The organism is Streptomyces sp. NPDC004542 (assembly GCF_040610035.1).
GTDB lineage: Bacteria > Actinomycetota > Actinomycetes > Streptomycetales > Streptomycetaceae > Streptomyces.
On sequence record NZ_JBEXLP010000027.1, the window covers coordinates 1 to 87,042 of the forward strand.

General features: G+C 72.2%; 81 protein-coding genes and 1 pseudogene. 35 read left to right on the plus strand and 47 right to left on the minus strand.

Annotated features, from left to right (window positions below):
* Positions 1-651: 651 nt before the first annotated feature.
* The 6 genes from proC to ABZX30_RS17205 form a co-directional block, all read right to left on the minus strand.
* Positions 652-1,464 (minus strand): pyrroline-5-carboxylate reductase, encoded by an 813-nt coding sequence (gene proC, locus ABZX30_RS17180; protein WP_355934234.1) that lies wholly within the window; start codon positions 1,462-1,464, stop codon positions 652-654.
* Positions 1,465-1,591: 127 nt separating this feature from the next.
* Complete coding sequence (locus ABZX30_RS17185) at positions 1,592-2,326, minus strand: ABC transporter permease (protein ID WP_355934235.1); 735 nt, start codon at positions 2,324-2,326, stop codon at positions 1,592-1,594.
* Positions 2,323-3,171 (minus strand): ABC transporter ATP-binding protein, encoded by an 849-nt coding sequence (locus ABZX30_RS17190; protein ID WP_355934236.1) that lies wholly within the window; start codon positions 3,169-3,171, stop codon positions 2,323-2,325. Before ABZX30_RS17190 ends, ABZX30_RS17185 begins: the two co-directional genes overlap by 4 nt.
* Positions 3,172-3,203: 32 nt before the next feature.
* On the minus strand, positions 3,204-3,989 hold the full coding sequence (locus tag ABZX30_RS17195) for a class I SAM-dependent methyltransferase (protein ID WP_355934238.1): 786 nt from the start codon (positions 3,987-3,989) through the stop codon (positions 3,204-3,206).
* A gap of 84 nt (positions 3,990-4,073) precedes the next feature.
* Positions 4,074-4,595 (minus strand): EamA/RhaT family transporter, encoded by a 522-nt coding sequence (locus ABZX30_RS17200; RefSeq protein ID WP_355934240.1) that lies wholly within the window; start codon positions 4,593-4,595, stop codon positions 4,074-4,076.
* 42 nt (positions 4,596-4,637) lie between these two features.
* Positions 4,638-4,967 carry an SH3 domain-containing protein gene (locus tag ABZX30_RS17205; RefSeq protein ID WP_355934241.1) on the minus strand — a complete coding sequence of 110 codons (330 nt, stop codon included), beginning with the start codon at positions 4,965-4,967 and terminating at the stop codon, positions 4,638-4,640.
* 181 nt (positions 4,968-5,148) lie between these two features.
* Between ABZX30_RS17205 and ABZX30_RS17210 the strand changes: the two genes are divergently transcribed.
* On the plus strand, positions 5,149-7,452 hold the full coding sequence (locus ABZX30_RS17210; RefSeq protein WP_355934243.1) for a PQQ-binding-like beta-propeller repeat protein: 2,304 nt from the start codon (positions 5,149-5,151) through the stop codon (positions 7,450-7,452).
* 103 nt (positions 7,453-7,555) lie between these two features.
* On the opposite strand, the gene ilvD is transcribed toward ABZX30_RS17210, so the two are convergent.
* The 4 genes from ilvD to ABZX30_RS17230 all read right to left on the minus strand — a co-directional run bounded on the left by ilvD (position 7,556) and on the right by ABZX30_RS17230 (position 12,211).
* Positions 7,556-9,409, minus strand: coding sequence for a dihydroxy-acid dehydratase (gene ilvD / locus ABZX30_RS17215; RefSeq protein ID WP_355934245.1), 1,854 nt, complete (start codon positions 9,407-9,409; stop codon positions 7,556-7,558).
* Between the two features lie 216 nt (positions 9,410-9,625).
* Positions 9,626-10,234 (minus strand): TetR family transcriptional regulator, encoded by a 609-nt coding sequence (locus ABZX30_RS17220; RefSeq protein ID WP_355934247.1) that lies wholly within the window; start codon positions 10,232-10,234, stop codon positions 9,626-9,628.
* Positions 10,231-11,052: a sugar phosphate isomerase/epimerase gene (locus ABZX30_RS17225; RefSeq protein WP_355934248.1), complete on the minus strand. Its 822-nt coding sequence runs from the start codon at positions 11,050-11,052 to the stop codon at positions 10,231-10,233. Before ABZX30_RS17225 ends, ABZX30_RS17220 begins: the two co-directional genes overlap by 4 nt.
* Positions 11,053-11,278: 226 nt before the next feature.
* Positions 11,279-12,211 (minus strand): Ppx/GppA phosphatase family protein, encoded by a 933-nt coding sequence (locus ABZX30_RS17230; protein ID WP_355934249.1) that lies wholly within the window; start codon positions 12,209-12,211, stop codon positions 11,279-11,281.
* A gap of 71 nt (positions 12,212-12,282) precedes the next feature.
* Here ABZX30_RS17230 and ABZX30_RS17235 point away from each other — a divergent pair, with 71 nt between their 5' ends.
* A complete protein-coding gene (locus ABZX30_RS17235) occupies positions 12,283-13,077 on the plus strand; it encodes a hypothetical protein (RefSeq protein WP_355934250.1) in 795 nt (264 codons plus the stop codon).
* Here the strand turns inward: ABZX30_RS17235 and ABZX30_RS17240 are convergent.
* Entirely contained in the window at positions 13,074-14,780 is a 1,707-nt protein-coding gene (locus ABZX30_RS17240) for a hypothetical protein (RefSeq protein WP_355934252.1), read from the minus strand. The two genes, ABZX30_RS17235 and ABZX30_RS17240, sit on opposite strands and share 4 nt — an antisense overlap.
* A 181-nt stretch (positions 14,781-14,961) precedes the next feature.
* Between ABZX30_RS17240 and radA the strand changes: the two genes are divergently transcribed.
* Both radA and disA read left to right on the plus strand, forming a co-directional pair.
* Positions 14,962-16,371 (plus strand): DNA repair protein RadA, encoded by a 1,410-nt coding sequence (gene radA, locus ABZX30_RS17245; RefSeq protein WP_355934254.1) that lies wholly within the window; start codon positions 14,962-14,964, stop codon positions 16,369-16,371.
* Between the two features lie 81 nt (positions 16,372-16,452).
* A complete protein-coding gene (disA, locus tag ABZX30_RS17250) occupies positions 16,453-17,577 on the plus strand; it encodes a DNA integrity scanning diadenylate cyclase DisA (RefSeq protein WP_355934255.1) in 1,125 nt (374 codons plus the stop codon).
* A gap of 151 nt (positions 17,578-17,728) precedes the next feature.
* Here the strand turns inward: disA and ABZX30_RS17255 are convergent, their stop codons facing one another.
* On the minus strand, positions 17,729-18,586 hold the full coding sequence (locus tag ABZX30_RS17255) for a hypothetical protein (protein ID WP_355934257.1): 858 nt from the start codon (positions 18,584-18,586) through the stop codon (positions 17,729-17,731).
* A gap of 245 nt (positions 18,587-18,831) precedes the next feature.
* Here ABZX30_RS17255 and ABZX30_RS17260 point away from each other — a divergent pair, with 245 nt between their 5' ends.
* The 5 genes from ABZX30_RS17260 to cseC all read left to right on the plus strand — a co-directional run bounded on the left by ABZX30_RS17260 (position 18,832) and on the right by cseC (position 23,285).
* Positions 18,832-19,707 (plus strand): A/G-specific adenine glycosylase, encoded by an 876-nt coding sequence (locus tag ABZX30_RS17260; protein WP_355934259.1) that lies wholly within the window; start codon positions 18,832-18,834, stop codon positions 19,705-19,707.
* A gap of 259 nt (positions 19,708-19,966) precedes the next feature.
* The gene (locus tag ABZX30_RS17265) at positions 19,967-20,506 is read left to right on the plus strand and encodes a SigE family RNA polymerase sigma factor (protein WP_263211134.1); all 540 of its coding nucleotides are present in this window, start codon (positions 19,967-19,969) and stop codon (positions 20,504-20,506) included.
* Complete coding sequence (locus ABZX30_RS17270) at positions 20,494-21,153, plus strand: hypothetical protein (RefSeq protein ID WP_355934261.1); 660 nt, start codon at positions 20,494-20,496, stop codon at positions 21,151-21,153. The genes ABZX30_RS17265 and ABZX30_RS17270 overlap by 13 nt, the downstream gene beginning before the upstream one ends.
* A gap of 73 nt (positions 21,154-21,226) precedes the next feature.
* Positions 21,227-21,928 carry a two-component system response regulator CseB gene (cseB, locus tag ABZX30_RS17275; RefSeq protein ID WP_355934263.1) on the plus strand — a complete coding sequence of 234 codons (702 nt, stop codon included), beginning with the start codon at positions 21,227-21,229 and terminating at the stop codon, positions 21,926-21,928.
* A 13-nt stretch (positions 21,929-21,941) separates the two neighbouring features.
* The gene (gene cseC / locus ABZX30_RS17280) at positions 21,942-23,285 is read left to right on the plus strand and encodes a two-component system sensor histidine kinase CseC (RefSeq protein ID WP_355934264.1); all 1,344 of its coding nucleotides are present in this window, start codon (positions 21,942-21,944) and stop codon (positions 23,283-23,285) included.
* Positions 23,286-23,367: 82 nt separating this feature from the next.
* Here cseC and ABZX30_RS17285 read toward each other — a convergent pair whose 3' ends face one another.
* Entirely contained in the window at positions 23,368-24,966 is a 1,599-nt protein-coding gene (locus ABZX30_RS17285; protein ID WP_355934265.1) for an MDR family MFS transporter, read from the minus strand.
* Between the two features lie 123 nt (positions 24,967-25,089).
* Here ABZX30_RS17285 and ABZX30_RS17290 point away from each other — a divergent pair, with 123 nt between their 5' ends.
* The gene (locus ABZX30_RS17290) at positions 25,090-25,692 is read left to right on the plus strand and encodes a TetR/AcrR family transcriptional regulator (protein ID WP_355934267.1); all 603 of its coding nucleotides are present in this window, start codon (positions 25,090-25,092) and stop codon (positions 25,690-25,692) included.
* On the opposite strand, the gene ABZX30_RS17295 is transcribed toward ABZX30_RS17290, so the two are convergent.
* Positions 25,689-26,303, minus strand: a complete 615-nt coding sequence (locus tag ABZX30_RS17295) for a M23 family metallopeptidase (RefSeq protein ID WP_355934269.1) — start codon at positions 26,301-26,303, stop codon at positions 25,689-25,691. The genes ABZX30_RS17290 and ABZX30_RS17295 overlap by 4 nt on opposite strands.
* Before the next feature lie 394 nt (positions 26,304-26,697).
* Between ABZX30_RS17295 and ABZX30_RS17300 the strand changes: the two genes are divergently transcribed.
* Positions 26,698-26,832 (plus strand): Scr1 family TA system antitoxin-like transcriptional regulator, encoded by a 135-nt coding sequence (locus tag ABZX30_RS17300; protein WP_355934351.1) that lies wholly within the window; start codon positions 26,698-26,700, stop codon positions 26,830-26,832.
* Positions 26,808-27,133, plus strand: a pseudogene (locus ABZX30_RS17305) (HAD family acid phosphatase); the annotation flags it as partial. The gene ABZX30_RS17300 and the pseudogene ABZX30_RS17305, both read left to right, overlap by 25 nt.
* Before the next feature lie 92 nt (positions 27,134-27,225).
* On the opposite strand, the gene ABZX30_RS17310 reads toward ABZX30_RS17305, so the two are convergent.
* A complete protein-coding gene (locus ABZX30_RS17310) occupies positions 27,226-29,751 on the minus strand; it encodes an ATP-dependent Clp protease ATP-binding subunit (protein WP_355934270.1) in 2,526 nt (841 codons plus the stop codon).
* Positions 29,752-30,210: 459 nt separating this feature from the next.
* Here ABZX30_RS17310 and ABZX30_RS17315 point away from each other — a divergent pair, with 459 nt between their 5' ends.
* Positions 30,211-30,813: an SCO3374 family protein gene (locus tag ABZX30_RS17315; RefSeq protein WP_355934272.1), complete on the plus strand. Its 603-nt coding sequence runs from the start codon at positions 30,211-30,213 to the stop codon at positions 30,811-30,813.
* On the opposite strand, the gene ABZX30_RS17320 is transcribed toward ABZX30_RS17315, so the two are convergent.
* From ABZX30_RS17320 to ABZX30_RS17365, 10 genes are all read right to left on the minus strand, one after another.
* Positions 30,792-31,127: an Lsr2 family protein gene (locus ABZX30_RS17320; RefSeq protein WP_355934274.1), complete on the minus strand. Its 336-nt coding sequence runs from the start codon at positions 31,125-31,127 to the stop codon at positions 30,792-30,794. The genes ABZX30_RS17315 and ABZX30_RS17320 overlap by 22 nt on opposite strands.
* A gap of 207 nt (positions 31,128-31,334) precedes the next feature.
* Complete coding sequence (locus tag ABZX30_RS17325; protein WP_355934275.1) at positions 31,335-31,868, minus strand: amino-acid N-acetyltransferase; 534 nt, start codon at positions 31,866-31,868, stop codon at positions 31,335-31,337.
* A 9-nt stretch (positions 31,869-31,877) separates the two neighbouring features.
* Positions 31,878-32,318: a BlaI/MecI/CopY family transcriptional regulator gene (locus ABZX30_RS17330; RefSeq protein ID WP_355934277.1), complete on the minus strand. Its 441-nt coding sequence runs from the start codon at positions 32,316-32,318 to the stop codon at positions 31,878-31,880.
* Positions 32,319-32,462: 144 nt separating this feature from the next.
* Complete coding sequence (locus ABZX30_RS17335) at positions 32,463-32,642, minus strand: hypothetical protein (RefSeq protein ID WP_355934279.1); 180 nt, start codon at positions 32,640-32,642, stop codon at positions 32,463-32,465.
* Between the two features lie 47 nt (positions 32,643-32,689).
* Positions 32,690-33,232 carry a hypothetical protein gene (locus ABZX30_RS17340; protein ID WP_355934352.1) on the minus strand — a complete coding sequence of 181 codons (543 nt, stop codon included), beginning with the start codon at positions 33,230-33,232 and terminating at the stop codon, positions 32,690-32,692.
* 312 nt (positions 33,233-33,544) lie between these two features.
* A complete protein-coding gene (locus tag ABZX30_RS17345) occupies positions 33,545-34,342 on the minus strand; it encodes a type III pantothenate kinase (protein WP_355934281.1) in 798 nt (265 codons plus the stop codon).
* A gap of 5 nt (positions 34,343-34,347) precedes the next feature.
* Positions 34,348-35,334 carry a carboxylating nicotinate-nucleotide diphosphorylase gene (gene nadC, locus ABZX30_RS17350; RefSeq protein ID WP_355934282.1) on the minus strand — a complete coding sequence of 329 codons (987 nt, stop codon included), beginning with the start codon at positions 35,332-35,334 and terminating at the stop codon, positions 34,348-34,350.
* Between the two features lie 5 nt (positions 35,335-35,339).
* The gene (locus ABZX30_RS17355) at positions 35,340-37,061 is read right to left on the minus strand and encodes an L-aspartate oxidase (protein WP_355934284.1); all 1,722 of its coding nucleotides are present in this window, start codon (positions 37,059-37,061) and stop codon (positions 35,340-35,342) included.
* Positions 37,058-38,059 (minus strand): pantoate--beta-alanine ligase, encoded by a 1,002-nt coding sequence (gene panC / locus ABZX30_RS17360; RefSeq protein ID WP_355934286.1) that lies wholly within the window; start codon positions 38,057-38,059, stop codon positions 37,058-37,060. The genes ABZX30_RS17355 and panC overlap by 4 nt, the downstream gene beginning before the upstream one ends.
* 19 nt (positions 38,060-38,078) lie before the next feature.
* Positions 38,079-39,035 (minus strand): DUF2520 domain-containing protein, encoded by a 957-nt coding sequence (locus ABZX30_RS17365; RefSeq protein ID WP_355934287.1) that lies wholly within the window; start codon positions 39,033-39,035, stop codon positions 38,079-38,081.
* 197 nt (positions 39,036-39,232) lie between these two features.
* Between ABZX30_RS17365 and ABZX30_RS17370 the strand changes: the two genes are divergently transcribed.
* Complete coding sequence (locus ABZX30_RS17370; protein WP_355934288.1) at positions 39,233-40,429, plus strand: beta-eliminating lyase-related protein; 1,197 nt, start codon at positions 39,233-39,235, stop codon at positions 40,427-40,429.
* 32 nt (positions 40,430-40,461) lie between these two features.
* Here ABZX30_RS17370 and ABZX30_RS17375 read toward each other — a convergent pair whose 3' ends face one another.
* The 3 genes from ABZX30_RS17375 to ABZX30_RS17385 form a co-directional block, all read right to left on the minus strand.
* The gene (locus ABZX30_RS17375) at positions 40,462-41,094 is read right to left on the minus strand and encodes an AAA family ATPase (protein ID WP_355934290.1); all 633 of its coding nucleotides are present in this window, start codon (positions 41,092-41,094) and stop codon (positions 40,462-40,464) included.
* Positions 41,095-41,125: 31 nt separating this feature from the next.
* Positions 41,126-41,797 carry a response regulator transcription factor gene (locus ABZX30_RS17380; RefSeq protein WP_355934291.1) on the minus strand — a complete coding sequence of 224 codons (672 nt, stop codon included), beginning with the start codon at positions 41,795-41,797 and terminating at the stop codon, positions 41,126-41,128.
* 92 nt (positions 41,798-41,889) lie between these two features.
* Positions 41,890-43,095, minus strand: a complete 1,206-nt coding sequence (locus ABZX30_RS17385) for a sensor histidine kinase (RefSeq protein WP_355934293.1) — start codon at positions 43,093-43,095, stop codon at positions 41,890-41,892.
* A 118-nt stretch (positions 43,096-43,213) separates the two neighbouring features.
* On the opposite strand from ABZX30_RS17385, the gene ABZX30_RS17390 reads away from it, so the two are divergent.
* Entirely contained in the window at positions 43,214-44,266 is a 1,053-nt protein-coding gene (locus ABZX30_RS17390; protein WP_355934295.1) for an SAM-dependent methyltransferase, read from the plus strand.
* Here the strand turns inward: ABZX30_RS17390 and ABZX30_RS17395 are convergent.
* Entirely contained in the window at positions 44,231-45,409 is a 1,179-nt protein-coding gene (locus ABZX30_RS17395) for an NADH-quinone oxidoreductase subunit D (protein ID WP_355934296.1), read from the minus strand. The two genes, ABZX30_RS17390 and ABZX30_RS17395, sit on opposite strands and share 36 nt — an antisense overlap.
* A gap of 31 nt (positions 45,410-45,440) precedes the next feature.
* On the opposite strand from ABZX30_RS17395, the gene ABZX30_RS17400 reads away from it, so the two are divergent.
* Positions 45,441-45,944, plus strand: a complete 504-nt coding sequence (locus ABZX30_RS17400) for a PH domain-containing protein (protein ID WP_355934297.1) — start codon at positions 45,441-45,443, stop codon at positions 45,942-45,944.
* Positions 45,941-47,269: a PH domain-containing protein gene (locus ABZX30_RS17405; protein WP_355934299.1), complete on the plus strand. Its 1,329-nt coding sequence runs from the start codon at positions 45,941-45,943 to the stop codon at positions 47,267-47,269. The genes ABZX30_RS17400 and ABZX30_RS17405 overlap by 4 nt, the downstream gene beginning before the upstream one ends.
* Positions 47,270-47,381: 112 nt before the next feature.
* Here the strand turns inward: ABZX30_RS17405 and ABZX30_RS17410 are convergent, their stop codons facing one another.
* Entirely contained in the window at positions 47,382-48,551 is a 1,170-nt protein-coding gene (locus ABZX30_RS17410) for a hypothetical protein (RefSeq protein ID WP_355934300.1), read from the minus strand.
* A gap of 110 nt (positions 48,552-48,661) precedes the next feature.
* Positions 48,662-49,789, minus strand: a complete 1,128-nt coding sequence (locus ABZX30_RS17415; RefSeq protein WP_355934301.1) for an alpha/beta hydrolase-fold protein — start codon at positions 49,787-49,789, stop codon at positions 48,662-48,664.
* 229 nt (positions 49,790-50,018) lie between these two features.
* Here ABZX30_RS17415 and ABZX30_RS17420 point away from each other — a divergent pair, with 229 nt between their 5' ends.
* The 6 genes from ABZX30_RS17420 to ABZX30_RS17445 all read left to right on the plus strand — a co-directional run bounded on the left by ABZX30_RS17420 (position 50,019) and on the right by ABZX30_RS17445 (position 55,077).
* On the plus strand, positions 50,019-51,830 hold the full coding sequence (locus tag ABZX30_RS17420) for a phosphatidylglycerol lysyltransferase domain-containing protein (protein ID WP_355934303.1): 1,812 nt from the start codon (positions 50,019-50,021) through the stop codon (positions 51,828-51,830).
* A gap of 73 nt (positions 51,831-51,903) precedes the next feature.
* Positions 51,904-52,764 carry a dihydropteroate synthase gene (folP, locus tag ABZX30_RS17425; RefSeq protein WP_355934304.1) on the plus strand — a complete coding sequence of 287 codons (861 nt, stop codon included), beginning with the start codon at positions 51,904-51,906 and terminating at the stop codon, positions 52,762-52,764.
* Positions 52,761-53,264, plus strand: coding sequence for a nuclear transport factor 2 family protein (locus ABZX30_RS17430; protein ID WP_355934306.1), 504 nt, complete (start codon positions 52,761-52,763; stop codon positions 53,262-53,264). The genes folP and ABZX30_RS17430 overlap by 4 nt, the downstream gene beginning before the upstream one ends.
* 273 nt (positions 53,265-53,537) lie before the next feature.
* Positions 53,538-53,897, plus strand: a complete 360-nt coding sequence (gene folB, locus ABZX30_RS17435; RefSeq protein WP_355934308.1) for a dihydroneopterin aldolase — start codon at positions 53,538-53,540, stop codon at positions 53,895-53,897.
* Complete coding sequence (gene folK, locus ABZX30_RS17440) at positions 53,894-54,505, plus strand: 2-amino-4-hydroxy-6-hydroxymethyldihydropteridine diphosphokinase (RefSeq protein WP_355934309.1); 612 nt, start codon at positions 53,894-53,896, stop codon at positions 54,503-54,505. The genes folB and folK overlap by 4 nt, the downstream gene beginning before the upstream one ends.
* Positions 54,506-54,588: 83 nt before the next feature.
* On the plus strand, positions 54,589-55,077 hold the full coding sequence (locus ABZX30_RS17445) for a DUF3180 domain-containing protein (protein ID WP_355934311.1): 489 nt from the start codon (positions 54,589-54,591) through the stop codon (positions 55,075-55,077).
* Positions 55,078-55,101: 24 nt separating this feature from the next.
* Here the strand turns inward: ABZX30_RS17445 and folE are convergent, their stop codons facing one another.
* The 6 genes from folE to dacB all read right to left on the minus strand — a co-directional run bounded on the left by folE (position 55,102) and on the right by dacB (position 62,951).
* The gene (gene folE, locus ABZX30_RS17450) at positions 55,102-55,707 is read right to left on the minus strand and encodes a GTP cyclohydrolase I FolE (protein ID WP_355934312.1); all 606 of its coding nucleotides are present in this window, start codon (positions 55,705-55,707) and stop codon (positions 55,102-55,104) included.
* 96 nt (positions 55,708-55,803) lie between these two features.
* Complete coding sequence (gene ftsH / locus ABZX30_RS17455) at positions 55,804-57,843, minus strand: ATP-dependent zinc metalloprotease FtsH (protein ID WP_355934313.1); 2,040 nt, start codon at positions 57,841-57,843, stop codon at positions 55,804-55,806.
* A gap of 195 nt (positions 57,844-58,038) precedes the next feature.
* A complete protein-coding gene (gene hpt / locus ABZX30_RS17460) occupies positions 58,039-58,599 on the minus strand; it encodes a hypoxanthine phosphoribosyltransferase (RefSeq protein WP_355934315.1) in 561 nt (186 codons plus the stop codon).
* Between the two features lie 75 nt (positions 58,600-58,674).
* On the minus strand, positions 58,675-59,775 hold the full coding sequence (gene tilS, locus ABZX30_RS17465; protein WP_355934317.1) for a tRNA lysidine(34) synthetase TilS: 1,101 nt from the start codon (positions 59,773-59,775) through the stop codon (positions 58,675-58,677).
* 192 nt (positions 59,776-59,967) lie between these two features.
* Positions 59,968-61,110, minus strand: coding sequence for a zinc-dependent metalloprotease (locus tag ABZX30_RS17470; RefSeq protein ID WP_355934319.1), 1,143 nt, complete (start codon positions 61,108-61,110; stop codon positions 59,968-59,970).
* Between the two features lie 254 nt (positions 61,111-61,364).
* Positions 61,365-62,951 carry a D-alanyl-D-alanine carboxypeptidase/D-alanyl-D-alanine-endopeptidase gene (gene dacB / locus ABZX30_RS17475; protein ID WP_355934354.1) on the minus strand — a complete coding sequence of 529 codons (1,587 nt, stop codon included), beginning with the start codon at positions 62,949-62,951 and terminating at the stop codon, positions 61,365-61,367.
* 124 nt (positions 62,952-63,075) lie between these two features.
* Between dacB and ABZX30_RS17480 the strand changes: the two genes are divergently transcribed.
* Entirely contained in the window at positions 63,076-63,567 is a 492-nt protein-coding gene (locus ABZX30_RS17480) for an inorganic diphosphatase (RefSeq protein ID WP_030734045.1), read from the plus strand.
* 118 nt (positions 63,568-63,685) lie between these two features.
* Positions 63,686-65,347, plus strand: coding sequence for a threonine/serine exporter family protein (locus tag ABZX30_RS17485; RefSeq protein ID WP_355934320.1), 1,662 nt, complete (start codon positions 63,686-63,688; stop codon positions 65,345-65,347).
* Positions 65,348-65,351: 4 nt separating this feature from the next.
* Here ABZX30_RS17485 and ABZX30_RS17490 read toward each other — a convergent pair whose 3' ends face one another.
* Together ABZX30_RS17490 and ABZX30_RS17495 are read right to left on the minus strand one after the other, a co-directional pair.
* Positions 65,352-66,302 (minus strand): VTT domain-containing protein, encoded by a 951-nt coding sequence (locus ABZX30_RS17490; protein ID WP_355934322.1) that lies wholly within the window; start codon positions 66,300-66,302, stop codon positions 65,352-65,354.
* 154 nt (positions 66,303-66,456) lie between these two features.
* Positions 66,457-67,218, minus strand: a complete 762-nt coding sequence (locus ABZX30_RS17495; RefSeq protein WP_355934323.1) for a MerR family transcriptional regulator — start codon at positions 67,216-67,218, stop codon at positions 66,457-66,459.
* A gap of 113 nt (positions 67,219-67,331) precedes the next feature.
* Here ABZX30_RS17495 and ABZX30_RS17500 point away from each other — a divergent pair, with 113 nt between their 5' ends.
* Positions 67,332-68,621 carry an ion channel protein gene (locus ABZX30_RS17500; RefSeq protein ID WP_355934325.1) on the plus strand — a complete coding sequence of 430 codons (1,290 nt, stop codon included), beginning with the start codon at positions 67,332-67,334 and terminating at the stop codon, positions 68,619-68,621.
* A gap of 30 nt (positions 68,622-68,651) precedes the next feature.
* Positions 68,652-70,067 (plus strand): glutamate decarboxylase, encoded by a 1,416-nt coding sequence (locus ABZX30_RS17505; protein WP_355934326.1) that lies wholly within the window; start codon positions 68,652-68,654, stop codon positions 70,065-70,067.
* 134 nt (positions 70,068-70,201) lie between these two features.
* Here the strand turns inward: ABZX30_RS17505 and ABZX30_RS17510 are convergent, their stop codons facing one another.
* The gene (locus ABZX30_RS17510) at positions 70,202-70,738 is read right to left on the minus strand and encodes a DinB family protein (RefSeq protein ID WP_355934328.1); all 537 of its coding nucleotides are present in this window, start codon (positions 70,736-70,738) and stop codon (positions 70,202-70,204) included.
* A 159-nt stretch (positions 70,739-70,897) separates the two neighbouring features.
* Complete coding sequence (locus tag ABZX30_RS17515) at positions 70,898-71,137, minus strand: hypothetical protein (RefSeq protein ID WP_355934330.1); 240 nt, start codon at positions 71,135-71,137, stop codon at positions 70,898-70,900.
* 170 nt (positions 71,138-71,307) lie between these two features.
* Here ABZX30_RS17515 and ABZX30_RS17520 point away from each other — a divergent pair, with 170 nt between their 5' ends.
* Both ABZX30_RS17520 and ABZX30_RS17525 read left to right on the plus strand, forming a co-directional pair.
* Positions 71,308-72,165, plus strand: a complete 858-nt coding sequence (locus ABZX30_RS17520) for a helix-turn-helix transcriptional regulator (protein WP_355934331.1) — start codon at positions 71,308-71,310, stop codon at positions 72,163-72,165.
* A 2-nt stretch (positions 72,166-72,167) separates the two neighbouring features.
* A complete protein-coding gene (locus ABZX30_RS17525; RefSeq protein WP_355934333.1) occupies positions 72,168-72,299 on the plus strand; it encodes a DUF397 domain-containing protein in 132 nt (43 codons plus the stop codon).
* A gap of 95 nt (positions 72,300-72,394) precedes the next feature.
* On the opposite strand, the gene ABZX30_RS17530 is transcribed toward ABZX30_RS17525, so the two are convergent.
* On the minus strand, positions 72,395-73,861 hold the full coding sequence (locus tag ABZX30_RS17530; RefSeq protein ID WP_355934335.1) for an aldehyde dehydrogenase family protein: 1,467 nt from the start codon (positions 73,859-73,861) through the stop codon (positions 72,395-72,397).
* 156 nt (positions 73,862-74,017) lie between these two features.
* Positions 74,018-74,842, minus strand: coding sequence for a helix-turn-helix transcriptional regulator (locus tag ABZX30_RS17535; protein WP_355934356.1), 825 nt, complete (start codon positions 74,840-74,842; stop codon positions 74,018-74,020).
* A 354-nt stretch (positions 74,843-75,196) separates the two neighbouring features.
* On the opposite strand from ABZX30_RS17535, the gene ABZX30_RS17540 reads away from it, so the two are divergent.
* Positions 75,197-75,673 carry an ATP-binding protein gene (locus ABZX30_RS17540; RefSeq protein WP_355934337.1) on the plus strand — a complete coding sequence of 159 codons (477 nt, stop codon included), beginning with the start codon at positions 75,197-75,199 and terminating at the stop codon, positions 75,671-75,673.
* Positions 75,674-75,775: 102 nt separating this feature from the next.
* Here the strand turns inward: ABZX30_RS17540 and ABZX30_RS17545 are convergent, their stop codons facing one another.
* Positions 75,776-75,994, minus strand: coding sequence for a DUF397 domain-containing protein (locus tag ABZX30_RS17545; RefSeq protein WP_355934357.1), 219 nt, complete (start codon positions 75,992-75,994; stop codon positions 75,776-75,778).
* A gap of 660 nt (positions 75,995-76,654) precedes the next feature.
* Here ABZX30_RS17545 and ABZX30_RS17550 point away from each other — a divergent pair.
* Together ABZX30_RS17550 and ABZX30_RS17555 are read left to right on the plus strand one after the other, a co-directional pair.
* Positions 76,655-77,131 (plus strand): hypothetical protein, encoded by a 477-nt coding sequence (locus tag ABZX30_RS17550; protein ID WP_355934339.1) that lies wholly within the window; start codon positions 76,655-76,657, stop codon positions 77,129-77,131.
* An 81-nt stretch (positions 77,132-77,212) separates the two neighbouring features.
* Positions 77,213-77,728: a DUF4232 domain-containing protein gene (locus ABZX30_RS17555; RefSeq protein ID WP_355934341.1), complete on the plus strand. Its 516-nt coding sequence runs from the start codon at positions 77,213-77,215 to the stop codon at positions 77,726-77,728.
* A gap of 26 nt (positions 77,729-77,754) precedes the next feature.
* Here the strand turns inward: ABZX30_RS17555 and ABZX30_RS17560 are convergent, their stop codons facing one another.
* Complete coding sequence (locus tag ABZX30_RS17560; protein WP_355934343.1) at positions 77,755-78,861, minus strand: DUF2786 domain-containing protein; 1,107 nt, start codon at positions 78,859-78,861, stop codon at positions 77,755-77,757.
* A gap of 139 nt (positions 78,862-79,000) precedes the next feature.
* On the opposite strand from ABZX30_RS17560, the gene ABZX30_RS17565 reads away from it, so the two are divergent.
* From ABZX30_RS17565 to ABZX30_RS17575, 3 genes are all read left to right on the plus strand, one after another.
* The gene (locus ABZX30_RS17565) at positions 79,001-79,627 is read left to right on the plus strand and encodes a LysE family translocator (protein WP_355934344.1); all 627 of its coding nucleotides are present in this window, start codon (positions 79,001-79,003) and stop codon (positions 79,625-79,627) included.
* Between the two features lie 61 nt (positions 79,628-79,688).
* Complete coding sequence (locus tag ABZX30_RS17570; protein ID WP_355934346.1) at positions 79,689-80,423, plus strand: Clp protease N-terminal domain-containing protein; 735 nt, start codon at positions 79,689-79,691, stop codon at positions 80,421-80,423.
* A gap of 35 nt (positions 80,424-80,458) precedes the next feature.
* The gene (locus ABZX30_RS17575) at positions 80,459-82,144 is read left to right on the plus strand and encodes a bifunctional 3'-5' exonuclease/DNA polymerase (RefSeq protein WP_355934348.1); all 1,686 of its coding nucleotides are present in this window, start codon (positions 80,459-80,461) and stop codon (positions 82,142-82,144) included.
* On the opposite strand, the gene ABZX30_RS17580 is transcribed toward ABZX30_RS17575, so the two are convergent.
* Together ABZX30_RS17580 and ABZX30_RS17585 are read right to left on the minus strand one after the other, a co-directional pair.
* Positions 82,145-85,354 carry a BTAD domain-containing putative transcriptional regulator gene (locus tag ABZX30_RS17580; protein WP_355934359.1) on the minus strand — a complete coding sequence of 1,070 codons (3,210 nt, stop codon included), beginning with the start codon at positions 85,352-85,354 and terminating at the stop codon, positions 82,145-82,147.
* 397 nt (positions 85,355-85,751) lie between these two features.
* Positions 85,752-86,645, minus strand: a complete 894-nt coding sequence (locus tag ABZX30_RS17585; protein WP_355934349.1) for a glycosyltransferase — start codon at positions 86,643-86,645, stop codon at positions 85,752-85,754.
* Between the last annotated feature and the right edge of the window lie 397 nt (positions 86,646-87,042).

The following is an 87,042-nucleotide window of genomic DNA, read 5'->3' on the forward strand; positions in this document are numbered from 1 at the left end:
TTTGGCACGCTGTTGAGTTCTCAAGGAACGGTCGCTTCCTTTGTACTCACCCGAGAGACTCTCTCGCGGCTTTCCTCCGGGCGCTTCCCTTCGGTCTTGCGTTTCCGACTCTATCAGATCTTTTCTCGACCCGATTTCCTCGGTGCTTTCCAGGTTTCCGCTCTCGCGTTTCCCTTTCCGGCGGTTCCGACTCTATCAGATCCTTTCGGCGTCCGATTCCCCGTCGGCGGGCTTGTCTTCCGGGCTCTTCGGCCGTTCCGACGAGTGAGACTTTAGCGGATTCCTCGCTCCCGAGCTAATCGGGGGCTGCGTCCTTTCGAACGCGGATTCCTCATTTCGCTCATACACGCGCCAAGCAACACGGCGACGTATCGCCGAGCAGTGGCTGGTACTTACGGAATGGCTGTCCGGGGACCGACCGGAGTCGGCTCTCACGTCGGACAACTCGAAGTACCTTACGGATCGGGTCGGGGTGTGTCAACTCGCTGCGGGAGGGCACGTCGCGGCATACGTGTGGCCATGACGTCGCGTACGTGCAACCAGCAGGGGTGGGCCGCCTGACGGCGGCCGCGCTCACGTACGCATGCAACGGCCGCCGCCCCGGCGGCCGTTCTCGCTTCTCCCTCCAGGGCTCCTGGCGAGGCGTACCTTTCAGTCCTTCTTGCCCGAGGCCAGCTGGCGGCTGCGGTCGCGGGCGGCTTCGAGGGCGGCGATGAGGGCGGCCCGTACGCCGTGGTTCTCCAGTTCGCGGATGGCGTTGATCGTCGTACCGGCGGGGGACGTGACGTTCTCCCGGAGCTTGACCGGGTGTTCGCCGCTGTCGCGGAGCATGGTCGCCGCGCCGATCGCGGACTGGACGATCAGGTCGTGCGCCTTGTCCCGGGGCAGGCCGAGCAGGATGCCGGCGTCGGTCATGGCTTCGACCAGGTAGAAGAAGTACGCGGGGCCGGAGCCGGAGAGGGCGGTACAGGCGTCCTGCTGGGACTCGGGGACGCGGAGGGTCTTGCCTACGGCGCCGAAGATCTCCTCGGTGTGGGTGAGGTGTTCGGCGGTGGCGTGGGTGCCGGCGGAGATGACGGACATGGCCTCGTCGACGAGGGCCGGGGTGTTCGTCATGACGCGGACGACCGGGGTACCGGGGGCGAGGCGTTCCTCGAAGAAGGCGGTGGGGATGCCGGCGGCGCCGCTGATGATCAGGCGGTCGGTGGGGACGTGGGGGACGAGTTCGTCCACGAGCGTGCCCATGTCCTGCGGCTTGACCGTGAGGATGAGGGTGTCGGCGGTCTTGGCGGCCTCGGCGTTGGTGACCGGGGTGACTCCGTAGCGGGTGCGGAGTTCTTCTGCGCGTTCCGGGCGGCGGGCGGTGACCAGGAGGTCTGCGGGGGACCAGCCGGCTCGGATCATTCCGCTGAGCAGGGCTTCGCCGATTTTGCCCGTGCCGAGGACTGCGACTTTCTGGGTCATGGGGTCATTTTCGCACCGGGGGTGCGGGGAGTGGGCCGGTGTCCGGTGGGCGGGATGCTGTTCCCGCCCCCGCCGCCCCTGCCCATTCCCGCCCCCAGGGGCTCCGCCCCTGCACCCCGCCGGGGGCTCACTCCGTTCGGCGGCGCAGGGTGATCGCGCCCAGGGCCAGTACCAGGAGCGCGCAGCCCGCGACGATCACGGTGTCTTGTACGAAGGCCGTCGTCATGTCGGTGTGGCGGAGGACCTCGTTCATGCCGTCCACCGCGTACGACATGGGCAGGGCGTCGGAGACGGCCTCCAGGGCGGGGTGCATGTCGGTGCGGGGGGTGAACAGGCCGCAGAGGAGGAGCTGGGGGAAGATCACCGCGGGCATGAACTGGACCGCCTGGAACTCGGAGGCCGCGAAGGCCGAGACGAAGAGGCCGAGGGCTGTGCCGAGCAGCGCGTCGAGGAGGGCCACGAGGAGCAGCAGCCAGGGGCTGCCCGTGACGTCGAGGCCCAGGAACCAGACCGCGAGGCCGGTCGCGAGTGCCGACTGGACGATCGCCAGGGCGCCGAAGGCGAGCGCGTACCCGGCGATGAGGTCGGCCTTGCCCAGGGGCATGGCGAGGAGGCGCTCGAGCGTGCCGGAGGTGCGTTCGCGCAGGGTGGCGATGGACGTGACCAGGAACATCGTGATCAGCGGGAAGATGCCGAGGAGCGAGGCGCCGATGGTGTCGAAGGTGCGCGGACTGCCGTCGAAGACGTAGCGCAGCAGGACCAGCATCAGACAGGGGACCAGGATCATCAGCGCGACGGTGCGCGGGTCGTGGCGCAGCTGGCGCAGGACCCGGGCCGCGGTGGCGCGCACTCTGCTTGTCATCGTGCCGTCTCCTTCGAGCGGCCTCCGGAGGCCGCCTCGTCCACCAGGTTCAGGAAGGCCGCCTCGACGGTTTCGGCGCCGGTGCGGGTGCGCAGGGCGTCGGGGGTGTCGTCGGCGAGGATCTCGCCCTCACGCATGAGGAGGAGGTGGTCGCAGCGCTCGGCCTCGTCCATGACGTGGGAGGAGATCAGGAGGGTGGCGCCGCGGGTCGCGGCGATGTCGTGGAAGAGGTGCCACAGGTCGCGGCGGAGGACCGGGTCGAGGCCGACGGTGGGTTCGTCGAGGACCAGCAGGTCGGGGGTGCCGAGGAGGGCAACGGCGAGGGAGACGCGGCTGCGCTGGCCGCCGGAGAGGTTTCCGGCCAGGGCGTCGGCGTGGGTGGTGAGGTCGACGTCGGCGATGGCTCGGGCGACGGTGTCGTGGCGGCGCTCGGCTGCCGTGCGGGTGCCCCCGCGCGAGCGCGTCCGGGCGTGCGGGCGGCCGGGGTCGAGGATCGCGGCGAAGTAGTCGAGGTTCTGGCGGACGGTCAGGTCGTCGTAGACGGACGGGGCCTGGGTGACGTAGCCGATGCGATGGCGCAGGGTGGGGTGGCCGGCGGGCCGGCCGAGGACCTGGAGGGTGCCGGTGACCTTGGCCTGGGTGCCGACGACGGCTCGCATGAGGGTCGACTTGCCGCATCCGGAGGGGCCGAGCAGGCCGGTGATCCTGCCGCGCGGGACGGTGAAGTCGAGGCCGCGCAGGACGGTGCGGGGGGCTCGGGCGACGGTGAGGGAGGAGGCCTGGACGGCCGGGGCCGACGCGGGGTCGGCGGGGGGTCCCGGAGGCCCGGGCACGTAATTCATCATGTGATGAATAATGCGCCCGGGCCTGGTGGCCGTCAAGCGACGGCCACCATCAGCTCCACGTCGTAGACCTCCTCCACCGTGCCGCCGGGGAAGGCGGCGAGCAGGTGGGTGCGCTCCTCGGCGAGGAAGGCGGCGGCCGTCGCCGGGTCCTGGACGAGGAAGGCCGAGTGGCTGCCGAGGTTGGCGAGGTGGGTGTCGACGGGGACGTGCCGGCTCCAGCGGACCGTGCGGCAGGTGAAGCCGAGGCGGCCGCTGGGGTCGGCGAGCGCGGAACGGTCGGCGTCGGCGTTCCGGTCCTCGGGGCGCTCGATGCCGAAATGGCACCCGATGCGGTTCGCCTGGGCCTCCTGCCACGGGACGTCGAGGGGGCTGGTGTTCCACCACAGCGCGAGGGCCCCGCCGGGCCGCAGCACGCGCAGCGCCTCCGGGACCGCGCGGGCCGGGTCGGTCCAGTGCCAGGACTGGGCGTAGGTGAGCAGGTCGGCACAGGCGTCGGCCAGCGGGAGAGCGTTGCCGTCGCCCCGGACCAGCGGGACGTCGGGGAGGGTGCGGCGGAACTGGGCCGCCATGCCGTCGCCGGGTTCCACCGCGATCACGTCGGCACCGCGGGCGCGCAGCAGCGCGGTGCCGATGCCGGTGCCGGCACCGACGTCGACGACCCGGGAGCCGTCGAGGGGGCGGCCGGTGAGTTCCTCGAGGGTGTCGAAGAGGGCGGGCGGATAGGAGGGGCGGTGCGCGGCGTACTGGGCGGCCGCGGCGTTGAAGGAGTGGGCCCGCCGGGAGAAGTGCGACGGCGACGGTGAGGGAATGATGGCCATACGGTCATGCTGGCCGCTGAACCCGGAGCATGCCCTGGATTAATGGATTGCCGGGGACGCCTTCCTTCCGCCTCGCCCCGCGCGCTACGCCTTGCGGCGCTTCTTGGCGGGATTCCCCGTGCGGTGTGAGCTGCGGCGGCCGTGCCGGGCGCGGGCCTCTTCGTATGTGGCGCGGTGCAGTTTCTCGCCGGGGGCCTCGATGAGCGAGCGGAAGAAGTAGGCGGCGAGGGAGCCGACGAAGCCGATGGCCAGCAGGCCCCGCAGGGAGGCCTGGCGGGCGGGGTCGAGGCGCCTGCCGAAACCGTCCCAGGTGTTGCGGAAGGCCAGCGCGCTGCAGATCGCGAACATCGCGACGACCAGGACGGTCACGAAGGACCCGCTGCCCGCGATCTCCAGCCCCTGGTAGGCGAAGCGCAGGACGACGCAGGAGGCGACGGCCGCGGCCAGGGAGCCGGCGGTGACGGCCGCGCGGCGGACCGCGTAGCCGTGGTCGTGGTTCACCCAGGTCGTGCCGAAGAACCGCAGGGGCTCGGGGCGGGGGCCGTCGCCGGGGGTGCCGCCCGGGGAGCCCGCCGTGGTGTCCGGGGTGCCGGTTCCGTCGCTCACGGGACGATTATGGCCGGACGGCGCGGCGGGCTCCGGGGCGGGTCAGGAGCAGCGCGAGGCCACGTAGCCGTCGCTGCCCGTGCGGACGTACGCGTCGGACACGTACTGGCCGTCTGCGATGTTGTCCCAGATCTTGCTGGTGCCGTACGGCCCGGTGATCGTCTGGCCCGGCGTCTGGCAGTAGATCGGCACCTTGGCGCCCTCGGCCAGCGTGCGGACGAGGCTGTAGTTGGTACCGGGGCCACTGCGGACATTGAGCTGGACGCCCGGGGCGACCGAGTAGTACTGCACGGCCGCGGCTGCCTCGACCGCGGTGGTGACGACCTCGATCCCGTCCCCGCCCTCGACTTCTCCGACGTCTGCAACAGACATGTGAACTCCCCCGTTCGATCCCCATGACTGCCATGGGGCCCCGTTGATTCCCCGAAATCAGGCCACGAAACACATGTGCGTGATTCGCACGCGAACGCCAGCAAGCCGCCTCTGTTCCGCAAGGGTCATCGACTAGGCTCCGTGCGTCGCGCGCGCCGACGAACAGCACGGGGGTGGTCCCATGGCGCCACAGCGGAACGCCGGAGCGGGCGCGGAAGCGGAACTTCCGGAGTACGCCGGTCACTACCACCTGGAGTCGCGCCTGGGCTCCGGTGGGATGGGCGTCGTGCACCTGGCCCGCAGCACCTCGGGCATGAAGGTCGCGGTGAAGGTCGTCCACGCGGAGTTCGCCAGGGACCCCGAGTTCCGTGGCCGGTTCCGGCAGGAGGTGGCCGCCGCCCGGCGGGTGAGCGGTGCGTTCACCGCGCCCGTCGTGGACGCCGATCCGGAGGCCGAACGGCCCTGGATGGCGACGCTGTTCATCCCGGGACAGACCCTCGCCGGCCATGTGAAGGAGCACGGGGCCATGTCCCCGGACCGGTTGCGCCGGCTGATGGCCGGACTGGCCGAGGCACTGCGCGACATCCACCGCGTGGGGGTCGTGCACCGCGATCTCAAGCCGAGCAACGTGCTGCTCGCCGAGGACGGGCCGAAGGTCATCGACTTCGGCATCTCCCGCCCCAAGGACAGCGAACTGCGCACCGAGACGGGGAAGTTGATCGGCACTCCGCCGTTCATGGCACCGGAGCAGTTCCGGCGCCCCCGGGAGGTGGGCCCGGCCGCCGACGTCTTCGCCCTGGGGTCGGTCATGGTGCACGCGGCCACCGGGCGCGGGCCGTTCGACTCCGACAGCCCCTATGTCGTCGCGTACCAGGTCGTGCACGACGAGCCCGACCTGACCGGCGTACCGGAGAACCTCGCGCCGCTGGTGCTGCGCTGCCTGGCCAAGGAGCCGGAGGAGCGGCCCACGCCCGACGCGCTGATGCGGGAACTGCGGTCGGTGGCGGCCTCGTACGACACGCAGACCTTCATACCGGCACAGCGTACGAGCGTGCCGACGTCCGCGGACGGGGAACGGACGGACCGGGAACGGGCGGACGGGGAACGGGCGGACGGAGAACCGGCGGACGGGGAGCCCGTAGCGGAACCTGAGGCCGGGGAACCTGAGGCCGCGGAGCCCGAGGCCGCGGAGCCCGAAGTCGACCAGCCCGAAGTCGCCGCGCCGGTCGCCGCGCCCGAAGTCGCGGCGTACGAGGTCACGGGACCCCGGCCCACGGAGTCCGGAGGGCGGCCTCGGCGGCGCCGGGTCCGGTGGGCGGCCCTGACTGCCGGGGTGCTCGCTCTCGTCGTCGGCGGTGCGGTGGCCTCGGTGCGGCTGGCCGACGGCTCAGGTCCCCAGCCGGCCGGGGGCGGCTCGCACACCGTGGCGGCCGGGGCGTCGGCCGACGGGTTCATGCCATGGGCGGAGAAGCCCGGATCCGGGGACGCCGGGATGCCCCAGTGCTCCGCCACCACCGCCGCGCTGGTCTGCGCGCAGTCGGGGCGGGTCTACGCCCTCTCCCCCTCCGACGGCAGTCTGCTCTGGCGGCGCTCCGCCGCCACGTCGCTGGGCAGCGGAGCGCCCGTGCTGTCGGGTGGGCTGGTGCAGGTCCTGACGGACCAGGGGCGGCGCGTGGCGGCGCTCGATCCCGTGTCCGGCACGGTGCGCCGGCAGCAGGACGTACCCGCGGGCGGCGGGATGCGGTTCGCGGGGGACATCCTGCTGCTCACCGCGGCCGACGGGACGGTCACCGGCGTGGACAGCGCCTCGGGCCGGACGAAGTGGCACCACCGGATTCCGGGGCAGACGATGCCCTTGTTCACCTGGTTCACCGGGGACCGGGTGGCGTACACCACGAGCACCTCGGCCGACGGGTCGCGCACCCGGGTCACCGCGGTGGACCCGGGCACGGGTGACGTGCGCTGGGAGGCCCTGCTCGACGGATCGCTGCGGCCCGTCGGAACCAGCGGCGGATCGGCCTACTTCCTCGCCGTCGACCGGGTCTACGGGGCCACGCAGGCGGTCGTCCGCTACAGCCCCGCGTCCCGGACGGCACGGCGGGTGGCCCTGTCCGTGTCCCTCGAGGACGCCCACGCCACCGTGCGCGGGGACGTGGTCTACCTCCTGGCCACCGGGGGCTCGCTGGAGGCCGTGGACACAGGCGCGCGGCGGCGGCTGTGGCGGCTGCAGACCTCCGTGATCCGGGGCTCGACGCCGGTCGCCGACGGCGGCCATGTGTACGTCAGCACTCCCGACGGGCGGCTGCTCGCCGTGGACGCCCGCACGGGCGCCCTCGTCGGGCAGACCCGGGCCCGGCTCGGCACGCGCGCGGACCGGGTGACGGCCACGCTGCCGGAGCCGGTGGTCATCAAGGGCCGCGTCTACGCCTCCGCGCCCGACGGCACCGTCTTCGCCGTCGACGGCCACGATCCGGCGGGCTGGTGAGCGGTTCACCCGCTCACCCGTTGACTCGCTGACCTGGTGACCTGGTGACAGGCCGAGGGGCTGCCCCCGGTGAAGGAGCGGCCCCTCGGCCCAGCCGGCCGGCTCAGCCCAGCTTGGACACGTCCCGCACGGCGCCCCTGTCGGCGCTGGTCGCCATCGCCGCGTACGCCCGCAGCGCGGCCGACACCTTGCGCTCGCGGTTCCGGGGGGCGTGGACGCCGTTCAGGGCGTGCTCGCGCCGGTAGAGTTCCGCCTCGTCGACGAGGAGTTCGATCGTGCGGTTCGGGATGTCGATGCGGATGCGGTCGCCGTCCTCGACGAGGGCGATGGTCCCGCCGGAGGCCGCCTCCGGGGAGGCGTGGCCGATGGACAGGCCCGAGGTGCCGCCGGAGAAGCGGCCGTCGGTGATCAGGGCGCAGGTCTTGCCCAGGCCCCGGCCCTTCAGGTACGAGGTCGGGTAGAGCATCTCCTGCATGCCGGGGCCGCCCTTGGGGCCCTCGTAGCGGATGACGACGACGTCGCCGTGCTTCACCTCCTGGGTGAGGATCCGCTGGACGGCCTCTTCCTGGGACTCGCAGACCACGGCCGGGCCCTCGAAGGTCCAGATCGACTCGTCGACGCCCGCCGTCTTCACCACGCAGCCGTCGGCCGCCAGGTTGCCCCAGAGGACCGCCAGGCCGCCGTCCTTGGAGTACGCGTGCTCGACCGAGCGGATGCAGCCTTCCGCCGCGTCCTCGTCCAGGGCCTCCCAGCGCTCGGACTGGGAGAAGGCCTCGGCGGAGCGGACGCAGCCGGGGGCCGCGTGCCAGAGTTCGACCGCCTCGGCGGACGGGGAGCCGCCGCGCACGTCCCAGGTCTTCAGCCAGTCCGCCAGGGACGGGCTGTGCACGGCGTGCACGTCCTCGTTGAGCAGGCCCGCGCGGTGCAGTTCGCCGAGCAGGGCGGGGATGCCGCCGGCGCGGTGCACGTCCTCCATGTAGTACGTGCGGTTCTTCGCGACGTTCGGGGCCACCTTCGCCAGGCAGGGGACCCGGCGGGAGACCGCGTCGATCTGCTCCAGGCCGAAGGGGACGCCCGCCTCCTCGGCCGCGGCCAGCAGGTGCAGGATCGTGTTGGTGGAGCCGCCCATCGCGATGTCCAGGGCCATGGCGTTCTCGAAGGCCTGGAAGGTGGCGATGCTGCGCGGCAGGACGGTGTCGTCGTCCTGCTCGTAGTAGCGGCGGGTGAGGTCCATGACCGTGCGGGCCGCGTCGACGTAGAGCTGCTTGCGGGCCGTGTGGGTGGCGAGGACCGAGCCGTTGCCGGGGAGGGAGAGGCCGATCGCCTCCGTCAGGCAGTTCATCGAGTTGGCGGTGAACATGCCGGAACAGGAGCCGCAGGTCGGACAGGCGTTCTCCTCGATGCGGAGGATGTCCTCGTCCGAGATCTTGTCGTTCACGGCGTCGGAGATCGCGTCGACCAGGTCGAGCGTGCGGACCGTGCCGTCGACCAGGGTCGCGCGGCCGGACTCCATCGGGCCGCCGGAGACGAAGACCGTCGGGATGTTCAGGCGCAGGGCGGCCATCAGCATGCCCGGGGTGATCTTGTCGCAGTTGGAGATGCAGACCAGGGCGTCGGCGCAGTGGGCCTCGACCATGTACTCCACACTGTCCGCGATCAGGTCGCGGGAGGGCAGGGAGTAGAGCATGCCGCCGTGGCCCATCGCGATGCCGTCGTCGACGGCGATGGTGTTGAACTCGCGCGGGATGCCGCCCGCCTCTTTGATCGCCTCGCTGACGATCCGGCCGACCGGCTGCAGGTGGGTGTGGCCGGGCACGAATTCGGTGAAGGAGTTGGCCACCGCGATGATCGGCTTCCGGCCGATGTCCGCACCGGGTACACCGGAGGCGCGCATAAGGGCGCGGGCGCCCGCCATGTTGCGGCCGTGGGTGACTGTGCGGGACCTCAGCTCGGGCATCGTCGCTCGCTCCTTCGAAGACCATCCGGCGGGGGCTTCCGCCAGAGAGTTCTGACTCCCTACGAGCGTACGCCGACACTCCAAGGGATGGACGCGGGTGTCCGGGATACGGGACACGTGTTCCACGGACGCGGTGCGGTCAGGACCATCCGGGCTGTCAGGAGTACCGGGACCGGACCGTCAGGGCTGTCGGGGCTGCCAGGGCTGCCTGGACTGTCAGGGATGGGTCAGGTGCCCCTGCACCACCGGCGCCACCCGCGCAACGATCTGCTCCAGGTCCACCGACGCCAGCGGCTCCACCTTGATCACGTAGCGCAGCATCGCGCACCCCACCACCTGCGCGGCCGCCAGCTCGGCGCGCAGTTCGGCGTCCGGGAGATCCAGTTGTACGGCGATCCGGCGCAGCAGCTGGGCGGAGACGAGGCGGCGGAAGACGGCTGCCGCGGTCTCGTTGTCGACGGCTGAGCGCACGATGGCGAGCAGGGGCGTACGGGTGGTGGGGTTCTCCCAGACGCCGAAGATGAAGCGGGTCAGCCGCTCCCCCACTCCCTCCAGCGGCCCGGCGGCCACCGCGTCGGGGGCGTTCAGGGCGGGCGCGAAGGCGACCGCGACGGCCGCCTCGAAGACCTGCTCCTTGGTGCCGAAGTAGTGGTGGACGAGCGCGGAGTCGACGCCTGCGGCCTTGGCGATGCCGCGCACGGACGTCTTCTCGTAGCCGCGCTCGGAGAATTCCTCGCGGGCCGCGGTGAGGATGCGGTCGCGGGTGCCGGCCGACTCGGTGCGCGGGGGCCGGCCGCGGCGGCGGGCACCGGTCGTCCCGGTCACCGCCGGGGCACCTTCACCGGGGAGGCCAGGTGCAGGCGGGTGAAGGCCAGGGCCTCGGCGAGGTCGGCCTCGCGTTCGGCACCGGACATCGCCCGCCGGGTGTTGACCTCTATGACGACGTGGCCGTCGAAGCCGGTCAGCGCGAGCCGCTCGAGCACCTCGGCGCAGGGCTGGGTGCCGCGGCCGGGGACCAGGTGCTCGTCCTTCGCCGACCCCCGGCCGTCGGCCAGGTGGACGTGGCCGAGGCGGTCGCCCATCCGGCCGAGCATGTCGAGGGCGTCCGTGCGGGCGGTCGCCGCGTGGCTGAGGTCGATCGTGAAGTGCCGGTAGTCGTCCTGGGTGACGTCCCAGTCGGGGGCGTAGGCGAGCATCTCGCGGTCGCGGTAGCGCCAGGGGTACATGTTCTCCACCGCGAACCGTACGTCCGTCTCGTTCGCCATGCGCCAGATCCCGGTGACGAAGTCCCGGGCGTACTGCCGCTGCCAGCGGAACGGCGGGTGCACGACGACGGTGCCGGCGCCGAGCTTCTCGGCGGCGGCCCGGGCGCGCTGGAGCTTGACCCAGGGGTCGGTGGACCACACCCGCTGGGTGATGAGCAGGCAGGGCGCGTGCACCGCCAGCACCGGTATCCCGTGGTAGTCGGAGAGGCGGCGGAGCGCCTCGATGTCCTGACTGACCGGGTCGGTCCACACCATGACCTCGACGCCGTCGTAGCCGAGGCGCGCGGCGATCTCGAAGGCCGTCGCCGTGGACTCCGGATACACCGAGGCCGTGGAGAGGGCGACCTTCGCATCTGGGATGCGGACGGGCTCTGCCATGAGGGACAGGTTACGGGCTGCGGTATGCGGAATGCGGGGTACCTATGGGCCGTTGTGGGGTTTGCCACGGGCGGGCGCCGGTCGTCCGTGGCTCGTCGCGGGTGCTCTGTGGTGCGGGTGCGGTGTGGCGGGGGTGCTCTGTGGCGGTCCCACGGGTACAGGGCACCGGTGCCACGGGTACAGGGCGCCGGTCCCACGGGTACAGGGCGCCGGTCCCACGGGTGCCCTACACCGGTCCCATGTGATCCAGTCGCCGCAGGATCACGCCCTCCCTGAGCGCCCACGGGCAGATCTCGACGTTCTCCACGGCGAAGAGGTCCATCGCGGCCTCGGCGACCAGGGCGCCGGCGAGGAGCTGGCCGGCGCGGCCGTCGGAGACGCCGGGGAGTTCGGCGCGCTGGTCCGCGGTCATGCCCGCCAGGCGGGGGACCCAGGCTTCCAGCGACTCGCGCTTGAGCTCGCGCTGGACGTAGAGGCCCTCGGCGGAGCGGGCGGCGCCGGCGATGCGGGCCAGCTGCTTGAAGGTCTTCGACGTGGCGACCACGTGGTCCGGGGCACCGAAGCGGGTGAACTCGCCGACGGTGCGGGCGATCTCGGTGCGCACATGGCGGCGCAGTGCCCTTATCGCCTCCGGGGCGGGCGGGTCGCCGGGCAGCCAGCCGGCGGTGAGCCGGCCCGCGCCCAGCGGGAGGGAGACGGCCGCGTCGGGTTCCTCGTCGATGCCGTAGGCGATCTCCAGGGAGCCGCCGCCGATGTCCAGGACGAGCAGCTTCCCGGCCGACCAGCCGAACCAGCGGCGGGCGGCGAGGAAGGTGAGGCGGGCCTCCTCGGCGCCGGTGAGGACCTGGAGCTCGACGCCGGTGGTGTCCTGGACCCGGGCCAGCACCTCGTCGGCGTTGCTCGCCTCACGGACCGCGGACGTGGCGAACGGCAGCAGGTCCTCGACGCCCTTGTCCTCGGCGGCCTGGAGGGCGTCCTGGACGACGCCGACCAGTCTGTCGACGCCTTCGGAGCCGATGGCGCCACTGCTGTCGAGGAGCTGGGCGAGCCGCAGCTCGGCCTTGTGCGAATGCGCGGGCAGGGGGCGCGCGCCGGGGTGTGCGTCCACCACCAGCAGGTGCACCGTGTTGGAACCCACGTCCAGGACACCGAGTCTCATGGACGGAACGCTACTGCCAGTACCCCGGTCCTCAGGCCCCGGAGCGGTCTCCGGCCACTTACCCTGGATGCGTGCCAAAGACGAAAAAGGCGAAGAGCGACAAATCCTCGACGCGGGCAAGTGACGAGAAGGGGCTCGACTTCGCGCGCGCGTGGGTGGAGTTCCCTGATCCGGCGGACGACGAGCAGGTCTTCCGCTGTGATCTGACATGGCTGACCTCTCGCTGGAACTGCGTCTTCGGCAGCGGCTGTCAGGGCATCCAGGCGGGCCGCGCGGACGACGGATGCTGCACGCTGGGTGCCCACTTCTCCGACGAGGACGACGAGAAGCGGGTCGCCGAGCATGTGGCGAGGCTCACGCCGGACATCTGGCAGCAGCGCGACGAGGGGCTGGCGCGCGGCTGGGTCTCCGAGGACGAGGACGGTTCCCGGCAGACCCGGCCCTTCCAGGGCTCCTGCATCTTCCAGAACCGGCCCGGCTTCGCGGGCGGCGCGGGCTGCTCGCTGCACATCCTGGCCCTGCGCGAGGGCCGCGAGCCGCTGGAGACCAAACCGGACGTGTGCTGGCAGCTGCCGGTCCGGCGGACGTACGACTGGATCGACCGGCCCGACGACACCCGGGTGCTGCAGGTGTCCATCGGCGAGTACGACCGCCGGGGCTGGGGTCCGGGCGGCCACGACCTGCACTGGTGGTGCACGTCGGCGACCTCGGCCCACGGCGCGGGCGAGCCGGTCTACGTCTCCTACCGGGCCGAGCTGACCGAGCTGATGGGCAAGGCCGGCTACGACCGGCTCGCCGAACTGTGCGAACAGCGCCTGGCCTCGCAGCTGCCGCTGGTCGCTCCGCATCCGGCGGACCCGGTCTAGGACCCGTCGGCCGGGCTGTCCGGCGGGGACGGGGTGGCGCCGTCGGTCGGTGGGGACGTCGGGGTTCCGGGATCGGTGGGCGGTGTGGACGACGTACTCGGTGTGGGGGTCGGGTCGCTGGATGGGCCGGTGGGTGAGGGGCCGGTGGGCGCCGAGGCCGTGGGGGCCGGGTCGGGGTGCGTGCCCGGGGGCGGGTCCGCCGGTCTGGAGGGGCCGGTGGGGGCGGTGCCGTACCCCTCGATCGAGACGGCGGAGCCTGCCGGGGCGATCGCCACCTGTGCGGTCCAGTGGCCGGCGGGCTCGCGCAACTGGTCGACGTACACCTTGATCGTGAACGATTCGCCGGGCCGGAGGGTTCCCGAGGGGCGGCTCAGGTAGAGCCAGTCGGCGGAGGTGGTCGCCGACCAGCGGACCGGGGAGGGCCCGGACGCGGTGAGCGTGACGAGCGTGGTGTCGCCGCTGGTGCCGGCCGTGACCGTCAGGTGTCCCGCCCCCTTGTGCCCGGCCCCGGGGACGCTGACCACCTCCACGGAGACGTCGGAGGAGCCGTCCTTGGCGAGGCTCCTGCCGGGGACGCCGGCGTTCCCGGCGTTCTCGTAGCCGTCGGCCGGGTCGCCGTCGAGGCCGGCGGGACCGTGCGCCTCGCGCGCGGTGGCGGCACGGCCGTCCTGACCCTCCCCGGTCGGGGTGCCCCGGTGCGCCGCCCACAGGGCCAGTACGGGGGCGGCGACGACGGTGGCGACGACGGTCGTGGTGACGGCACGCGCGCGGATGCGGTCCCGGCGGGCGGCACGGTCCTTGGGGTCCATGGGGAAGCCGCGCCGGTCGAGGCGGGGCGCGGCGGTGCCCCGCGCGCGCGGGCCGTGGGCCAGGGCGACGTGCAGCTCCGCGCGGGGCGCCTGCAGGACGGGCAGCTCGGCGGGGGTGACCGTGGCACCGGGCCAGTGTCCCGGGACCGCGCGCTCGGCGGTGCGGCGGCAGCGCGGGCAGTCGTCGACGTGCCGCACCAGCTCGCGCCGCAGGGCGCTGCTGAGCACCAGCTGGTCCTCGCCGGCGAGCCGGTCCACGCCGGGGCAGCCGCCGGCCTCGACGACGGCGAGCGCGGCGCGGGTGCGCTCCACCTCGCAGGCGGCGGAGGCCAGCAGTTCGCGGGTGGCGGTGAGGTCCATGCCGAGGACGGCGGCGACCTCCTGGGCGCCGAGATGGTGGCGCACGGCGAGTTCGAGCGCCTCACGCTGCTCCGGGCTGGTCCCGGCGGCCTCTGGCCAGGCGAGCAGGGCGAGTTCGCGGCGCCGCTGCTCCTGCGTCTCCGCCGGGACGGGCGGGCCGGTGACCTGCCGTTTCCCGGCCCGGGCGCGGCCCGCCGCGCGCGTGGCCTGACGTTTCTGCTTGGCCTCGGCCAGCTTGCGCAGGCACGCCCAGCGGGCCAGCGCGTACAGCCAGGCCCTGCGGTCGCCCACCTCCTGCGGCACCCGCCGCCCGCGCCGCTCGGCGAACGCGAGGACGTCGCCCAGCGCGGCGGTCGCGGCCTCGTGGTCGCACAGCACGGACAGGCAGTAGGTGAACAGGCCGTCCAGGTAGGGCTCGTAGCGCGCGGGCGGCTGCTGCGCCAACGTGCGCGCCGCAGCACGATCGCGCGCTTCCCGGTGCGCTCTGTGGGCGCCGGTGGTGCGGGTCGAGGTCTCCGGACTGGTGCTCATCACCCGTGCGACCGTAGGCGGCTGGGGATGGGCCATTCCGGCGGCTTGAGCACATTTAATCCGTACGGGTGAAACGATCCCTCATAAGGGGACAGGGCCCTCGATCGCGGGGCCGAGCCCCGGCGGCTCCGGACGGCCGGTCCGTGCCGTCGGCGTTGTCGGTGGGCTCGGCTACGGTTTCCGCATGGCTGCCCGTACGAAGACCACCAAGGACCGCCCGTCCTACCGCTGCACCGAATGCGGCTGGCAGACGGCCAAGTGGCTCGGCCGTTGTCCCGAGTGCCAGGCGTGGGGCACGGTCGAGGAGTACGGCGCGCCCGCGGTGCGTACGACGGCGCCGGGACGGGTCACCAGCTCCGCGGTGCCCATCGGGCAGGTGGACGGGCGCCAGGCGACCGCGCGCTCGACGGGGGTGCCCGAGCTGGACCGGGTGCTCGGAGGCGGGCTGGTGCCGGGCGCTGTGGTGCTGCTGGCGGGCGAGCCGGGGGTGGGCAAGTCGACGCTGCTGCTGGACGTCGCGGCGAAGGCGGCGAGTGACGAGCACCGCACCCTGTATGTGACGGGTGAGGAGTCGGCGAGCCAGGTGCGGCTGCGCGCCGATCGGATCAAGGCCATCGACGACCACCTCTACCTCGCGGCCGAGACCGATCTGTCGGCCGTGCTCGGGCACTTGGACGCGGTCAAGCCGTCCCTGCTGATCCTGGACTCCGTGCAGACGGTCGCCTCCCCGGAGATCGACGGTGCGCCCGGCGGCATGGCCCAGGTGCGGGAGGTGGCCGGCGCCCTCATCCGTGCCTCCAAGGAACGCGGCATGTCCACGCTGCTGGTGGGCCATGTCACCAAGGACGGGGCGATCGCGGGACCCCGGCTGCTGGAGCACCTCGTGGACGTGGTGCTGCACTTCGAGGGTGACCGGCACGCCCGGCTCCGCCTGGTGCGGGGCGTGAAGAACCGGTACGGGGCCACGGACGAGGTCGGCTGCTTCGAACTGCACGACGAGGGCATCACCGGACTCGCCGACCCGAGCGGGCTCTTCCTGACCCGTCGTGACGAACCGGTCCCCGGTACGTGCCTGACGGTGACCCTGGAGGGGCGCCGCCCGCTGGTGGCGGAGGTGCAGGCACTCACCGTCGACTCACAGATCCCCTCCCCGCGGCGGACGACGTCCGGCCTGGAGACCTCACGCGTGTCGATGATGCTCGCCGTGCTGGAGCAGCGAGGCCGGATCAGCGCGCTCGGCAAGCGGGACATCTACTCCGCGACGGTCGGCGGCGTGAAGCTGTCGGAGCCGGCCGCGGACCTCGCCGTCGCCCTCGCGCTGGCCTCGGCCGCCAGTGACACCCCGCTGCCGAAGAACCTCGTCGCCATCGGTGAGGTCGGCCTCGCGGGCGAGGTCAGACGGGTCACGGGCGTGCAGCGCAGGCTCGCCGAGGCGCACCGGCTGGGCTTCACGCACGCGCTCGTACCGGGCGATCCGGGCAAGGTCCCGTCCGGGATGAAGGTGCTGGAAGTGGCGGACATAGGGGACGCGCTGCGGGTCCTCCCCCGCTCCCGTCGCCGGGAGGCCCCACGGGAGGCGGAGGAGCGCCGGTAGACTTTGCCCTGGTCTCGCCCGTCCGTACGAACCGAGTGCGCGAAACGGGAGCGCCCAAGAACCTGCGACCGGAGGAGTGCAGTGGCAGCCAACGACCGGGCGGCAGCTCCCGGAAAGTCCGGTGGGAGTTCCGGTGCCGATCGCCTGATGCGCGCCTCGTTGAGCGCCGTGGCGCCCGGTACGGCCCTGCGCGACGGCCTCGAGCGCGTGCTGCGCGGCAACACCGGCGGACTCATCGTGCTCGGCTCCGACAAGACGGTCGAGGCCATGTGCACGGGCGGTTTCGTGCTGGATGTCGAGTTCACGGCGACGCGGCTGCGTGAGCTGTGCAAACTCGACGGCGGCATCGTGCTCTCCTCCGACCTGTCGAAGATCCTCAGGGCGGGCGTGCAGTTCGTGCCGGACGCGACGATCCCGACGGAGGAGACGGGCACCCGGCACCGCACGGCGGACCGGGTCAGCAAGCAGGTCGGCTTCCCGGTCGTCTCCGTCTCCCAGTCGATGCGGCTGATCGCCCTGTACGTGGACGGGCAGCGGCGCGTGCTGGAGGACTCCGCGGCGATCCTCTCCCGCGCGAACCAGGCCCTGGCCACGCTGGAGCGGTACAAGCTCCGCCTGGACGAGGTCGCGGGCACGCTGTCGGCACTGGAGATCGAGGACCTGGTGACGGTCCGGGACGTCTCCGCCGTCGCGCAGCGCCTGGAGATGGTGCGCCGCATCGCCACCGAAATCGCCGAATACGTGGTCGAACTGGGCACCGACGGGCGGCTCCTCGCCCTCCAGCTCGACGAGTTGATCGCGGGCGTGGAGCCGGAGCGCGAACTGGTCGTACGGGACTACGTCCCGGAGCCCACCGCCAAGCGCTCCCGCACGGTCGACGAGGCACTCCACGAACTGGACGCCCTCTCGCACGCGGAGCTGCTCGAGATGCCCACGGTCGCCCGCGCGCTCGGCTACACCGGCTCGCCCGAGACACTGGACTCCGCGGTGTCACCCCGCGGCTTCCGGCTGCTGGCCAAGGTGCCGCGGCTGCCCCGCGCGATCATCGACCGGCTCGTGGAGCACTTCGGCGGACTGCAGAAGCTGCTCGCCGCGAGCGTGGACGACCTCCAGACCGTGGACGGTGTGGGCGAGGCCCGGGCCCGCAGCGTGCGGGAGGGTCTGTCGCGACTGGCGGAGTCGTCGATCCTCGAGCGTTACGTCTGACACGCGGATCATGGATCATCACGTCTGAGCGCGCGGATCATCGAGCCCGTCCGCGACCGGGGGCGAGGCCGTTCAGGCCGGCAGCGGGTCCCGGCCGGGGGCCCGGCAGGGGGTCCGGGGGCGGAGCCCCTGGCGCCGAGGTGTGACTCGTCTAGTCGGCCGACAGCACGAACGACGTCTGCGCCGCGGCGAACCCGGGCGCCTTGGCCTCCACCAGATACGTTCCGGCCTTCGCCGACCCCGCCGGTGGCGTCGCGCACTCCGGGGCGCTCGGCTTGCGGTCCCACTTGACGGTGTAGGTGATGGCGCTGCCCGCCGGCACCCGGAAGACCAGACCGGCCGCGCCCTTGGGGCAGTCGGCGGACGACCAGTAGTCGTCGCTGTCGTCGGCCTGCGTGATGGTCAGCACGGCCTTCTTGGGGCCGAGGTCGATCTTGCAGTCGCTCCCGGCGGTGTTCTTCGCGGTGACTTCGAAGGCGGGGGTCTGACCGGGCGAGTAGGTGTTGTGGACGCTGCGCAGGTTCAACGTGACCGCTCCGGCAGTGCAGTTGGGCAGGGCCGAGGACGCCGGAAGCGCGTCCCCCGCGCCGACGCCGACACCGCCGGAACCAGAGCCGGAACCGGTACCGGAACCGGAGCCCGAAGAACCGTTCCCGCCCGAAGTGCCGGATCCCTCTGACCCGGTGCCGTCCACCGTGCCGTCCCCCGAGCCGGACGATCCACCGGAGCCGCCCGACCCGCCGCTCCCGGTGTCCCCGCTGCTCGGCTCGTCACGCCCGCCCGGGTGCTGGCTGATCGCCGGTCCCGAGTCGGACGGTCCCGGGGTGATCGAGGGCACGGGATTCTTGCCGTCGGACCCTCCGGCGTGGTTCTTGCCGCCGGAGCCGCCCGAGGTGACTATCCAGGTGACCAGCAGCGCCAACAGGGCAGCCACCGACACCAGTACGACCCTCCGTCGCCAGTAGATGGAGGAGGGAAGCGGCCCGACCGGATTGCGCAGAGATCCCACGTCGCAAACTGTACGAGAGATCGCGGCGCTTGCTCTCCTCACCCGCCGCCCGGAACACAACTTTTCCGGATCATCATTTCGGTAACTGCCCGCACAGGGGCTCCCGTTCCGAATCCGCCCGCACACCGGCCCTTACCCGCCGCCCGCTCCCCGCCGCCCGCTCCCCGCCGCCGTCAACCCGCGCGCCCCGCCCGGGGCAAGCCGCGGACCGGACGGAACCGAGCCGTGGCAGGATCGGAGGTGCCATGACTGAGAAGCTTCACGCCCCCGTGATCGCCTGGTTCGACGCCCACGCCCGCGACCTCCCCTGGCGCCGCCCGGAGGCGGGGCCGTGGGGGGTGATGGTCAGCGAGTTCATGCTCCAGCAGACCCCGGTCAGCCGTGTGCTGCCGGTGTACGAGGAGTGGCTGTCCCGCTGGCCCCGCCCGGCGGACCTCGCCAAGGAGGCCCCCGGTGAGGCGGTCCGCGCCTGGGGCCGGCTCGGCTACCCGCGCCGCGCCCTGCGGCTGCACGGTGCCGCGGTCGCCATAACAGAGCGGCACGGCGGGGACGTACCGACGGACCACGCGCAGCTGCTCGCGCTGCCCGGCATCGGCGAGTACACGGCGGCGGCGGTGGCCTCCTTCGCGTACGGGCAGCGGCACGCGGTGCTGGACACCAACGTCCGCCGGGTCCTCGCCCGCGCGGTCACGGGGGTGCAGTACCCGCCGAACGCCACGACGGCGGCCGAGCGCAAGCTCGCCCGCTCCCTGCTGCCCCAGGACGAGGGGACGGCCGCCCGCTGGGCCGCGGCCTCCATGGAGCTGGGCGCGCTGGTGTGCACGGCGAAGAACGAGGGCTGCCACCGCTGCCCGATCGCGGCGCAGTGTGCCTGGCGGCTCGCGGGCAAGCCGGAGCACGTCGGGCCGCCGCGCCGCGGCCAGACGTACGCCGGTACCGACCGGCAGGTCCGCGGCAAGCTGCTGGCCGTACTGCGCGAGGCGCACGTGCCGGTGCCGCAGGCGGTGCTGGACCGGGTGTGGCACGAGCCGGTGCAGCGGGCGCGCGCCCTGGACGGTCTCGTCGCGGACGGTCTCGTGGAGCCGCTGCCGGGTGGGCTGTACCGGCTGCCGCTGGGCTGACGCACAGTCACATCACAGGACCGGGGGCTCCGTAACGGATGCTCCTGGCCGTCACATCACCCTGTACCGCGGCTTTTTGACCCGCCTCTTCACCCCGGACTCATTTCCGTTACACAACCGACGGACAGCCGAGTGCTGGCCGCAGGCTGCTTCGGACAGCCCCGTGACAACAGCTCCGTAGCTTCTTCCCTGTGCCCGGCACGACCACGGGCACGACTGGCACGAGCCGGAGAAAAACGGGGAACGGAGGCGGTTGATCATGGCGCAGGGCGAGGTGCTCGAGTTCGAGGAGTACGTCCGTACCCGGCAGGACGCGCTGCTGCGCAGTGCCCGCCGGCTGGTGCCGGACCCGGTCGACGCCCAGGACCTGCTGCAGACCGCGCTGGTCCGGACGTACGGCCGCTGGGAGGGCATCGCGGACAAGCGGCTCGCGGACGCCTATCTGCGCCGGGTGATGATCAACACGCGGACCGAGTGGTGGCGGGCGCGGAAGCTGGAGGAGGTCCCCACCGAGCAGCTGCCGGACGCCTGTGTGGACGACGCCACCGAGCAGCACGCGGACCGGGCCCTGCTGATGGACATCATGAAGGTGCTCGCACCGAAGCAGCGCAGCGTCGTCGTGCTGCGACACTGGGAGCAGATGTCCACGGAGGAGACCGCCGCGGCCCTCGGCATGTCGGCCGGAACGGTCAAGAGCACGCTGCACCGGGCGCTCGCCCGGCTCCGCGAGGAGCTGGAGGCCCGCGATCTGGACGCACGTGCGCTGGAGCGTGAGGAGCGGGAGCGTTGCGCGGCCTGACCGGGGCCGGGCCCAGCTGGGCCCGACTGAGCTCGCAGGCGGCGATCACGGCGACGGCCGTGCTCGCCGCCCTCGGCCTTTTCGCCGCAGCCTGCGCCACCGGCGGCACCGGAACCCGGGACGAGGGCCCGGCGCACGCCGACTCGGTGGCCGGTGCCGGGGCCGCGCGGGCCCCGGCGCCCAGCCCCTCCGAGACCTTCCGGCGGGTGGACGCGGTCGCGCTGGTCAAGGACGACCCGCAGGTCTCCGAAACGGTCAAGCGGGACCTCAAACCGTGCTCCGGCGACGACTACCCGGTCGACGTGACCTACGGCAACCTGACCGGCGGCACCGTCGACGACGTCGTCGTCAACGTCCTGACCTGCGGTGACGCGGTGGGCCTGGGGGCGTATGTGTACCGCGCGCGCAGCGGCACGTACGAGAATGTGTTCAGGACCGAGGAGTCCCCGGTGTACGCGGAGATCGACCGGGGCGACCTGATGGTCACCAAGCAGGTGTACGAGAAGGGCGACCGGGTGGCGAACCCGTCCGGCGAGAACGTGGTCACGTACAGCTGGGCCGCGGGGCGCTTCGTGCAGGAGGACTTCCACCACACCGACTACGGCAACGCGGTCGGGGGCGACGCGACGCCGGTGCCGGGAACCTGAGTGAACCGCTCAGCCACGCGCTGCGTCACCTGTTCGAGAGCACGACCTTCATCTGAGGACTGAGAGCACCGGGATGGCAGACCAGACCCACGTCCTGTTCGTCGAGGACGACGATGTCATCCGCGAGGCCACCCAGCTCGCCCTGGAGCGGGACGGCTTCGCGGTGACCGCCAGGCCCGACGGGTTGTCGGGCCTGGCGGCGTTCCGGGCGGACCGTCCGGACATCGCGCTGCTGGACGTGATGGTCCCGGGCCTGGACGGGGTCAGTCTGTGCCGCCGCATCCGCGACGAGTCGACGGTGCCGGTGATCATGCTGTCGGCGCGCGCCGACTCCATCGACGTCGTGCTGGGCCTGGAGGCGGGCGCCGACGACTACGTGACCAAGCCGTTCGACGGTGCCGTGCTGGTCGCCCGCATCCGCGCGGTGCTGCGCCGGTTCGGACACGCCGGCGGGGACCGGGGGGACGACCACGGTTCCCCGGTCGACGGCGGGCCGCTGACCTTCGGTGAGCTGGAGATCGACACCGAGGGCATGGAGGTGCGCCGGGCGGGTCAGCCGGTGGCGCTCACCCCGACCGAGATGCGGCTGCTGCTCGAGTTCTCCTCGGCGCCGGGGACGGTGCTCTCGCGCGACAGGCTGCTGGAGCGCGTGTGGGACTACGGCTGGGGCGGGGACACGAGGGTCGTCGACGTCCATGTGCAGCGGCTGCGGACGAAGATCGGCCAGGACCGGATCGAGACGGTCCGCGGCTTCGGTTACAAGCTGAAGGCCTGAGCGGGGCAGGGGCATGCGGGGGATCATTCGGCACCGGGTCAGGGGGCGCGTGGAGCGTGCGAGTCTGCGCACGGGGCTCAGATGGAAGCTCAGCGCGGCGATCGCGCTGGTCGGCGCGCTGGTGGCGATCGCGCTCAGCCTGGTCGTGCACAACGCGGCCCGGGTGTCGATGCTGGACAACGCGCGCGACCTCGCCCTGGAGCGGCTCCAGATCCCCGAGCGGAACTACGTGCTGAACCGGCACATCAACTTCCCGGGTGCCGGGATCGACGATCCGAAGCTGCCGCCGGCGCTGCGGGAGAAGGTCGAGGACGGCCGCCGGGCCACCTTCGTGACGGACCGCGGGGGCAACGCGCCGGACATCTGGGCGGCCGTGCCGATGAAGGACGGTCACGTGCTGTCCCTGCACACCCGTTTCACCGACCGCAGCACCGACGTGATGAAGGACCTCGACCAGGCCCTGGTCATCGGGTCCATCGCGGTCGTACTGGGCGGCAGCGCGCTCGGTGTGCTCATCGGCGGCCAGCTCTCCGGCCGGCTGCGCAAGGCGGCGGCCGCGGCGAACCAGGTCGCCCAGGGCGAGCCGGACGTCCGGGTGCGGGACGCCATCGGCGGCGTCGTACGGGACGAGACCGACGACCTCGCCCGCGCGGTGGACGCGATGGCGGACGCGCTGCAGCAGCGGCTGGAGGCGGAGCGCCGGGTCACCGCCGACATCGCGCACGAGCTGCGCACCCCGGTGACGGGGCTGCTGACGGCGGCCGAGCTGCTGCCGCCCGGCCGGCCGACCGAGCTGGTGCTCGACCGCGCCAAGGCCATGCGCACCCTCGTCGAGGACGTCCTGGAGGTCGCCCGGCTCGACAGCGCCTCCGAACGGGCCGAGCTGCAGGACATCATGCTGGGCGAGTTCGTGACCCGGCGGGTGGCCGCCAAGGACCCGGACGTCGTCGTGCGTGTGGTCCACGAGTCGGAGGTGACGACCGACCCGCGGCGGCTGGAGCGGGTGCTGATCAACCTCCTGGCCAACGCCGCCCGGCACGGCAGGCCGCCCATCGAGGTCAGCGTCGAGGGCCGGGTCATCCGGGTCCGCGACCACGGCCGCGGTTTCCCCGAGGAACTGCTCGCCGAGGGGCCGAGCCGCTTCCGCACCGGCAGCAAGGACCGCGCCGGCCAGGGCCACGGCCTCGGCCTGACCATCGCCGCGGGCCAGGCCCGGGTGCTGGGCGCCCGCCTGACCTTCCGCAACATCCGGCCCACGGGCGCGCCCGAGCACGTGCCGGCGGAGGGGGCGGTGGCGGTGCTCTGGCTCCCCGAACACGCGCCGACGGCCACGGGCAGCTACCCGATGCTGCCGTAGCCCTCCGGCCGCCACGCCACCGGGCCCCGGATTGACCAACAGCATCCGGACACTCTCCGGGGCCCTTCGGCTCACGTTCCGGTCAGACGGCCTCGATGACCGGCGCCGGTGCCGCGTCGACGTCGTCCGCCGGGCCGCCCTCCGGCTTCTGCGGTGCGCCCTTGAGCGGGACCTCCTTGACGAAGAAGGCCGCCACCAGCACGATCACCGCGACGAACGTGCCCAGCACGAACGCCGAGTGCGTACCGGCGGAGACCGCGTGCTGGTACGCCTCCCGCGCCGCCGCCGGCAGCTTCGCCAGGCTGGCCGCGTCGAGCTGCGCGGACTGCTCGGTGATCTTGGAGCCGAGCGAGCCGGCCCGCTCCGCCATGACGTGCTGGACCCGGTTGTTGAACAGCGCGCCCATGATGGCGACGCCGAAGGAGGAGCCGAGGGTACGGAAGAGGGTGGTGGACGAGGAGGCCACGCCCATGTCCTTCATCTGCACGCTGTTCTGCGCGACCAGCATGGTGATCTGCATCAGGCAGCCCATGCCGAGGCCGAGGACGGCCATGAACACCCCGGAGGTGAGCCGGGAGGTCTCTGTGTCCATCGTCGACAGCAGGTACAGCCCGGTGATCATCAGGACGCCGCCGGCGATCGGGAAGACCTTGTAGCGCCCGCTGCTGGTGGTGACCCGCCCGGCGACCATCGAGGTCACCAGCATCGCGCCGAGCATCGGCAGGAGCAGCAGCCCGGAGTTGGTCGCGGACGCGCCCTGCACGGACTGCTGGTACAGCGGCAGGAAGAGCGTGGCGCCGAACATCACGAAGCCGGTGATGAAGCCGATGACCGACATCAGGGTGAAGTTGCGGCTGCGGAAGATGTGCAGCGGCACGACCGGCTCGGCGGCCCGGGTCTGCCAGAACACGAACCCGACCAGCGCGGCGACACCGATGCCGATCAGCTCCATGATCCGCGCGGAGGTCCACGCGTACTCCGTGCCGCCCCAGGTGGTGACCAGCACGATCGAGGTGATGCCGATGGTCAGCAGGGCGGCGCCCAGGTAGTCGATGCGGGCCTTGGAGCGCTTCTTGGGCAGGTGCAGCACGGCGGTGACCAGCGCGAGGGCCACGGCGCCCAGCGGCAGGTTGATGTAGAAGGCCCAGCGCCAGCCCCAGTTGTCGGTGATCGTGCCGCCGACCAGCGGGCCGCCGATCATCGCCAGCGCCATCACGCCGGCCATCATGCCCTGGTACTTGCCGCGCTCACGGGGCGGAATCAGATCACCGATGATCGCCATGACGCCGACCATCAGGCCACCGGCTCCGAGCCCCTGAACGGCCCGGAACCCGATGAGCTCACCCATGTTCTGGGCCATGCCGCTGAGCGCGGACCCGGCCAGGAAGATCACTATCGAGGTGAGGAAGGTGGCCTTGCGGCCGAACATGTCGCCGAGCTTGCCCCAGATCGGGGTCGCCGCGGCGGTCGCCAGGGTGTAGCCGGTCACCACCCAGGACAGGTGCTCCAGGCCGCCCAGCTCGCCCACGATCGTCGGCATCGCGGTGCCCACGATCATGTTGTCCAGCATCGCGAGCATCATCGCGATCATCAGCGCGAGCAGGACGACCCGCACGCTCCGGGGCTTCTTGCCCCCGGTGTCACTGCTTTCCACGCTCGGTGCGCTCTCTGTGTCCGCCATCTTTCCCGCTCCCCCAGGGCCCGCCACTTACTTGCCGACCGGCTAGTTGCTTACACTGGGAAGGTAGCGATGTCACTAGCCGGGCGTCAAGTAAGTTTCCGCGGGAGCGCGAGGAGTACGAGGATGGGCGTCACCATGGACGGCACCAAGCATCAGCGCCGCGGCAACACCCGCCAGCGCATCCAGGACGTGGCCCTCGAACTCTTCGCCGAGCAGGGCTACGAGAAGACGTCCCTGCGCGAGATCGCCGAGCACCTGGACGTCACCAAGGCGGCGCTCTACTACCACTTCAAGACCAAGGAAGAGATCATCGTCAGTCTCTTCGAGGATCTGACGCAGCCGATCCAGGAACTGATCGAGTGGGGCGCGCGGCAACCGCACACCCTGGAGACGAAGCAGGAGATCGTACGGCGCTACAGCCAGGCACTGGCCGGCGCCGAGCCGCTCTTCCGCTTCATGCAGGAGAACCAGGCGACGGTACGGGAACTGCGCATCGGCGACACCTTCAAGGACCGCATGCGCGGCCTGCGCGACATCATCATCGACCCGGACTCGGCCCTCGTCGACCAGGTGCGCTGCGTCAGCGCCCTGTTCACGCTGCACGCGGGCATGTTCATCATGCAGGACGTCGAAGGCGACCCCGAGAAGAGGCGCGAGGCCGTTCTCGAGGTCGCCGTGGACCTGGTCACGCAGGCGCACGAGGGCGCCCGGGGGGCGGGGAGTTAGACGACCACACCCATGGCCCGCAGGAAGGGGACCGGGTCGATCGCGGAGCCGTAGTTCGGGGTCTTGCGGATCTCGAAGTGCAGGTGCGGACCGGTGGAGTTGCCGGTGTTGCCGGACTTGGCTATGTGCTGGCCGGTACGGACGGCCTGGCCGATCCTGACGTCGATCCGCGACAGGTGGGCGTACTGCGAGTACTGGCCGTCGGCGTGCCTGATGACGATGGCGTTGCCGTAGGCGGGCCCGTCGCCGGCGCCGTTGCCGCCGGCCTTGACCACGGTGCCGCCGTGCGCGGCGACGACGTCCGTGCCGGACGGCACGGCGAAGTCCTGACCGCTGTGCTTGTGAGCCCAGTGACTGCCGGCCTGGTTGAAGCCCGCGGACAGCTCGTACCGCTTCACCGGGTCGACCCAGGCGGCGGCAGGCTTGGCCGGCTTGGCGGCCACAGGCTTGGCGGCGGCGGCCGTCGCGGCCTGCGGGGCGGTGTGCGGGGCGGCGGCGCTCGCGACTCCGGCCCCGAGTACGGCCGACGCGCCCACGCCTGCGGCCAGGGCGGCGGCACGGGTGCGCAGCAGGGAGGTACGGGCGAAGCGGAACGGGACGCGCTGGAACATCGAGACCTCAGGGGTTCGGGGACGGGGATGCCACCCGACGCGACTGACGTCCGGGGCGGCGCCATCCCTTGGTACAGCCCGACCCCATTCCCCCCAAAACGGGCAATCTACGGCCATAGGTAGTAAGCGCCACTGAATCGCCACCCGGCCTTGACAGGCGAAAAGCGGGCCGACAGGCCGCCTTCACTCCCCTGTCAAGTACCACTATCTCCACTAGTACCGGACATATCGCCTGTGCGGCATGTCACCGCCTCCCGAGGTCCACGCGCCCCCGAATGTGACTCGCGTTACGCGTCGGCCGCAGGCCAACAGGGCGGCACCCGACCGCTGTCGAGCCGGAACCACACACCATGCCACGCCGAGCGAGATCGACACGCTGGTGCGGTTCCGGCTCATGCGCCCGCGCGTCCTCACCCGGGGGCGCCCGCCCCGCCTCCACGCCATCGTCCGCGAGGCCGCCCTGCGCGTGGTGGTGGGCGGCCCTCACGTGATGCGTGGCCGACTTCCCCGGCCAACAAGCCCGTGCTGAACGTCGCCGAGTACGCCCAGGAGCACGGCGTCTCCCTCTTCTTCGTCACCGCCCGCCCGGCATCATCAAGGCCGCCACCGAGTACAACCTCGAGCACGACGGCTACGAAGTCTCCGGGCTCTACGTCCGCGGCCTGCTCGACCTCTTCAAGGACGTCGCCGCCTACAAGACGGCCCAGCGCGTCGACATCGAGAACGACGGCTACACGATCATCGCGAACATCGGCAACAGCCCCACCGACCTCTCAGGCGGCCACGCCGAGAAGACGTTCAAACTGCCGGACTACGACGGGCAGCTGTCCTTAAAGCCCGAACAGGCATCGCGAAAGGGGGCTGCCCCGGGACGGAAGGTCCCGGGGCAGCCCCCTTCGGGTCTTGCAGCCGAGCGGAGCGGTCACGCGTCCTTGCTCAGGTTCGGCCCGGCGCCGCCGGCCGCCTGCTCGATCGGCGGGACGTCCGGCAGGGACGACTTCTCCTCGCCGCGGAAGGTGAAGGTCTTGTTCTCGCCCTCGCCCTCGGTGTCCACGACCACGATGTGACCGGGGCGCAGCTCACCGAAGAGGATCTTCTCCGACAGCGAGTCCTCGATCTCGCGCTGGATCGTGCGGCGCAGCGGCCGGGCGCCCAGCACGGGGTCGTAGCCCTTCTTGGACAGCAGCTCCTTGGCGGACTGGGAGAGCTCGATGCCCATGTCCCGGTCCTTCAGGCGCTCGTCCACCTTGCCGATCATCAGGTCGACGATCCGCAGGATGTCCTCCTGCGTGAGCTGCGGGAAGACGACCACGTCGTCGACGCGGTTGAGGAACTCGGGACGGAAGTGCTGCTTGAGCTCGTCCGACACCTTGTTCTTCATGCGCTCGTAGTTGGTCTTCGTGTCACCCGAGGCCGCGAAGCCCAGGTTGAAGCCCTTGGAGATGTCCCGGGTGCCGAGGTTGGTCGTCATGATGATGACCGTGTTCTTGAAGTCCACGACCCGGCCCTGGGAGTCGGTCAGGCGACCGTCCTCCAGGATCTGCAGGAGGCTGTTGAAGATGTCCGGGTGAGCCTTTTCGACCTCGTCGAAGAGGACCACCGAGAACGGCTTGCGGCGGACCTTCTCGGTCAGCTGGCCGCCCTCTTCGTAGCCCACGTAGCCGGGGGGCGAGCCGAAGAGCCGCGAGACCGTGTGCTTCTCGCTGAACTCCGACATGTCGAGGGAGATCAGCGCGTCCTCGTCACCGAAGAGGAATTCGGCGAGCGCCTTGGACAGCTCGGTCTTACCGACACCGGAAGGGCCGGCGAAGATGAACGAGCCACCCGGACGCTTCGGGTCCTTCAGACCGGCGCGCGTGCGGCGGATCGCCTTCGACAGGGCCTTGACGGCGTCGTTCTGGCCGATGACCCGCTTGTGGAGCTCTTCCTCCATGCGGAGCAGGCGGGAGGACTCCTCCTCCGTGAGCTTGAAGACGGGGATGCCCGTCGCCGTGGCGAGGACCTCGGCGATCAGCTCGCCGTCGACCTCGGCGACGACGTCCATGTCGCCGGCCTTCCACTCCTTCTCCCGCTTGGCCTTGGCGGCCAGGAGCTGCTTCTCCTTGTCGCGCAGGGAGGCGGCCTTCTCGAAGTCCTGCGAGTCGATCGCGGACTCCTTGTCGCGGCGCACGCCGGCGATCTTCTCGTCGAACTCGCGCAGGTCCGGCGGCGCGGTCATCCGGCGGATGCGCATCCGGGAGCCGGCCTCGTCGATCAGGTCGATCGCCTTGTCCGGCAGGAAGCGGTCCGAGATGTACCGGTCGGCCAGGGTGGCGGCCTGGACCAGCGCCTCGTCGGTGATGGAGACGCGGTGGTGCGCCTCGTACCGGTCGCGCAGGCCCTTGAGGATCTCGATCGTGTGCGGCAGCGACGGCTCCGCGACCTGGATGGGCTGGAAGCGGCGCTCCAGGGCCGCGTCCTTCTCCAGGTGCTTGCGGTACTCGTCCAGCGTGGTCGCACCGATGGTCTGGAGCTCACCGCGGGCCAGCATCGGCTTCAGGATCGAAGCGGCGTCGATGGCGCCCTCGGCGGCACCCGCACCGACCAGCGTGTGCAGCTCGTCGATGAAGAGGATGATGTCGCCGCGGGTGCGGATCTCCTTGAGCACCTTCTTCAGGCGCTCCTCGAAGTCACCGCGGTAGCGGGAGCCGGCGACCAGGGCGCCGAGGTCCAGGGTGTAGAGGTGCTTGTCCTTGAGGGTCTCGGGCACCTCGCCCTTGACGATGGCCTGGGCGAGGCCCTCGACGACGGCGGTCTTGCCGACGCCGGGCTCACCGATCAGCACCGGGTTGTTCTTGGTGCGGCGGGACAGCACCTGCATGACCCGCTCGATCTCCTTCTCGCGCCCGATGACCGGGTCGAGCTTGGACTCACGAGCGGCCTGGGTGAGGTTCCGGCCGAACTGGTCGAGGACCAGGGACGTCGAGGGCGTGCCCTCGGCAGGCCCGCCGGCGGTGGCGGTCTCCTTGCCCTGGTAACCGGAGAGCAGCTGGATGACCTGCTGCCGCACCCGGTTGAGATCAGCGCCCAGCTTGACCAGGACCTGGGCGGCGACGCCCTCGCCCTCACGGATCAGGCCGAGCAGGATGTGCTCCGTGCCGATGTAGTTGTGGCCCAGCTGAAGGGCCTCGCGGAGCGACAGCTCCAGGACCTTCTTGGCACGGGGGGTGAAGGGGATGTGCCCGGACGGGGCCTGCTGGCCCTGGCCGATGATCTCCTCCACCTGCTGGCGGACCGCCTCGAGCGAAATCCCGAGGCTCTCAAGGGCCTTGGCGGCGACACCCTCACCCTCGTGGATCAGGCCCAGGAGGATGTGCTCGGTGCCGATGTAGTTGTGGTTGAGCATCCGGGCTTCTTCCTGAGCCAGGACGACAACCCGCCGCGCGCGGTCGGTGAACCTCTCGAACATCGTTAATCGCTCCTCAGAGCGGTCAGGCAGTGGGGGGAACTTCCCCTCCCTGTCCTTCCGCAGCTTAGTCCCGCAAGCGGGGACCGCTCATTCCAACTGCCGACACCGTCGATGGCCTCCTGACCCGTGACGCCGACATCTGCTCCAACCCGATGGTGCGAGACGATGTTCCCGCAGGCCAGACAGTTACCCCTGTCGTCAGTACGCCGATGGCGAACGTGAGACAAGCCCGTCCTGCGCGTCGCCCCCTCCCACTAGGGATGTCTTACCCGCACGCGCTGACAGTCCATGCCGCGCGCACCGGTTCGCTCCGCTATGGGCGAACAACCTCGTGCCCCTTCGCACCCCTCGAGCGCCCGCTGTCCGGACACCGTGCGCGACAGGTCGTGCACCAAGCGTAACTCGGAGCCTGTTTCGGCTGTTGCTCTTGTCATGGTTGGCACTGCCCCCGTGGTCCCCATGGTCCCCCTCCCTCGGCGACCGCTCGACTCGAACGCCGGAATCCGGCACTGGTACGAGAACGAGCTGGGGTGGGCCACGGTGCCGGGGTCGCCGGTACGGCTCGTCACCGGCCTGCGCTTCGACGTCCTGGACGTCCCGGCCGAGGCGGGCGCGGCCGCGCTCGGGCGCCTGGGGCCGGGCTCTCCGGTGGCCGTGCAAGGGGACCGGATGCGACTGCTGGTGGCCGCGGGCAGCGCCGAGGAGCTACCGGGGCTGCTGGACTGGCTGGAGTGGGGATCCCTGGCGCTGGACCTGGTGGCGCTCGGCGCGAAGGGGTGCGTGGAGGCGCCCCTGCCCCCCGAGCGGGCCTCCACCGGAGTCCGGCCGTTCCCCCCGGGCGGCTCCGGTGTTCCCGCCGTACCGGCCGTCCTCGAGGGGGCCGCCGTGTGGCTGCGGCCCCCAGAGCCGGGGTGCGAGGTCGAGGCTTCGCTGCCGACGCTGTCGGCTCTGGGGGGCGGCGCGGACGCCCCCGATCTCGTACGGCTGGTGGACACGGTGGCGACACACTGCCACCGGGTCCGACTGCGGCGCGCGTGCGCTCAGCCGTTGGCCTTCTCGTAGGCCTCGCGGATGGTCGCGGGGACCCGGCCGCGGTCATTGACCTCGTAGCCGTTCTCCTTCGCCCAGGCACGGATCTGCGCGGTGTCCTGGCTGCCGCCGGACGCCGAACGGGCCTTTCCACGCCCGCCCGCGGAACGGCCTCCGGTACGACGACCGCCCTTCACATAGGGCTCGAGAAGTCCGCGCAGCTTGTCCGCGTTGGCAGTCGTGAGATCGATCTCGTACGTCTTGCCGTCCAGGGCGAACGTGACGGTCTCGTCCGCCTCGCCGCCGTCGAGGTCGTCGACAAGAAGGACCTGAACCTTCTGTGCCACCGGATTTCCTTTCATCGATAACGTGAGGGCCGGGGGTGTGCGGCGCCCGCCGTTTCGCCGTCCCCCTGTTATATGCAGTACTGCAGTACACCGGAAAGCAAACCGCTTTTGCCGGAAAAACACAAACCCCCGGGAGAGACTCAGGGACCGCTCACGACCGGAAACATGCGCGTTTCGGACATAGGGAGCGCGGGCAATGCCCGATGATCACAGATGCAGAAGCATCCGGCTGTTGCCCAAGGTGTTCGGTTTCACTCGTTCGAGACCGAGGAACTCCGCGACGCCCTCGTCATAGGAACGCAACAGCTCCGCGTAGACATCGGTGTCGACGGGCGTCTCGCCGATCTCCACGAAGCCGTGCTTCCCGAAGAAGTCCACTTCGAAGGTCAGGCAGAAAACGCGGCGAACGCCGAGCCAGCGGGCGGTCTCGACCAACTTCTCCAGCAACCGGTGGCCGACACCGGCGCCCTTCAGGCCGGGCTTCACCGCGAGAGTGCGGACCTCCGCGAGGTCTTCCCACATCACGTGCAGCGCGCCGCAGCCGACCACCTCGGCGTTGTCGTCGCGTTCGGCGACCCAGAACTCCTGGATGTCCTCGTAAAGCGTCACGGTCGCTTTGTCGAGCAGGATGCGGTCACGGACGTACACGTCGAGGAGACGGCGCACGGCCGGCACATCGCTGGTCCTCGCCCGCCGGACGGTGATGGCTTTTGCGGTGACTTCGGGGCGCTCTGCTGACATGAGCGGACGCTATCGCCCGCCGTGCTCCGGTGCCGAGCCGGGGTTCTCGTCGCCGGTATGGCGGCCGGTATCGGCGCCGGTATCCGCCGGAGGGCTATCCGCCGGGCCCTGGACGATGCGCACGGCGTCACTGAGGGCCTGGCGCTGTTCCTCGCTCATCATCCCGAAGAACGCGACGAGAGCGGCGGCCTGGTTGTCGCTCTGCGACCAGGCCTCGTTCATCAGTGCGGCGGCGTAGGCGGCGCGGGTGGAGACGGCCTCATATCGATAGGCCCGGCCTTCCGCCTCGCGGCGCACCCAGCCCTTCTGATGGAGATTGTCCAAAACGGTCATGACCGTGGTGTACGCGATGGACCGTTCCCGCTGAAGGTCTTCCAGGACTTCCCGAACGGTCACCGGGCGGTTCCACTTCCACACCCGCGTCATGACCGCGTCTTCGAGTTCTCCCAATGGCCGGGGCACACCTCAGAACAATAGTGGGAGATCCCGGCAATGGCGTGCCGAACGTGCGCTTTCGGTGCGAACAGGGACGAAAAGGGCGTACACCGTGCCCCGTCGGGCGGTCCCGGCCTTCTCGGGCGCCCTCAGCCGTCCTCAGACGTCGGTGCCGACGGAGGCCTGGCGGGCACCCTCCGTACGGGCGAGCGCGGCGTCGACGGCCGCGTCCTCCTTGGCCTTGGCGGCGCCGCCCTGGGTCTTCACGATCACCCTGACCACACCGATGAAGAAGACGGCCATGACGACCGGGGGCACGAGCGCGGAGACGTAGTCCATGGCTCCAGAGTAGCCACGGGGGTCCACCCGGACCGGCAGGGGTGCGCTCAGACGGCGGCGAGCCGCTGGGACGGCTCCTCGGCCGGCGGGGCCGGCTTGCGGCGCGGGAAGACCTCACCCGGGGTCGGAATGGGCCGGGACGGCCGGGGCGCGACCGGCTCGGCGGGCTTCTCGGCCGGCTTCTCCCCCGGCTTCTCCGCGGGCTTGTCGCCCCCCGTGCGGCAGGCCGGTACGGTCCCGGCGGCCCGGGCGCGACCCCCCTGGCACCGCTCGAGCAGGGCCGCCGCGGCCGGGTTCCCGCGCAGGGCCCCCAGCGCGGCCAGATCGTCGGCCGTGGGCCGGTGCCCCGCGCGCAGCGCCTCCTGAAGGAGCGCCAGATAACCGGCGGCCGTCCCGGGCAGCGCGGCCCGGTACCTGGCCAGGTCGGCCAGCACGAAGGCGCGCAGCCTGGCCCCCTCACGCATCGCCTCGTCGAGCGACTCGGCAAGCCGGAAACACTCCTGCACGTCCTCGGCCGAGGCCGGGCCGGGATGAAGGGCGAGGGCGAGAGCGCGGCGGAGCACACGCAGCTCCTCCACACCGAACGCCATGCCGCCGCGGGTTCCGTATGGCGTGGGCATGCGCCGACGATACGCGCTAATCAGACAAATTCGACACAACCCTGCCCCACGGCGCGCCTCTCACCCGGTCGGAGCCGCCGATCCGTACCCACCAGGACCGCAGATCCCGCCGGGGGGCGCGGCCCCGGGATTCGGGCGTGCAGCCCCCGGCGGGTCCATGGATGCAGCCTCACCGTGGTTTCAGGGCGCAGCCCTGGCGGGGCCGAAGGGGCGCAGCCCCTGGGGAGGGGAAGGGGCCGGGGCGGCGGGGGTGAGGAAACGCTCGGCCCCGCGCGCCCGTCCTCACATGCGGGACACGTTCCGCTCGTACACCAACCGCAGCCCCACCAGCGTCAGCCACGGCTCATGCTCGTCGATCACCGAGGACTCCCCCAGCACCATGGGCGCCAGCCCACCCGTCGCGATCACGGTCACGTCGTCCGGATCGGCGGCCAGCTCCCGCGCCATCCGGCTGACGACCCCGTCGACCTGCCCCGCGAACCCGAACACGATCCCGGCCTGCATCGCCTCGACCGTGTTCTTGCCGATGACGCTGCGCGGCCGGGCCACCTCGATCTTGCGGAGCTGTGCTCCCTTGACGCCCAGCGCCTCGACCGAGATCTCGATGCCCGGCGCGATGACCCCGCCCACGTACTCCCCGCGCGCGGACACCGCGTCGAACGTCGTCGCCGTACCGAAGTCCACGACGATCGCCGGCCCCCCGTACAGCTCGACGGCGGCCACCGCGTTGATGATCCGGTCCGCCCCGACCTCCTTGGGGTTGTCGGTGAGGATCGGCACCCCCGTCTTCACACCGGGCTCGACCAGTACCGCCGGCACGTCCCCGTAGTACCGACGCGTCACCTCACGCAGCTCGTGGAGCACCGACGGCACGGTCGCGCAGATCGCGATCCCGTCGATGCCGTCCCCGAGCTCGTCGCCGAGCAGCGGGTGCATGCCCATCAGACCCTGCAGCAGCACCGCCAGCTCGTCGGCCGTCCGGCGCGCGTCCGTGGAGATGCGCCAGTGCTCGACGATGTCCTCGCCGTCGAACAGGCCGAGGACCGTGTGCGTGTTGCCGACGTCGATCGTGAGGAGCATGGCCGTTACTCCGCCTCGCGCAGGTCCAGGCCGATGTCCAGGATCGGCGAGGAGTGGGTCAGGGCCCCCACGGCGAGGAAGTCGACGCCGGTCTCGGCGTACGCGCGGGCGGTGTCCAGGGTCAGCCGGCCCGACGCCTCCAGCAGCGCCCGCCCCTCGACGAGCGCCACGGCCTCCTCGCACTCCAGCGGCGTGAAGTTGTCCAGCAGGATCAGGTCGGCGCCCGCGTCCAGGACCTCGCGCAGCTGGTGCAGGGTGTCGACCTCGACCTCGATCGGCACCTCGGGGAAGGCCTCCCGCACGGCCTTGAAGGCCTGCGCGACGCCGCCCGCGGCGACGACGTGGTTGTCCTTCACCAGCGCCGCGTCGGACAGTGACATGCGGTGGTTGACGCCCCCGCCGCAGCGCACCGCGAACTTCTCCAGCGCCCTGAGCCCCGGCGTGGTCTTGCGGGTGTCCCGCACCTTGGCCCCGGTGCCCTCCAGTACGTCCGCCCACGCGCGCGTGGCGGTCGCGATGCCCGACAGGCGGCACAGGAGGTTCAGCGCGCTGCGCTCGGCGGTCAGCAGGTCACGGGTGCGGGTGGTGACCGACAGCAGCTTCTGCCCGGCCGCCACCCGGTCGCCGTCCTCGACGTGCCGCTCGACCTCGAACTCGTCCGTGCAGACCACGGAGACCACGGCCTCGGCGACCCGCAGGCCCGCCACCACGCCCGCCTCGCGCGCGGTGAAGTCGGCGGTGGCCACCGCGTCCTCGGGGATGGTCGCGACCGTGGTCACGTCCACGCCGTGAGCCAGGTCCTCCTGGATGGCCACGTTGGCGATGTCCTCGACCTCCACCGGGTCGAGTCCGGCGTCGGCGAGGAGCTGCGCGAGCGCGGGGTCGAGCCCGCACTCGAGGTAGTCGTCGTATCCCTCGTCGCCGCCCGCGCCGCAGGCGCAGCCGTCGCCGCAGCCGCCGGACGGGGCGAGGGGAAGGTCGGGGGTGCTCACGTGACTCACTGCTCCTGGGGACGCTGGTGCTGCCGGGTAGGGGGGAAGTCTGCGGTGTCGGTGGTGTGCACGGCCAGGGAACGGTCGGGATTCAGCCGTACGACGATGTGGCGGCGCCAGGTGGCGTCGTCGCGCTCGGCCCGGTCCTCGCGCCAGTGGCAGCCGCGGGTCTCCTCGCGCAGCCGCGCGGCGGTGACCAGGGCGCGGGCCACGCACAGGAGGTTGGTGGCCTCCCAGGTGTCGACGCCGGGCTCGGCGGTCTTGCCGTTCTCGTCGAGGGCGTCACGGGCCTCGGAGTGCAGCCGCTGGAGCTGGTCGGCGGCCCGGGCGAGGGACTGCGCCGAGCGCAGGACGCCCGCGCCCTCGGTCATGATCCGCTGGATGGCGAAGCGGGCCTCGGCGGCGAGCAGGGGGTGCGCCGGCCGCTCCGGGTCCGGTACGGGCGCGGGCACGCGCGCGTGGAGGCCGTCGCCGGCGTGGCTCGCGGCGACGTCGGCGGCGATGCGCTCGGCGTAGACCAGGCCCTCCAGGAGGGAGTTGGAGGCGAGCCGGTTGGCGCCGTGCACGCCGGTGCAGGCCACCTCGCCGCACGCGTACAGGCCCGGGACGGTGGTCCGGCCGCGGGAGTCGGTGCGCACGCCTCCGGAGGCGTAGTGGGCGGCCGGGGCGATCGGGATGGGCTCGGTGACCGGGTCGATGCCGTTCGCGCGGCAGGCGGCCAGGATCGTCGGGAAGCGGTGCTCCCACATGCCGGCCCCGAAGTGCCGGGCGTCGAGGTACATGTGCTCGGCGCCCTGCTCCAGCATCCGCCGCAGGATGCCCTTGGCGACGATGTCCCGGGGCGCCAGTTCGGCCAGCTCGTGCTGCCCGACCATGAAGCGCACGCCGTCGCCGTCGACCAGGTGGGCGCCCTCGCCGCGTACCGCCTCGGAGACGAGCGGCTGCTGCCCCTCCGCCTCCGGGCCGAGGAACAGCACGGTCGGGTGGAACTGGACGAACTCCAGGTCGGAGACCTCCGCACCGGCGCGCAGCGCCAGCGCCACGCCGTCGCCGGTGGACACCGACGGGTTGGTGGTCGCGGAGAACACCTGGCCCATGCCGCCGGTCGCGAGGACCACCGCGGGGGCGTGCACGGCGCCCACGCCGTCGTGCTGGCCCTCGCCCATCACGTGCAGCGTGACGCCGGCCGTACGGCCCTCGGCGTCGGTCAGCAGGTCCAGCACGAGCGCGTTCTCGATCGTGCGCACCCCGCGCGCGTGCACGGCCTCCACCAGCGCCCGGGAGACCTCCGCGCCGGTGGCGTCGCCGCCCGCGTGCGCGATCCGGCGCCGGTGGTGGCCGCCCTCGCGGGTGAGGTGGATGTCGCCCCCGTCGTCGGTGTCGAAGTGCGCGCCGGTGGAGATCAGCCGCCGTACGGCGTCGGGGCCCTCGGTGACGAGGATCCGTACGGCCTCCTCGTCGCACAGGCCCGCGCCCGCCACCAGGGTGTCGTCGAGGTGCTGTTCGGGGGTGTCGCCCTCGCCCAGGGCCGCGGCGATGCCGCCCTGGGCCCAGCGGGTGGAGCCGTCGTCGAGGCGGGCCTTGGTGACGACGACCGTCGTCAGGCCCGCGGCCTCGCAGCGCAGGGCCGCGGTGAGGCCGGCCACTCCGGAGCCGACGACGACCACGTCCGCGGCGATGGACCACCCGGGGGCGGGCGCGTGCAGTCTTATGCCTGTGCTGGTCACGAGGCGGCTCCGAGGGTTCCGAAGGTGAGGGTGAGGTTGTCGATCAGCCGGGTCGTGCCGACCCGGGCGGCGACGGCGAGGACGGCCTCGCCGGTGAAGTCGTCGCCGATCTCGGTGAAGTCGGAGGGGTCGACGAGCGCGAGGTAGTCCAGCTCGAGCGGCGGGTCGAGCCGGGAGGCCTCGTCGAGGACCTGGCGGGCCGCCGCGCGGACGGCCGCCGGGCCGCCCGGGGCCGCTTTGGCGACGGCGTGCGCGTCGGCCGCCGCGCGGGACTCCCCTATGGCGCTGAGCGCCTCGGCACGCGCGTGCGTGGCGGGCACCTCACGGGCCCGCGCGAGCAGCGCCTCCTGGGCGACGTGCCGGTCGCGGCCCGCGAACAGGGCCAGGGACAGGGCGAGGGCCGTGCGCCGCTCCCGGGGCGAGAGGTAGCGGTTGCGGCTGGACAGGGCCAGGCCGTCGTCCTCCCGCACGGTCGGTACGCCGACGATCTCCACGCCGAAGTTCAGGTCCCGCACCATGCGCCGGATCAGGGCCAGCTGCTGGGCGTCCTTCTGTCCGTACAGGGCGACGTCGGGGCGGGTGAGGTGCAGCAGCTTGGCGACGACCGTGAGCATGCCGTCGAAGTGCCCGGGGCGGGAGCCGCCCTCCAGGCGCTCGCCCATCGGGCCCGCGGAGACGCGCACCTGGGGTTCGCCGCCCGGGTAGACCTCGTCCACGGTGGGCGCGAACACGGCGTCCGCGCCGGACCGGCCGGCGAGCTCGAGGTCGGCGTCGAGGGTCCGCGGGTAGCGGTCGAGGTCCTCGCCGGCGCCGAACTGGAGCGGGTTGACGAAGACGGTGACGACGACCTCGCCGTCCGGTCCGGCGATCTCCCGCGCGGTGCGGATCAGCGTGGCGTGGCCCTCGTGCAGGGCGCCCATGGTCATCACGACGGCACGGCGGCCCCGGCGCACGCGCGCGTGCAGTTCGTCGGCGGTGCGCAGCAGGGCGGTGGTCATCGCAGGTCTCCGTTCCCGGTCATCGGCCGTCTCCCTCGGTGCCGTCGGTTCCGCCGGACGCCGCGGGCCCGGCGGCCCCGTCGGCGAGCACCCCGAGGAGATCCTGCGCCAGTTCCGGCTTCAGCAGTCCGTGGGTGAGCGCGCGGTCGGCGGTCGCGCGGGCCATCGCCAGATAGCCGGCGACGGTCTGCGGGGCGTGCGCGCGCAGTTCGGCGACGTGCGCGGCGACGGTGCCCGCGTCCCCGCGCGCGACGGGCCCGGTCAGTGCCGCGTCGCCGGAGCGCAGGGCGTTGTCCAGGGCGGCGCCGAGCAGCGGGCCGAGCATCCGGTCGGGGGCCTCGACGCCGGCCGTGCGCAACAGCTCCATGGACTGGGCGACCAGCGTGACCAGGTGGTTGGCGCCCAGCGCGAGGGCGGTGTGGTAGAGCGCGCGGTTCTCCTCGGCGATCCACTCGGGCTCGCCGCCCATCTCGATCACGAGGGCCTCGGCGGCCAGCCGCAGTTCCTCGGGCGCGGTGACGCCGAAGGAGCAGCCGGCGAGCCGCTGGACGTCGACGGCGGTGCCGGTGAAGGTCATCGCGGGGTGCAGGGCCAGCGGCAGCGCGCCCGCGCGCAGGGCGGGGTCGAGCACCTTGGCGCCGTACCGCCCCGAAGTGTGCACGAGCAGCTGCCCCGGGCGGACGGCACCGGTCCCGGCGAGGCCGGACACGAGGCCCGGCAGGGTGTCGTCCGGCACGGTCAGCAGGACCAGGTCGGCGCGCTGGAGGACCTCGGCGGGCGGCACGACCGGCACGTCCGGCAGGAGCAGCTCGGCCCGCCGCCGGGAGGCGTCGGAGACGGCGGAGACGGCGACCGGGCGGTGCCCGGCGAGCTGGAGCGACGCGGCTAGCGCGGGACCCACCCGGCCGGCGCCGACGACACCGACGGTGAGCCGCGCGGGGCGGTCCTTGGAGTCTTGCTGGTGGACTGTGGTCACGCGACGACGGCCTTCCCGTTCCAGTCCGCTCTGGGTACCGGACGATTTCTCGTCATGTTAACGCGATCGGGTCGGGGGTCGGCCGGTCGTCCACAGGCTGTGGGCTACGGCACGGTCGTGCCGCACGGTCCTCCGTCCGGTCCGCGGGACAGGAAATCCGGTGTCCGGGGAGGGCGGGGCACGGCATGATCCGGGGCATGAGCGATACGGCGGAGCAGGACGCGCGGCGCAGCGGGGAGCAGGCCGGACAGGAGTCGGCGCAGGAGCGGTTGCGGGAGCGGCGCACCGCCGCGTTCCGGCGGTCGCGGCGGGTGCTGTCGCGCGGCGGCTACCGGACGTCGGTCAGGGAGCGGCTGGCACGGCTGCTGGAGGCGGCGCCCGAGGTGTACGACCTGGACGAGCCGGCGGACATGTACGGCAACGGGGTCGTGGCCGCCCTGGAGGAGCGGGTCGCCACGCTGCTGGGCACCGAGGCCGCCGCGTTCTTCCCGACCGGCACGATGGCCCAGCAGGTGGCCCTGCGCTGCTGGGCGGGGCGCACCGGCAACCCCGCCGTCGCCCTGCACGCGCTGGCCCACCCCGAGGTGCACGAGCGGCACGCGTTCAGCGCGGTGAGCGGGCTGCGCCCGGTCCGGGTGACCGACGAGCCCCGGCTGCCCACCGCCGCGGAGGTACGCGACTGCGAGGAGCCCTTCGGCGCGCTGATGCTGGAGCTGCCGCTCAGGGAGGCCGGTTTCGTGCTGCCCACCTGGGAGGAGCTCACCGAGGTCGTGGCGGCGGCCCGGGAGCGTGACGCGGTGGTGCACTTCGACGGCGCGCGCCTGTGGGAGACCACCGTCCACTTCGGCCGCTCCCTGGAGGAGATCGCCCAGCTCGCCGACAGCGTCTACGTGTCGTTCTACAAGTCCCTCGACGGCTTCTCGGGCGCCGCGCTGGCCGGCCCGAGGACCCTGGTGGAGGAGGCGAAGACCTGGCGCCACCGGTACGGCGGCACGGTGTTCCAGCAGTTCCCCACCGCGCTGTCGGCGCTGGTCGGGCTGGAGCGGGAGCTGCCCCGGCTGCCGGAGTACGTGCGCCACGCGCGCGTGGTGGCGGCCGCGCTGCGCGAGGGGTTCGCCGACGCCGGGCTGCCCTGGACGCGGGTGCACCCCGAGGAGCCGCACACGCACGAGTTCCAGGTGTGGCTGCCGTACGAGCCCGACGTGCCGGCGGAGGCCGCGGTGCGGCAGGCCGAGGAGACGCGGACACTGCTGTTCGCCGGCGGCTGGCTGCGCGGCGGGCCGGGGCTGGCCTGGACGGAGGTCTCCGTCCGCGCCGCCGGTCTGGACTGGACGGCCGCCGACGTGAAGGCGGCGGTCGCGGACTTCGTGGCCCGGCTGCCGGAGGCGAGGTAGCCGCAGGACACGGGGTGCGTGGGGCGGCGCTCTCAGTCGAACCGGATGTGCCGCAGCCCCACGCCCGCCTGCCGCATCCGGGTCCGCAGCACGCCTTCGTGGTTCGGGCGCAGGGTGAGGCCGGCCAGGACGGCGATGCGGTCCGCCGTCCTCGGGACGCTGGTCCGGTCCGTCCACAGGTGCTCGGCGAACTCCGGTTCCCGCAGCCGCTCCAGGCAGTGGTCGAGCCGGCTCACCGCCCAGGTCTCCCGGCCCGGCCCGGCGTTCCTCCCGGCGGCGAACCGCAGGAGATGGCCGAAGCCGCGTTCCCGCAGCCGCTTCAGCACGGTCTCGCGTTCGGCGAGCAGGGTGAAGTGCCGTACGTCATGGCCGAGGTCGCGCAGGCGGCCGACGGTCTCGGCGAAGTGGCCGGAGTCGGTGACGGTCATGGGGGCGATGACCACGCCCTCGTGCCGGGTGAGGGCGAGGTCGAGCACCTCGACGACGCCCTGCCGCCAGGACGCCAGGTCCTGGAAGTCTCCGCGGAGGTCGGGCGGCAGCATGCGGTGGAGGCCGAATCCGGCGTGCTCGGGGTCGCAGATGACGCTGCCGGGCAGGCGCCGCCGTATCTCGTGCGCGGTCTGTGTCTTTCCGCCCCCGAAGGGGCCGTTGACCCACAGGAGCATGCGCCGACCCTACCGACGCGCCCGGCCGCCGTCAGCCGTGTCCCTGGGCCCGTACGAGTCCCGTCTCGTAGGCCAGGACCACCACCTGCACCCGGTCCCTGAGTCCCAGTTTGGTCAGGATGCGGCCCACGTGGGTCTTCACGGTCGCCTCGGACAGCACCAGCCGGGCGGCGATCTCGCCGTTCGACAGGCCCTGGGCGACCAGCACCATGACCTCGCGCTCGCGGTCGGTGAGCCGTTCCAGCTCCCTGTGCTGCGGCTCCTTGCCGGCCGAGGGCAGCATGGGGGCGAAGCGGTCCAGCAGCCGGCGGGTGGTGGACGGCGCCACGACGGCGTCGCCGCTGTGCACGGAGCGGATGGCGGCCAGCAGGTCGGCGGGCGGCACGTCCTTGAGCATGAAGCCGGAGGCGCCCGCCTTGAGCCCGGAGAACGCGTACGCGTCGAGGTCGAAGGTGGTCAGGATCAGCACCTTCGGCGGGTCGGGTTCCAGGCAGACGCGGCGGGTGGTCTCCACGCCGTCCAGCTTCGGCATGCGCACGTCCATCAGGATCACGTCGACCGCGGTGGTGCGCAGCACCTGGAGGGCCTCGACGCCGTCGCCCGCCTCCGCGACGACATCCATGTCCGGCTGGGCGGCGAGCACCATCCGGAACCCGGTGCGCAGCAGCACCTGGTCGTCGACGAGCATCACGCGGATCGTCATCGGGGGGCCTCTTCCGTTCGTCAGCAGGGGGCGTGGGCAGATGTGCGTCGTGCGCGGGCGTGACAGGTGTCAACGAAGGGCGTGCGTCGGCGTCAGTGCGCCGGTTTGAGGGGCAGCAGGGCGCTGATACGGAAGCCTCCACCGGGGCGCGGGCCCGCGTCCAGGGTGCCGCCGACCATGCCGACCCGCTCCCGCATGCCGATCAGGCCGTGACCCCGGCCGTCGGCGCCGCCCTCCTCGTACAGCTCGTGCGGGGCGCCCTTGCCGTCGTCCTCGACGAGCAGGCCGAGCCCGTCGTCGAAGTAGACCAGCCGCACGCTGGCGCCCGCGCCCGGTCCGCCGTGCTTACGGGTGTTGGTCAGCGCCTCCTGCACGATCCGGTACGCGGTGAGTTCGACGCCGCTGGGCAGCGGGCGCGGGGTGCCCTCCACCTTGAAGTCGACCGGCAGGCCGGAGCTGCGGCACTGCTCGACCAGGTCGTCGATCTGCTCGACGTCGGGCTGCGGGACGTACTCGCCGCTCTCCTGGTGCTCGCCGGTGCGCAGCACCCCCAGCAGGCGGCGCATCTCGGCGAGGGCCTGACGGCCGGTGGAGGAGATCGTCTCCAGGGCCTTCTTCGCCTGGTCGGGCGCGGAGTCGAGGACGTAGGCGGCGCCGTCGGCCTGCACCACCATCACCGACACGTTGTGCGCGACCACGTCGTGCAGCTCGCGCGCGATCCGGGCGCGTTCGGCGGCGACCGCGACCTTGGACTGCGCCTCGCGCTCCTTCTCCAGGCGCGCGGCGCGCTCCTCCAACTGCGCGAAGTAGGCGCGGCGGGTGCGCATGGAGTCGCCGAGCACCCAGGCGAGGGCGAACGGCACCGTCTGGAACACCACGACCGCGATGCGGCCCAGGCCGCCGTCCTGCTCGGCCGGCCAGCGCATCTGCGCCAGGGGCGCCGCGCACAGGCTGATGCCCAGCGCGAACCGCGAGGCCCAGCGGGCGCCCATCGTGGCGACCGTGTACGTGATCACCAGCATGGCGAAGTCGGCGACGGTCGTCTCGACGTCCAGGATCAGCTGGGCGAGGCCGCAGGCGGCGGCCAGCAGCAGCATCGGCTCCGGAAAGCGGCGGCGCAGCGCGACGACCACGCACAGGACGGCGGAGACGGCCAGCCCGGCGGTGCGGGATCCGTGGTGGTCCGGCGCCCTGTTGACGCTGGTCACGCTCACGCAGGCGAGCCCGAACAGGACGACGGCCCAGAAGGTGTCGACCCACATGGGATGCCTGCGGAGGAAGTCGTAGAGGCGCTGCACGTAACCCAGAGTAGGGAAGCGTGAAGTGTGCGGGGGTCAACCGAAGGGCCGATCCGTCGCCGACCGGCGTACTCCGCAAGGTGGAGGACGTGATCACCTGTGCGCCTAGTCTGTCCCGGTGAGGGATGAGAACTCCGGGCAGTGGCGGGGCTGGCGGGCGGCCACCGAGACGGCCCTGTACGGGCCCGGCGGCTTCTACCGGCGGCCCGAGGGACCGGCCGGGCACTTCCGGACCTCCGTCCACGCCTCGCCGCTCTTCGCACGGGCCGTGGCACGGCTGCTGTGCCGGGTGGACGAGGCGCTGGGACGGCCGGGGACGCTGGACTTCGTCGACCTGGGGGCCGGGCGGGGCGAGCTGGTGACCGGTGTGCTGGCCGCGCTGCCGGACCGGGTGGCCGCCCGCGCGCGCGGGTACGCCGTCGAGCTGGCCGGCCGCCCGGCGGGGCTCGACGACCGGATCGCCTGGCTGAGCGAGCCGCCGGAGGGGGTGTGCGGGCTGCTGTTCGCCAACGAGTGGCTGGACAACGTGCCCGTGGAGGTCGTGGAGGTGGACCCGGCGGGTGTGCCCCGGCGGGTGCTCGTCCGGGAGGACGGGCGCGAGCGGCTCGGGGAACCGGTGTCGGGGGCGGCGGCCGAGTGGCTGGCGCGGTGGTGGCCGCTGCCGCCCGAGGAGGGGCTGCGGGCCGAGATCGGGCTGCCCAGGGACATCGCGTGGGCGTCGGCCGTCGCACGCGTCGAGCGGGGGCTGGCGGTCGCCGTGGACTACGCGCACACCGCGGACAGCCGTCCCCCCTTCGGGACACTCACCGGTTTCCGGGAGGGGCGCGAGACGGCGCCCGTGCCGGACGGGTCGTGCGACATCACCGCGCATGTGGCCCTGGACGCGTGCGCGGCGCACCCCACGGCGGGCGCACTCCCCGGCGCACGCCTGCTCGCCCAGCGCGCTGCCCTGCGCGCCTTGGGCCTCACGGGCGCACGCCCCCCGCTCGCGCTGGCGTCCACCGACCCGGCCGGGTACGTACGCGCCCTGGCGAGCGCCGGCGAGGCCGCCGAGCTGACGGCGCCCGGCGGCCTCGGGGACTTCGGGTGGCTGCTCCAGCCGGTCGGGGTCACGGACCCCTTCGCCGGTCCGGACCTATTTGTCGATGTCCCCGACCACGAAGAACAGTGAGCCCAGGATCGCCACCATGTCAGCCACCAGCGTCCCCGGCAGCAGTTCGGTCAGCACCTGGATGTTGTTGTACGAGGCCGAGCGCAGCTTCAGCCGGTACGGGGTCTTCTCGCCCTTGCTGACCAGGTAGTAGCCGTTGATGCCGAGCGGGTTCTCGGTCCACGCGTACGTGTGGCCCTCGGGCGCCTTCAGCACCTTCGGCAGCCGCTGGTTGATCGGACCGGGCGGCAGCTCCACGAGCCGGTCCAGGCAGGCGTCGGCCAGGTCCAGCGCGTTGTGGGTCTGCGCCAGGAGGCACTCGAAGCGGGCCAGGCAGTCGCCCTCTTGCCGGGTGACGACCTGAAGGACGTCCTGCAGTTCCCCGTACGCCAGGTACGGCTCGTCGCGGCGCAGGTCGAAGTCGACGCCCGAGGCGCGCGCGATGGGCCCGCTCACGCCGTAGGCGTGCACGGCCTCGGGTGTGAGCGCCCCCACGTCCCGGGTGCGCCCTCGGAAGATCTCGTTGCCGAGCACCAGGTCGTCGAAGACGTCCATGCGCGAGCGGACGGCGGCGACGGCGCCACGCGCGCGTGCGGCCCAGCCGGCCGGCAGGTCCTCCTTCAGGCCGCCGACGCGGTTGAACATGTAGTGCATGCGTCCGCCGGAGACCTCCTCCATGACGTTCTGGAGCACCTCGCGCTCCCGGAACGCGTAGAAGACCGGGGTGATGCCGCCCAGCTCCAGCGGGTAGGAGCCGAGGAACATCAGGTGGTTCAGCACCCGGTTCAGCTCGGCGAGCAGGGTGCGCGTCCACACCGCGCGCTCGGGGACCTCCATGCCGAGCATCCGCTCGACAGCGAGCACCACGCCCAGCTCGTTGGAGAAGGCCGACAGCCAGTCGTGCCGGTTGGCGAGCATGATGATCTGGCGGTAGTCGCGCGCCTCGAACAGCTTCTCCGCGCCGCGGTGCATGTAGCCGATCACCGGTTCCGCGCGCACGATGCGCTCGCCGTCCAGTACCAGCTTCAGCCGCAGCACGCCGTGCGTGGACGGGTGCTGGGGCCCGATGTTCAGCACCATGTCGGTGCTCTCCGCGGCGCCGCCGATCCCGACCGTGGTCTCCGTCGCGGGGGTCGCGGGGGTCGCGGGAGTGATGGACGTCATGGGCACAGTCTCCCCTACGTAGGCTGACCGTATGGAGACGGGGAGCGCAGAAAGCGGCGCGGCGACGGCGGCCGAGCCGGTGTGGCGGGGGCTGCCGCCGGGGCTGCTGCGGATGCGGCGGCTGTTGCTGGTGCTGTGGCTGGGCGCGGCGGCGCTCGCCGTGGGCCTGCTGCTCGGGCTGCTCGCCGGGCCGGGGTGGGCCGCGTTCGCGCTGCTGCCGCTGGCCCTGACGGCGTGGGGCTGGGTGCTGCTCGGCCGCAACTGGCGGTCCTGGCGCTACGCCGAGCGCGCCGACGACCTGCTGATCAGCCGCGGGGTGCTGTGGCGCGAGGAGACCGTCGTGCCGTACGGGCGGATGCAGCTGGTCGAGGTGACCTCCGGACCGGTGGAACGCCACTTCGGCCTGGCGAGCGTGCAGCTGCACACGGCGGCCGCCGCGACCGACGCGGCCATCCCCGGGCTCGCCCCGGCCGAGGCGGAGCGGCTGCGCGACCGGCTCAGCGAGCTGGGCGAGGCCCGTTCGGCGGGCCTGTGACGGCGCCGGAAGCCTCCGACGGCATACGGCGGGCGGCGCCCGTGGCCGAGCGGAGGCTGCACCCGGTGACGCCGTTCCGGCGGGCGTGGGCGCCGGTCGCCGTGCTCGCCGGGTGGGCCGCGCACGACCCGGACCAGGCGCAGGAGCAGCTGACGAGGCTGACCACGACCATGCTCCTGGCCGGGCTCGCCGTGCTGGTCCCGGCGGCCTCCCTGTACGGCTTCCTGTCCTGGTGGTTCACGCACTTCGCGGTGACCGACGCCGAGTTGCGCATCCGTACGGGGCTGGTCTTCCGGCGTACCGCGCACATCCGGCTGGAGCGGATCCAGGCCGTCGACGTCACCCGGCCGCTGCTCGCGCGCGTGGCGGGTGTCGCCAAGCTGCGGATCGATGTCGTAGGGGCCGACAAGAAGGACGAACTCGCCTTCCTCGGTGAGGACGAGGCCCGGGCGTTGCGCGCCGAACTGCTCGCGCGCGCGGCCGGTTTCGCACCGGAGACGGCACGCGAGGTGGGCGAGGCGCCGGCGCGGGAGCTGATGCGCGTACCCCCGCACAAGCTTGCGATCTCGCTGCTGCTGACGGGTGCCACGTGGGGGGCCCTGGCGGCCGCCCTCGTCGTACCGCCCGTGCTGTGGCTCGCCACCCACAGCGTGTGGACGGTGCTCGTCACCGGGCTGCCGTTCCTCGGCGCGGCGGGCGCGCACACCGTCGGGCGGTTCGTCGGGGAGTACGACTGGACGGTGGCCGAGTCCCCGGACGGGCTGCGGATCGACCACGGGCTGCTCGACCGCACGCACGAGACGGTGCCGCCGGGGCGGGTGCAGACCGTGCGGATCGTCGAGCCGCTGCTGTGGCGCAAGCGCGACTGGGTGCGGGTGGAGCTGGACGTGGCCGGGTCCTCCGGCTCGGTGCTGGTGCCGGTCGCTCCGCGCGCGGTCGCCGAGTCCGTCGTCGCGCGGATACTGCCCCGGGTGACGGTCCCGTCCGCTCCGGTACGGCCGCCGCGCCGGGCCGGGTGGTGCCTGCCGGTGTGGTGGCGGGGCCACGGCGTCGCGGTCACCGACACGGTCTTCGCCGCCCGGCAAGGGCTGCTGCGCCGCCGTCTCTCCCTGGTCCCGCACGCCAAGGTGCAGAGCGTAAGGCTCACCCAGGGCCCCTGGGCGCGGCTGTGGCGCCTCGCCGACGTCCATGTGGACACCGGGGCCGGCAAGACCGTCACAGCCCGCCTGCGCGACGCGCACGAGGCCGCGGCGCTGCTCCACGCCCAGGCGGAACGCTCCCGCACGGGCCGGAGGGACGCGGGCCCCGACCGCTGGATGAGCTGATCCCCGGGCCGGTGCCCGCCCACCACCCGTGCGGGTCAGCTGGAAGGCACGAGGAGGGGAACGGGTACGGGCGGCGGGGGCGAACCCCACCGCCCGCCGCCGTCGGCAAGGCTCAGGAGGCCGCGCTCCGCAGCCCCTGCAGGTCGATGTGTTCCGTCTCGTCATGGGCCGTCAGGTCGATGACCTGGCCGACCCCGCGGGACTCCGCGCCGGCCGGCTTGAAATGGGCCTCCGACTCGGCCTTGTGGAGGGCGAGGGCCTCCTGGCCGACCACGTCGGCGAGGTCCTCGTTCTGCACGGCGTCCAGCTCACCGGACGGCGAGTCCTTCTGCGTGCCGAAGAAGTCGAACCCGCCCTCGACCGCCGGGCGCCGCACGGGCGCGGCCGGTACGACGGCCACCGCGGTCGGCACCGCGAAGTGCCCCGTGGACTGGCTGGTGGACTGGCTCGCCGACCGGCCGGGCTCGGCCGGGGCCGTCGTGGTGGTGGCGGCCGCGTGCTCGTGCCCGTCGACCGCCTCGGGCTGCCCCTGCGCCTCGTCCTCCGGGCCGGCCTCCGGGGCGAGCGCCTTCTCCGTCACGTCCTCGCGGGCGCCTTCTCCTTTGGCGACGGCCTCGGCCTCCGGCATCTCGTCACCGGTGCGGAACCGGCCCAGCGCCACCCCGGCCCGCAGGAACAGCCGGGAACCCTCGGGGGAGAACAGCCCGGAAGGAACCCGCGTGTCCGCGGAGAGCTCCGCCGACGCGTCGGCCCCGGCCTCGGTCCCGATCCCGGTTTCGGCCCCGTCCTCCTCCGCAGCCCGCGCGGCCGGAAGCGCACGCGACAGCGACGGCGAAGACGAGGAGGGCGAAGACGGCTCCGCGGCCTCGATCTCGAGCAGCCGCCGCCCCTCCAGCGCGCTGGCCCGCTCGGTCTCCGCCGTGGCGTACCGCCGCAGCAGCGCGGCGTGCTCGTTGCGCAGGCGCGTCAGTTCCGCCCGCTTGGCCCGCAGCCGCTGCTCCAGCTTCCCGCGCACCTCGCGGGACTCCTCGAGGTCGGTCTCCAGTTCGGCGACCCGTTCCTCGAACCGCCACTCGTCGCTCGCCCGCGCGCGCGAGAGGTCGGCGACCTGCTTGCCCGCCTGGATGTCCCAACGGCGCATGACGATCGCGCCGGCGACCGCCGTCGCCGCGGCGACCGCGGCCAGGGAGCGGAGCACCGTCTGCTCCGAGAACACCCAGGGGCCCAGCGCGCAGACGACGGAGACGCCTGCGATCGCCGACGGGGGCAACAGCCTGTGCAAAGGTGGGGAATGGCGATGACGTCCACGTGGCATGGCCAGAAACTTACCGCGCGTAGGCGATTCTTGGCGCCCCGCCCCGTAAAAACACAGCCATGACGAAGTTTTCACATTCAGCGGTCCGTGAGCCGCCCGCTCATCCACTGCAGTGCCGCCGGGATCTCCCGCCGCCAGGTGTTGAAGTTGTGGCCGCCGCTCTCCAGGATGATCGAGGAGATCCGGGTCAGCTTCGTGGCTTGTACCTGATCGATGAATTTCAGCGTGTCCTTGTAGTCGGATTCGCCGATCTTGCTGCTGCTGACGAGCAGTGAGGTGTCGGGCGCGGCCTGGTTCTTGAGGCACCACCACAGGTCGGAACGATTCCGCAGCGCGCGGTCGCCATGGAAGAGATCACCGGTCGTGGGGTCGGTCGGCGCCTTGTAGTAGGGGGACAGGCCCGCCCCGGCCGCATACACGCCCGGGTGGTGCATGGCGAGCTTCAGCGCGCAGTAACCGCCCGTCGAGTCCCCGATGATTCCCCAGCTCCCGGGCTTTTTACCCACCCTGTAGTGGGCCAGTACGGCATCGGGCAGATCCTTGGCGAAGAACGTCTCCGTCCGCGGCCCGCCCGGAACGTCCACGCACTCCGTGTCGCGCGGTGGCGCCACCGTCGGCCGCAGCATGATCAGGATCATCGGCTGCATCCGCCCGTTCTTGGCCAGCTCCTGCGCCGTACGCGGGTAATGCAGTTTGTCCACCAGCGCCTGTGCGGTGCCCGGATATCCGGTGAGGACGACGGAGACGGGGAACGTACGTGTGCGGTACTGCGGCTGGAAGTACTCCGGCGGCAGATACACGTAGGCCGGTGTGGGGATGTGGGTCGTACGGCCGACGACGTCCACCTTCTGGATCTGCCCGGCCGTCTGCGGCCGTCTCCCGCTCACCCCTTGCACCAGCGCCGCGGTGCGCACCTGCAGCGGTCCGCCGCTGCCGCCGCCCGCCGTGTGGTCCACGACGATGCCCTGGGCGGTCTCCCGGCCGAAGAGGTCCGCCCAACTGGCGTAGAAGCCGAAGACCTGGTTGACGGCGATGCCCAGGGAGGCGAAGACCGCCACCTGGGTGGCGAGGAGCAGGCCGACCCGCCCGCTGACGGACCGCCAGTCGCCCCGCGCGAGCCGCGGCCACTGCCACACCGTGCCGACGAACAGCAGCACGGCCAGCGCGACCGCCGTCACCAGCACTTTGTTGCTCGTGAGTCCCATGGGCTGTTCCTGCCTGCGCTTTCCGCCCACGGCTCGCCCACGCGATCGTCGCCATGGCTTGCCCCGGGCTTTCCTTGGGCTTTGGACCGGCTTTCCGGCGAGGAAGGAACCTCCTTCCCCGAGACACCGTCCTAGAGGGCGCAATGTCGCCGGATGCCCGAACCGGTCACCGGACTCAAGGTCTCTCGCAGAACTACGGGATGCGATGTCTGTCAGGATAGATGGGGAAATGTCGGGCGGGGTTCCGAGCCGATCGAGCCGGGCGCGGCGGATGGTCCGCGGTCCGCGCCCCGCGGCCGTCCCCGCGCTGGTCGGCCGGGCCTGCGCGGTCGTAGGGCTCCTGGACATCGCCGCGGGCGTGTTCCCGCGCTTCCGTCACAGCCGTATGCACGCCATGGTGGAGATACTGCCGGGATCCTTCGGCCCCTTCGCCGCGGCGCTCTCGCTCAGCGCGGGCGTGCTGCTGCTGCTCCTCGCACACGGGCTCAAGCGGCGCAAGCGCCGGGCGTGGCGGGCCGCGGTGGCGCTGCTGCCGGCCGGCGCGGCGGCGCAGTTCGTGTACCGGCACTCCGTCGTCGGAGCGCTGATCTCGCTGGCGCTGCTCGTACCGCTGCTGCGCCACCGCGCCGAGTTCGCGGCCCTGCCCGATCCACGCAGCCGGTGGCGCGCGCTCGCCAACTTCGTCCTCATGGGCGCCGGCTCCCTCGTTCTCGGACTCGTCATCGTCAGCGTCCACCCGGACCGCATGGTCGGCGACCCGAGCCTGGCCGATCGGCTGACCCACGTCCTGTACGGCCTGTTCGGCTTCGAAGGCCCGGTGGACTACCAGGGCAACACCTCCTGGACGGTCGCCTTCTCGCTGGGCGCCCTCGGCTGGATCACCGCCGCCACCACCATCTACCTGGCCTTCCGTCCCGAACACCCGGCCGCCCGCCTCACCGAGGAGGACGAGAGCCGGCTGCGGGCGCTGCTGGACGGGCACGGCGCCCGCGACTCCCTCGGCCACTTCGCGCTGCGCCGCGACAAGGCCGTCGTCTTCTCCCCCAGCGGCAAGGCGGCGGTGACCTACCGGGTCGTGTCCGGCGTGATGCTCGCCAGCGGTGACCCCATCGGCGACGTCGAGGCCTGGCCCGGCGCCATCGAGCGGTTCATGGACGAGGCCAAGGCCCACTCCTGGACCCCCGCGGTCATGGGCTGCTCGGAGACCGGCGGCGAGGTGTGGACGCGCGAGACCGGTCTGGACGCCCTCGAACTGGGTGACGAGGCAGTGGTGGACGTCGCGGATTTCTCGCTCGCCGGACGCGCGATGCGCAACGTGCGACAGATGGTCAAGCGCATCGAGCGGGCCGGCTACGAAACGCGGGTACGGCGTGTCCGTGACCTCGGCGAGGCCGAACTCGACCGGATCCGGCGCGCGGCGGAGGACTGGCGGGGCACCGACACCGAGCGCGGCTTCTCCATGGCGCTCGGCCGCGTCGGCGACCCCGCCGACGGCGACTGCCTGATCGCCACCGCGCACAAGGCTGACGACCAGCCCGGCGAGTACGGCGACCTGAAGGCGATCCTGCACTTCGTGCCCTGGGGCACCGACGGCGCCTCCCTGGACCTGATGCGGCGTGACCGCTCGGCCGACCCGGGCATGAACGAACTGCTGATCGTCGCCGCGCTCCAGGCGGCTCCCAGGTTCGGCATCACGCGGGTGTCGCTGAACTTCGCGATGTTCCGTTCGGCCCTCGCGCGCGGGGAGAAGATCGGCGCGGGTCCGGTGCTGCGCGCCTGGCGCGGACTGCTGGTGTTCCTCTCGCGCTGGTTCCAGATCGAGTCCCTGTACAAGTTCAACGCCAAGTTCCAGCCACGCTGGGAGCCGCGTTTCGTGGTCTACCGGGCCTCCGGCGACCTGCCCCGCATCGGCTTCGCCGCCATGCAGGCGGAGGGCTTCGTCAATCTGGCGCTGCCGCTGCCGCGCTTCCTGCGCCGCCGCACCGCCGCCGCCCGCCCGTGCTCCCACGGCCTCGCCGAACGCGACGTGCGGGCGGCATGACCCCGCCCGGCCCGGGCCGCCTCCGACCGGGCCGCACACGTGGCCGTCCCGGTCCTGGGCCTAGGCTGAACGTATGAGCAACCAGAGCGGGCGCGGCACAGTGGCGGGCCTTCCGGCGTGGGACCGCTGCGCGGTCATGGGCGTCGTGAACGTGACCCCCGACTCCTTCTCCGACGGCGGCCGCTTCTTCGACACCACGGCCGCCGTCAAGCACGGGCTCGAGCTGGTCGCCGAGGGAGCCGACCTGGTGGACGTCGGCGGCGAGTCCACCCGGCCCGGCGCCACCCGCGTCGACGAGGACGAGGAGCTGCGGCGCGTCGTCCCCGTCGTCCGCGGCCTCGCCTCCGAGGGCGTCGTCGTCTCCGTCGACACCCTGCGCGCCTCGGTCGCCGCGCAGGCCCTCGCCGCGGGCGCCGCACTCGTCAACGACGTCAGCGGCGGTCTCGCCGACCCCGCCATGATCCCGGTGGTGGCGGAGGCGGGCGCCCCCTTCGTCGTCATGCACTGGCGGGGCTTCCTGCACGGCGGCAACGTCAAGGGCGTGTACGAGGACGTCGTGACCGAGGTCGTCGACGAGCTGTACGCGCGCGTGGAGGCCGTCCTGGCGGGCGGCATCGCCCCCGACCGGATCGTCGTCGACCCCGGACTCGGCTTCTCCAAGGAGGCCGACCACGACCTCGCCCTCCTCGCCCACCTCGGCCGGCTGCGCGCCCTGGGCCGCCCCCTGCTGGTCGCCGCCTCCCGCAAACGTTTCCTCGGCCGGGTCCTGGCCGGCCCCGAGGGCTCCCCGCCGCCCGCCCGGGAGCGCGACGCCGCCACCGCCGCCGTCTCCGCCCTCGCCGCCGAGGCCGGCGCCTGGGCGGTCCGGGTCCACGAGGTACGCGCCACGGCCGACGCGGTCCGGGTGGCGCGGGCGGTGGAGGGGGCTCGGTGAGCGCACCGCACACCGACGTCGAGCAGGTCGAGCTGGCCAACACGGCCTTCTACGAGGCCATGGAACGCGGCGACTTCGAAGAGCTGTCGGCGCTCTGGCTCACCCCGTCCGACCTGGGCGTCGACGAGACGTACCACGACCCGGCGGACGCCGGGGTGATCTCCTGCGTGCATCCCGGCTGGCCGGTGCTCACCGGCCGCGGCGAGGTCCTCAGGTCGTACGCGCTGATCATGGCGAACACCGAGTACATCCAGTTCTTCCTCACCGACGTGCACGTCTCCGTCACCGGTGACACCGCCCTCGTGACCTGCACGGAGAACATCCTCAGCGGCGGCCCCGCGCCGGAGGGCGGCGAGGAGCTCGGCCCCCTCGTCGGCCAGCTCGTCGTCGCCACCAACGTCTTCCGCCGCACGACCGCCGGCTGGAAGCTCTGGTCCCACCACGCCTCCCCCGTGCTGGCCGAAACCGACGAGGACGAGGACGACGACACACCCGCCTGAGTGGGCAGGCGGCCCGCAGGGACCAAAAGGTGGTGGGAATCACGAACTCGCGGGTAGGTGCGGCTACCAGCCCGTAGCCGCCGGGTCCGCTGGACAAACGCGCGATGAACCCTCCCGGTCCCCTCGCCGGCCCACGCCCCCGCGGCCCGGGTCTGTCCGCGCCCGCGGGTAGATTCGTCCGAGGCCGGTGTGCCGCCCGCACACGGTACGGAACAGCTGGGATCCGGGGTATCCCCGGACAGGTACAGTCCGACGACTGCAGGAGTGATTCGCGTGGATCGTGTCGCGTTGCGCGGCCTCAAGGCCCGCGGGCACCACGGTGTGTTCCCCGAGGAGCGCGAGAAGGGCCAGACCTTCGTCGTGGACCTCGTACTGGGACTGGACACCCGGCCGGCCGCCGCCGACGACGACCTGTCGAAGACCGTGCACTACGGCATCGTGGCCGAGGAGGTCGTGGCCGTGGTCGAGGGCGAACCGGTGAACCTCATAGAGACGCTCGCCGAGCGCATCGCCCAGGCCTGCCTGAGGCACGAAGGGCTCCAGGAGGTCGAGGTCCGCGTCCACAAGCCGGACGCCCCCATCACCGTCCCCTTCGACGACGTGACCGTCACCATCACCCGGAGCCGAGTATGACCGCATCCTTCACGCAGGGTCCCACCGACCCGACCGTACAGCCGGTGCCCGCCTCCGTCGTGGCACAGGTCGACGCCGCCGACACCACCCTGCAGAACCCGAAGCGCGCCGTGCTCTCCCTCGGCTCGAACCTCGGCAACCGCCTGGAGATCCTTCAGGGCGCCGTCGACGCGCTCGAGGACACCCCCGGCGTCCGCGTCAAGGCGGTCTCCCCCGTGTACGAGACGGAGCCGTGGGGCGTGGAGCCCGACAGCCAGCCGTCGTACTTCAACGCGGTCGTGGTCCTGAAGACCACCCTCCCCCCGTCCTCGCTGCTGGAGCGCGCGCACGCCGTCGAGGAGGCCTTCAACCGGGTACGGGAGGAGCACTGGGGGCCGCGCACCCTCGACGTCGACATCGTCGCGTACGCCGACGTCACCTCCGACGACCCGCACCTCACCCTGCCCCACCCGCGCGCCCACGAGCGCGCCTTCGTCCTGGCGCCCTGGCACGACGTGGACCCCGGCGCCCGGCTGCCCGGCCGCGGCGCGGTCGCCGACCTCCTCGGCACGGTCACCCGGGACGGCGTCGCGGCCCGGGGGGACGTGGAACTCCGACTGCCCGAGTAGTCGTTAGGGTCAGGGACGACCGGCACACGGGCACCGCGGCGTGGGCCGCCACGACCACGGTCCGGGGGAGCTGAAGGGACATCGTGAGAGAGCTGCGCATCAGGGTGCTGGCCGGCGTGTTCGTCGTGGCCGGCGTCCTGTCCTGGGCGGGGGCCCGCCTGTGGAACTCGATCGGGACGCTGCCCAGCGTTCCGCTGGCCGCCCCGATCGTCCTCGCACTGATCGCCGTGGTCCTGCTGTCCACGGCGTTCTCCCTGCGCGCCCGCCTCAAGGCCCAGCGCGAACGCCGCCCGGAGGCCAAGGGCGTCGACCCCCTGATGGCCGCCCGGGCGGTCGTCTTCGGCCAGGCCAGTGCCCTGGTCGCCGCCCTGGTCGCCGGCATGTACGGCGGCACGGGCGTCTTCCTCCTGGAACTCCTCGACTTCCCCGCCCGCCGCGACCAGGCCGTCTACGCGGCCTTCTCGGTCCTGGCCGGCATCGCCGTCATAGCGGCCGCCCTGTACCTGGAGCGCGTCTGCAAGCTCCCCGAGGACGACGACGAGAACCATCCGGGGGCGGAACCGGTGGCCTGACCGGACGGACCAGGCCGACAGGGCCTAACGCGCCATGATCAGGCTCATCGCCTCGTTGCGCGTCGCCGGGTCGCGGAGCTGCCCGCGCACCGCTGAGGTGATGGTCTTCGCCCCGGGCTTGCGGACACCGCGCATCGACATGCACATGTGCTCGCACTCGACGACGACGATCACGCCCCGGGGCTCCAGGATCGCCATGAGGGAGTCGGCGATCTGCGTGGTGAGTCGTTCCTGCACCTGCGGGCGGCGGGCGTAGACGTCCACGAGCCGGGCCAGCTTGGAAAGGCCCGTGATCTTGCCGTCGGCGGACGGGATGTACCCCACGTGGGCGACCCCGACGAACGGCACGAGGTGATGTTCACAGCTGCTCAGGACCTCGATGTCCTTCACGAGCACCATCTCGTCGTGTCCGAGGTCGAACGTCGTGGTCAGCACGTCCTCGGGCTTCTGCCACAGCCCCGCGAAGATCTCCCGGTAGGCCCGCGCCACCCGCGCCGGGGTCTCCCTGAGTCCCTCGCGGTCCGGGTCCTCGCCGACCGCGATCAGCAGTTCGCGGACGGCGTTCTCGGCGCGCTTCTCGTCGAACTCGCCGATCGTGCCGTCGCTGTCCAGCGTCACGGGGTCGGTCATGGTGAAGCCTCGTTCCTTCGTCACTCGGCGGCAGGTGAAACGCCGCACCCCCCAGGCTAGAACCTGGGGGGCGTGGCAATCATTCCGGTCCGGGGGTCAGCTCTCGGGACGGTCCTCCGCGGCCGGCTCGGCCGCCGGGGCGGGCTCCGCCGCCGTGGACTTCGCCGTGCTGATCGCCGGGGTCGCGCCGTTCGCACCGTTGGTCAGCGCGAGCTCCTTGGGGGAGAGCACCGGCGGGCGGGTGGACGGCGTACGGCGGGAGGAGCCGGTCCACGCGGGCCGCGGCGGGCGCTTGTGGATCGGGGCGAAGATCTCGGCGATCTCCTCCTTGCCCAGGGTCTCCTTCTCCAGCAGCTGGAGCACCAGGTTGTCGAGGACGTCGCGGTTCTCGACCAGGATCTCCCAGGCCTCGTTGTGCGCGTTCTCGATGAGCTTCTTGACTTCCTCGTCCACCAGCGCGGCGACCTCTTCCGAGTAGTCGCGCTGGTGAGCCATCTCACGGCCGAGGAACGGCTCGGTGTTGTCGCCACCGAACTTGATGGCACCCAGGCGCTCGGTCATGCCGTACTGGGTGACCATCGCGCGGGCGGTGGCGGTGGCCTTCTCGATGTCGTTCGCCGCGCCCGTGGTCGGGTCGTGGAAGACGAGCTCCTCGGCCGCGCGGCCGCCCAGCATGTACGCCAGCTGGTCCAGCATCTCGTTGCGCGTGGTCGAGTACTTGTCCTCGTCCGGGAGCACCATCGTGTAGCCGAGGGCACGGCCTCTCGACAGGATGGTGATCTTGTGCACCGGGTCGGAGTTGGGGGAGGCCGCCGCGACCAGGGCGTGACCGCCCTCGTGGTACGCGGTGATCTTCTTCTCCTTGTCCGACATGATCCGGGTCCGCTTCTGCGGGCCCGCGACCACGCGGTCGATCGCCTCGTCCAGCATCTTGTTGTCGATGAGCTTCTGGTCGCTGCGGGCCGTGAGCAGGGCCGCCTCGTTCAGCACGTTCGACAGGTCGGCGCCGGTGAAGCCCGGCGTGCGGCGGGCGACCGCGGCCAGGTCGACGTCCGGGGCGACCGGCTTGCCCTTCTGGTGGACCTTGAGGATCTCCAGACGGCCCTGCATGTCCGGACGGTCGACCGCGATCTGGCGGTCGAAGCGGCCGGGGCGCAGGAGGGCGGGGTCGAGGATGTCGGGGCGGTTCGTGGCGGCGATGAGGATCACACCGCCCTTGACGTCGAAGCCGTCCATCTCGACGAGCAGCTGGTTCAGCGTCTGCTCGCGCTCGTCGTGACCGCCGCCCAGGCCGGCGCCGCGGTGGCGGCCGACCGCGTCGATCTCGTCGACGAAGACGATCGCCGGGGCGTTCGCCTTGGCCTGCTCGAACAGGTCACGCACCCGGGAGGCACCGACACCGACGAACATCTCGACGAAGTCGGAACCGGAGATCGAGTAGAAGGGCACGCCCGCCTCGCCGGCGACGGCGCGCGCGAGCAGGGTCTTGCCGGTGCCGGGCGGGCCGTACAGCAGCACGCCCTTGGGGATCTTGGCGCCGACGGCCTGGAACTTGGCCGGTTCCTGAAGGAACTCCTTGATCTCCTGGAGCTCCTCGACGGCCTCGTCCGCGCCCGCGACGTCCGTGAACGTCGTCTTCGGGGTGTCCTTGGTGATGAGCTTCGCCTTGGACTTGCCGAAGTTCATGACCCGGGAGCCGCCGCCCTGCATCTGGTTCATCAGGAACAGGAAGACGACCACGATGAGGACGAAGGGGAGCAGGGAGAGCAGGACACCGAGGAAGGGGTTCTGCTTGGACGGCGCCACCGTGTAGCCGTCCGGGATCTGCTTGTCCTGGTACTTGTTCTGCAGCGTGCTGGCGATGGCCACGCCCTGGTCGCCGATGTAGCTCGCCTGGATCTTCGAGCTGCCGTCGACCTTCACACCGTCCTTGAGCGTGACCTTGACGGTCTGCTCGTCGCCGGTGGTGAGCTTGGCCGACTCGACCTTGTTCTCATTGATCGCCGCCACGACCTGGCCGGTGTCCACCGTCTTGTAGCCGCCGGACGAGCCGACGACCTGCATCAACACGACCACGGCAAGGACGGCCAGCACGATCCACATGACCGGCCCACGGAAGTATCGCTTCACGTCCATCCATACGGAGCGGTGTCGCCCCGTCCCTCCTGCCATAGTGAGTTTGATAAGACAGTTCTTCTGACGGTACCCCAGCTTGGTTGCCCGAAGCCGTCTGAAGGTGCTCGGACGGCTCGTTGTCCGTCTCTGCATGCTCCAACGGTAAGAAACCCGCTGGGGTTCCCGATCGTCTTACGTGCTTGGGCCCCGTGAGGCTCAGCCGCCGTAGACGTGGGGGGCGAGCGTACCGACGAACGGGAGGTTCCGGTACTTCTCGGCGTAGTCGAGGCCGTAGCCCACGACGAACTCGTTGGGGATGTCGAAGCCGACCCACTCCACGTCGATGGCGACCTTGGCCGCGTCCGGCTTGCGCAGCAGCGTGCACACCTTGAGCGACTCGGGCTCGCGCGAACCGAGGTTGGACAGCAGCCAGGACAGCGTCAGGCCGGAGTCGATGATGTCCTCGACGATCAGGACGTGCTTGCCCTTGATGTCGGTGTCGAGATCCTTGAGGATCCGCACGACTCCGGAGGACTGGGTGCCCGCGCCGTACGACGACACGGCCATCCAGTCCATCGTGACGGGGGTGGACAGCGCCCGGGCGAGGTCCGCCATGACCATGACGGCGCCCTTCAGCACGCCGACGATCAGCAGGTCCCTGCCCTCGTACTCAGCGTCGATCTTCGCGGCCAGCTCGGCCAGCTTCGCGTCGATCTCTTCCTTGGTGATGAGCACCTGCTTGAGGTCGGCACCCATGTCGTTCGCGTCCACCCGCATCACTTTCGGTCGTCCCGCACTTACGGCCTCCGGCTGTCCGGGACCGCCGGACGGTTGCTCCGGGAGGTACGGGATTCAGCCCTGCCGAACCACCAGTCTGCCACCCTGCCGCCGGACGACGACTTTGCCCGGGAGATTGATGGCCCCCTGGCCTCTCCAGCCGGTGATCAGCCGGTCGACTTCCTCGATGTGGCGGGCGAACAGCGATCCGGCCGGGGCGCCGGCCTCGATGGCGGCGCGGCGCAGGATGCGGCGGCGCACGGCGGGCGGGAGGGCGTACAGCTTGGCGCACTCCAGCAGACCTGCGGCGTCGCGGACCGTGGGCTCGGCCCGGCGGGCCCAGGCGTCGAGGGCGTCGGCGTCGTCGCGGGAGAGCTGGGCGGTGCGGGCGAGGGCCTCGACGACGCCCTTGCCGAGCGCCTTCTCCAGGGCGGGCAGACCTTCGTGGCGGAGCCGGGAGCGGGTGTACGCGGGATCCGCGTTGTGAGGATCGTCCCAAACGGGCAGCGACTGGACCATGCAGGCCTTGCGGGCGGTCTGCCGGTCGAGCTGGAGGAAGGGCCGCCGGTAACGGCCGCCGGCCCCCGAGACCGCGGCCATCCCGGACAGGGAGCGGATGCCGGAGCCGCGGGCGAGGCCGAGCAGGACGGTTTCGGCCTGGTCGTCGCGGGTGTGCCCGAGCAGGATCGCGGTGGCGCCGTGGCGTTCGGCGGCGGCGTCGAGGGCGGCGTAACGGGCGTCCCGGGCGGCGGCCTCGGGCCCGCCCTCGCGGCCGACGGTGACGGCGGTGGACTCCACCGGGTCGAGGCCGAGCTCGCGCAGTCTGAGGACGACCTCCTGGGCACGCAGGTCGGATCCGGGCTGGAGGCCGTGGTCCACGGTGACGCCGCCGGCGCGGACGCCGAGCTTGCGGGCCTCGAAGGCGAGGGCGGAGGCGAGGGCCATGGAGTCGGCGCCGCCGGAGCAGGCGACGAGCACGAGCGGGGAGGGGGGACGCTCGGCTGCCCCGCCCGGTGCCGGGCCCGAGGCCTGGTGGCCGTCGGGGGCGACCGGGACGACCGGGACGGCGGGGACGACGGGGACGACGGGGACGTCACTGAGGGCGTCGTTGAGGATGTCGTGGAGGACGCGGCGGACCGCCAGGCGTATCGCCGCGACCGCAGGATGGGGACCCATGTCCGGTTCCCTTCATGAAGTTTTCGGGGGGTGAGCCCGAGTCCGGTCACTCAGAGTGTGTAGATGGTGACAGAAGCGGGCCGTTCCCCGAGCATTGCACGCCTACCCTTCGCTCACGGTCCCTCGGACGGGTGATTGGAGGGGCGTTCTCCTGCCGTCGGCCGGATTCTTTTCACGACGTCCGCGCGCTGTTCACGACTCGGCCTTGCGGTGCACCCGCGTGACCCAGTCCGCCGGTTTGGCGATCTCCGACTTGGTGGGCAGGGTGTTGGGGGAGGTCCACACCCGGTTGAAGCCGTCCATGCCGACCTGGTCGACGACGGCCCGCACGAAGCGTTCGCCGTCCCGGTACTGCTTCAGTTTGGCGTCCAGGCCCAACAGCTTGCGCAGTGCCACGTCGAGGCGGGAGGCGCCCTTGGCGCGGCGCTGCTGGAACTTCTCGCGGATCTCCGCGACGCTCGGTACGACCTGCGGGCCGACCCCGTCCATCACGAAGTCGGCGTGGCCTTCCAGCAGCGACATCACGGCGGTGAGGCGGCCGAGGATCTCGCGCTGGGCCGGGGTCTGCACCAGTTCCACGAGGGACCGTCCGCCGTCGTCCTCCTCCCCCTCGGGGCGTCCGCCGGCGAGCGACTGCGCGGCCTCCCGGACGCGCTCCAGGACGGTCATCGGGTCGACGTCCGTCTCCGCCAGGAAAGACTGGATCTCGCCCTCGAGGTGGTCGCGCAGCCAGGGCACGGCGGTGAACTGGGTGCGGTGCGTCTCCTCGTGCAGGCAGACCCACAGGCGGAAGTCGCGGGGGTCCACGTCGAGTTCGCGCTCCACGTGGACGATGTTCGGCGCGACCAGCAGCAGCCGGCCGCCGCCGTTCGGTGAACCGGAGGGGCCGCCGGCCGGCAGTTCCCGGCCGGCCGGGGCGAAGGTCTCGTACTGGCCGAGGACGCGGGAGGACAGGAAGGACAGCAGCATGCCGAGTTCCACGCCGGTCACCTTGCCGCCGACCGCGCCGAGGACCGCGCCGCCGGGGCTGCCGCCGCGCCGCTCCTGCATCTTCTCCAGCAGCGGCTTGAGGATCTCCCGGAACCCGGCGACGTTCGCCCGGACCCAGCCGGGCCGGTCGACGACCAGGACGGGGGTGTCGTGGGCGTCCTCGGCGTCCATACGGGTGAAGCCCCGGACGTGTCCCTCCGAGGCCTTGGCGTGGCGGCGCAGCTCGGCGACGACGGCCCGGGCCTCGTCGCGGCTGACCTCTGGTCCCGGCCTCACGAGCCGGGTCGCGGTCGCCACCGCGAGGTTCCAGTCGACCATCCCTGAAGAGGCACCGATGCTCGTCATGTGTCAACCGTACGTGAGCGCTGCCGCTTGGGGCAGGGCGTACGGCTCGGCGGGGCCGCGGGAAGCCGTGCCCGGACGGCATCTCAGCGGACCGGCGCCGCCACGGCGTGCGCCGCCACGGCGTGCGCCGCCACGGCGTGCGCCGGCCACGCCCTGAGCGCCGCGCCCGCCGTGGTGGCCCGGTTACGGCCGGCCCGGCCCGCGACGCCCGGGTGCCCCGCGGACGCGGGACGCCCTCTGCCCACCGGCGGGAGTCAGTCGCAGCCGCAGCCCGCCAGTGCGGTGGCCGTGCGGTCCAGGGCTGCCTGGGCCTGGGCCGGGTCCGTGGTGTCGGAGGCCAGGAAGGCGAAGGCCAGGAGCCGGCCGTCGCGGTCGACGACCGTGCCGGCGAGGGTGTTGACGCCGGTCAGCGTGCCGGTCTTGGCGCGGACGACGCCGGCCGCGCCGTCGCTGTAGCGGTCGGCCAGGGTGCCGGTGAAGCCGGCGATCGGGAGGCCGGTGAGGACGGGGCGCAGTTCGGGGTGGGAGGGGGAGCCGGCCTTGACGAGCAGGGCGGTCAGCAGGTCCGCCGTCGTCCGGTCGTCGCGATTCAGGCCGCTGCCGTCGTGGAAGTCCGCGCCGGCGACCGGCAGGCCCAGCTTGCCCAGCCGGGCGGCGATCGCCGCGGCCCCGCCGTCGAAGCTCGGGCGCCTGCCGGTCGCGAGGGCCGTCTGGCGGGCCAGGGCCTCGGCGATGTCGTTGTCGCTGTTGGTCAGCATGCGTTCGACCAGGTCGGACAGCGGCGGCGAGGAGACGGTGGCCAGGGTGGCCGCGCGGCTGGTGGCCTTGGAGGGGCCGGGGGACGTCGTCCTGATGCCGTCGTCCGCCAGGAACCCGGCGAACGCGTCCGCCGCGGCCGCCGCCGGGTCGGTCACCCGGGTCACCGGCCCGGCGGTGGAGTCGTCGGTGCGGCCCTCGTCGGCCATCAGGGCGCTGACGGGGGCGAGGTTGTCGTTGACCCCGATGGGGTGCAGCGCGGGGCCCGCGTAAAGGGTGGTGTCGTAGGAGAGGGTGACCTGGTGGACGCCCCGCTTCTTCAGCGCGGCGGCGGTGTCGCGGGCCAGCGCGCGCAGGCTCGCCCAGCCCCCGGATTCCTTGTGGGCGGTGAGGGTCGGGTCGCCGCCGCCGACCAGGACGAGTTCCCCGGTGTCCGGTTCGAGCGCGGCGCGGGTGGTGAGGCGGTGGTCGGCGCCCAGGGCGGACAGCGCGGCGACGGCCGTGGCGATCTTGGTGGTGGAGGCGGGGGTCAGGGCCTTGTCCGCGCCGGCGTCGTACAGGCGTCTGCCGGTGGCCACGTCGACGACCGCCGCCGCGTGGGCCCGGCCGAGCGCCGAGGAGTCCAGCAGGGGGTCCAGGAGGTCCGCGACGGCCTTCGCGGCGGGCGCCGACCGCACGGTCGTCGCGGTGCCGCCGAGACCGGCCAGGACGGACGCGGCGCTCGGGGCGGGCCGGGGGCCTCCGGCCCGTGTGCCGGAGCCGCCGTCGTGATCTGTGCCACCTGCCCGCTCCTGGGCGGCGGCCCGCTCCCGCTCGGCCGTACGCTGACCGTTGGCGTCCCAGGGACCCGCGGCGGTCACCACACCGGCGGCCAGTGCCAGTCCGGCGGTGGCGGCGCCCGCGGTGTACTGCCAGGTTCTCCGGGCCGCCGGCCGGGAGAGCGCCGGGAACCGCGTGAGGGACGTGGGCGGCGTGATCCGTGCCAGTCGTGGTCCCACGGCCCGCGTCACCCGCGCGACCTGCGGTTTCGCGGCCGTCACGGCTCGTGCCAGTCGCGGTCGCACGGCACCCGCGATCCGCACCACGTGCGGTCTCGCGGCACGCCAAGGCCTCAGCTCGGGCACGACCACCAGCCCCTTTCGCGATCACACACCTGCGTGAGGGACACTTAACCACCAGAACTATGTGCTGATCATGGAGGAGCGACCGGTGGAGTTCGACGTCACGATCGAGATCCCGAAGGGTTCACGGAACAAGTACGAGGTGGACCACGAGACCGGTCGGATCCGCCTGGACCGTCGTCTCTTCACCTCGACCGCCTACCCGACCGACTACGGCTTCGTCGAGAACACCCTCGGCGAGGACGGCGACCCGCTGGACGCGCTGGTCATCCTGGACGAGCCGACCTTCCCGGGCTGCCTGATCCGGTGCCGTGCGATCGGCATGTTCCGGATGACGGACGAGGCGGGCGGCGACGACAAGCTGCTGTGCGTTCCGGCCACCGACCCGCGGGTGGAGCACCTGCGCGACATCCACCACGTGTCGGAGTTCGACCGCCTGGAGATCCAGCACTTCTTCGAGGTGTACAAGGACCTGGAGCCCGGCAAGTCGGTCGAGGGCGCCAACTGGGTGGGCCGCACGGACGCCGAGACCGAGATCGAGCGGTCGTACAAGCGCTTCAAGGAGCAGGGCGGTCACTGACCGACCTGCGGGTTTGATACGCGCGGGCCGCGGCACCCTGCTGGGGTGGCGCGGCCCGTTCGTATGCTCGTACGCATACTGAGGCGTACGGAAGGTGTCGTTCAGGGAGCGTTGGGGAGTGACGGAGGCGGAGGACCACAAACCCCGGTCGGACGAGGCGAGGAGCTCGTACGACCCGGAGATCACATCCGAGTTCGCCGTTCCGGCGGGGCTCGCCGTACCCAGAGCGGGCGGCGAGTCCGAGACGACGTCCGAGTTCGCGGTGCCCCGGGGGCTGGGCGCGCCGCAGCCGCCGAGTCCCGAGCCGGAGGGTTCGGCGTTCAGCACGCCCCGCACCTACAGCGCCGCCCAGGCCCCGCCCGCCTTCACCCCGCCGACCGGGATACCGACGGTCAGCCTGGTGAAGGACGCGCCCTGGCAGGACCGGATGCGCGCCATGCTGCGGATGCCGGTCGCGGAGCGGCCCGCGCCGGAGCCGGTGCAGAAGCCGGAGGAGGAGGGTCCGGCCGTTCCGCGCGTGCTGGACCTGACCCTGCGTATCGGCGAACTGCTGCTCGCGGGCGGTGAGAACGCCGAGGACGTGGAGGCCGCGATGTTCGCGGTGTGCCGCTCCTACGGGCTGGACCGGTGCGAGCCGAACGTCACCTTCACCCTGCTGTCCATCTCGCACCAGCCCTCCCTGGTGGACGACCCGGTGACGGCCTCCCGGACGGTGCGGCGCCGGGGCACCGACTACACGCGTCTGTCGGCCGTCTTCCGGCTGGTGGACGACCTGTCGGACCCGGAGACCCACATCTCGCTGGAGGAGGCCTACCGGCGCCTCGCCGAGATCCGCCGGAACCGGCACCCGTACCCGGGCTGGGCGCTGACCGCGGCCGCGGGGCTGCTGGCGGGCGCGGCCTCCCTGCTGGTCGGCGGTGGACCGCTCGTGTTCGTGGCGGCCGCGGTGGGCGCGATGCTCGGCGACCGGCTGGCGTGGCTGTGCGCCGGTCGCGGGCTGCCGGAGTTCTACCAGTTCACGGTGGCCGCGATGCCGCCCGCGGCGATCGGGGTGGCGCTCACGGTGACCCACGTCGACGTGGTGGCCTCCGCGGTCATCACCGGTGGGCTGTTCGCGCTGCTGCCGGGGCGGGCGCTGGTGGCGGGCGTGCAGGACGGGCTGACCGGCTTCTACATCACCGCCTCCGCACGCCTGCTGGAGGTCATGTACTTCTTCGTCGGCATCGTCACCGGCGTGCTGGTGGTGCTCTACTTCGGCGTGAAGGTGGGTGCCGAACTCGATCCGGACGCGGCGGTGAACATGGCCGGGCGTCCGGTGCTGCAGATCACCGCGTCGATGCTGCTGTCGCTGACCTTCGCCGTACTGCTCCAGCAGGAACGGTCCACCGTGCTGGCGGTCACCCTCAACGGCGGTGTCGCGTGGTCGGTGTACGGGGCGATGCACTACGCGGGCGATATCTCGCCGGTGGCCTCCACGGCCGTGGCGGCGGGCCTGGTGGGCCTGTTCGGGCAGTTGCTCTCCCGCTACCGGTTCGCCTCCGCCCTGCCGTACACGACCGCGGCGATCGGTCCGCTGCTGCCGGGGTCGGCCACCTACTTCGGGCTGCTGTCGATGGCGCAGAACCACGTGGACAAGGGCCTGGTGTCGCTGGCCAAGGCGGCGTCGCTCGCCATGGCCATCGCGATCGGGGTGAACCTCGGGGCGGAGATCTCGCGGCTGTTCCTGCGGTTCGGCTCCGCGGAGGGGCGCCGCGCGGCCAAACGGACCAGGGGATTCTGAGGGGCTACTGGCGGTAGTTGCCCTGGTTGTGGTCCTGCGGGTACTGCTGCTGACCGTATTGCCGCGGGTCGTACTGCTGCTGGTCGTACTGCTGCTGGTCGTACTGCTGGGGGTACTGCTGGTCGTACTGCTGGGGGTACGGCTGCTGGTCGTCCTGCTCGGAGTACTGGTCGTGGTTCCCGTGGGAGCCGTAGGCCTGCTGCCGGCCGTACGGCTGCTGCTGCCCGTAGGACTGCTCCTCGTACGCCGGCTCTATGCGGCGCAGCCGGGTTGTCGCGTCGTCCATGGCGGGGGGCTGCTGGGGCGGCTGGTGCTGTTCGGCGGGCGGGGCGTTCTTGGCCTTGGAGCGGGCGCGCAGGAACTCGATGGCGATCGGGACCACCGAGACGAGGACGATCAGGATGAGGATCGCCTCGATGTTCTTGTTCACGAACTCGATCTTGCCCAGCCAGGAGCCGAGCAGGGTCACGCCCGCGCCCCACAGGACACCGCCGATGACGTTGAAGGTCAGGAACGAGCGGTACCGCATGCCGCTGACACCGGCGACGATCGGCGTGAACGTGCGGACGATGGGCACGAAGCGGGCCAGGACCAGCGACTTGGGGCCGTACTTCTCGAAGAACTCGTGCGCCTTGGTGACGTTCTCCTGCTTGAACAGGCGCGAGTCGGGGCGGTTGAAGAGGGACGGGCCGACCTTCTTGCCGAACATGTAGCCCGCCTGGTCGCCGAGGACCGCGGCGAGGCAGATCAGGGCGATCGCACCCCACAGCGGGAAGTCCAGCTGGTCCGACGTGATCAGCAGACCGCAGGTGAACAGCAGCGAGTCACCCGGCAGGAAGAACCCGATGAGCAGGCCCGACTCGGCGAAGACGACGAGCAGCAGACCCCAGATGCTGTACGTGTCGAGCAGATAGTTGGGGTCCAGCCAGCTCGGGCCGAGGGCAAGTGTCATCACGGGTCCGGGCTCCTGAAGGGGTGAAGTCGATCACGGCGTCCTGGTGCGGCCGCACAAAGCTATCAACGAGATGTGGCCGCCCCAGGTTCCACCGGTGTCTCCAGGATGCCCTGTGCGACGACTGGCACAAAGCTGTGAGGGCCCGAAGGGGGCGCTACGCGGTGTGGCGGGCGGCGTTCGCCAGGATGGCCTCCTTGAGGTGTTCGGCGAGGCCCGGTCGCATGGAGTCGTAGTACGCCTTGAAGCGCTCGTCGGCGACGTACATCTGCGCGAGGCACCGGTGCATCTCGTAGGAGCACTCGAAGTACCAGGTGTCGATGTGCCGGCGGTGTTCCTCCGCCAGGTCCATGGCGCCGTCCCCGGCCGGCGGCCCGCCGGCCGTCATCAGGGCGGCGTAACGCTCCTCCCATCCGTCGACCTCGGCCTTGATGCGCCGCCAGTCGTCCTTGGTGTAGCGGGCGGCGCGGCGCTGCGACTCGGCGTACTCCCCGGTGCCGCCCCAGCGTCGTTCGGCCTCGTCGGCGTACTGCTCGGGGTCCTTGCCACCGAAGACCTCGAACCTCTCCTCGGGTGTGAGGTTGATGCCCACCCTGCGTGCCTCCATGGCGTGTTCCACGGCCTCGGCCATCCTGCGCAGCTTCTCGATCCGGGCGGTCAGCAGTTCGTGCCGGCGGCGCAGGTGCGCGCGCTGGTCCGCTTCGGGATCGTCGAGCAGGACCGCGACCTCGTCGAGCGGGAAGCCGAGCTCCCGGTAGAACAGGATCCGCTGCAGCCGGTCGAGGTCGGCGTCGCTGTAGCGCCGGTGGCCCGTGTGGCTGCGCTCGCTCGGGGTGAGCAGGCCGATGTCGTCGTAGTGGTGCAGGGTGCGCACCGTTACTCCGGCGAAGCCGGCGACCTGTCCCACGGAGTGGCTCACTTCGTACGCTCCCTTCTCGGTACGGTCCCAGGCTGGTCCCTCACGCCACGTGAGGTGCAAGCCCCCGGACCTTTCGGGGTGTTTAGACCGCTTCGCCCCTTTATGGTGAGCTCGTGGCTCAGGACACCGCGCCGCAGGCGCCCCCGACCGCCCCGGCGACGCCCGCCCGTGCCCTGCTGCCGCTGATCCTGCCCGCGGTCCTGGTCGGCGCCGGTGCCAGCCTGCTGTACCTGCTGGTGAGCGGAGTCGCCGAGCGGTTGCAGGGCGTCCTCTGGGAGACGCTGCCCGACGCGCTGGGCATCGGCCGGTACTCCGTGCCGTGGATGCTGGTCATGCTCACCGCGACGGGGGTCGCCGTGGGGCTCGTGGTGTGGAAGGCGCCCGGTCACGCGGGCCCCGATCCGGCCACCCTGGGGCTCGACGCCCCGGTGCTGCCCCCCGTGGTGCTGCCCGGCCTGCTGGTGGCGACCATGCTGATGCTGGCGGGCGGCCCGAGCCTCGGTCCCGAGAACCCGATCATCGCGGTGAACGTGGCGCTCGCCTTCTGGCTCGGCCGCAGGCTGGTCCCGCGGGTGCCGGGACCGGTGTGGCCGGCGCTGGCGGAGGCGGCGACCATCGGCGCCCTGTTCGGCACGCCGGTGGCGGCGGCGCTGGTCTTCTCCGAGGCGCTGGCGGGCCGGCCGCTCAGGGGTGCCCTGTGGGACAACCTCTTCGCGCCGCTGGCCGCGGGGGCCGTGGGCGCCCTGACCACCGGTCTGGTGGCCCACCCCAGCTTCGACCTCGGGCTGCCTCCGGTGGGCAACCACCCCGGCTGGGGCGACCTGGCGGCCGCGCTGGTGATCGCCTCGCTGGCCGCGCTGTCCGGCATGTGCGCGGTGTACGCCTTCCCGTACGTCCACAACGCCTTCCGGCGGCTGCGGCACCCGATGCTCGCCCTTCCCTCCGGCGGAATCGTCCTGGGGCTCCTGGGGGCGCTGGGCGGCCATCTGACGCTCTTCAAGGGGCTGGCGCAGGTGGCGGAGCTCGCCAGGAGCCCCGAAGGGTGGTCGGCGGGACAGTACGCGAGGATGACGGTGGTGAAACTGGCCGCGCTGCTCGTCTCCGCCTCCTGCGGGTTCCGCGGCGGGCGGGTCTTCCCGTCCGTCTTCGTCGGCTGCGCCTTCGGGCTCACCGCGCACGCGCTGGTGCCCGGGGTGCAGCCGGCGGTGGGCGTGGCGGCGGGTGTGCTGGGCATGCTCCTCGCCGTCACCCGTCAGGGCTGGGTGAGCCTGTTCACGGCCGCGGTCCTCGTGGAGTCCCCGCCGGCCCTCGCCCTGCTGTGCGTCGCCTCACTGCCGGCCTGGCTGCTGGTGACCGGACGGCCCCAGATGCAGCTGCGCGACGACGGAACCCCGATCCGCTGATCCCCCCTCAGGAAGGCAGGAAGGCACTCCATGGCACTGCACAAAGGCAACGGGAAGCCCGGCGAACAACACCCCATGTCCGTCAACCCGTTCTTCGGGGAGGCGAACCCGGCCGTCGAGATGACCGAGGCCCCGCCCAAGCACCGGCTCCCGGACGGTCCGCTGCCGCCGACCACGGCGGCGCAGCTCGTGCACGACGAGCTGATGCTGGACGGCAACGCCCGCCTGAACCTGGCCACCTTCGTCACCACCTGGATGGAGCCGCAGGCCGGGGACCTGATGGCGGAGTGCCGGGACAAGAACATGATCGACAAGGACGAGTACCCGCGCACCGCCGAGCTGGAGCGGCGCTGTGTGGCGATGCTCGCCGACCTGTGGCACGCGCCGGATCCGGCGGCGGCCGTGGGGTGTTCGACGACCGGCTCCAGCGAGGCGTGCATGCTCGCCGGGATGGCCCTCAAGCGGCGCTGGATGCGGCGCAACGCCGACCGCTACCCGTCGGCGGACGCCCGCCCGAACCTCGTCATGGGGGTCAACGTCCAGGTGTGCTGGGAGAAGTTCTGCAACTTCTGGGAGGTGGAGGCCCGCCTGGTGCCCATGGAGGGCGACCGGTACCACCTCGACCCGCAGGCGGCCGCCGGGCTGTGCGACGAGAACACCATCGGGGTCGTCGGCATCCTCGGCTCCACCTTCGACGGGTCCTACGAGCCGATCGCCGACCTGTGCGCGGCCCTGGACGCCCTCCAGGCGCGGACCGGGCTGGACGTCCCGGTCCACGTGGACGGCGCGTCCGGGGCGATGGTGGCGCCGTTCCTGGACGAGGACCTGGTGTGGGACTTCCGTCTGCCGCGGGTGGCCTCGATCAACACCTCGGGGCACAAGTACGGGCTGGTCTACCCGGGGGTCGGCTGGGCGCTGTGGCGTGACAAGGAGGCCCTCCCGGAGGAGCTGGTGTTCCGCGTCAACTACCTCGGCGGGGACATGCCGACGTTCGCCCTGAACTTCTCCCGGCCGGGCGCCCAGGTCGTGGCCCAGTACTACACCTTCCTGCGGCTGGGCCGGGAGGGCTTCCGGGCGGTGCAGCAGGCCACGCGGGACGTCGCGCGCGGGCTGGCCGACCGGATCGCGGCGCTCGGCGACTTCCGGCTGCTGACCCGGGGCGACCAGCTGCCCGTCTTCGCCTTCACCACCGCCGAGGACGTCACGGCGTACGACGTGTTCGACGTCTCCCGGCGCCTGAGGGAGAGCGGCTGGCTGGTGCCGGCCTACACCTTCCCGCCGAACCGGGAGGACCTGGCCGTGCTGCGGGTGGTGTGCCGCAACGGCTTCTCCGCCGACCTCGCCGGGATGTTCGTCGAGGACCTGGGCCGCCTGCTGCCGGAACTCCGCAGGCAGCCGCATCCGCTGACGCGGGACAGGGAGGCGGCCACCGGGTTCCACCACTAGGGTCCCCCTGGGGTCTGGTGACCCAGGCGGGCGAACTCGCCCGTCGCCGGCGGGAAGAACACGGTCGGCAGGCCCGACGGCCGGGCGGGGCCGCCCTCCGGTGGCCCCGCCGCCGGAGTCGCCGGGCAGGTGCCTCACTTCCCGGCCAGAGCCACCAGCTCGAACGCCGTCTTCCCGTCCAGGGACTCCCGGACGATGTCGGCGTGACCCGCGTGCCGGGCGGTCTCGCGGATCAGGTGGAGGGCGAGCCAGCGCATGGAGACGCGGCCCTTTGGCGGGAACCAGGGCTGGTCCGGGAGCGCGAAGGTGTCGTCGAGGCTGGGCACGGAGCGCAGGAACTTCTCCGTCTCGGCCGCGACCTCCTCCCCGTACGCCAGCTGGGAGGCAACCGTCTCGTCACCGACCAGCTGGAACGTCTCGTGCCAGTTCGACTGGTCCCGCTGGATGGCCGGCGGTTCACCCTTGGCGCGGGCGACCCAGTACTGCTCGACCTCGGCGGCATGCTTGACCAGCCCGGCCAGCGACAGCTCGCTCGCGCTGGGCCGGCTCGCGGCCTGCTCCTCGGTCAGCCCCAGCACCGCCCGCCGGATGCCGCCGCGCTGTTCGGCGAGGAAGGAGAGCAGCGCTCCCCGCTCGTCGCCCCGCACCTCTGCGCTCACGTGAGTGACCATGACCGGCCGCCTTTCGTCGGATCGGGTCCTGCTGACTGACACCGACGACGTTACGGACCCAGTAGGTCGGATACCGTCCTACTGGGCCGCGGGACCGCGGACCGGGGCGGGGCGGAGGAACGGGCCCGCGCGCTCTCGGGGCCGCCCCTCCGCCCCTCGTCAGGCCCAGCGCGCCAGGGCGGGGCGACAGGCCGGGGGCTCGCCCTCCCCGAGCGCGTAGCACAGCTCGGCGTGCAGCTGTTCCGCCTCGGCCGGGCTGAGGCGGAACACGGCGTCGGCCCGGTGCTTGCCGTCGTACAGCAGCCAGAGCGGCAGCCGTACGCCCTCCTCGGTCGCCGTCACCCGCTTGCCGGGGATGCGGTCGATGCGCCATCCATGGGCGACGTTCGCAGCGCTCACGCGAACCTCCCTTTCGTCACACGGAGTTTCCGAATCGCTCTCCAGCGTGACGGATGCGCACTACTCTCGACAGTGGAGGGGCGTAGGCCCGCACGTCAGGACCACAGGGGGCGCGAGCCATGCCACCACGCAAGCCCACCACGAGCCGCGGCAACGGCTCGGCACGACAGGTGCTCGCCAAGGAGCTCGCGCGACTGCGCGAGGCGTCCGGCAAGTCGCTGGGTGACCTCGCGACCGAGACGACGTACGACCGGACCTATCTGCACAAGCTGGAGACGGGAGTGAAGCTGGGATCGCCGGAGGTGATGGCCGCGCTGGACAAGGTGTACGGAACGGGTGAACACCTCGGCGAGCTGTGGGAGTTGGCGAGGAGTGACGCGGTCAAGGACAAGTACAGGCACTTCATGGACCGCGAGAAGGAAGCGACCATGCGGTACGAGTACGCCTGCTCCACGATCCCGGGACTGCTGCAGACAGAGCCGTACATGCGGGAACAGCTGCGGACCGCACGGCCCAGAGACGAGAACGAGCTGGATGAGCAGGTAGCCGCCCGCCTGGGTCGCCAGAACCTGTTGGACGGCGACGACGCCGTGGAGTTCCGCGCGGTCCTGGACGAGTCTGCTGTGCGACGTCCGCTCAGTGATCCGGACGAATGGAAGCAGCAGTTGGACCGCCTTCTGGAGCTGGCCGAGCTCTCGAACGTCACGCTCCAGGTGTTGCCCTTCTCAGCGGGTCTACAGCACATCCTCGGGGGGTCGCTCACGCTCCTCTGGCTGCCCGGCGGCAGGAACATCGCGTACACCGAGAGCGCATACTCAGGCGACCTCGTCGAGGATCCGACCGATGTGGAACAGCTGCGACTGTCCTACGATCTCCTGCGAGACTCGGCGCTCTCGCCACGGGACTCCGTGGCGCTGATCCGGACCATCCTGGAGGCTGGCGCACCATGCGAATCCCTCGACTCGACCTCAGCACCGCCGCCTGGCGGAAGTCGAGCTACAGCAATGCCGACGGCGGCAACTGCGTAGAGGTGGCCGAGATCCACCCCGCTCCCCTCCCCCTCGTCCCCGTCCGCGACAGCAAGCGCCCGCACGCCCCCGCCCTGATCGTGACCGCCTCCGCCTGGACGGCCTTCGTCGGGCATCTCAAGCTCGGCGACTGAGGACAGCGCCCCGCCCAGCGCCGAGGGCAGGGGCGGGCTGCCGCGGGAGCCGGCACGGCGCGTGAGCCGACCGGCTCCCGGTACGGCGGGGATGCCTAGAAGGGGAACCCGCTCCGCCCGTGCTGAACCGAGATCCACTTGATCGTGGTGAACAGGTCCAGGGTCGTCTCGCCGTTCAGGCGGCCGATGCCCGAGTGTTTCTCGCCGCCGAACGGGACGAGCGGCTCGTCGTGCACGGTCCCGTCGTTCACGTGGAACATGCCGGTGTCGATCCGCTTGGCGAAGGCCACACCGCGCTCGATGTCAGCGGTGTGCACCGCGCCGCTCAGACCGTAGGGCGTGTCGTTGACCAGGCGCACGGCCTCCTCCTCGCCGTCGAACGGCACGAGGAAGACGACCGGGCCGAACACCTCCTGGCGCAACAGCGCGGAGTCGGCGGGTACGTCGGTGAGCACGCTGGGCTCCACCAGGTTGCCGCGGGTGCCGCCGTGCAGCAGGGCCGTGGCGCCCTCCCCGAGCGCCTGCTCGACGACGCCCGTGAGGGCTTTCGCCTGAGCGGAGTTGATCACCGGGCCGATGACGGTCTCCGGGTCGCGGGGATCACCGACCTTCAGGCCCCGCACCTTGGCGACGAACTTCGCGGTGAACTCCTCGGCGACCGAGCGGTCCACCAGCACCCGGTTGGCGGCCATGCAGACCTGGCCCTGGTGGACGTACCGGCTGAAGACCGCCGCGTCCACGGCGTAGTCGATGTCGGCGTCGTCCAGGACCACGAGCGCGCTGTTGCCGCCCAGTTCGAGCACCGAGCGCTTGAAGTGGGCGGCGCAGACGGTGGCGACGTGCCGGCCGATCTTGTCGGAGCCGGTGAAGGAGATGACCTTCGGGACCGGGTGCTCGATGAAGGCGTCGCCGATCTCGGCTATGTCGGTGACGACGACGTTGAGCAGGCCTTGGGGCAGCCCGGCCTCCTCGAAGATCTTCGCTACCAGGGTGCCGCCGGCGATCGGCGTGTTCTGGTGCGGCTTGAGGACCACGCCGTTGCCGAGCGCGAGGGCCGGAGCCACCGACTTGATCGACAGCAGGAAGGGGAAGTTGAACGGGCTGATCACGCCCACGACGCCCACCGGCACCCGGTAGACGCGGTTCTCCTTGCCGTCGCCCGGCGAGGGCAGGATCTTCCCCTCCGGGCGCAGCGCCAGGTGGACCGACTCGCGCAGGAACTCCTTGGCGAGGTGCAACTCGAAACCGGCCTTCAGGCGCGTGCCGCCCAGCTCCGCGACGATCAGGTCGGCTATCTCCCGCTCGTGCTCCTCCACCAGCCGCAGCGCACGCTCGAAGACGGCACGGCGGGTGTAGGGGTTGGTGGCCGCCCACCGCTTCTGCGCCGTGGCCGCCGCCCGGTAGGCCTGGTCGACCTCGTCGACCGTCGCCACGGTGATCGAGGCGAGCTTCTCGTCGTCGTACGGGTTGAAGTCGATGACGTCCCAGGAGCCGGTGCCCGGTCGCCACTCACCGTCGATGTACTGCTGAGCCAGTTCGCCGAAGCTGAGGCAGAACGACACGTGATCCCCCGATCCCTTGCTGCCGAAGCAGTCGGGACAGACACCCGATCAACTTCACGGTCCGATGAGACTGATCACACATCATCCTACTTGTAACAGCCGGGAGTTGGGGTGCCGGATGAGGTCACGGCGTCGGCCGCCGGACGGTGCGGCGGGTCAGGACAGCTGCAGCAACCCCCGCAGCAGGTCCCGGCTCTCGTCCGGTCCGGGGCTGTCCTGCTGCAGTTCCTTGAGGGCCTGCTCGTACTGGGTGACGTCCTCGCGTTTGTCCAGGTACAGGGCGCTGGTCAGCTGTTCCAGGTAGACCACGTCCGAGAGGTCGGACTCGGGGAAGCTGAGGATGGTGAAGGCCCCGCTCTCGCCCGAGTGGCCGCCGAAGCCGAACGGCATGACCTGAAGGCGGATGTTGGGCCGCTCGGAGATCTCGATCAGGTGCTGGAGCTGCCCGCGCATCACCTCGCGCTCGCCGTACGGGCGGCGCAGGGCGGCCTCGTCGAGCACGATGTGGAAGTCGGGGGCGTTCTCGGCGACGAGGTGCTTCTGCCGCTCCAGGCGCAGCGCCACGCGCCGCTCGACGTCGGCGGTGCTCGCGCCCTTCATGCCGCGCCGCACCACCGCGCGGGCGTACTCCTCGGTCTGCAGCAGGCCGTGCACGAACTGGACCTCGTAGGCCCGGATCAGGGACGCCGCGCCTTCCAGGCCCACATAGGTGGGGAACCAGCTCGGCAGCACGTCGGAGTAGCTGTGCCACCACCCGGCCGCGTTGGCCTCCTTGACGAGGGAGAGCAGGGATGTGCGCTCGGCCTCGTCCGTGATGCCGTACAGCGTGAGCAGGTCTTCCACGTCCCTCGTCTTGAAGCTCACCCGGCCCAGCTCCATCCGGCTGATCTTCGACTCGGAGGCGCGGATCGAGTAGCCCGCCGCCTCCCGCGTGATCCCCCGCGCTTCACGCAGTCGCCTGAGTTGTGATCCGAGCAGCATGCGCCGCACCACCGATCCCGGCTCTCCCGCGCTCACGTTCGCCAGCCTCCCCAACGGTCCTCAGGGGCCGCAGTCTGCCACTAAATCACTTCGAGCAGTACTCGTCCGGTTACGGAAACGGAAAGATGCCATTGATTTGACACGGGAAGGTGCAAGGGAGAGGTGTGGGGTGTGGGGGAAGTTGGCGGAAAAAATGGCCAACAAGTGGTACGGGATCGCTCAATTCGGCCTCGTGCACGTGCATCTGCCCTTGCATCTGCTCTGCGCATCCGAAAGCATGGTGTCGCGCCACCGCTGCATCGCAACGACCGCGAATTCCCGGGAGTGCCTCGCATGGGGACGAATGGATCGACCATGCTCGAGCCGTTACGGCAGGGCCTTCCGCCACTGGATCCCGCGGCCGTGTCCAGCGCCGCCTCCTGCGCCCTGCCCGCCCGCTACGAGGCGGTGCGCGAGGCCCGGCTGTTCACCCGCCGGACACTCGAGCAGTGGGACGTCGACGACCGCTTCGACGACATATGCCTGGTCGTCTCCGAACTGGTCACCAACGCGCTGCGGCACGCCCTGCCGGGTGACGCCGCCCGGTGCCAGGACCAGGCGTCCGCGGTGCGGCTGCACCTGATGCGGTGGACCGGGCGGCTGGTGTGCGCGGTGCGCGACCCCAGCCACGGCACCCCGGTCGCGCGCGGGTCGGACGACTTCTCGGCGGAGTCGGGCCGCGGCCTGTTCCTCGTCGACTCCTTCAGCGACAGCTGGGGCTGGCACCCGCTGGCCGGCACCCTCAGCGGAAAGGTCGTCTGGGCGCTGTTCCGGCTGCGGCCGCCCGAGTGACCGGACGCGGTACGGACGCGGTGTCTGTGGACGCCGCTTTTCTTCGCACGTCCGAGCAAGCGCTTTCTGCGGGTCGGGCGGCCGGCCGGCCGGTGCGGCGGATCAGCCGGCTATCAGGTGGTCGAACTCGCCGTCCTTGACGCCCAGCAGCATCGCCTCGATCTCCGCGCGCGTGTAGACGAGCGCGGGACCGTCCGGGAACCGCGAGTTGCGCACCGCGACGTCTCCCCCCGGCAGCCGGGCGAACTCCACGCAGGACCCCTGCGAATTGCTGTGCCTGCTCTTCTGCCAGGCCACTCCGTCCAGCTGCGCGGCAGCCATGCCGTTGTACACGTCGTACCCCCCGTACACGCCGTCAACGTCGCGGTCCACAGGTCGCTCCCCGGTGGTGCACTTGGCTGTTGTGGCCATAGATGCGGTGGTCAACTGATCCGGATCATAACCCTGTTCACGTGCAAATGCATGAGCAGATGCACGTGCACGCGGGGTGTTCCTCCGGTTACAGCTTTGACGAGTGCTTTACCGACCTTCACCGAAGCTGTCGCAGCGTCTGCCCCAGAACCCGCAGGACATGCGAACGCCGGCCCCGTTGATGATCTTCCCTGCCCTCGGCTGCGCTCGTCCGGAGCGAATCCTCGGTGCACTAGGAAGAGACGCGTACCGCGCCCTTCCTGTTCCAGCGTCCGCGTATTGGTTTAGTCCGCGGACCGGCCGGACCGGCACGCGCCCGGCACCCGCCCGGCACCCGCCCGGCGGACGGACGGCATCCGGTCGCGGCCGTGGGCGAATCCCGCACGCCGGCGATGCACAGCGCATCCATGCCCGGCACCCCGGAAACCCCCTGGACCGTGCTGGTAGCTTGCTGCGGTCCCGCCGGCCGACCGTCGGCCGTCTCCGGCTACAGCTTGGGAGCGCGCAGTGACTTCGCCGAGTACTACGAGGGTGGCGCCGACGGCGCCCACCAGGGTTCGGGCAGCGGCCGTGGCGGCGGGGCTGGCGGGCGTACTGGCGCTGACCGCGTGCGGTGGCGGGGGCGGCTCCGAGGACGGCTCCCCGACGCGCGCGAGCGCGGCGGCGTCCGCCGCGGCCTCCTCGTCCGCGAGCACCGGAGTCGGCACGAGCGGGGTCACCGGCGCCTCCGACAGCCTGCAGGGCAGCTGGCTCGCCACGACCGACGGCAAGGCCGTCGCCCTGGTCGTCACCGGCGAGAAGGCCGGGCTGTTCGCGACCGGCGGCACCGTGTGCAGCGGTACCGCCGGCAAGGAGGCCGGGATGGAGATGATCCACCTGAGCTGCGCCGACGGCAGCAAGGACCGGGCGACCGGGATGGTCGACTCGGTCGGCGGGAAGTCGCTGAGGATCACCTGGTCGGGCAAGGCCGGCAAGGAGACGTACACCAAGGCCGCGGGCGGCAGGCTGCCGTCGGGGCTGGCGACGGCGAGCTTCCCCGCGTCCTGACCGGTGGGGCGCGCGGCGGGACCCCGGGCGCAGGCGCCATGATGCTGGGGCACCGTCACGCTCTCGACAGGGACCCCATTCATGCGCGCCATTCCGCTCACCGTCACCGCCCTCGCCGCCGCCCTCGTCCTGACCGCCTGCGACGACGGCGGCAGCAGCGGCGACAAGGGCAAGAACAGCTCCGCCTGCGAGATCGGCGGGGTCGCCGTGCAGATCGGGTCCGCGAGTGTGGCGCCGGCCGCCGGGGACACGGGCGAGGTGCCCGTCAGCATCACCAACCAGAGCGCACCGTGCACCCTGGACCACTTCCCGGGCGTCACGCTGGAGGGGGACGGGGCCTCGGTGGCCCTCTCCGCCCAGCAGGGCGCCAAGGCGCAGGAGCTGAAGCTCGCCAAGGGCGACTCCGCGTCCTTCACCATCAGCTATGTGCGGGGCGCGGCGGGCGGCGCCAACAGCCTCGCGGCCAGGACCGTGAAGATCACCCTGCCCGGTGGTTCCGCCGGCCAGAGCTTCCCCTGGAAGTACGGTCCCGTGGCCGGCCGGACCAAGGCCGGCGACCAGGCCTCGGTGAGCGCCTTCCAGCAGGCGGGCGACTGACGGCGCGGCCCGGCCGGTCGCGATGCTCAGTCCAGGCGCGGGCGGGCCCTGACCTGGGCCCGGTCCGCCGCCCGCGCGCCCTCCGTCCAGCCCGCCGCGTCGCTCACCCCGCGCAGCCGGGTGGTGGTGGTCTGCGGGAACAGGTGCTCCAGGCGGTCGGTGACGGCCACCTCGCGGGTGGCCAGGACCGGGAGCAGGTCCTGGGTGACCTGGGCCCCGGCGGCGGCCGTGAGGCGCTCGCCGACGCGGTGGGCGTAGGCCGCGAGGAACGACTGCCGGAAGGTCTTCGTCCGTTTCCGGCCGCCGGCTCGCTGGGCCGCCTCGGCCTTCGTCATCGCGTGGGTGGCCTGCACGAGCAGTGAGGTGTGGAGCAGCTCGACCGCCTCCAGGTCGGGCTCGAAGCCGACGACCGTGGAGAAGCCGAGCGGTTCGTTCCACACCGCCCGGCAGTGGTTGGCGGTGGCGACCGCGTCGAGCAGGACCGCCTTGGCCTGTTCGTACGGCGGTTCGACGCCGATCCGGCAGGCGCCGGGCGTGTCCGGCGAGGGCGCCCCGGCCGCGAGCAGCGCCTCGTCGATGGTGTGCCGGGCCATCAGCTCCTGCGCCTTGGCACTCAGCGCCTCCGCCTCCTCCGGATATCCGGTCGCCTCGGCCTTGGCGAGCAGCGCACGGATCCGGGTGAGCATGCGGGAGGCGGGCCGGTGCCCCTCCTGGCGGGACTCTTCCAGGGGTTCCAGGGCGGGCAGCCGCAGCAGCAGGCGGTACAGCTCCAGGACGGCGGTGGCGTGCGAGAAGCGGTCGGCCGCGCGCGCGGGTCCGTCCGGGAGCGCCTCGAGCTGCGCGGCCCAGCGCCGGCCGCGCGGCCGGTCCCCCGGTGCCTGCGTCCGTATGAGCTCCGCCGCCAGTGCCCCGTGCGCGTCGTCGAGCTCGCGCCGCACCAGCCGGACGACATCGGCGGGCTGCCAGCCGCGCCGCCAGGCCGCCGCGACCAGCTCCACGCCGCGCCGGGCCAGTTCGGCGTCCGCCCCCGGGTCGGCCGCGAGGAGTGACGCGCCCGTGTCCAGGCCGGGGTCGGAGTCGTCGTACAGGGCGGCCCGGAAGGCCCGCTCGACGGTGCTGGTCTCGCTGCTCACCCGTTGATCGTGCCATGGGCCGCGGACAGCGCGCGACGGCCGTCCACAGCCTGTGGACAACGACGGGGGCGGTACGGCCGGCATCTCACTCCCCGAAATTCGGTCGCCCCGCCGCGAAGCCGCCCCGAGCATGGCCGGCATGGTCGACACCTCTCTCTACGCGGCCTTCCTCGTCGCCGCCTTCGCGCTCTGTGTCACTCCCGGTCCCGACATGATGTTCATCGTGGCGATGGGCGGCCGGGGCGGACCCTCGGTGGGGGTGACGGCGGCCGTCGGGGTGGCCTGCGCGATGTTCGTGCACGCGGTCGCCGCGGCGCTCGGGCTGTCGGCGCTGTTCCTGACGCTGCCGGTGCTGTACCACGTGCTGCGCTGGGCGGGCGCCGCCTATCTGCTGTACCTCGCGGTCAAGGCGTTCCGCGGCGGCTCCGCACCGGCCGAGGCGCACGGGGCCGCGGGTGCGGGACGGCGGCGGGCCTTCTGGCGAGGAGCCGTCACCAATCTCCTGAACCCCAAGGTGATCCTCTTCAACGTGTCCTTCCTGCCGCAGTTCGTGGACCCCGGGCTCGGTCATGTGCGGGAGCAGTTCCTCCTGCTCGGCGTCACGATCACGGTGATGGGCCTGGTGGTGGACGGCTCGGTCGGGCTGCTGTCGGGGAAGCTCGCCACGCTGCTGCGGCGCAGCCGGCGGGTGGCGCGGGGACTGGACCTGTTCGGCGGGACGGTGTTCGCGGGGCTGGCGGTGCGGCTGGTGGTGGCGCCCAAGTGACGGGTCCACCCACTGTCAACTTCGAGTTGACACCTCCAGGCCGTCAACCTAAGGTTGACACATGTCGAAAACGAACCCGACCACGTCGTCCGTACGTCTCGACGACCTCATCGCAGCGATCAAGAAGGTGCACACCGAACCCCTCGAGCAGCTCCAGGACGCGGTGATCGCGGCCGACCACCTCGGCGAGGTGGCCGATCACCTGATCGGCCACTTCGTGGACCAGGCCCGGCGCTCCGGCGCGTCCTGGACCGACATCGGCCAGAGCATGGGCGTCACCCGGCAGGCCGCGCAGAAGCGGTTCGTGCCGAAGGAGTCCACCGGCCTGGACCCGAACCAGGGCTTCGGGCGGTACACCCCGCGCGCCCGCAACGTGGTGATGACCGCGCACAACGAGGCCAAGGCCGCTCCCCACTCCGAGGTCGCGCCGGCCCATCTGGTCCTCGGCCTGCTCGCCGAGCCCGACGGCCTGGCCGCCCGGGCGATCGCCGCCCGGGGCGTCTCCGCCGACGCCGTGCGGGCGGCCGCGACCGCCGCGCTCCCGCCCGCGGCCGGCCAGGCCCCGGAGCTCGTCCCGTACGGCTCCGACGCCAAGAAGGTCCTGGAACTCACCTTCCGCGAGGCCCTGCGCCTCGGCCACAACTACATCGGCACCGAGCACATCCTGCTGGCCCTGCTGGAGTTCGAGCACGGCAGCGGGATCCTGTCCGGCCTCGGCATCGGGAAGGAGCCGGTGGAGAGCGAGCTCGTCAAGGCCCTGGAGCAGTATCTGCAGGCCCCGCCCCAGCCGAGCTGAGGCCGTTGTCAGACCCCCCTGCCACACTCGCAGTCATGACCGACCGCTGGGCACTCGCCCCGGCCGAGGACGGCGGCGTGGAGCTCGCCCCCCTCGGCCCGGACGGGCTGCCCTGCGGGCCGGTGCGGCGGGAGCCGGATCTCGCCGGGGCGGTGCGGAGCCGCCCGGAGGTGACGCGCTGGGTGTGGCGGTCGACCGCCGAGGTCTATCCGCGTCTGCTCGCCACGGGGGTGCGAGTGGACCGGTGCTACGACGTCGAGGACGCCGAGACACTCCTGCTGGGCCACGAGGGGCGGTACGGCGAGCCGCGTTCGGCCGCCGCCGCGCTGGCCCGCCTCCGGGGCGGCCCCGTACCGCCCGATCCGCCGCAGCGCGCCGCCGAACCGGGTGCGCAGTCCCCGCTGTTCGAACCGCGGGGCACCCGCCTGCCGCTGGCGGACCTCCTCGCGGTCTACGCCGAGCAGCAGCGGCGGCACGACCGGGCCGCGCACCCCGACCGGATGCGGCTGCTGACCGCGGCCGAGTCGGCGGGGACGCTGGTGGCCGCCGAGATGAACCGCGCGGGCCTGCCGTGGAGCGCCGGCGTCCACCGCGGGCTGCTGCGCGACCTGCTCGGCGAGCGGTACGCGGGCGGGGGCGAGCCCCGCCGCCTGACCGAGCTGGCGGACGAGGTCTCCGCGGCGTTCGGCCGCCGGGTGCGGCCCGACCTGCCCGCCGACGTCGTCAAGGCCTTCGCCCAGGCCGGCATCAAGGTGAAGTCCACCCGCCGCTGGGAGATCGCCTCCCTCGACCACCCGGCCGTGCGGCCGCTGCTGGAGTACAAGAAGCTGTACCGCATCTGGGTCGCGCACGGCTGGACCTGGCTCCAGGACTGGGTGCGCGACGGGCGGTTCCGGCCGGAGTTCCTCGCGGGCGGGACGGTCACCGGACGCTGGGTCACCCACGGCGGGGGCGCGCTGCAGATCCCCAAGGTGATCCGGCGCGCGGTGGTCGCCGACCCCGGCTGGCGGCTGGTGGTCGCCGACGCCGACCAGATGGAGCCGCGGGTACTGGCGGCGATCTCCCGGGATCCGGGCCTGATGGAAGTGGCCGGCCGGGCGGGCGACCTGTACCAGGCCGTCTCCGACCGGGCCTTCTCCGGCGACCGCGGGCAGGCCAAGCTCGCCGTGCTCGGCGCGGTCTACGGGCAGACCTCCGGGGACGGCCTGAAGAACCTCGCCGCGCTCAGACGCCGCTTCCCCACGGCGGTGGCGTACGTCGACGACGCGGCGCGGGCCGGTGAGGAGGGACGGCTGGTGCGCACCTGGCTGGGCCGGACCTGCCCGCCCGCGGCCGTGGCCGACGAGGACGCGGCACAGGAGGCGGGCGTCCCGGCCGGGGACGAGGAAGCCGACGGGCAGCAGTGGGTCCCCGGTCACGCCTCCACCGACGCCCGCGCCCGTGGCCGCTTCGCCCGCAACTTCGTCGTGCAGGGCAGCGCGGCCGACTGGGCCCTGCTGCTGCTCGCCGCCCTGCGCCGGAGCTGCGCGGACCTGGCGGCCGAGCTGGTCTTCTTCCAGCACGACGAGGTGATCGTGCACTGTCCCGAGGAGGAGGCTGAAGCGGTGGTGGCGGCGATCCGGGAGGCGGCGGACCTGGCGGGGCGGCTGACGTTCGGCGTGACACCGGTCAGGTTTCCGTTCACGACCGCGGTGGTGGAGTGCTATGCCGACGCGAAGTGATCACCTGTTCCCCACGAGCAGCTCCCGCAGCTGGGCCACGACAGCCTGCTCGTCCGTGCCGTCCAGCGCGGCGAGCGCCTCGCGCCAGGCCTCGTACGCCTCCCGCATACGCCCCTTCTCGTGCAGCAGGAACCCGTGCTGGTGGCGTGCCAGACCGCCCATGTAGCGGTCGGCGCGGGCGTCCGCGCGGCTCAGCAGCTCGGCACACTCGTGCCCGGCGCGGTCCACGCGGCCCAGCTGCCTGAGCGCGCGGACCAGGCCGAGCCGGGTCTGGGACTCGCCGTGCCAGTCGCCGTGGCCGCCGAGGATGCGCAGGCTCTCCTCGAAGTGCGTGGCGGCGGCGGCCGGTTCACCCAGGTCGAGGTGGGCGTAGCCGATGTTGCAGTGCGCGGAGTGCTGCACGATGACGGCGCCGAGCGCGTCTCCGATCGCCAGTGAGCGCCGGTGCTGCTCGACGGCGGCGCGCGGGTCGGTGTGCTCGTAGAGATTGCCGAGGTGGCTGTAGGTGATGGCCTCACCGTAGGGGTCGTCGAGCTGCCGCGAGTACTCCAGGCTCTGCCGCAGCGCCTCGCCGGACTCCGCGTACCGGCCGAGGCCCTCCAGCAGCAGGCCCCGGTTGTTGAGGCAGCGCCGGATCCAGGAGACCGTGCCCAGGCGCCGCCAGATCGTCAGCGCCTGGTCGGTGAGGGCGAGGGCGTCGTTCTGCCGGCCGGTCAGGAAGTGCAGGCCCGCGAGGTCGCCCAGCGCGTACGCCTCGGCCGCCTCGTCGCCGAGCCGCCGGGCCGTGGCCAGGGCGGCCTGTCCGAGCACCTCCATCTCGGCCACCCGGCCGCCGCGCTGCAGGTAGGGGAAGAACAGCCGCACGAGGACGGCGAGATGGGCCGCCTGCCGGTCGTCGAGGGTATCGGCGTACCGCTCGACCAGGGTGACGACGCTCTCCAGTTCCTCGTTGCCCCAGGCGAAGGCCTCCTCGGCGGAGCGGAAGGGCGGCACCGCCGCCACCTCCGCCGCGTGCGCGGGCGGCTGGGCGGCCGTCGGGCGGCGGCGGTCGTCCCGGTCGAGGCCCTGCTCCACGATCGCGGTGAGGAGGTGCTCGGCGACGGCGGCGTACCAGCGCAGGGCGGTGGTGGCGGCGGCGGTGTCCTCGTCGGCGGCGGTGAGTTCCCGGGCGAAGTCGCGGACCAGGTCGTGCGGGGCGTAACGGCCGTACGCGGTCTCCTCCAGGAGGGCGACGTCGACCAGGCGGTCCAGGGCGGCCCCGGCCCGGCGCTCGTCGGTGCCGGTGAGGCGGGCGATCAGGGCCGCGCCGTACGCGGGCAGGTCGAGGGCGCCGATGCGGCGCAGGGCACGGGCCGCGTCCCGGTCGGTCTCGCGCGCGGAGGCGGCGAGCGCGTCGTGCGCGACGGCCAGCGAGCGGCGGACGCTCAGGTCGTCGTACTCCAGGTGGTGCAGGCGGCCTTCGGTGGCGGCCAGTTGACCGGCGAGGACGTCCGGGGTGAGGGCCCGGCGGGCGGCGAGCCGGGCGGCGACCACGCGCAGGGCGAGCGGCAGGCGGCCGGTCAGCTCGACGAGGGGGTGCCCGGCGTCCAGCCCGTCGCGGCCGGAGACCGTGCGCAGCAGCGCCGCGCTGTCCTCGCCGGTCAGCGGCCCGAGCGGGAAGCGGTCGGCGCCGTCGAGGGCGGTCAGCGGGGAGCGGCTGGTGACGATCACCGCGCATCCGGCGCCGGCCGGCAGCAGCGGTCGTACCTGGGCGGCGTTCGCGGCGTCGTCCAGCACCATCAGGGTGCGGGTCGGCGCGAGCAGGGACCGCAGCAGCGCAGCGGCCGCGTCCGGGTGCTCGGGGATGCTCCGGGGGTCGGTGCCGAGGTCGCGCAGGAGGGCACCGAGGGCCTGGGCGGGGGGCAGCGGGGACATCCCGGGGGTGGCGCCGTGCAGGTTGACGTACAACTGCCCGTCAGGAAAACGTTCCCGCAGCTGGTGTGCCACCTGCAGGGCCAGGGCGCTCTTGCCGACGCCGGCCATACCGCTGATGACGGCGACGACCGGGGTCCGCGCCTCGCCGTCGTCCCCCTCGGGCCGGGTGAGGGCGGTGCGCAGCTCCTGGAGTACGGAGCCGCGGCCCGTGAAGTGGGCTGGCGGCGGGGGGAGTTGGGCGGGCCGGGGTGCCAGGACGGGTGAAGCGTCGTCGCGCGTGGACATGGAGACGTGCGACGGGTCCGGGGTGTGCCGCCGGGACGTCGGGTCCCCGTGCCGGGAGGGGCGCGACGAGGCCGGCGCGGTCGGGGCGTCGCCGGCGTCGGTGAGCGGATGCCCCTCCCCCTCCTCCCCCGCTCCGCTCCCGGCAACGGCGGCCGGGCCGGCGGCCCCCCGCAGCACCTCGACATGGGCCGTGCGGATCGCCGGGCCCGGCTCGATGCCGAGTTCCTCGACCAGGCGGGTGCGCAGGTCGCGGTGGACGGCGAGGGCCTCGGCCTGCCGGCCGGTGCGGTGCAGGGCGAGCATGAGCTGGCGGTGGAAGGCCTCGCGCAGCGGATGCTCGGCCACCAGCGCGGCCAGCTCCGGCACCAGGGCCGCCGGCCGGGGGCCGCCGAGGGCCAGTCCGGCGTCGTAGCGCCACTCCAGCAGGAGCAGCCGCGCCTCCTCCAGACGCTGGACGAAGGCGTATCCGCCGAGTTCGGCGGGCAGGCCGCTCAGCGGCGCGCCCCGCCACAGCGCGAGGGCCGCCGTGCAGGCACGCAGCACGCCCGCCCAGTCCCGGCGGCCGTGCGCGGCGCGTGCCTCGGTCACGCGCGCGTCGAAGACGTGCACGTCCAACTCGCCCTCGGCCACACGCAGCTGGTACCCGGGCGGTACGGCACGCAGCCGCTCGGGATCGTCGAGGAGCCGGCGCAGCCGGGTGACGTGGTTGTGCAGCGAGGCCTGCGCGGAGGCGGGCGGCACGCCGCCCCACAGCGCGTCCTTGAGCGAGTCGACCGACACGACCCGGCCGGCCTCCAGCAGCAGCGCGGCGAGCAGGACGCGCACCTTGGGGCTGCCGATCGCCCGGACCGAGGGGGCCGAGCCGCCGCGGTCACCGGTGTCGGGGGCGCGGGCCTCGTGGAGGAGCGGGGCGTCGGCGTCCTCCTCGGCGTCGTAGGCGATTCCGTACGCCGCACGGTCGTACAGGACGGGTGGTCCCAGCAGTCCGAACCGCAGCTCGCACCGCCGCATCACCCCGTTCACTGCCCTCCCGCGCGGTCACGCCGACCGTGCTCTGCGGCGGGCGTGTGCCCGCTGTCCCTGACGGAATTCCGCCCTGCCTCCGACGGTTTCCCGCCAGCTGTCCTCTGTCGGTTACCGCCGGAATCCGTTACGGTTCCGGCCTACGACCGCCGGCGCCCGGCGACTTCACGCCATCTGACCAGTGGTCCCGGGAAGAACCGTTGGCCACATGTTAGCGATCCGTTGGCGCATCCTGATGTGATCGTCGCATCGGATCTGGCCCGACGGCGCGCGCGCACGACGCGCAGCTCGGGGGAGTGTCGCCGCAGGCCGGATCCGGGGACGCAAGAGGGCCCCGGTCGGCGGAGGTGAACGACCGGGGTCCTTGTCCCGCTCACCCGGTGCGTCAGACGACCGGCGGGCGCCCCAGGCGGGTCAGTCGCCACACCGTCCGCCAGCGCATGGGCCGTCGCTCCCCGGCGGGTTCGCGCAGCCCTTCCACGAATCCGCCGCACCAGGCCCTGAGGCCGGCGGCCGACCGGGTGCGCAGGAGGGTGAGGAGCGTCCACACGCCCAGGTGCACCGGGATCAGCGGCAGGGGCAGCCGGCGCCGGACCAGCCAGACGCGGTTGCGGGCGGTCACCCGGTGGTAGATGGCGTGCCGGGCGGGCGAGGTCTTGGGATGCCGCAGCAGCAGTTGCGGCGCGTAGAGGATCTTCCAGCCCGCGTCCGCCGCCCGCCACGCCAGATCGGTCTCCTCGTGCGCGAAGAAGAACTCGGCGGGCCAGTCGCCGGTCTCGGCCAGCATCCGCATGCTCAGGGCGTGCCCGCCGCCGAGGAACCCGGTCACGTATCCGCCCCGCATCGGATCCGACGCACCGACCCGGGGCACGTGCCGCGGCTGGGTCTCGCCGTTCTCGTCGGCGATGCGGAAGCCGACGATGCCCAGGCGCGGGTCGGCGGCGTACAGGTCCCGCACCCGGCGCAGCACGTCCGCGTCGACCAGCAGCCCGTCGTCGTCGAGGTCGACCACGACGTCCACGTCACCGAACTCCCGCAGCCGGGCCAGGGCGACGTTCCGCCCGCCGGGGCAGCCGAGGTTCTCGTCCAGGTCGACGGCGGTGACCTCGCCGGGCAGGGACAGCCGCCGGGCGAACTCGGGCAGCCGGCAGCCGTTGCCGACGATGACGATCCGGGCGGGGGCGAGGTCCTGCTTGGCCACGGACTCCAGCAGGGCGTCGACTTCGGCGGGCCGGTTGCCCATCGTCACCACGGCGACGGCGATCCTCGGCTCCACCACGTCCCTCACTCCATCCGGCCGACACGGCCCCACGCGGCGCGCGGGGTCCACCGTTCACCAGGATGTTGCCTCACGGCATCCGGGTTTCCCGGCCGCGGTGTGCTTTGCGGCGGCTTTGCTCCGTCTTTGCGCCGGGTGCGCGCCCACCGCACGCCCGTATACGGCCCCGGGCGCGCACCCGCTCATCCGGCCGGTGCGGCGTCCCCCGGTGTGCGGCTTCCCCCGGTGTGCGGCGTCCCCCGGTGTGCGGCTTCCCGCGGCGGGTCCGGGGGCGGGTGTCAGGCCCCGCCCCCGGAGCTCGTCGGCCGGCCGGGTGGCCCCGGCCGGCTCGTCAGACCGTCAGGTGCGCGCCGAGCCGCAGGTCGGCGATGCTGCGGCCGGTCTCGACGGTGTAGTC

What these genes read in the sequence shown, in the direction of transcription:
- ABZX30_RS17420 (WP_355934303.1), top strand. Translation starts at nt 50,019, where the DNA reads ATGTCGGGCGGGGTTCCGAGCCGATCGAGCCGGGCGCGGCGGATGGTC.
- ABZX30_RS17335 (WP_355934279.1), bottom strand. Translation starts at nt 32,642, where the DNA reads ATGGACTACGTCTCCGCGCTCGTGCCCCCGGTCGTCATGGCCGTCTTC.
- ABZX30_RS17185 (WP_355934235.1), bottom strand. Translation starts at nt 2,326, where the DNA reads ATGACAAGCAGAGTGCGCGCCACCGCGGCCCGGGTCCTGCGCCAGCTG.
- ABZX30_RS17415 (WP_355934301.1), bottom strand. Translation starts at nt 49,789, where the DNA reads ATGGGACTCACGAGCAACAAAGTGCTGGTGACGGCGGTCGCGCTGGCC.
- ABZX30_RS17295 (WP_355934269.1), bottom strand. Translation starts at nt 26,303, where the DNA reads ATGTTCCAGCGCGTCCCGTTCCGCTTCGCCCGTACCTCCCTGCTGCGC.
- ABZX30_RS17285 (WP_355934265.1), bottom strand. Translation starts at nt 24,966, where the DNA reads ATGGCGGACACAGAGAGCGCACCGAGCGTGGAAAGCAGTGACACCGGG.
- ABZX30_RS17570 (WP_355934346.1), top strand. Translation starts at nt 79,689, where the DNA reads ATGTCGAAAACGAACCCGACCACGTCGTCCGTACGTCTCGACGACCTC.
- ilvD (WP_355934245.1), bottom strand. Translation starts at nt 9,409, where the DNA reads ATGCCCGAGCTGAGGTCCCGCACAGTCACCCACGGCCGCAACATGGCG.
- ABZX30_RS17535 (WP_355934356.1), bottom strand. Translation starts at nt 74,842, where the DNA reads ATGCTGCTCGGATCACAACTCAGGCGACTGCGTGAAGCGCGGGGGATC.
- ABZX30_RS17325 (WP_355934275.1), bottom strand. Translation starts at nt 31,868, where the DNA reads ATGTCAGCAGAGCGCCCCGAAGTCACCGCAAAAGCCATCACCGTCCGG.
- ABZX30_RS17575 (WP_355934348.1), top strand. Translation starts at nt 80,459, where the DNA reads ATGACCGACCGCTGGGCACTCGCCCCGGCCGAGGACGGCGGCGTGGAG.
- ABZX30_RS17310 (WP_355934270.1), bottom strand. Translation starts at nt 29,751, where the DNA reads ATGTTCGAGAGGTTCACCGACCGCGCGCGGCGGGTTGTCGTCCTGGCT.
- ABZX30_RS17345 (WP_355934281.1), bottom strand. Translation starts at nt 34,342, where the DNA reads ATGCTCCTCACGATCGACGTCGGCAACACGCACACGGTCCTCGGCCTG.
- hpt (WP_355934315.1), bottom strand. Translation starts at nt 58,599, where the DNA reads ATGCGGGTGGACGCGAACGACATGGGTGCCGACCTCAAGCAGGTGCTC.
- ABZX30_RS17395 (WP_355934296.1), bottom strand. Translation starts at nt 45,409, where the DNA reads ATGACGTCCATCACTCCCGCGACCCCCGCGACCCCCGCGACGGAGACC.
- ABZX30_RS17225 (WP_355934248.1), bottom strand. Translation starts at nt 11,052, where the DNA reads ATGGCAGAGCCCGTCCGCATCCCAGATGCGAAGGTCGCCCTCTCCACG.
- ABZX30_RS17580 (WP_355934359.1), bottom strand. Translation starts at nt 85,354, where the DNA reads ATGCGGCGGTGCGAGCTGCGGTTCGGACTGCTGGGACCACCCGTCCTG.
- ABZX30_RS17290 (WP_355934267.1), top strand. Translation starts at nt 25,090, where the DNA reads ATGGGCGTCACCATGGACGGCACCAAGCATCAGCGCCGCGGCAACACC.
- ABZX30_RS17565 (WP_355934344.1), top strand. Translation starts at nt 79,001, where the DNA reads ATGGTCGACACCTCTCTCTACGCGGCCTTCCTCGTCGCCGCCTTCGCG.
- ABZX30_RS17375 (WP_355934290.1), bottom strand. Translation starts at nt 41,094, where the DNA reads ATGCTCCTGTGGGTCAACGGCCCCTTCGGGGGCGGAAAGACACAGACC.
- folK (WP_355934309.1), top strand. Translation starts at nt 53,894, where the DNA reads ATGACCGCATCCTTCACGCAGGGTCCCACCGACCCGACCGTACAGCCG.
- ABZX30_RS17540 (WP_355934337.1), top strand. Translation starts at nt 75,197, where the DNA reads ATGCTCGAGCCGTTACGGCAGGGCCTTCCGCCACTGGATCCCGCGGCC.
- proC (WP_355934234.1), bottom strand. Translation starts at nt 1,464, where the DNA reads ATGACCCAGAAAGTCGCAGTCCTCGGCACGGGCAAAATCGGCGAAGCC.
- ABZX30_RS17190 (WP_355934236.1), bottom strand. Translation starts at nt 3,171, where the DNA reads ATGATGAATTACGTGCCCGGGCCTCCGGGACCCCCCGCCGACCCCGCG.
- ABZX30_RS17510 (WP_355934328.1), bottom strand. Translation starts at nt 70,738, where the DNA reads ATGGTCACTCACGTGAGCGCAGAGGTGCGGGGCGACGAGCGGGGAGCG.
- radA (WP_355934254.1), top strand. Translation starts at nt 14,962, where the DNA reads ATGGCTGCCCGTACGAAGACCACCAAGGACCGCCCGTCCTACCGCTGC.
- ABZX30_RS17370 (WP_355934288.1), top strand. Translation starts at nt 39,233, where the DNA reads ATGAGCGATACGGCGGAGCAGGACGCGCGGCGCAGCGGGGAGCAGGCC.
- ABZX30_RS17545 (WP_355934357.1), bottom strand. Translation starts at nt 75,994, where the DNA reads ATGGCTGCCGCGCAGCTGGACGGAGTGGCCTGGCAGAAGAGCAGGCAC.
- ABZX30_RS17195 (WP_355934238.1), bottom strand. Translation starts at nt 3,989, where the DNA reads ATGGCCATCATTCCCTCACCGTCGCCGTCGCACTTCTCCCGGCGGGCC.
- ABZX30_RS17400 (WP_355934297.1), top strand. Translation starts at nt 45,441, where the DNA reads ATGGAGACGGGGAGCGCAGAAAGCGGCGCGGCGACGGCGGCCGAGCCG.
- ABZX30_RS17380 (WP_355934291.1), bottom strand. Translation starts at nt 41,797, where the DNA reads ATGACGATCCGCGTGATGCTCGTCGACGACCAGGTGCTGCTGCGCACC.
- folE (WP_355934312.1), bottom strand. Translation starts at nt 55,707, where the DNA reads ATGACCGACCCCGTGACGCTGGACAGCGACGGCACGATCGGCGAGTTC.
- ABZX30_RS17265 (WP_263211134.1), top strand. Translation starts at nt 19,967, where the DNA reads ATGGCGCAGGGCGAGGTGCTCGAGTTCGAGGAGTACGTCCGTACCCGG.
- ABZX30_RS17505 (WP_355934326.1), top strand. Translation starts at nt 68,652, where the DNA reads ATGGCACTGCACAAAGGCAACGGGAAGCCCGGCGAACAACACCCCATG.
- ABZX30_RS17340 (WP_355934352.1), bottom strand. Translation starts at nt 33,232, where the DNA reads ATGGCGTTCGGTGTGGAGGAGCTGCGTGTGCTCCGCCGCGCTCTCGCC.
- ABZX30_RS17555 (WP_355934341.1), top strand. Translation starts at nt 77,213, where the DNA reads ATGCGCGCCATTCCGCTCACCGTCACCGCCCTCGCCGCCGCCCTCGTC.
- ABZX30_RS17470 (WP_355934319.1), bottom strand. Translation starts at nt 61,110, where the DNA reads ATGACGAGCATCGGTGCCTCTTCAGGGATGGTCGACTGGAACCTCGCG.
- cseC (WP_355934264.1), top strand. Translation starts at nt 21,942, where the DNA reads ATGCGGGGGATCATTCGGCACCGGGTCAGGGGGCGCGTGGAGCGTGCG.
- tilS (WP_355934317.1), bottom strand. Translation starts at nt 59,775, where the DNA reads ATGGGTCCCCATCCTGCGGTCGCGGCGATACGCCTGGCGGTCCGCCGC.
- cseB (WP_355934263.1), top strand. Translation starts at nt 21,227, where the DNA reads ATGGCAGACCAGACCCACGTCCTGTTCGTCGAGGACGACGATGTCATC.
- ABZX30_RS17315 (WP_355934272.1), top strand. Translation starts at nt 30,211, where the DNA reads ATGGTCCCCCTCCCTCGGCGACCGCTCGACTCGAACGCCGGAATCCGG.
- panC (WP_355934286.1), bottom strand. Translation starts at nt 38,059, where the DNA reads ATGACCACCGCCCTGCTGCGCACCGCCGACGAACTGCACGCGCGCGTG.
- ABZX30_RS17260 (WP_355934259.1), top strand. Translation starts at nt 18,832, where the DNA reads ATGACTGAGAAGCTTCACGCCCCCGTGATCGCCTGGTTCGACGCCCAC.
- ABZX30_RS17230 (WP_355934249.1), bottom strand. Translation starts at nt 12,211, where the DNA reads ATGAGACTCGGTGTCCTGGACGTGGGTTCCAACACGGTGCACCTGCTG.
- ABZX30_RS17205 (WP_355934241.1), bottom strand. Translation starts at nt 4,967, where the DNA reads ATGTCTGTTGCAGACGTCGGAGAAGTCGAGGGCGGGGACGGGATCGAG.
- folP (WP_355934304.1), top strand. Translation starts at nt 51,904, where the DNA reads ATGAGCAACCAGAGCGGGCGCGGCACAGTGGCGGGCCTTCCGGCGTGG.
- ftsH (WP_355934313.1), bottom strand. Translation starts at nt 57,843, where the DNA reads ATGGACGTGAAGCGATACTTCCGTGGGCCGGTCATGTGGATCGTGCTG.
- ABZX30_RS17300 (WP_355934351.1), top strand. Translation starts at nt 26,698, where the DNA reads ATGCGCCCGCGCGTCCTCACCCGGGGGCGCCCGCCCCGCCTCCACGCC.
- ABZX30_RS17210 (WP_355934243.1), top strand. Translation starts at nt 5,149, where the DNA reads ATGGCGCCACAGCGGAACGCCGGAGCGGGCGCGGAAGCGGAACTTCCG.